Source organism: Bartonella jaculi, from assembly GCF_039543045.1.
Taxonomy (GTDB): Bacteria; Pseudomonadota; Alphaproteobacteria; order Rhizobiales; family Rhizobiaceae; genus Bartonella; species Bartonella jaculi.
Genome location: NZ_BAABIZ010000001.1, coordinates 1 through 115,343, shown reverse-complemented (window position 1 = coordinate 115,343; position 115,343 = coordinate 1). Strand labels below are relative to the sequence as shown.

Annotated in this window: 90 protein-coding genes, 1 tRNA gene and 1 pseudogene (1 of these 92 running past the window's edge); 35 read left to right on the top strand and 57 right to left on the bottom strand. The window is 38.3% G+C overall.

All coding sequences use genetic code 11. From position 1 onward, the window contains the following. The 3 genes in view from ABD915_RS00460 to ABD915_RS00450 are tightly spaced (at most 18 nt apart) and all read right to left on the bottom strand, a layout consistent with a single transcriptional unit that may run on beyond the window. On the bottom strand, positions 1-1,263 hold the 5' portion of the coding sequence (locus tag ABD915_RS00460) for an ATP-binding protein (RefSeq protein WP_345113594.1). Its footprint begins 150 nt before the window's first position; only the first 1,263 of its 1,413 coding nucleotides appear in the window; the start codon lies at positions 1,261-1,263; the stop codon falls past the left edge of the window. After that, the gene (locus tag ABD915_RS00455; RefSeq protein WP_345113591.1) at positions 1,260-1,928 is read right to left on the bottom strand and encodes a response regulator transcription factor; all 669 of its coding nucleotides are present in this window, start codon (positions 1,926-1,928) and stop codon (positions 1,260-1,262) included. Before ABD915_RS00455 ends, ABD915_RS00460 begins: the two co-directional genes overlap by 4 nt. Before the next feature lie 18 nt (positions 1,929-1,946). After that, positions 1,947-2,183, bottom strand: a complete 237-nt coding sequence (locus ABD915_RS00450; RefSeq protein WP_345113588.1) for a hypothetical protein — start codon at positions 2,181-2,183, stop codon at positions 1,947-1,949. Positions 2,184-2,504: 321 nt separating this feature from the next. Here ABD915_RS00450 and ABD915_RS00445 point away from each other — a divergent pair, with 321 nt between their 5' ends. The 4 genes from ABD915_RS00445 (at position 2,505) to ABD915_RS00430 (ending at position 7,205) form a co-directional block, all read left to right on the top strand. Beyond that, positions 2,505-4,646 (top strand): transglycosylase domain-containing protein, encoded by a 2,142-nt coding sequence (locus ABD915_RS00445; RefSeq protein ID WP_345113586.1) that lies wholly within the window; start codon positions 2,505-2,507, stop codon positions 4,644-4,646. Positions 4,647-4,671: 25 nt separating this feature from the next. Next, positions 4,672-5,268 (top strand): DUF1214 domain-containing protein, encoded by a 597-nt coding sequence (locus tag ABD915_RS00440; RefSeq protein WP_345113583.1) that lies wholly within the window; start codon positions 4,672-4,674, stop codon positions 5,266-5,268. Continuing rightward, the gene (locus tag ABD915_RS00435) at positions 5,261-5,800 is read left to right on the top strand and encodes a DUF1254 domain-containing protein (protein ID WP_345113581.1); all 540 of its coding nucleotides are present in this window, start codon (positions 5,261-5,263) and stop codon (positions 5,798-5,800) included. The genes ABD915_RS00440 and ABD915_RS00435 overlap by 8 nt, the downstream gene beginning before the upstream one ends. 619 nt (positions 5,801-6,419) lie before the next feature. Further along, positions 6,420-7,205, top strand: a complete 786-nt coding sequence (locus ABD915_RS00430) for a DUF1499 domain-containing protein (RefSeq protein ID WP_345113579.1) — start codon at positions 6,420-6,422, stop codon at positions 7,203-7,205. Positions 7,206-8,804: 1,599 nt separating this feature from the next. Here the strand turns inward: ABD915_RS00430 and ABD915_RS00425 are convergent. After that, positions 8,805-9,095 (bottom strand): hypothetical protein, encoded by a 291-nt coding sequence (locus tag ABD915_RS00425; protein WP_345113576.1) that lies wholly within the window; start codon positions 9,093-9,095, stop codon positions 8,805-8,807. 254 nt (positions 9,096-9,349) lie between these two features. On the opposite strand from ABD915_RS00425, the gene ABD915_RS00420 reads away from it, so the two are divergent. From ABD915_RS00420 to ABD915_RS00410, 3 genes are read left to right on the top strand one after another with little or no spacing between them, the layout of a single operon-like run. Next, positions 9,350-11,017 carry a peptidase domain-containing ABC transporter gene (locus ABD915_RS00420; protein WP_345113573.1) on the top strand — a complete coding sequence of 556 codons (1,668 nt, stop codon included), beginning with the start codon at positions 9,350-9,352 and terminating at the stop codon, positions 11,015-11,017. After that, positions 11,007-12,332, top strand: a complete 1,326-nt coding sequence (locus tag ABD915_RS00415; protein ID WP_345113570.1) for an HlyD family type I secretion periplasmic adaptor subunit — start codon at positions 11,007-11,009, stop codon at positions 12,330-12,332. The genes ABD915_RS00420 and ABD915_RS00415 overlap by 11 nt, the downstream gene beginning before the upstream one ends. Before the next feature lie 3 nt (positions 12,333-12,335). Further along, positions 12,336-12,794, top strand: a complete 459-nt coding sequence (locus ABD915_RS00410; RefSeq protein ID WP_345113568.1) for a toxin-activating lysine-acyltransferase — start codon at positions 12,336-12,338, stop codon at positions 12,792-12,794. Positions 12,795-13,988: 1,194 nt separating this feature from the next. On the opposite strand, the gene ABD915_RS00405 is transcribed toward ABD915_RS00410, so the two are convergent. Beyond that, positions 13,989-14,063: transfer RNA gene (locus ABD915_RS00405), tRNA-Gln, on the bottom strand. Positions 14,064-14,851: 788 nt separating this feature from the next. Between ABD915_RS00405 and ABD915_RS00400 the strand changes: the two genes are divergently transcribed. Beyond that, positions 14,852-15,454: a superoxide dismutase gene (locus ABD915_RS00400; protein WP_345113566.1), complete on the top strand. Its 603-nt coding sequence runs from the start codon at positions 14,852-14,854 to the stop codon at positions 15,452-15,454. 80 nt (positions 15,455-15,534) lie between these two features. Here the strand turns inward: ABD915_RS00400 and ABD915_RS00395 are convergent, their stop codons facing one another. Then, the gene (locus ABD915_RS00395) at positions 15,535-17,628 is read right to left on the bottom strand and encodes a S9 family peptidase (RefSeq protein ID WP_345113563.1); all 2,094 of its coding nucleotides are present in this window, start codon (positions 17,626-17,628) and stop codon (positions 15,535-15,537) included. A gap of 925 nt (positions 17,629-18,553) precedes the next feature. On the opposite strand from ABD915_RS00395, the gene ABD915_RS00390 reads away from it, so the two are divergent. Then, entirely contained in the window at positions 18,554-18,991 is a 438-nt protein-coding gene (locus ABD915_RS00390) for a Ros/MucR family transcriptional regulator (protein WP_004860891.1), read from the top strand. Positions 18,992-19,095: 104 nt separating this feature from the next. On the opposite strand, the gene ABD915_RS00385 is transcribed toward ABD915_RS00390, so the two are convergent. Then, positions 19,096-19,506, bottom strand: a complete 411-nt coding sequence (locus ABD915_RS00385; protein WP_345113558.1) for a SufE family protein — start codon at positions 19,504-19,506, stop codon at positions 19,096-19,098. Positions 19,507-19,647: 141 nt separating this feature from the next. Further along, on the bottom strand, positions 19,648-20,004 hold the full coding sequence (locus ABD915_RS00380; protein ID WP_345113555.1) for a DUF5330 domain-containing protein: 357 nt from the start codon (positions 20,002-20,004) through the stop codon (positions 19,648-19,650). Between the two features lie 1,620 nt (positions 20,005-21,624). Here ABD915_RS00380 and ABD915_RS00375 point away from each other — a divergent pair. Continuing rightward, the gene (locus ABD915_RS00375; protein ID WP_345113552.1) at positions 21,625-22,473 is read left to right on the top strand and encodes a peptidoglycan-binding domain-containing protein; all 849 of its coding nucleotides are present in this window, start codon (positions 21,625-21,627) and stop codon (positions 22,471-22,473) included. A 450-nt stretch (positions 22,474-22,923) separates the two neighbouring features. On the opposite strand, the gene ppdK is transcribed toward ABD915_RS00375, so the two are convergent. The 3 genes from ppdK to ABD915_RS00360 all read right to left on the bottom strand — a co-directional run bounded on the left by ppdK (position 22,924) and on the right by ABD915_RS00360 (position 26,991). Next, entirely contained in the window at positions 22,924-25,590 is a 2,667-nt protein-coding gene (ppdK, locus tag ABD915_RS00370) for a pyruvate, phosphate dikinase (protein WP_345113549.1), read from the bottom strand. Positions 25,591-25,748: 158 nt separating this feature from the next. Next, the gene (locus ABD915_RS00365; protein ID WP_345113547.1) at positions 25,749-26,405 is read right to left on the bottom strand and encodes a DsbA family protein; all 657 of its coding nucleotides are present in this window, start codon (positions 26,403-26,405) and stop codon (positions 25,749-25,751) included. A gap of 85 nt (positions 26,406-26,490) precedes the next feature. Next, positions 26,491-26,991, bottom strand: coding sequence for a DUF721 domain-containing protein (locus tag ABD915_RS00360; RefSeq protein ID WP_345113544.1), 501 nt, complete (start codon positions 26,989-26,991; stop codon positions 26,491-26,493). Between the two features lie 213 nt (positions 26,992-27,204). Here ABD915_RS00360 and mutY point away from each other — a divergent pair, with 213 nt between their 5' ends. Then, on the top strand, positions 27,205-28,263 hold the full coding sequence (mutY, locus tag ABD915_RS00355; protein WP_345113541.1) for an A/G-specific adenine glycosylase: 1,059 nt from the start codon (positions 27,205-27,207) through the stop codon (positions 28,261-28,263). A 50-nt stretch (positions 28,264-28,313) separates the two neighbouring features. Here mutY and ABD915_RS00350 read toward each other — a convergent pair whose 3' ends face one another. Then, positions 28,314-29,450, bottom strand: a complete 1,137-nt coding sequence (locus ABD915_RS00350; protein WP_345113538.1) for a site-specific DNA-methyltransferase — start codon at positions 29,448-29,450, stop codon at positions 28,314-28,316. Between the two features lie 329 nt (positions 29,451-29,779). On the opposite strand from ABD915_RS00350, the gene ABD915_RS00345 reads away from it, so the two are divergent. The 7 genes from ABD915_RS00345 (at position 29,780) to ABD915_RS00315 (ending at position 39,648) form a co-directional block, all read left to right on the top strand. Next, positions 29,780-30,481: an HAD family hydrolase gene (locus tag ABD915_RS00345; RefSeq protein WP_345113535.1), complete on the top strand. Its 702-nt coding sequence runs from the start codon at positions 29,780-29,782 to the stop codon at positions 30,479-30,481. A 1,027-nt stretch (positions 30,482-31,508) separates the two neighbouring features. After that, positions 31,509-31,844 (top strand): hypothetical protein, encoded by a 336-nt coding sequence (locus tag ABD915_RS00340; RefSeq protein ID WP_345113532.1) that lies wholly within the window; start codon positions 31,509-31,511, stop codon positions 31,842-31,844. A 185-nt stretch (positions 31,845-32,029) separates the two neighbouring features. Continuing rightward, positions 32,030-32,386, top strand: a complete 357-nt coding sequence (locus tag ABD915_RS00335) for a hypothetical protein (protein ID WP_345113529.1) — start codon at positions 32,030-32,032, stop codon at positions 32,384-32,386. A 228-nt stretch (positions 32,387-32,614) separates the two neighbouring features. Then, positions 32,615-32,980, top strand: a complete 366-nt coding sequence (locus ABD915_RS00330; RefSeq protein ID WP_345113526.1) for a hypothetical protein — start codon at positions 32,615-32,617, stop codon at positions 32,978-32,980. A gap of 561 nt (positions 32,981-33,541) precedes the next feature. After that, positions 33,542-34,939 carry a threonine synthase gene (gene thrC, locus ABD915_RS00325; protein WP_345113524.1) on the top strand — a complete coding sequence of 466 codons (1,398 nt, stop codon included), beginning with the start codon at positions 33,542-33,544 and terminating at the stop codon, positions 34,937-34,939. A gap of 85 nt (positions 34,940-35,024) precedes the next feature. Beyond that, positions 35,025-36,299, top strand: a complete 1,275-nt coding sequence (locus tag ABD915_RS00320) for a M16 family metallopeptidase (RefSeq protein ID WP_345113521.1) — start codon at positions 35,025-35,027, stop codon at positions 36,297-36,299. Between the two features lie 460 nt (positions 36,300-36,759). Continuing rightward, positions 36,760-39,648 (top strand): EAL domain-containing protein, encoded by a 2,889-nt coding sequence (locus ABD915_RS00315; protein ID WP_345113518.1) that lies wholly within the window; start codon positions 36,760-36,762, stop codon positions 39,646-39,648. 44 nt (positions 39,649-39,692) lie between these two features. On the opposite strand, the gene ABD915_RS00310 is transcribed toward ABD915_RS00315, so the two are convergent. Continuing rightward, positions 39,693-40,277, bottom strand: coding sequence for a YqgE/AlgH family protein (locus ABD915_RS00310; RefSeq protein WP_345113929.1), 585 nt, complete (start codon positions 40,275-40,277; stop codon positions 39,693-39,695). 71 nt (positions 40,278-40,348) lie between these two features. Between ABD915_RS00310 and ABD915_RS00305 the strand changes: the two genes are divergently transcribed. Beyond that, complete coding sequence (locus ABD915_RS00305; RefSeq protein ID WP_345113515.1) at positions 40,349-41,230, top strand: protein-disulfide reductase DsbD domain-containing protein; 882 nt, start codon at positions 40,349-40,351, stop codon at positions 41,228-41,230. 24 nt (positions 41,231-41,254) lie between these two features. Here the strand turns inward: ABD915_RS00305 and rnhA are convergent, their stop codons facing one another. From rnhA to cyoE, 4 genes are all read right to left on the bottom strand, one after another. Further along, positions 41,255-41,722 (bottom strand): ribonuclease HI, encoded by a 468-nt coding sequence (gene rnhA / locus ABD915_RS00300; protein ID WP_345113512.1) that lies wholly within the window; start codon positions 41,720-41,722, stop codon positions 41,255-41,257. A 5-nt stretch (positions 41,723-41,727) separates the two neighbouring features. Next, complete coding sequence (locus tag ABD915_RS00295; protein WP_345113509.1) at positions 41,728-42,687, bottom strand: homoserine kinase; 960 nt, start codon at positions 42,685-42,687, stop codon at positions 41,728-41,730. A gap of 24 nt (positions 42,688-42,711) precedes the next feature. Further along, positions 42,712-43,743 carry a 4-hydroxy-3-methylbut-2-enyl diphosphate reductase gene (ispH, locus tag ABD915_RS00290; RefSeq protein WP_345113506.1) on the bottom strand — a complete coding sequence of 344 codons (1,032 nt, stop codon included), beginning with the start codon at positions 43,741-43,743 and terminating at the stop codon, positions 42,712-42,714. A 200-nt stretch (positions 43,744-43,943) separates the two neighbouring features. Next, a complete protein-coding gene (gene cyoE / locus ABD915_RS00285) occupies positions 43,944-44,879 on the bottom strand; it encodes a heme o synthase (protein WP_345113504.1) in 936 nt (311 codons plus the stop codon). A gap of 410 nt (positions 44,880-45,289) precedes the next feature. Between cyoE and ABD915_RS00280 the strand changes: the two genes are divergently transcribed. Next, entirely contained in the window at positions 45,290-45,829 is a 540-nt protein-coding gene (locus ABD915_RS00280; protein WP_345113501.1) for an invasion associated locus B family protein, read from the top strand. Positions 45,830-45,933: 104 nt separating this feature from the next. Next, positions 45,934-47,352 (top strand): metalloprotease TldD, encoded by a 1,419-nt coding sequence (gene tldD, locus ABD915_RS00275; protein ID WP_345113498.1) that lies wholly within the window; start codon positions 45,934-45,936, stop codon positions 47,350-47,352. A gap of 892 nt (positions 47,353-48,244) precedes the next feature. Here tldD and ABD915_RS00270 read toward each other — a convergent pair. The 8 genes from ABD915_RS00270 to ABD915_RS00235 all read right to left on the bottom strand — a co-directional run bounded on the left by ABD915_RS00270 (position 48,245) and on the right by ABD915_RS00235 (position 56,884). Next, positions 48,245-49,498 carry a class I SAM-dependent RNA methyltransferase gene (locus tag ABD915_RS00270; RefSeq protein WP_345113495.1) on the bottom strand — a complete coding sequence of 418 codons (1,254 nt, stop codon included), beginning with the start codon at positions 49,496-49,498 and terminating at the stop codon, positions 48,245-48,247. Beyond that, positions 49,491-50,240, bottom strand: coding sequence for a TlyA family RNA methyltransferase (locus ABD915_RS00265; RefSeq protein ID WP_345113492.1), 750 nt, complete (start codon positions 50,238-50,240; stop codon positions 49,491-49,493). The genes ABD915_RS00270 and ABD915_RS00265 overlap by 8 nt, the downstream gene beginning before the upstream one ends. A 1-nt stretch (position 50,241) precedes the next feature. Further along, on the bottom strand, positions 50,242-52,164 hold the full coding sequence (dxs, locus tag ABD915_RS00260; RefSeq protein ID WP_345113489.1) for a 1-deoxy-D-xylulose-5-phosphate synthase: 1,923 nt from the start codon (positions 52,162-52,164) through the stop codon (positions 50,242-50,244). Positions 52,165-52,399: 235 nt separating this feature from the next. Beyond that, positions 52,400-52,654 (bottom strand): exodeoxyribonuclease VII small subunit, encoded by a 255-nt coding sequence (locus tag ABD915_RS00255; protein ID WP_345113486.1) that lies wholly within the window; start codon positions 52,652-52,654, stop codon positions 52,400-52,402. 7 nt (positions 52,655-52,661) lie between these two features. Continuing rightward, positions 52,662-53,774: a 3,4-dihydroxy-2-butanone-4-phosphate synthase gene (gene ribB, locus ABD915_RS00250; RefSeq protein WP_345113483.1), complete on the bottom strand. Its 1,113-nt coding sequence runs from the start codon at positions 53,772-53,774 to the stop codon at positions 52,662-52,664. A 15-nt stretch (positions 53,775-53,789) separates the two neighbouring features. Next, positions 53,790-54,878, bottom strand: coding sequence for a chorismate synthase (aroC, locus tag ABD915_RS00245; protein WP_345113480.1), 1,089 nt, complete (start codon positions 54,876-54,878; stop codon positions 53,790-53,792). A 161-nt stretch (positions 54,879-55,039) separates the two neighbouring features. Then, positions 55,040-55,858, bottom strand: coding sequence for an enoyl-ACP reductase FabI (fabI, locus tag ABD915_RS00240; protein WP_345113478.1), 819 nt, complete (start codon positions 55,856-55,858; stop codon positions 55,040-55,042). Between the two features lie 123 nt (positions 55,859-55,981). After that, positions 55,982-56,884 (bottom strand): DnaJ C-terminal domain-containing protein, encoded by a 903-nt coding sequence (locus ABD915_RS00235; RefSeq protein ID WP_345113475.1) that lies wholly within the window; start codon positions 56,882-56,884, stop codon positions 55,982-55,984. Between the two features lie 338 nt (positions 56,885-57,222). Between ABD915_RS00235 and pdxH the strand changes: the two genes are divergently transcribed. Next, complete coding sequence (pdxH, locus tag ABD915_RS00230; RefSeq protein ID WP_345113472.1) at positions 57,223-57,852, top strand: pyridoxamine 5'-phosphate oxidase; 630 nt, start codon at positions 57,223-57,225, stop codon at positions 57,850-57,852. A gap of 406 nt (positions 57,853-58,258) precedes the next feature. Here the strand turns inward: pdxH and ubiA are convergent, their stop codons facing one another. After that, on the bottom strand, positions 58,259-59,263 hold the full coding sequence (ubiA, locus tag ABD915_RS00225) for a 4-hydroxybenzoate octaprenyltransferase (protein ID WP_345113469.1): 1,005 nt from the start codon (positions 59,261-59,263) through the stop codon (positions 58,259-58,261). A 91-nt stretch (positions 59,264-59,354) separates the two neighbouring features. On the opposite strand from ubiA, the gene purD reads away from it, so the two are divergent. Continuing rightward, complete coding sequence (gene purD, locus ABD915_RS00220) at positions 59,355-60,629, top strand: phosphoribosylamine--glycine ligase (RefSeq protein WP_345113466.1); 1,275 nt, start codon at positions 59,355-59,357, stop codon at positions 60,627-60,629. 578 nt (positions 60,630-61,207) lie between these two features. Here purD and ABD915_RS00215 read toward each other — a convergent pair. The 3 genes from ABD915_RS00215 to ABD915_RS00205 all read right to left on the bottom strand — a co-directional run bounded on the left by ABD915_RS00215 (position 61,208) and on the right by ABD915_RS00205 (position 64,266). Continuing rightward, complete coding sequence (locus ABD915_RS00215; RefSeq protein WP_345113464.1) at positions 61,208-61,741, bottom strand: DUF6101 family protein; 534 nt, start codon at positions 61,739-61,741, stop codon at positions 61,208-61,210. A 150-nt stretch (positions 61,742-61,891) separates the two neighbouring features. Beyond that, the gene (locus ABD915_RS00210; protein WP_345113461.1) at positions 61,892-63,301 is read right to left on the bottom strand and encodes an FAD-binding oxidoreductase; all 1,410 of its coding nucleotides are present in this window, start codon (positions 63,299-63,301) and stop codon (positions 61,892-61,894) included. Positions 63,302-63,303: 2 nt separating this feature from the next. Further along, positions 63,304-64,266 carry an L-threonylcarbamoyladenylate synthase gene (locus ABD915_RS00205; protein ID WP_345113458.1) on the bottom strand — a complete coding sequence of 321 codons (963 nt, stop codon included), beginning with the start codon at positions 64,264-64,266 and terminating at the stop codon, positions 63,304-63,306. Positions 64,267-64,544: 278 nt separating this feature from the next. On the opposite strand from ABD915_RS00205, the gene ABD915_RS00200 reads away from it, so the two are divergent. Together ABD915_RS00200 and ABD915_RS00195 are read left to right on the top strand one after the other, a co-directional pair. Next, positions 64,545-64,826 carry a type II toxin-antitoxin system RelB/DinJ family antitoxin gene (locus ABD915_RS00200; protein ID WP_345113456.1) on the top strand — a complete coding sequence of 94 codons (282 nt, stop codon included), beginning with the start codon at positions 64,545-64,547 and terminating at the stop codon, positions 64,824-64,826. Between the two features lie 7 nt (positions 64,827-64,833). Next, a pseudogene (locus ABD915_RS00195) lies at positions 64,834-65,091 on the top strand (type II toxin-antitoxin system YafQ family toxin). 30 nt (positions 65,092-65,121) lie between these two features. On the opposite strand, the gene ABD915_RS00190 reads toward ABD915_RS00195, so the two are convergent. The 5 genes from ABD915_RS00190 to ABD915_RS00170 form a co-directional block, all read right to left on the bottom strand. Beyond that, positions 65,122-65,775 carry a ribonuclease HII gene (locus tag ABD915_RS00190; RefSeq protein WP_345113453.1) on the bottom strand — a complete coding sequence of 218 codons (654 nt, stop codon included), beginning with the start codon at positions 65,773-65,775 and terminating at the stop codon, positions 65,122-65,124. A 263-nt stretch (positions 65,776-66,038) separates the two neighbouring features. Beyond that, positions 66,039-66,926 (bottom strand): 4-(cytidine 5'-diphospho)-2-C-methyl-D-erythritol kinase, encoded by an 888-nt coding sequence (locus tag ABD915_RS00185; RefSeq protein WP_345113450.1) that lies wholly within the window; start codon positions 66,924-66,926, stop codon positions 66,039-66,041. Positions 66,927-67,202: 276 nt separating this feature from the next. Continuing rightward, positions 67,203-68,051 carry a S49 family peptidase gene (locus ABD915_RS00180; RefSeq protein WP_345113926.1) on the bottom strand — a complete coding sequence of 283 codons (849 nt, stop codon included), beginning with the start codon at positions 68,049-68,051 and terminating at the stop codon, positions 67,203-67,205. 220 nt (positions 68,052-68,271) lie between these two features. Further along, the gene (locus tag ABD915_RS00175) at positions 68,272-68,394 is read right to left on the bottom strand and encodes a hypothetical protein (RefSeq protein WP_345113447.1); all 123 of its coding nucleotides are present in this window, start codon (positions 68,392-68,394) and stop codon (positions 68,272-68,274) included. 181 nt (positions 68,395-68,575) lie between these two features. After that, positions 68,576-69,367 carry a tRNA1(Val) (adenine(37)-N6)-methyltransferase gene (locus tag ABD915_RS00170; RefSeq protein ID WP_345113444.1) on the bottom strand — a complete coding sequence of 264 codons (792 nt, stop codon included), beginning with the start codon at positions 69,365-69,367 and terminating at the stop codon, positions 68,576-68,578. A 196-nt stretch (positions 69,368-69,563) separates the two neighbouring features. Between ABD915_RS00170 and ABD915_RS00165 the strand changes: the two genes are divergently transcribed. The 4 genes from ABD915_RS00165 to glyS all read left to right on the top strand — a co-directional run bounded on the left by ABD915_RS00165 (position 69,564) and on the right by glyS (position 75,707). Continuing rightward, positions 69,564-70,640: a polyprenyl synthetase family protein gene (locus ABD915_RS00165; protein WP_345113442.1), complete on the top strand. Its 1,077-nt coding sequence runs from the start codon at positions 69,564-69,566 to the stop codon at positions 70,638-70,640. 105 nt (positions 70,641-70,745) lie between these two features. Next, positions 70,746-72,440 (top strand): tetratricopeptide repeat protein, encoded by a 1,695-nt coding sequence (locus ABD915_RS00160; protein ID WP_345113439.1) that lies wholly within the window; start codon positions 70,746-70,748, stop codon positions 72,438-72,440. A gap of 101 nt (positions 72,441-72,541) precedes the next feature. After that, positions 72,542-73,492, top strand: coding sequence for a glycine--tRNA ligase subunit alpha (locus ABD915_RS00155; protein ID WP_345113436.1), 951 nt, complete (start codon positions 72,542-72,544; stop codon positions 73,490-73,492). Next, positions 73,485-75,707: a glycine--tRNA ligase subunit beta gene (gene glyS, locus ABD915_RS00150; RefSeq protein WP_345113433.1), complete on the top strand. Its 2,223-nt coding sequence runs from the start codon at positions 73,485-73,487 to the stop codon at positions 75,705-75,707. Before ABD915_RS00155 ends, glyS begins: the two co-directional genes overlap by 8 nt. Positions 75,708-75,994: 287 nt before the next feature. Here the strand turns inward: glyS and ABD915_RS00145 are convergent, their stop codons facing one another. The 8 genes from ABD915_RS00145 to ABD915_RS00110 all read right to left on the bottom strand — a co-directional run bounded on the left by ABD915_RS00145 (position 75,995) and on the right by ABD915_RS00110 (position 83,880). Beyond that, positions 75,995-76,489, bottom strand: a complete 495-nt coding sequence (locus ABD915_RS00145; protein ID WP_345113430.1) for a F0F1 ATP synthase subunit B — start codon at positions 76,487-76,489, stop codon at positions 75,995-75,997. A gap of 11 nt (positions 76,490-76,500) precedes the next feature. Next, positions 76,501-77,067, bottom strand: coding sequence for a F0F1 ATP synthase subunit B (locus tag ABD915_RS00140; RefSeq protein ID WP_345113428.1), 567 nt, complete (start codon positions 77,065-77,067; stop codon positions 76,501-76,503). Positions 77,068-77,207: 140 nt separating this feature from the next. Then, positions 77,208-77,438 (bottom strand): F0F1 ATP synthase subunit C, encoded by a 231-nt coding sequence (locus ABD915_RS00135; RefSeq protein ID WP_004855165.1) that lies wholly within the window; start codon positions 77,436-77,438, stop codon positions 77,208-77,210. A 54-nt stretch (positions 77,439-77,492) separates the two neighbouring features. After that, positions 77,493-78,251, bottom strand: a complete 759-nt coding sequence (locus tag ABD915_RS00130) for a F0F1 ATP synthase subunit A (RefSeq protein ID WP_345113425.1) — start codon at positions 78,249-78,251, stop codon at positions 77,493-77,495. A 7-nt stretch (positions 78,252-78,258) separates the two neighbouring features. Beyond that, on the bottom strand, positions 78,259-78,684 hold the full coding sequence (locus ABD915_RS00125) for an AtpZ/AtpI family protein (protein WP_345113422.1): 426 nt from the start codon (positions 78,682-78,684) through the stop codon (positions 78,259-78,261). Positions 78,685-79,381: 697 nt separating this feature from the next. After that, positions 79,382-80,809: a ribosome biogenesis GTPase Der gene (gene der, locus ABD915_RS00120; RefSeq protein WP_345113418.1), complete on the bottom strand. Its 1,428-nt coding sequence runs from the start codon at positions 80,807-80,809 to the stop codon at positions 79,382-79,384. Between the two features lie 4 nt (positions 80,810-80,813). Then, a complete protein-coding gene (locus tag ABD915_RS00115; RefSeq protein WP_345113416.1) occupies positions 80,814-81,485 on the bottom strand; it encodes a DUF2659 family protein in 672 nt (223 codons plus the stop codon). 625 nt (positions 81,486-82,110) lie between these two features. Continuing rightward, positions 82,111-83,880 (bottom strand): SLC13 family permease, encoded by a 1,770-nt coding sequence (locus ABD915_RS00110; protein WP_345113414.1) that lies wholly within the window; start codon positions 83,878-83,880, stop codon positions 82,111-82,113. Positions 83,881-84,252: 372 nt separating this feature from the next. On the opposite strand from ABD915_RS00110, the gene ABD915_RS00105 reads away from it, so the two are divergent. Further along, positions 84,253-85,953 (top strand): hypothetical protein, encoded by a 1,701-nt coding sequence (locus tag ABD915_RS00105; protein ID WP_345113923.1) that lies wholly within the window; start codon positions 84,253-84,255, stop codon positions 85,951-85,953. Positions 85,954-86,107: 154 nt separating this feature from the next. After that, positions 86,108-87,469 carry a Na+/H+ antiporter NhaA gene (gene nhaA, locus ABD915_RS00100; RefSeq protein WP_345113412.1) on the top strand — a complete coding sequence of 454 codons (1,362 nt, stop codon included), beginning with the start codon at positions 86,108-86,110 and terminating at the stop codon, positions 87,467-87,469. Between the two features lie 960 nt (positions 87,470-88,429). On the opposite strand, the gene ABD915_RS00095 is transcribed toward nhaA, so the two are convergent. Then, entirely contained in the window at positions 88,430-89,686 is a 1,257-nt protein-coding gene (locus tag ABD915_RS00095) for an aspartate kinase (RefSeq protein ID WP_345113410.1), read from the bottom strand. Positions 89,687-89,883: 197 nt separating this feature from the next. Here ABD915_RS00095 and ubiG point away from each other — a divergent pair, with 197 nt between their 5' ends. Continuing rightward, positions 89,884-90,630, top strand: coding sequence for a bifunctional 2-polyprenyl-6-hydroxyphenol methylase/3-demethylubiquinol 3-O-methyltransferase UbiG (gene ubiG / locus ABD915_RS00090; protein ID WP_345113407.1), 747 nt, complete (start codon positions 89,884-89,886; stop codon positions 90,628-90,630). Positions 90,631-90,636: 6 nt separating this feature from the next. Here ubiG and grxC read toward each other — a convergent pair whose 3' ends face one another. Next, positions 90,637-90,906, bottom strand: coding sequence for a glutaredoxin 3 (gene grxC, locus ABD915_RS00085; protein WP_345113404.1), 270 nt, complete (start codon positions 90,904-90,906; stop codon positions 90,637-90,639). Positions 90,907-90,953: 47 nt separating this feature from the next. Beyond that, complete coding sequence (locus ABD915_RS00080; RefSeq protein ID WP_345113920.1) at positions 90,954-91,739, bottom strand: ComF family protein; 786 nt, start codon at positions 91,737-91,739, stop codon at positions 90,954-90,956. Positions 91,740-91,929: 190 nt separating this feature from the next. On the opposite strand from ABD915_RS00080, the gene ABD915_RS00075 reads away from it, so the two are divergent. Beyond that, the gene (locus tag ABD915_RS00075) at positions 91,930-92,805 is read left to right on the top strand and encodes a methyltransferase domain-containing protein (protein WP_345113402.1); all 876 of its coding nucleotides are present in this window, start codon (positions 91,930-91,932) and stop codon (positions 92,803-92,805) included. 35 nt (positions 92,806-92,840) lie between these two features. Here the strand turns inward: ABD915_RS00075 and ABD915_RS00070 are convergent, their stop codons facing one another. The 3 genes from ABD915_RS00070 to ABD915_RS00060 all read right to left on the bottom strand — a co-directional run bounded on the left by ABD915_RS00070 (position 92,841) and on the right by ABD915_RS00060 (position 98,366). Continuing rightward, positions 92,841-94,196 carry an L-cystine transporter gene (locus tag ABD915_RS00070; RefSeq protein WP_345113399.1) on the bottom strand — a complete coding sequence of 452 codons (1,356 nt, stop codon included), beginning with the start codon at positions 94,194-94,196 and terminating at the stop codon, positions 92,841-92,843. Between the two features lie 1,985 nt (positions 94,197-96,181). Beyond that, positions 96,182-97,555, bottom strand: coding sequence for a glutamate--cysteine ligase (locus ABD915_RS00065; protein ID WP_345113397.1), 1,374 nt, complete (start codon positions 97,553-97,555; stop codon positions 96,182-96,184). A gap of 76 nt (positions 97,556-97,631) precedes the next feature. Continuing rightward, the gene (locus tag ABD915_RS00060) at positions 97,632-98,366 is read right to left on the bottom strand and encodes a 16S rRNA (uracil(1498)-N(3))-methyltransferase (RefSeq protein WP_345113394.1); all 735 of its coding nucleotides are present in this window, start codon (positions 98,364-98,366) and stop codon (positions 97,632-97,634) included. Between the two features lie 228 nt (positions 98,367-98,594). On the opposite strand from ABD915_RS00060, the gene ABD915_RS00055 reads away from it, so the two are divergent. Then, on the top strand, positions 98,595-98,738 hold the full coding sequence (locus ABD915_RS00055) for a hypothetical protein (protein WP_345113392.1): 144 nt from the start codon (positions 98,595-98,597) through the stop codon (positions 98,736-98,738). Positions 98,739-98,829: 91 nt separating this feature from the next. Here the strand turns inward: ABD915_RS00055 and ABD915_RS00050 are convergent, their stop codons facing one another. After that, positions 98,830-100,710 carry an AsmA family protein gene (locus ABD915_RS00050; RefSeq protein WP_345113389.1) on the bottom strand — a complete coding sequence of 627 codons (1,881 nt, stop codon included), beginning with the start codon at positions 100,708-100,710 and terminating at the stop codon, positions 98,830-98,832. Between the two features lie 322 nt (positions 100,711-101,032). Here ABD915_RS00050 and folD point away from each other — a divergent pair, with 322 nt between their 5' ends. Then, positions 101,033-101,932: a bifunctional methylenetetrahydrofolate dehydrogenase/methenyltetrahydrofolate cyclohydrolase FolD gene (gene folD / locus ABD915_RS00045; RefSeq protein WP_345113386.1), complete on the top strand. Its 900-nt coding sequence runs from the start codon at positions 101,033-101,035 to the stop codon at positions 101,930-101,932. Positions 101,933-101,992: 60 nt separating this feature from the next. On the opposite strand, the gene edd is transcribed toward folD, so the two are convergent. The 8 genes from edd to ABD915_RS00005 all read right to left on the bottom strand — a co-directional run bounded on the left by edd (position 101,993) and on the right by ABD915_RS00005 (position 114,970). Beyond that, a complete protein-coding gene (edd, locus tag ABD915_RS00040; RefSeq protein WP_345113384.1) occupies positions 101,993-103,813 on the bottom strand; it encodes a phosphogluconate dehydratase in 1,821 nt (606 codons plus the stop codon). 43 nt (positions 103,814-103,856) lie between these two features. Beyond that, positions 103,857-104,615, bottom strand: coding sequence for a 6-phosphogluconolactonase (gene pgl / locus ABD915_RS00035; RefSeq protein WP_345113917.1), 759 nt, complete (start codon positions 104,613-104,615; stop codon positions 103,857-103,859). Between the two features lie 13 nt (positions 104,616-104,628). Then, positions 104,629-106,104, bottom strand: a complete 1,476-nt coding sequence (zwf, locus tag ABD915_RS00030) for a glucose-6-phosphate dehydrogenase (RefSeq protein ID WP_345113381.1) — start codon at positions 106,102-106,104, stop codon at positions 104,629-104,631. 116 nt (positions 106,105-106,220) lie between these two features. After that, a complete protein-coding gene (locus ABD915_RS00025; RefSeq protein ID WP_345113379.1) occupies positions 106,221-107,504 on the bottom strand; it encodes an NAD(P)/FAD-dependent oxidoreductase in 1,284 nt (427 codons plus the stop codon). An 11-nt stretch (positions 107,505-107,515) separates the two neighbouring features. Beyond that, complete coding sequence (locus ABD915_RS00020) at positions 107,516-108,943, bottom strand: glutamine synthetase family protein (protein WP_345113376.1); 1,428 nt, start codon at positions 108,941-108,943, stop codon at positions 107,516-107,518. A 363-nt stretch (positions 108,944-109,306) separates the two neighbouring features. Next, positions 109,307-109,732, bottom strand: coding sequence for a GNAT family N-acetyltransferase (locus ABD915_RS00015; RefSeq protein ID WP_345113374.1), 426 nt, complete (start codon positions 109,730-109,732; stop codon positions 109,307-109,309). A 134-nt stretch (positions 109,733-109,866) separates the two neighbouring features. Then, positions 109,867-113,073 carry a restriction endonuclease gene (locus ABD915_RS00010; protein ID WP_345113372.1) on the bottom strand — a complete coding sequence of 1,069 codons (3,207 nt, stop codon included), beginning with the start codon at positions 113,071-113,073 and terminating at the stop codon, positions 109,867-109,869. A gap of 28 nt (positions 113,074-113,101) precedes the next feature. Further along, the gene (locus ABD915_RS00005) at positions 113,102-114,970 is read right to left on the bottom strand and encodes a site-specific DNA-methyltransferase (RefSeq protein WP_345113369.1); all 1,869 of its coding nucleotides are present in this window, start codon (positions 114,968-114,970) and stop codon (positions 113,102-113,104) included. Positions 114,971-115,343: the final 373 nt, after the last annotated feature.

Here is a 115,343-nt window from a genome sequence, read left to right as displayed (position 1 = left end):
TTTTAAAGCTTCATCAATTTGTTCTTCTGTTAAACCAGAACCATCATCTTCTACAAGAATACTAAAGAATTTTGCTTCTTCAACATTTTCTTCTAAACAACAGGAGATCAGAACTTTTGTATGAGACCACTCAGCAGCATTTTCAATCAAATTTCCTACAACTTCCTCTAAATCTTCCCGTTCACCAGAAAAAACAATATCATCGATATCCATAACAAATTGAAACTGTTTTTCAGGGTTAAGCTTTTCCATAACCCGTACCAAACGATCAATCACTCCGCGAACAGATGTGTGATAAACAACACTGTCGCATTGTGCTGCAATCCGTGCACGCTGAAGATAATGATTTATTTGACTCTGTATTATTTGCGTTTGTTCTCTCAACAAAATCGCTTGTTCTCCATACATCTTATCAACTTCATTCATAATCACTGACAGAGGCGTCTTCAATGAATGAGCAAGATTACCAACCTGTGTGCGAAACCGTTCAATAATACGCTGATTATTATTGATAAGGGCATTCATCTCTTGTGCTAGCGGCATAACCTCGCTTACTAAGTCTGTATTCACGTAGTGAACCCTGCCTTCGCGAATATCATTCAATGCGCGTCGAATAAGCTTCAAAGGTTGAAAACTAAAAAACATAATAGCAATGTTAATAAGAACACTACCTATACCAAAACTCCACAAAAAAATTTGCAAAGTTCGCTTAAATTCCTGCACCTGTGCATGCGCTTCATCAATATTCCCAACGAGTCGAAAACGCGCAATGTGATTGCGATTATCAAGAACAACATCACTCTCTATCACTTGTAACTTCTGACCGTTGTTTCCCTTTATCCGATAAGAACGAAAGAATTTATTGTCAAAAGGTATATCGGTATCGCTGGGTGAAAATATTTTCCCAGTTCCTAATGATGGAGATGTCAGTCTTCCTTGTAGATTAGGTGATACAGAAACGACTTCCCAATACCACCCCGATGTTGGATCTGAATAACGAATATCATCAATCCCAAAACTTCCTTTCAAATTCCCATCAGATGATACAGTCACTGTCGCAATAAGACTGTAAAGTTGAGCAGAAAGGATACGCTCTAGATTTTGTTCACTTGAACGCTGATAAAATAAAATACTGACGGCAGAAATCGATGAAAGCGAAATAACGACCCATAATGTTGATAAAATCATAACACGTAAGCTAAGAGATTTACCAATAAGAAAAATCATCCTCCTAAGCGAGCCCTTATTCTTTAGAACTCTCATTGATCACCTAGCTTTTTCACTCTATAGCCCAATCCACGAATGGTCTCAATTAAATCCACTCCTAGCTTTTTACGTAATCGTCCTACAAAAACTTCAACCGTATTCGAATCCTTGTCAAAATCCTGATCATAAAGATGTTCGGTAAGCTCCGTCCTTGAAACCACCCTCTCACAATGATGCATGAGATACGAAAGAAGTCTGAATTCATAGGAAGTTAATTTAATCAACTGATCATTAACAAAAACACGAGAAGTTTTGGTATCCAACCAAACCTCACCACAACATAACGTACTCGTCGCATGGCCTGCAGCTCGACGAATTAACGCCCGCAACCGCGCCATCACTTCCTCTAAATGGAATGGCTTAACAACATAATCGTCAGCACCAGCATCAATACCAAGAACCTTATCAGACCAGCGATCTCGCGCTGTTAGCACTAAAACAGGCATCAAATGCCCTTCTTTGCGCCATTTTTCAATAACACTAATCCCATCTAAATATGGCAAACCTATATCAAGAATTACCGCATCATAAGACTCTGTGCTTCCTAAAAAATAAGCCTCTTCACCATCAAAAGCGCTATCCGAAACATATCCCGCACTTTTCACAGCTTCCGCTAATTGATGATGGAGATTCCGATCATCTTCAACAATTAAAATACGCATCACAACATCTGCTAAATACTAATCAGCGGGAACCGAAACTTCAACACGGCGCAGCTTTTTACCCTCACGGGCAGGCACAATGACCACAACCACACATATATTTCTTCCATCCTGAACAATGGGGGTGGAACGTACTAATACCCCACTCTGTTGGACAGCAACTTTCTTACCTACTTCAACACATTCAGTGGCCCATACAGAATCCGCACCAAGAAGAACAGCTATTATTATAAATAAAAAAGATTTTTTCATCATAGATATTTTATAATCTACTGTAGATGAATATAGAATGAATAATGTTTTTGTCTATTCAAAAATCACACAGAAAAATATATAATATCCCTCCATGCAACAAAATAATGTGTGAATGTTATCCCGAACTCTCATGATTTCAAAATAAAATCCTCTTAAAGATCACATAAAAATTGGAAGAGAAAATCTACAATAAATAAAACATTGTCGTAATTCTAAAATAAATTCTTTCTGTGTTGATACTATAGCAAAAAATTCTCTTCACTCCATATAATTATGACAGATTTGTTTCGTTCTATCATTTTGCAACAGGCTCTCTTTTAAATGTTTCATTTTTTTAAAAAAAAGAAAGCACAACACAATAAACCATTTCAGAGTCCTGCACTCATTGAATTAGATGCACGGTTAGACACTGCACTTTATCGCATCCGCTCTACCAATAGTGCCTTCTGGAATAAGGCAAAAATCGCCTCACAGTGTTTTCATATCCGAGGGTGGAAACGATTTATTGTCGAACTTCTTGATGAAATAATGACATTAGGATTGATTGCTTTTACTCTCTTCACCATAAATGGTATTTCTATTTTTGAATTAACTAAAAAAGACTGGTCTTCTCCCAAGAAGTTTTCCATTCTTTTTCTAGATCGGTATGGAAATCCCATCGGTCACCGTGGCGCATCACCAGCTGCGTCTGTTCCCATTGAAGAAATGCCTGATTATCTTATTAAAGCGGTTCTTGCAACAGAGGACCGTCGTTTCTTCGATCACTGGGGCATTGATTTGTATGGACTCACGCGAGCAATTGCAAAAAATATGCAGGCTAAAAATGTGGTTCAAGGTGGTTCGACCCTTACACAACAACTGGCTAAAAATTTGTTCTTAACAAATGAAAGAACCATAACACGCAAAATAAAGGAGGCTTATCTTGCCCTTTGGTTAGAGGCAAATTTTAGCAAAAAGCAGATTTTGCAACTTTATCTTGATCGGGCATACATGGGAGGAAATAATTTTGGTATAGCAGCAGCTGCAAAATTTTATTTCGATAAAAATATACGCAATGTATCCCTTAGCGAATCCGCTATGTTAGCAGGCCTCTTCAAAGCTCCAACCAAATATGCTCCTCATAATAACTTGCTTGCCGCTCAAACACGTGCCAATGTAGTGCTTTCTAACCTTGTCGATAGCGGATTTATAACTAAAAGCCAAATTATCAACGCTCACCGCCATCCTGCCAGTGCTCTCAAAAAAATAAAAAACAGTCAGCCTGATTATTTTCTTGATTGGGTATTCGAAGAAATCAAAAAAATGAATGACCAACTTCCAAGCCGTGCTTTGATCATTCAAACCACTCTTGATCCAGATATTCAAAAAGCTGCAGAGGAATCCATCGCCTATCATTTACATCAATACGGTCAGCAATACCGTGTAACACAAGCTGCTACCGTCATACTCGATAATAACGGAGCTGTGTGTGCAATTGTTGGGGGATTGGATTATAGTAAAAGCCAATTTAACCGAGCAACACAAGGCGGACGACAACCCGGTTCTTCATTTAAACCCTATGTTTACGCAGCCGCAATGGAACGTGGTCTATCTCCCTCAACAATAGTCTTAGATGCCCCCATCAATTGGGGAGGTTGGTCACCCAAAAATAATTCCGGTCATTATCTCGGTAAAATCGATTTAGCAACTGCTTTAGCCTTTTCTATCAATACAGTGCCTGTCTATCTTACCTATCAATATCTTAACCGCGATACCCAACCAATCATAGATCTGATCAAAGATATGGGGATTCATGCGCATATTTTATCACACAAAACTATGGTTCTAGGCACATCCAATATGACACCAATGGATCAAGCAACCGGTTTTAATGTCTTTGCTAATGGAGGCATGGCTGGAAATCGCCATGGTTTCACACAAATCAGCACAACAGATGGGCATGTGGTATGGGACTTCGAGCATAACCGTGATAAAATACATCGAGTACTCAGCAAACAATCAGCAGCTTATATGAATCAAATGATGGTTGGTGTTACAACACGAGGATCAGGTAAGCGTGCTGCTCTCCCCATGACCCTTGTTGCTGGAAAAACTGGAACATCACAATCCTATCGCGATGCGTGGTTTGTCGGTTTTACCGGTAATTATACTGGAGCTGTATGGATGGGCAATGATAATTTTTCACCAATGAATCGTGCTTTTGGTGGCGGTGTTCCTGCCATGATATGGCACAGTATCATGCTCGCTGCACACCAAAATATAATGCTTAAACAGCTCTATGGTGTTGAAAACTCTCTCCTCCCTTATCAGCCACCACCCCTCCCTTCCCATAGTGATTTTGAGCTTACACCCCAAATACCTCACACGCTCTCCCCTGAAACATTGAATATTGTGCGGATGATTAACAAAGATCTGAAAAAGACATCTGCAATCTCTTTGAAATTGGAAAATTGGGAGCTTTAACACATTGAATTCAAAATATTCTAGAATGTTTGTTAACATCGCCATTCCCTTTTTCATCTTCGCTTTTTCCATTTTTTTGGGAACACTTAGTGTTGATTATGTACTCAATTCCTTTAATCATTTTGGACGTTTTACAATTGGAGAATGGAGTGCTTACCCAGAAGCAGGAACCGCCAACACTGATCCCTATACCCGTGCACGCACTGCCAAAAGAGGCGAAGTTTCAATTGGGCGCACAGAAGGGCTTATTTTTCAACTTTGGAAAGATAACCATGGGCGTCCATTACGCCCCCATTGCCATTATTTGCTCAAAGGACACATCCCTGAAACACGTCTCTTCACCCTTTATACAGCTGACAAATCCCTCAAACCTTATACTTCATCCAAGGAAATACCTTTCGAACTCTATACCAACAATATTACCTATGAACGTGATGGCTCATTGCGTATCAACATCGCACCTACACCACAAATTGGCAATTGGCTTGCAACGGTCAGTCAAAAAGAATTCGGACTTATTCTTACTTTGTACGATACCTCAATCATCTCTGCAACGGCATTACAAAAACTTACGATGCCCTCTGTAGAACAAATTCCAACAGGACAAAAAAACTGTGACTAGATTTATTCACACCGCACTTCTTGCGAGCATCGGTGCTATCATTGTTCATATTTGCGTTTTATTTCTAACGCCCTATTGGGCAAAAAATAATATATGGACAGAACTTAAAAAATCCAGAAATCCTTATCAATTTGTTGACTTGGATGCCCACAATCCTATTCAGAAGATTACTGATCCGCTTTTTCTTGTTAAAGTCTGCAGATTTAATCTGGACAATGGCCCTGTTCACTTAAAAGCTTTGAAGACAAGCCAATTTTGGTCACTCGCTGCCTACACACACGACGGAATTATTTTCTACAACCTTAATGACCGAACAGCCCCTGATGCGACTCTCGATCTTATCATTGGAAAACCTATACAAATCATAGAACTCAAAAAATCAAAGTCTACAAGAAATACAAATTCAGTTTTAGTCGCTCAAAATTTGAATGAAGGTTTTGCACTCTTACGCATCTTTGCTCCCTCGTTACTTACAAAAAAAGAAAGCGAAGCCTTTTTTTCATCTGCAACCTGTCGCATGTTCAATGGATGAAAATCACACTACTTTCCGCCTGACAACGGCTCTATTTTTCAAGAGTAGACAAAAATGACCCCAAACTCAGATTCAAACACAATCAGCTAAATATGAGAATGAGAACACAATCCTTATGCCAACGTTAAATCACCTGATTTTTTCTTGAGATAAAAATCATTAAAAATAATCCGTACAACGCGCTTTTTTTGAAGCACTCATCTGCTACAGAATGATGTGCACTGAGTGAACATATTGATAAAAACTGTGAAATAAATGCGATCTGTATCACATCTAAACGGTATTGTGCTTGATAGGAAACATCACCTCAAGCAAAAAGTAATAAATGAGAATAAAATACCAAAATTGTGGATAAACACACGCATCGTAAAGCTTGTAATTTAAGTTTATTTTTATGTTGTTACAGCTATTTTCCATAAAGTTTAATCAATCTATAGGGGTGATGACAGTTACCGAAATGAATTAGTGAAGATAAGCATTGGGAACTGATGGAAGACAGAGCATCCTTGACCTTAAAAATAAGTGCTTTACTTTTGTCATAGGACTGGAAACTTTCTGTGAGATAGGAAATCTAAAAGAAACTTTGCTTCTGGTCCATGGTTAAGGGGAAAAGAGCTTCATGAAGAAGACATATGTTCGGTTAATCTCGAGGGCAGCAGTGTGGTCCCCCCGTTTTGGTGGATTGGCATTTTTGATTTTGTTATTTTCAATCCTTTTACAGCGCTTTTCCGTAATTGACGTAACTGACTTCATCATTTTAATAATCATTTCTGCTTGCTGTGTCGCTATTTCTCTTTTTCTTGCTGTAAAAGCACTTTACAGCTTGTGGGTGCATGGTGCTCTGGGTGGAATGAAAGCTTTAAAAGGTATCATTTATTCATTAATAACAGCTACACCATTAGTGCTCTTTTTTGGATTTTGGTTTGCTTTTCCAGCACTTCATGATGTTTCCACTGATACACAAAACCCACCCGCTTTTTTTCGCACAATACGCCCCAACGATGCTTTACCGCTTAAGAATATTTTGACTGAGCAAGCAACATTACAGATGTCGGAATGGCCAGAAATGTCAGGACGTCGTTATGATGGTTCACCTGAGCGTATTCGCGAATCCGTTCTCAATGTTTTAGCAGCCTACGATTGGCCTATTGTAGCGCAACGAAAGTTTAAAGGTGAAGATGATGCACTTTATATTGAAACAATGGCAAAAACTTTTTACCTTGGGTTTATTTCGGACATTGTCATACGTTTAACCGATGAAGGCGATACAACTTTTGTTGATATGCGTTCTGCTTCGCGTTATTTGCCAAGAGATTTGGGGACGAATGCTGCTTTTATTATCGATTTTATGGATGCCCTTGATACAGAAATCGCCTCACTTCCTCTTTCTCAAGATGATGAGTAGAGGCTAGAAGTATAGTAAGTTACATTTACTAAATCAGCTTATTTCAAAAATAAATCTTGAGACGTGCAAAAACGAACAGATCAGTTATCGTCTCTCGACGGCCATAAGCATTACTGACAAGTTCTTTGGACACCCAAAAGCAACTTATAGCCTCTTTTTAGCGCGTGACATATAGATAAAATATTTGAATTCAAATTCTAAACTTAAATACTATAATTGATTTTACATATATTTTTTATGCCCAGAAATCTCATCATAAGAATAGGCAAGAAGACTTCTCTAATAAGGAAATTAAGCATTTTGTACAAGCTTATTTTTCCAATGAAAATAGAAAAATATATCTTCATCAAGAAAGATGAAATACATTTATCATAAAATATGATGCATATGTAATATAGTTACAGAAAAAATCAATAATAAAATACACATAAATTCATCTGTATTTTACAATAAATGATTATTGCAATTTCATAAAGAAATTTCATAATAATAAAACAAAAATTATATATAATTACAAATAATAGAAACTTATTTAAATAAAAATAATTTTTTTATAAAACATAATTTAAATATAAATACTAATATATAATATATTTAAACGCAATATAAATAAAACAAAACGCCAAAAATAACAAAAAGAACCCCCAAAATGTCTTAATCGCTTCCTTTATACTATTTTTCCAACTGTCACCACTGTATCTATAAATTAATGAAAATATAAAAACAAATATTGAAAATAATATATCAAAAACATTATTATATAAAGAGAATGAATAATCATTTTTCATATAAATAACGTATACAAATAAAAACTGTTATAGAAAGTAATATAACAAATATAATGAACAAAAATGTGCTTAACAACATTTTTTTCACAATTTCTTTGTTACTATAACCTTTAAATTTATACCGTAAAAACATGGCATAGAAAAATATAAAGAAAGAACATGTATAAGATAATAATTCTGCAATAATACGAATAATATCACTCATAAAAAATCCAAATTAAAAATATACAAAAACAATAAATATTAACATATATTATATCGTATAAAAAATAATAAATTAAAATAATATAAAAAATGAATTTATTCTTATAATTATTTAATTTTAATATTTTTTCATTACATAATTTAGATACATAATACAATTTAAATAAATATACTTAAACAAAAAATGCAAAAAACAATTCATAAAATATATTAAAAATATAGATAACAAATAAAACTTCCAAATTAATCTATAATTATAAATTAATAATGAATAATCATTGTTCATAGAAATAACGTATATAAATAAAAAATGTTATAGAAAATAATATAACGAACAAAAATATTCTTAACAAAATTTTTTTCCAAATTTCTTTTCTATTATAACCTTTAGATTTATAATATGAAAACAATGTATAGAAAAACATAAATAAAGCACCTATAGAAAACAGTAATTCTACAATAATACGAATAAGATCATTCATAAAAAAAATCCAAATTAAATATATAATTTTGTAAAATTATGCACCTAAACCTTCCTGTCAAGCTTGTAGACACATAATTATGCCTACAAGCTTGTTCATTTTAGAAATATCTGCTAATCTTTATATTAGCGATAACATGCATAGGCTGTATTTCCTATACCTGTGGCAAATCCTACTGTAGAGCCAACTCTTCCTCCTAACAACAGACCTTCCGCAGCGCCTATTGGTCCTCCAACTGACCCCCCCATAAGTCCACCAATTACCACTCCCATATCATGTCCCGTATGTCCCATTAAAAATCCTGCAGAGAGATAATCTCCAACAGTACACCCAGGCCGTGATCCACCACTTGAAAAATTCATTGATGAAACATTTGACCAAGTATTAGAAAAACTAGAACCAAATGAACCAAACATATAACTCCTCCCTTATCTATTAAAATAACGTATCATCATGATACATGATAAAGCTGATAGCATGCATTTTAGACAAATGTCAAACCTCTTTTAAATAATAGTCATAAAAATACACATAAATTGATAAAGACATTATGTGTATATAATTAAAATACAAAGTATATTTTTAATAAATAAATATTTTTTTATTTACAATACTACAAAAATATGTGACATCAATCAAAATCTTCTTTTAACAAAATAATAAAAATTAAATGAGAAATTCACCCGAAAAGCTAATATCCTTCTCTTGGTTTACTCAAACCACCAAGAAATATATTCATTATGTCATTGAACTTAGTCTAGTGGCCATTGTCTTGCGCTTACTTGGCTTGGTGAATCCTTTTATTTTCCAAGCGATTATCGACCGCATCTTGCCCTTTCAGCGTGCGGAAAGTCTTTATGCTATCGTTATCCTTATGATTGCTATCATGCTGTTTAGCACTGCTCTTAGCTCTCTCTCCGGCTATTTAGGAGCTTATTTAGCAAATCGGCTGACTCTAGAATTTGCGCGTCGTATTTACACCCATGTATTAAGCCTCTCCTTGCCTGTTTTACGCACTTGGCAAGTAGGGGAGCTGTTCACGCGAATCGGAGAGGTTGATACAATTCGTGGTTTTTTAACAGGAACCATTGCAACAACTGTGCTGAATGTTCTGTTCGCCATCATTTATCTTGCAGCACTTTTTTCTATCAGTCCGCAACTCACCTTCATCGTTCTTATTGTTTTACCCTTACAAATGGGTTCTTTAGCATTGGTCGGCCCTTTTTTACGCCGCCAATTACGCCGTGCTTTCACCCTGCAAGCAGCCCATCAATCGCGTCTCATTGAAAGTTTTACGAATCTTGAAACCATCAAAGCGCATGTAAAGGAACCAGCCCATACAATACGCATGCAAGAAACTTTAACTCGTAGTTTAGATCAAAGCCTTACAACCAGTAAATTGCATCTTCTCAATGGAGCCATGAGCCACATTTTTGGTGATCTTTTCACTATTTTTATTATCTTTTTTGGTGCTCAAGCAGTTCTTCAAAACCAAATCACACTAGGGCAACTTATTGCCTTTCATCTCCTCGCTGGCAATGTTTCTGGGCCGATCTTAAGCCTTGCCTCTTTATGGGAAGAATGGCAGCACTTAAAAATCTCTCGCCTTCGTTTGGGCGATATTCTTAACGCCCCATCAGAATGGGAAGAAGAAAAGCCTCCCCTTCAGCTTACCACAATGCCTCATCTTGAAGCCAACGATCTCTGTTTTTCTTATGCAGATAAGCCCATTATCAATCATCTTGATGTCTGCTTACAACCTGGACAACCGATTATGTTGCTTGGTCCTTCAGGTTGTGGAAAAACAACCTTGGCTAAACTCCTTTGCAGTCTCTACCACCCAACAAGCGGAAAAATATTGATTAACGCCCAACCTTTACAGAATTTTGATGTCCGTAGCGTGCGTGAAACAATCGCGTATTTTCCCCAAAATCCTTGCCTTTTTTCCGGAACCATTCTTGAGAATATGCTTCTTTCCAAACCAAATGCCACAAAAGATGAAATCGACACTGCTCTGTATGCAAGTGCTTGCCAAGATTTGATTGCTCAGTTGCCTCAAGGACTGGAGACACAAGTAGGAGAGCAAGGTGGTTTTTTATCAGGTGGTCAGCGCCAACGCTTGGCTTTGGCTTGTTTCTTTCTGATAAACCCAAGCCTTCTTATTTTGGATGAACCTACTTCCGCATTGGATGACACTGTCAGTGCACAAATTGTTGAGCATTTATATAAACTTTCGCAAGAACGTATCGTTCTTGTTATTACCCACAAACGTGATCTTTTTCCTCAGCATGCAACTGTCTTAAACTTCACTGATCTGGAGGCAAAAAATGGCGGATAAAACAGCTCGTTTACGCCCTTTGTCACCAACACTTCATATGGTGGTTGCTGTTTTGATTGCTTTATTCCTCTTTATTGTGATCGGAAGCTTTATCGCAAAAACAGAGATTGTTGCACGGGGGCAAGGAAGTGTTATTCCCACCGCTTACGTTCAGCTGGTCCAAGCGCAAAATACAGGTCGCATTGAGCAAATTCTGGTAAAAGAAGGGCAATTTGTTCATCAAGGTGATCTCCTTATTCAATTAGATCAGCGCGAAGCCCTCAATGAGCGCGCACGTGTTCAAGCAGATATCGCGCAACAAACCCTTCAAGCACAAATCGCAACTGCTATTTTAACAGCTTTGCGTGAAAGTGATCCTTTGGATAAAGATTTCGTGACCAAAGGGCTTGCCTATCTGCCAGCCCCTTCTTCTGGCAAAAAGACTGCAAGAATGGAAGGGGAAAAACTCATTAGCGCTACCCTTCAATCTCTTCAAGATAAATTAAGAGCGCTAAAAGCACAGGCGGATCGCGTCGAACGCAGCGGTGCAACACAACATGCGCAATTAGACAGATTAGAAGATGATCTTCAATTAAGCCAAGGAAAACTAAAAGCCGCAAAAAGCCTGATGGAAACAAAAGTCATTAGCCAAGCCATCTATTTAGAGCGTTTACATGACCTTAAAAATGTCGAGCATGAAATTTTAACCAATCAAAGGCGCTTAGAAGAAAATACTGCCGAAATAAACACCCTCCGCCAACAACGGCAAAGTCTTATTTCCGATGAAATCGCCCGCTATCGCCAACTTTCGCGTGAAACAGAACTGAATCTTCAAGGATTAAAAGCAAAGCTTGATAGCACCCAATACCATCTTGACCACTTATCACTCTATGCACCTGTTGATGGACGTATTGATGATTTAAGTATCCATACTTTGGGCGGCTTTGTAGAGGCTGGTAAAACGCTCATGCGTATTGTCCCTGGTGCGGGCGGTCTCATTGTTGAAGCGTTTTTTGATAATCGAGATATTGGTTTTTTAGAAAAGGGCCAACGTGCTTACATCAAGTTTTCTGCCTTTCCACCTGAACGTTTCGGTGTTATCCACGGCACAGTCGTTAATGTAGGCGCTACAGCGCGCTATAATAAAGAAATTAATGGCGCCTACGCGGTTTTAATCAAAATCGACCAAGATCATATCACTTTGAATAATAAACAACTTAAATTTATCCCCGGTATGACTGTCACAGCTGATGTCATCACAGCAAAACGGCGTCTTATTTCCTATTTCTTTGAGCCTATTACCAAAATTTTAGAACAATCTCTAAAGGAAAGATAATGTGTGAATGAAAATCCTTCGCCATCACTCATAGACCCTCTTACAGCGTTAGGAGCTATGACGGTTTTAATGCTTACATCTCCCTTATACCGCCGCTGGCGAATTTGGGATATTGAACGCAACATAGGACCAGCCTTACAAACTGGGCAATACAAGCTCTATAAAAATGAGAATGGAGAATTTTGTGGCTTTATCACCTGGGCTTTTTTAGATGAGAAAAATCATCAATCTATGCTTGAAAAGGGAGAATTTTTACCCGATGCCAATTGGAAAGGTGGAGAGTATATGTGGTTTATTGATTGTGTTGCACCCTATGGACATGCTGCTGGGATGGTACGTGACATGCAACGGCATGTGTTTCCTCATCAGCAATATTGCTACGCTGTTCGTCGTAATGAAGAAGGTGGAATACGGAAAATTACCCGCTGGTGTTGCTATAGAGAGAAAAATCCATCTGAGTAGTTTTTGTAAATCAATTGAAAATGAATCTTTTGAGATCTTTCTCTCCCATACCCTCCAAGATTTCCGAAAATCAATTTTTGGGGAATATTTACTTATTGATCAAGCTGATTACACGGTCTAAAGGCGCTATAGTGATATTTTTAGCGTAACAGCCTGATATAAATGATTATGGACAGTCTAGCGGATTAGTTATGCCTTTTAAAACCCGTTAAAATCCCTCCATTATCCTTGCGCTTTACTTAATCCAACATCATGCCTTTTAAGACCAAAAGAGCAAATTTTGAAACCATAGTGCCCCAAACCTATCAAACGAGGAACAGATTATCATAATGCTTCAGAAGTCAACAAGTTTAAAGCCATTTTTATTCCCGCATAGCAGCGCATGCTATCTTTCATCTTATTGCTGATTTTAGCCGCTATTTAAACCGTTACCAAAGCATTTTATACGTAAAATGAATTTTTATCATCTTACCACTTAAAGTTTTTAAGCAGCAAAGTAAGCTCCCTAGATAATCATCATCACAATACAGAAAACCTTTTATGGAACAATAAACAGCCTAAAATATCGAAAAGGACATTGGCACATATCAAGATAGATCTCTCCAGCCAAAACGATCCAAAGAACTGACTGAATACCAAGATCTGAGCCATATGCATGGGGCAAAAAATATTAATGAACCAACGCTACCAACGCTGAGAATTCTAAAGAACAAAAAACAAAGGTTTAGAAATAATGCGGTGAGGATGAATACCTCCCCCTTAAGAATATTGCGCTATAGTAAGATTGAATTGGTGCAACTGTTTCCTTTTATGAGGGCATATTGGGTGAATAACAAATACAGCGAGAACTAAAAAACAGCACAGAGATTGATTAAGAAAGTGAGTAACTGTTCATCCACCAATGTAGGAGCAACAATTTGATAGTCAAAGCGCTTTTCGGCTTAACCCAAGACAATACAACACTGTTTCCAAAAGTTCTGATAGGATGCAATCCGTAACAAAAACTTGTGCTTCTTAACACCTCTAAACTCGCGCCTCTAAAACAAGGGCGGATCCTTTGTCAGTTGTAAATATAAAGCGATTAGCAACCAAATCAGTTAAAAAACTAAAAAGGTTCAGGAGTGACGGAAAATACATTAATTGAACAAAGGTTTTAAAATTCCCGAGCTTATATATATTAATTTTATTAAAGATTGGCTGGGGTACCTGGATTCGAACCAGGGAATGCCGGTACCAAAAACCGGTGCCTTACCGCTTGGCTATACCCCAAAAAAAAGAACATGCCCACATCCACTCGCGTACCTTATAGCGATTCCCGTGAGGGTGTGCAATATCTGAAAATCAAAGCTCTGATTTTTTTATCATAAAGTTTTCAAGTCTTATTCGTGTCACATTGATGCAAAATTCGTAACAAAAACTTGTACTTACTTTATACATCTAAAACAAGAACTGCTTATCTGTTAATTATTTTGCATTTTTCGTCTTTTGCCATTTTATCTTCCCATGCCATTGTCTACTGACAATAAAAAGTTAAATTTGTATTTTGGACGTATTGAACAATCAGCATCGATTATGGCTTATTATAACGTCTTTTCTTAACGCATTCAAACCCAAACTATTCAAATGCAATAATACATCTTGAACGTATTAGATCATCGTAGCAAATCCCATTTTTGGCTCATACGTGTAAAATGTCGATTATACTCGACTTATGAGATATTGTAAATTTGTGCAAAAAAATCAATGAGACCTACAAAAAAAAGCCGCTTCTACCCCTTTGAAAAACTGTGATAAAAACGATGACATACTTAGTGACACATAGGCTCATAAAACCTTTGCAAAAATAAGTGAAGACATTCGCATAATATTCAAGAAATATTTTAAGGAATATATGCACCAACTGAGTGCTATTTAAGTTCCTTTTCATTCCTTATATGAAAAGATGAGCATTAAAATTAAATTGTACACACAATATTCAATGTTTGCTTTTAGATGCTGTAAATGGCAAATTAGATTTGTGGAGTGAGCTTAACAATTAGAATCGAGGAGATTTTTAGATGGCTTTTGAATTGGCCGAGTTGCCTTATGACTATGATGCCCTTTCACCTTATATGTCACGCGAAACGCTTGAATATCACCATGATAAGCATCACCTTGCTTATCTTACCAATACCAACAATTTTGTGAAAGATTTAGGCTTAGAAAATGAAAGCCTTGAAAATATTGTCAAAAATAGCTTTGGACAGAATATTGGTTTGTTTAATAACGCAGCCCAATACTACAATCATAACCATTTTTGGCATTGGATGAAAAAAGGTGGAGGTGGTCAAAAACTGCCTGAAAAATTAGCAAAGGCTATTGAATCTGATCTGGGCGGGTATGATAAGTTCCGCGCAGATTTTATTGCTGCTGCCAGTGCCCAATTTGGTTCTGGATGGGCATGGGTTGCTGTTAAAGACGGCAAACTTGAAATTATGAAAACCCCTAATGGTGAAAATCCTTTGGTCCATGATGCTAAACCTATTCTGGGTGTTGATGTGTGGGAACATTCCTATTACATTGACTATCGCAATGCACGCCCGAAATATCTTGAAGCTTTTGTGGATAATTTAATTAATTGGGACTATGTTTTAAAACTTTATGAAGATTGCAAACTTTAAGCTGTTTGCATAATTTTATTGTATCAGTGGCTCCATAATTTATCAAGCTATGGAGCCCGTGAGAAAAAATAGGGTTCAAATTAACAGGAATTTTTTCCTATTATTTTTAGGATATATGCGTAAATATACGCGACTTCTTCCAACTTTGAAAAACGCCCAGCCGCCCCTGCATGGCCTGAATCCATATTAATGCGTAATAAAATTGCATTATCGTCCGTCTTTAAATCGCGTAATTTTGCCACCCATTTTGCAGGCTCCCAGTAAGTTACACGAGGATCAGTTAATCCTGCAATCGCAAGAATAGAAGGATATTTTTGCGCTTTCACATTATCGTAGGGTGAATAAGAGGCTATAAGATTATAATCTTCTTGTGATGCAAGAGGATTTCCCCATTCAGTCCATTCTGGGGGTGTTAGTGGCAGAGAATCATCTAACATAGTTGTTAGAACATCAACAAAAGGCACATTCGCTACGATCCCTGCAAAATCCTGTGGAGCTATATTTGCGATAGCGCCCATCAACATACCTCCTGCAGAGCCACCGTGGGCGATAAGCCTGTCATGATCCGTGAATTTATTGTTTACAAGATAGCGTCCACAAACAATAAAATCTGTAAAGGTGTTGTGTTTAAAGAGGTGTTTTCCTTTTTCATACCATGAGACTCCTTTTTCTTTTCCTCCACGAATATGAGCAATGGCATAAATAAAACCTCTATTAACTAAAGAAAGTACATTGCTATTGAAACTGGCAGGAATGGAGATGCCATAGGCACCATAACCATAGAGAAGACAAGGCGCACTGCCATTTAGAGTCGTCGTTTTATGATAAAAAAGTGAGATAGGGATTTTCTCACCATCTTCTGCGGTTGCCATAATACGCCGCGTTACATAGTCATCTTTATTATGTCCCGAAGGAATTGTTTGCGTTTTTAAGAGAATCCGTTTGCGACTTTTTATCTCATAATCAAAAACTTGATCAGGTGTTGTCATTGATGAATAGGAAAAGCGTATCGTTTGGCTATCATATTCTGCCGCACCTTGTAGCCCTAAGGAATATGCTTCTTCTGTAAAAGAAATGGAATGAATTTCTCGAGTGGTACGCTCCATTACTTTTATACGAGGAAGCCCTTCAAAACGTTCAAGCCAAATAAGAAAATCTTGATAAGCATCATGAGACAGTATCAAGCATCCAAGCTGATGTGGTATAAGCTCAGACCAATTTTCTGACTGTGGAGATGTGTATGGCGCTACCATGATTTTAAAGTCTTTTGCGTTATCTAAATTGGTAAGAATATAAAAGACATCACCACCTTCTGTAAGTGAATATTCAATACCTTTTTGTCGCTTCCGTACACATTGAGGAGCCGTAAATGGCGCTTCAGCAGAGATCAGCCAAATTTCTGACGTTTCATGATCATGAATGTTAATATAAATAATGTCATTAAGTTTAGAACCGCTTACGTGTAAAAAAAATCCTGGATTATCTTCACGAAAAATGAGCTTATCTTCCGATTGTTCGGTGTTTAATCGGTGATAATAAAGCTCCGAAGGACGGTGGTTTTCATCCATCTTAGTATAGAAAAAACCTTCAGATTTAGCATCCCACACAATCTGTCCAGATGTATCAGTAATTGTCTCCGTATAGTCAGACAATGTTTCTAAATTGCGAATTTTAGCTTTGTAAAATTCTGATCCTTTGTCATCGTAGGTCCATACAACATGTGTATGATCAGGAGATTCTTGAACTGAACCAAAATTGAAATATTCCTTCCCTTCAGCCAAAACATCACCATTCAGGTACACGTTTTTTTCTCCTCCATTCCTTGGGGTACGAAAATAATGTGGTTGCTGTCCGCCGGTAACATAAGAAAATCCATAAGCAAAAGGGCCATGTTTTACAGGAACCGAACTGTCATCTTCGAGGAGGCGGCTCTTCATTTCGGCAAAAAGCAAATCTTGTAATGACTTTGTATCAGCCATTTGAGCAGCCTGATAAGCATTTTCTTTTTCAAGATGATTCCTAATCTTTTCATCAAGACAGCTAGGATTTTTAAAAACATCTTGCCAATTAGATGCACGCAACCAGTGATAAGGATCGTCGCGACAAATACCGTGATACATATCTTTATAAACAATTTTGGATGCTTTGGGTGGAAGTATAGAAGAGCTAAACATATACGATCCTATGCTAAAATATGTTAATGGGTTTGTTTATATGTTAGAAATATACCACTTATGCAAGTGTGCAAATCTATAAGTCCCGCTCACTTGCAAACATATGGTTGCAGTATCCTCCCAATTACCTATGCACTTTGTGCTGAGTACATATTATAAAGTATTTCCTTTTACGAAGATAACGCCGTTTTTTATAAACAAGTTAAGAAAATTAAAATGTTGGGTAGCAGAATTGAATTTTTTGTTAAACGATAGAATTGGTTTCTGGACATACACAATAAAATTTAATTTACGATAGAAATATATTTTAAATATAGGTATTATAAAATTAGGAAATAAAAGATTCTTTGGTTCTATGACAATATATAAGTTATATCATTCCAGTATTTATTGTTCTATGGTATGATACATATCTTTCATAGAATTTAATTATTTTATCAAATCATCATCTTCTGTTTAAATTTATAAATTAATTTTAACATATTTACTACGATTAAGAAAAGATAATCTCATGACAACAAACATATAATTTAAAATTATAAAAAATAAACTGTAAAAATATAATATATAAAACAAATTAATTATTTTATATATTATATTTTTAAATTTAACTGTTTTATATCTATGCTCTCTAAAATAAATAAATTCATTCTATATTATTTTTTATATTTATGATATATTTCATTTTCATAGATGATATTTCGTCTAAAAAACTATATACCAGCAAGAAAGAAATTGTTTCTTCCTCTCTTATATTATGACAAAAAGTGGGTATTTATTTGATTTTTTTGTGTTTTGGCGATTTTGTAGAATAATTGAATTGACAAAAAAGATTTTTGTACAATATGAAACCTACGTGCATGGGATCTCTGTATTGGAGTATGAGTGCCAATGACATCTCGATTTTAACTTAAAGGAAAAAAGAATGGAACATCGTCCAGTCTTAGAGACTGAAAGCAATTTAGTTATTACATTAGTTGCTGATATTGTTGCTGCATACGTAAGTAATAATTCAATCCGACCGACTGAAGTGCCAAGTTTGATTGCTGATGTTCATGCTGCTTTTCGTAAAGCAGGGAACGTAGAGTTGACAGAAGTCGAAGTCGAAAAGCAAAGACCTGCCGTTAACCCAAAACGTTCAATCTTTCCCGATTATCTCATCTGCCTTGAGGACGGAAAAAAGTTTAAATCTTTGAAGCGTCATCTCATGACACATTATGGAATGTTGCCAGAGGAGTATCGTGAAAAATGGCAGTTGGACAGTTCTTATCCTATGGTTGCACCTAATTATGCAAAGGCACGCTCAGCTTTGGCGAAGGAAATGGGGCTTGGACGCAAAAGTAAACGTAAGAAAACCAAGTAATCGCGTTTTTTTAAAAAGTGATGCCTCCAGTATTAAAGGTGCTTCCCCAGAAAATATGTTTTCTGTGAAAGCTGTGTGAGGTTTTTGCTACGAGGATTTTGTTCTTATACGTAACTCTCATTACGAATTCGTTCAATCATCGATTTCAGACCATTTGATCGTTGTGGTGTGAGATTTTCGTTTAAACCAAGTGTGTTAAAGAGTCCTTCAGCATCGGCATTGCGAATTTCAGAGGCTTTTTTCCCCGAATAGAAGGCGAGAAGAATATAGATGAGTCCACGCACAATGTGGGCATCAGAATCACCTTGAAACGTTAATGTAGGATTTTCGGAATTATCACGCAAAGATAAAAGCCACACTTGGCTCACACAACCAGGAACTTTGTGGGCATCATTGCGGGCACTTTCTGGAAAAGGCGGTAACTCGTGGCCAAGTTCAATTACATAACGGTAACGATCTTCCCAATTATCCAGAAGAGAAAAATTTTCTATAATATCATCGATTGTTTCCGCCATAACCTCAGTCCTGTCTTATCTTGTTTTGTTTTTTGATGCTCATTTTCATGCATTTTGTTAACAGAATAAGTGTTTATTCCTCTTAGTAGAAACCAATAGTGCACATTAAAAACTTTTGTTTCAAGGGAGTGTGAAATGATTCTATTTTTGTGTGGAATTTTGTGTATCCACCTTGGGAGAAGTACTTTCGCGTTGAGACATATTCTTGTCAGCTAATATATTGCCGAGATACTCGTAAGTTACTCTTGCACCATAACGTGCGCGTTCACTAAGTGAACTTAGAAAAGATTTTCCAACTTTGCAGGATTCTGTATTACGTTCACAGAATGTTCCTAAATCATTTAGAGTTTCTTTAAAAGCAGTCATCATATCACTCGTTGTTGTCTCACTCTCTCTTTCAGTAGAAAAATGATTGTTACTTGGCTTTGCTGCAAAAAATGAAATGACAACAAAAACAAAAAACAAAAAAAATGATAATTTTATTAAAAAACGTATCATGGATAGACAGTGTATTACAATTGAAAATAGAAACAAAAGGAGCAGTTTATGCTCTTTTTATTGATAAAAAATTTATAAAATTCGTGTTTTATGAGATGGAATATTCATGTGTCAAATTTGTATCATTAACTCTGTTATAATAATCATATGATGCAGCTATGCAGAGGCAAAATGCATTTCTTTTGTTAGAATCTGTGCTCCTAACTCCCTAATCCAGAGAGCAATTGAAGCATAAACGAATGATCCCATAAAAAGAAGCTCTTTTGTTTAATCGCCAGAAGATATATCCGAAGTGGTTGGAATTATTGGAGATAACCTTCCATAGAAGGGCGTTTTTTGTAAAACTGTTCATCATCATTCTACAGTATTTTCTTATTTGTGCGTGAAAGAAGGATAGTGATACAATTTTGTCTCCTCACCCCTTCTCTCCGTGTATCTGAACATAACTTTTATTAGCAATACTTTGTGTATCTTCAAACCCTATAAAAAGCTGAAATACTTGAATTATATCATTCCATTTCCTCAGAGTAAGCACAAAACGTAAAGATCAGCACTAAGGCATATATCACAACATGATTCTTTGTGGTAAATTTTCTCGTTTCTCTTCCCAAAACTTCCTTTTTATGCTGACCGCATCTATACCGCTTGGCACAAGAATTCATAATGTTTATGGATGCTACACCACTTATCGAAAATAAAGGTAGAAGACTCTCACCACCGTTAAAACACCTAAACACTTTCAACAAAACGGTGGGGATGGTTTTGAGCCCTCACGCATATCTCGAAAGCTTATACCCAATGAAGATCAAATCTTTTGCCACTCCACGTACTTAATGTCATATCTCTCCATGCTAACACGCCTATTCTTCACAAATGAAACGTTAGTACCACTTTATCTTTTATCCAAAGCTTATTGAAGATACAAAACCTAGCAACTTAATATCAAATTTGCGTAGTCAAAGAGGAATTATTCAAGACACATGGGCTTAAAATTTTATTATAATATTCTATCACGCTATAATGAAAGTAAATATACTGTGATAGAGAAAAACTATAAGCTGATAACTATGGGAATAAGCAAAACCTAGAATATTCGTGCCACTTGTTAGCATTTTCTGTTGCGACAGAGCGACAATATAAAATTGAAAAGCTTGTGTAGGCTGTTTACTTATCTTGCTGATATTTTTTTGAAATAACGTCAGCTAAAGTTTACGAAATTTATCAAATATTAGTAGAATGGATTTACATCAGCAGATAGTACGATAGTGTAGCAACTACGCTGATCACACGGCTGCACATACGCGTAAATCAAGTATGCAAACATTTGAGAGAGAGATGCTGCCATCAACTTTTCGGCTTTATAGGCTGTCTCACCTTCATTTCAAATGCTATCAAAGATATGTGCAAAAAGAATGTAATGAGATGAATGAGATTGAGAGAAGTGGATAAAGGCTGTTGTTGATTTATCAATGATACTTTGGATATTGCGATTTTGTTTATTTTAATAATTTGAAGGGGGAGTGAGTAACAACGTAGGTGCATCTTTCTACAACTGAAATGTATACTATGTTTATTTCCATGTAAGAAGCAACCGTAATTGGGAATTAAAAAATAAAAATAATGACAAAAAAACGAAAGACACGCAAAACAAAAGCCAAAAAACAGCGTAAACACTATAGTAGTATTGTTATAAAAACCCTTCTTATAAGTGGTCGTTTTCTTTTTTGGTTAACAAACCTACTTTACTTCTATACACGCAAAAATACGTTGTTTTTCGTTGGGTCTCTTCTTTTTATCATTACTTTTGGAGTTGTTTCATTCAATGCTTTATTTTCGCAAATGACAGTGCATCAAAATGTATTTCCTCAAATGAAATTCACATCTGTTTCAAATATAGAACAAAATTCCATTTTGCCTCCCCCAAAAGCAAAATTTCAAGAAAATACGCGTGTTACTTCTGTACCGCTTCCGAGTGACTTACACAAAAATTCATCTTCGAGTTCTCTGTCAGAAGGCACGCTAAAAATGCAAAAGAAACTTGCAAAACTAGGGCTTTACGATGGTCCTTTAGATGGGGTAGAGGGACCTAAAACGCGTCGTGCCATAGCACTATGGAAACAACAAACCGCTCGCAAAACGCAAAACAGTATTTCATCTAACCAAAAAACAGATGAAATTGCAGTATTAATTAAGCGTAGTGAAATGGAAATGGCAAATGAGACAATAAAAACAAAAGATATGCCCCACTCAAAAGAAACAGTTTTATTAGAGCCTTCTGCTGCAGATATTATACAAGTGCAAAAAGCTTTACGTGCTTTTGGTAATCATGAAGTCATTATCACAGGTGTAGAAGACCAAAAAACAATAGAAGCCTTAAAAGAGTTTCAAAAAATGTTTGACCTCCCCCTAACAGGTAAGATTAACCGTACCGTTTTAACGAAAATGCGTGAAGTTGGTTTGTTGAACTGAAGATAATCATCTATCTTATAAAGCAAACACTGAAAACATGAAGATAATGCACTATCCTGCTTTATGCTTTTTCTCATAAATGCATTGAAAGGCACACTTTTTCCTCTCCCACACATACAACTCATGGTGTGGTATCCTAGGAGTTTCCTTTTAGTAAAGGAAATGAAGAATACGTACAATTTATTCTATGCATTACAAGCAATGCATTGATTTATAATGATAATTCATCGTTTTCGCAACTTTAATGAAGTCCCTAAATATAGTAAGATTCTTTTATTTCAAACTGCTTTTATCATGAATCAAAAAAACATTTGCTTGCACATTATAAGAGAGATGAGCCATAAGAGAGATGAGCCTGTGGATAAAAATATTTAAGAAAAAGAGCAAACACACCTGTTATGCTCCGTCTAAATGCAAGAGCAGCCACCACGCAATGAAAATATTTTTCCTTTATGCCTTTTTTGCAATTGCCGACTGGGCTGCTGCTAAACGCGCAATTGGCACCCGAAAGGGAGAACATGAAACATAATCCAGATCATTTTCTTCACACAAAGCAATAGAAGCAGGATCACCTCCGTGTTCACCACAAATTCCCAGTTTAATTTTTCCACGCCGTGAACGTCCACGTTGCGCAGCAATAGCAATAAGCTCCCCTACTCCATCACGATCAATTGATACGAAAGGATCTTGCTCCAAAAGTCCTTTTTGAAAATACGTTGCTAAAAAGGGAGCTGCATCATCACGTGAAATTCCAAAAGTCGTTTGTGTGAGATCATTTGTTCCAAATGAGAAAAATTCCGCAGTTTCCGCAATTTCATCTGCCCGAAGAGCAGCCCTTGGAAGCTCAATCATTGTCCCAACCATGTATTGAATATTGCTTCCTTTTTCCTTCATCACCTCATTAGCCACTTGATCAATATGTGCTTTCACAAAATCAAGTTCAGATTTAAGTGCCACAAGTGGTACCATAATTTCAAGCATAACAGGAGATCCAGATTTTTGAGCAGCTTCTGCTGCTGCTTCAAAAATTGCTCGCGCTTGCATCTCTGCAATTTCAGGATAAGTAATAGCCAAACGGCACCCTCTTAATCCAAGCATAGGGTTAAATTCATGTAGCTGCTGCGCACGTTCAGCAAGCACCTCAGCAGAAATCCCCATAACCTTTGCAACATCAAGAATTTCCGTATCCGTTTTTGGCAAAAATTCATGGAGTGGTGGGTCTAGCAAGCGGATAGTAACAGGTAAACCAGACATAATTTCAAACAATTCTGCAAAGTCTGAGCGCTGCATCGGCAAAAGCTTATCCAGTGCTTTACGACGGCCATTTTCATCGTTACTTAAAATCATTTCACGCATGGCAATAATACGTTCACCAGAAAAAAACATATGCTCTGTACGGCAAAGACCAATACCTTCAGCTCCAAAAGAACGCCCCATACGTGCATCAGATGGTGTTTCAGCATTGGCGCGAACTCTTATACGCCGCATTCTATCAGCCCACTCCATCAATTTTGCAAAATCTCCGCAAAGCTCAGGTTGCAACATTGCAACCCTCCCTTTAAAAATTTCCCCACTTCCACCATCAATCGTAATGATGTCGCCTTTTTGAAAGCTTTGTCCTGAAACAAACATAGTGTTTGCGTTATAATCAATCCGTACACTCCCTGCACCGGAAATACACGGTTTTCCCATACCACGTGCTACAACAGCAGCATGACTTGTCATACCACCACGCGTCGTTAAAATTCCTTCTGCTGCGTGCATACCATGAATGTCTTCTGGACTTGTCTCTATGCGTACCAAAATCACTTTGCGCCCTTCTGTCGCTGCAGTTTCTGCCTCTTCCGAAGTAAAAACAATTTCACCTGTTGCCGCCCCCGGAGAAGCAGGTAAACCACGTGCGATAACAAGACGAGCCGCTTTAGGATCAAGTGTCGGATGTAAAAGTTGGTCAAGCGATTTTGCATCAATTCGCATTACCGCCTCTTCACGGCTTATTAACCCTTCCTCAACCATTTCAATCGCCATTTTTAAAGCCGCACGAGCCGTTCGCTTCCCTGAACGAGTCTGCAACATCCACAATTTACCTTTTTCAATTGTAAATTCGAGATCTTGCATATCCCTATAATGCCGTTCAAGCTTTTGTGCGATCTGACATAGCTTCAAAAAAGCCTCTGGCATGATCTCTTCTAAAGATGCCTTATTTGATCCTGCAACAATACGCGCATTTTCTGTGATATTTTGGGGAGTTCGAATACCCGCCACAACATCTTCACCCTGCGCATCAACTAAAAACTCACCATAAAGTTCTTTTTGCCCTGTAGACGGATTACGAGTAAATGCAACACCTGTTGCTGAATCTTCACCCATATTGCCAAACACCATCGCCTGTACATTAACTGCTGTTCCCCAACTTTCAGGAATATTATGTAAACGGCGATAAGTGACTGCGCGTGCTGTCATCCAACTTGAAAAAACTGCTCCAATCGCACCCCACAACTGCTGTTCAGGATCTTGCGGAAAAGGCTTACCTAACTTTTCTTCAACATATGCTTTATACGAAATAATAACATCTTTCCAATCAGCCGCCGTCATTTCTGTATCGACAGCATAACCATTGCGTACTTTCGAATCATCAAGAATTTCTTCAAAATATGAATGATCTAATCCTAAAACAACATTAGAGTACATTTGGATAAAACGGCGATAACTGTCATAAGCAAAGCGTTCATTATTGGCTTGTAAAGCAATGGCTTTTACAGTCTCATCATTCATACCAAGGTTAAGTACTGTATCCATCATCCCTGGCATAGAAGCTCTAGCACCTGAGCGAACAGAGAGTAAAAGTGGCTTTTTTTCATTACCAAATTCGCGTCCTGTTTGTTCACCAACGCGCTTCAAGGCTTGTTTAACAACTTCTTGTAGTTCTTCTGGATAAGATTTACCATGCGCATAATAAAAATTACAAACTTCTGTCGTAAGAGTAAAACCAGGAGGTACAGGCAAACCGAGATTACTCATCTCTGCCAAATTAGCCCCTTTGCCACCAAGAAGATTGCGCTCATTTGCACTTCCTTCTGCATGGCCATCGCCAAAACTATAAACCCATTTTGTCATCGTATAAATCCTCCCATATCAGAATCAAAACATCATTTGATCCGGTCAAAATTGGCTAAACCAAAGAAAATATTGCTGCAGAAATGCGTAAAACCTATTTCCCTTGGAAAGAAGGGCACAACCATAAATATCAATACCCATCTTCTTAAAGAAAAGATTTAGTTTTTAAGAAAACTATCAATCACCGAAAAGAAGGACTCTACCGACATGACACCTTCATATCTATTGCCATTGATAAAGAAAGTAGGTGTTGCTTCGACACCAAGCTCTTTACCACGTTCATAAGATGCATTTACTTCATCGAGAATAGTCTGATTTGTCAGACAAGCTTTAAAACTCTCATCCGTAAACCCCGCCATTAAGCTAATTTTCTTCAGTGGTGTCAGAACATCTCGCCTCCAAGCCCACTCTTGCTGTTTCTGAAATAAAACTTCTATCAAAGGAAAATAGCGGTCTTCTGGTGCACACCGTGCCAGCATAAAACCTGCCGTTGCCCGAGGATCAAAAGCATATTCTCGGAAAATAAGTTTCACTTTTCCCGTTTTGACATATTTTTTACGAATTTGAGGAAGTACATCGTTATAAAAATGTGCACAATGAACACATGTCAATGAAGCATATTCAACAATTGTTACTGGTGCATTTTCTTCTCCCTCAAATCGATCCTTCACTTTTCCCGACTGAAGGATCTCAGTCATATCGACAGTTGAAACGAGTTTAGCACCATTAGCGAACGCTATAGTCGCGCTAATTTGTACAGTTGCTACTAAGAGAAAAATTATCCCAAAAAACAAAAAGGAACGACACTTTATCATAAATAATACTTTTCTGTTGTTATTAAACGAATAAGAATCCAACACTTTTCCATGTACTAAAGAAAAATATATAAAATACCTTGCTCTATTTATTATTTTTTTCTGCAAAAATGCAACAACCAAGTTCATAAAGTGATTGGCATAAACTTTCATCTTCAATGCCCTCAAGCATTTTTTCCACGCATTTTTTATCTTTTTCACTCAGAGCCAACTTCGTCGGCAAAGAATTATTAAAAACAGAAACGCGTTTTTGCTCAATTTTGATGCTATCAAGAGCAACATACCCAAAAAAGACATTAATTCTATGGAGCAATTCATTTGTTTCATGCATTAATTTCAATGCAGCAAACCCTTCACAAGCTACAACAAGTGTTGCAGGCTGGAAAATTTCATCTTGATCTGCACGACGTTTCCAAATAATTTTGAGTGGCATGGCATATTCACTGATGTCATGGCCTACAATCTGTGACCAATGTTCTATAAGTGCCACATTAAGTCCTGTCCGCCTGCGCAAAACCGGATCAAGCATTTTAGATACTGTCTCAGAAAGAGAATAAAAATGGCGCTTTTGGAAGTGTTTGCTCATTTTTCTAAATCATCATCAAAACATTTACTCTATTATAACAATTTTTTCTTCATCTAAGAATTATTACCATCAAAAATGAATCAAATATCGACAAAAGCCCATTATCGCCTAATCAGAATCTCTTATAATTAAAGAGATAAAACGAACCATAAAATGCAAAATAAATGTGTTTTTTCTTTTGCATTTTATATCTGCCTATGGTTGACAAAAATCATGCATGAAATTTCTTCACGCCTTCTCTCTTGGTATGATCAAAACCACCGGCATTTACCATGGCGTATTACCCCTAAAGAACAAATTCAAGGCATCCGCCCTGACCCCTATCGCGTTTGGCTTTCTGAAATCATGCTTCAGCAAACAATTGTCGAGGCCGTTAAACCTTATTTTCAAAAATTTCTGAAACTTTGGCCTGACCTCTCTTCTCTAGCGAAAGCCTCACAAGACGATATCATGAAAGCGTGGGCTGGACTTGGCTATTATTCACGCGCACGCAACCTTAGAAATTGTGCCCAGCAACTTGTTGAAAACTACGGAGGACAATTCCCACAATCAGTAAAAGCATTGCGTACCCTATCTGGTATTGGAGATTATACCGCTGCAGCCATTGCCGCAATTGCTTTTAACCACCCTGTAGCGGTTGTTGATAGTAATGTCGAACGCGTAGTAACCCGCTTATTTGCTATTACCTCAATATTACCAAAAGCAAAAACTGAAATTAAAGCAAAAACACAAGAAATTACCGCTTTAAAGCGCCCTGGCGACTTTGCTCAAGCAATGATGGATCTAGGAGCAACTATTTGTACACCGCGTAGACCATCTTGTTACCTTTGCCCTCTTCAAAGCTTGTGTAGAGCAGCAAAGATGCAAAAAACAGAGTCTTTTCCAGTCAAAGCTCCTAAGAAAGAACGTCCTTCAAAAAATGGTGCCGCTTTTGTTGTCCTTAATAAAAAGAGGCAAATTTATTTGGAAAAACGATTGGGGAAAAAACTACTCGGTGGGATGACCCAAATCCCTAATGATATCGGAACAAACCACGAAAACGGACTCCAAAATGCACCCTTTCCTGCCGATTGGCAATTCAAAGGACAAATTACGCATGTTTTTACCCACTTTTCTCTAAAACTCGACGTTTATTATACTAACAGCGTTCACAAAATGAATCATGAAAATGGCTGGTGGTGCGATATCCAGCATCTTGCTGAAGAAGCACTTCCTACTGTTATGAAAAAGGCCATTTCCATAGCGATTCCTAATTCCTTTAGATTAAAATAACCCTCCCCACTAAAAAATGAATTTTTAAATTCAGCGCGAAAGATTCAGTTTCACAGAACACCAGTTTTTAACATCTGTGAACGTATTATCATTCTTAAATTATCTATTAACTTCAGCCGTCCGTTTTCCTCATAATGCCAAAAAGTCCAACCGTTACAGCTTTGTGAATCCTGAGCCTTTCGCCCCATTGCATGAATAGAACCAGCTTCACCACCATGCATAATCGTACCATCAGCCCTTACAATAGCAGACACCTGCTTTTTCCGATCATAAAGAACTTCTCCAGGATGCAATAAACCTGCTTCAAGTAAACTGTTGAAAGCTACACGCGGTTCTGCTTTTTTTCTATCCAAAATTGCCAATTCTGGTTTGTCTAAAGGTTTAACCTCAGCAATCCTCTCACATGCCGCATCAATGTAGTGTTGCTCGCGTTCAATGCCTACAAAATCACGCCCCAAAAGCTTAGCCACAGCGCCTGTCGTTCCCGAACCAAAAAACGGGTCAAGAATAACATCACCAGGCTTACTAGCAGCCATAATAATACGCGCTAATAACGCTTGTGGTTTTTGTGTTGGATGTAATTTACGCCCTGCCTCATCTTTTAAACGTTCAGCACCCGTGCAGAGAGGGAAAAGCCAATCTGAACGCATTTGTAGATCTTCATTCGCAGCTTTTAAGGCATCATAATTAAATGTATATTTTCTATCCTTTTGATCTCGAACAGCCCAAATAAGCGTCTCATGAGCATTTTGAAAACGACGCCCCCGAAAATTAGGCATGGGATTATTTTTGCGCCAAATGATATCATTAAGCATCCAAAAACCTAAATCTTGTAATGCCGTACCAACCCGAAAAATATTATGGTAAGACCCAATAACCCAAAGCGTTCCATTGGGTTTCAATACACGGCGACAAGCAAGCAACCATGCACGCGTAAAAGCATCATAAGCAGCAAAACTTTCAAACTGATCCCATGCATCATCAACCGCATCAACAAGCGAATGATCTGGACGATATAAAGCACCATCCAATTGCAAATTATAAGGAGGATCCGCAAAAATCATATCAACTGAATGCTTTGGAAGTCTTTCCAGGACTGCAACACAGTCCCCTTTGAAAATTTTATTGCGCCATGGCGTCTGTGAGGGACTATGAACGAAATCTTTTTGAAGCTGAATAACTGTCATGAAAAACCCAACGAAATGAACTGAATTTGTCCTATAATCAATCAAAATAGTTTATAGGCCCGCATTACCAGTCTATATTTACAAAATAGAGTAAATGTATCGTTAAGCTCCTGCAAAATTGATGCTCCTTTTTGTTTTTTAAGAAAAGTAAAGAATTTTCATACGGATAAATCCTTATTTTTCTTCCCTGCAACGCGCTGTTCCCATATCTTTTTCTAAATAAAATGAATAAGAATCACTTTCAAAGCATACTTTTATGAAATAAAATCCTCTCAAGTGGCATTTTTATAAAAGTTTTCAAGCTTAAATCATATATAAAGGAATATCTCATGCCTCAGATAGATCTCATTATTTTTGATTGTGATGGAGTTCTGGTAGACTCTGAGTATCTTGCAGCAAAAATTGGATCTCAATTACTTAAACAAACAGGATATGAAATATCACCTGAAGAATTAAGTGAGCGGTATGCGGGGCTTATCTTTCGCGATATTCTTAAACAAATTGAACAGAAAACAGAAAAACCAATTTCTGCTCATCTCATAGATCAAATGTCAGATCTTTTTCGAGCACAAATAAAAACTGAATTACGTGCTATTAATGGTATAAGAGAAGTGGTAGAAATTATTAAAACTCGCTATCCCTATTGCATTTGCTCTAATGCAAAAAGCGTAAATATAAAAGAGATGCTCATTACTGTTGATCTCTACGATCTTTTTAATGATAAAGATAAAATATTTTCTGCCCCTGAAGTTGGAACAAAAAAAACGAAACCTGCCCCTGATGTTTTTCTTTTTGCCGCACAACAATTACATGCAGATCCCCAAAATACTATTGTTATAGAAGATTCACTTCATGGCGTACATGCTGCCACAGCAGCAGGTATGCGCGTCATCGGCTTTACTGGAGGATCACATAGTTATCTTGGCCATTCTAATGCACTCGCAGAGGCTGGTGCTGAAACGGTTATCGCCAAACATGCTCATTTACTAGAAGTCTTAGAAGCAATGGAAGTGTGGCAAGATTTATCATAAAAAAATCTTTTGGACGTATATTAGCGCATAAACTCTCTCAGTAACATTTTTACCAGATGCCCTTACCCCTCGATTATAGCATAGCGACAAAAGCTCAAACATATTGGCAGCGTAGGTAAACAACGCGTATGCATCAGAGTCATAACCAGTGAAATCTTCTTTCTCTCATTTGTGTTATAACTTCTTATGGAAAAACTGTATATCTAACCTAGAATTGATACAAACACAGATACACTATACCCTTTTCTGTGGTGATGATGACATGGGATAAATATCATAACAGATGATCCTTAAGCCGTGGTCTCCAAAATTCATGGACTATATGTCACTCCCTGTTATGGCTAATATTCTATTAATAAATTTACCCCTTACGTAATATTAAAAAACTATTGATCAATCGAATATTACAACTCTCAAGCTTCCCCTTACATACACATTGGGAACAAAACCAAGCATTTCTCAACTTATCTCACAAAAACTTGGCAATACAACCTATAAAGTCCATCTATAACGCAATGTATTTTAAAAAAATCATATTACTCACCACATACTCTGTTCGAATAATTTTAAGATTTATAAAATAGATGAAATAAAATATTTTGTACTTATTATCTATCGTGACTAAGATTTACTAATTATATTCTACATTATTTTTTAATCAAAGATTTTCTGCATGTTGTATATCATGCACTTGTCCATAACACACAAAAAATATTTTAAAAATGTGTCTTAAATAACACAAAATATGTATACATCCTTATAAATTATCTCTCCATATTTAGAATGCTCCTCTTTATTAAGCTATTTAATGTATTTCTTCCATAATAATAAAATACACAATACAACTATATTATTTAATATATTATCATATAAAGTATTTTTTTGTTGACAAAAAAATACATAATGATTTATATAATTTCTGTTATCACAAGCCATAAGCACATTAAGTGTTTTTTTAATGTGTTTATTGGCTCTGTGATTACATCTACCTATTCATATTAATAATAGAAAGTATTTGAGGTAAATTATGGTAAAATTATTTAAAAATAATGTGTTAAGTATTTTTATGGCGATTGCTTTTTCTTTTTTGCAAGTCGTAAATGTTAATGCAAATTACTTGAAAAATAATTCCCAACAAGAAACCCCCGTATCCGTAGTGAAACAAAAAGCAATCAGTACGGCTGCTCTTTATAACCATAACCCCGATTCAAATCACTGGGCAGAAAATGAGACTGCTACTGAAGGGAAAATTGAGCCTGTGGTTGATCCTATTACGATAGCTGTAGGGGTAGTCATTGGTACCTATGTAATAGGAACGCTACTAGGATGGATGAAGGATTTCAAGGAGATATTCTTTACATAATACCACTTAGTGTAAAGCGATCAGAGAAAGCTTCATTATGTGCTTGCTCAATTAAAAATATATAATGGAGCTTATCTCCTCTACTGCAAACAGTAAAGAGCATACTGACCTCTGCATTTACTGATTACATTGATCCATTCATCTATCCATCCGTATCAGAGATAGAAAGTATTTAAGGTAAAATTATGGTAAAATTATTTAAAAATCATGTGTTAAGTATTTTTATAGTGATTGCTTTTTTTCTTTCACACGTTGTGAATGTTAATGCAAATCATTTGAGAAACAGCACTCAAAAAGAAGAGATTTCTGTTTCTGTAATCGAACAGGAAATAAAGAAAGCAATGAATATGGCTGCTCTCTATATCCCAGGTTTAAATCATGGAGCAGAAAATGATGCTGCCATTGAAGGAAAAATTGAGAAGGTGCTTGAACCCATTACAATAGGGGTTTTTGGATTTGGAATTGCGGCTGGATATGCTGCAACAGCGATAGGCATGTTCATGGGGTGGATAATAAAGCGTATTGTATCTGCACTACGATAACATTCACTACATCTTCTATGCAAAATATAGGAAATTCGTGAAATTTTTAGATAAAGCGCGAAATATAATTGTACTCTGTATTTATTGGTTACTCATAAAAATACAGAGCAAAATACAAAGCCACAAGCACTGAGAGCGCTAAACATCTTTGTCTCTCTCAATACGCTCATTCGCTTTAACGACGCGTTTTTTCATTTATATCAGATAGAAAATATTTGAGGTAAAATTATGGTAAAACTCTTTAAAAATCATGTGTTAAGTATTTTTATAGCGGTTGCTTTTATTCTTTCACAAATTGTGAATGTTAATGCAAATCATTTGAAAAGCAACCCCAAAAAAGAAGAAATTTCTGTTTCCGTAATCGAACAGGGCAGAAAAAAAGCAACTAACATGGCTGCTCTCTATATCCCAGGTTTAAATTATGGAGCAGAAAATGATGCTGTTATTGAAGGAAAAATTGAGAAGGTGATTTTTGGTCCTATCACACTAGGATTTTTTACTACAATAGGAGCTTTGGGTTTTGGTTTCTTGACAGGAACTATTATGGGTATATTCACTGGAATACTAGGATGGGGAATAGGTAAAACCAAGTGAAGAGGTAAAAATAATTCAAAGCTATTTGGCTATCTTTTCTTCTATGAAAAAAGAGTGTTTCAATTGCATCCCCCCTCAAGTCATGAGGAGGGATGTTTTCTTGTGTTTTCCATAAATGGCTTTGCTAAAATTACCAGTAATATCACGCTGCACAAAAATAACATCTATTAGCGCAAAAACTGATAATTTAGGCGAAATAAAGATGATTCCAGATGCCTAGGTTACATACAGAATGTCATGAAATTACCTCATAACCCCTCCAATATGAGCATAGTGTGCTCTTTGGAAAAATCGATTGTAATATAAATTTTTGCTTATATGAAGTAAAAGCAAAAAAGTAAGCGAATGAATAACAGAGAGATGATTTTCAACGAAGGAAAATTTTTATAAACATTCAATATGTTATATCTCAATACCCAAGGGATAATAACATTGCTTTTCATTGGTTATAAGAATAAGCAAACAAACTTTTATTCATTTAATTTAATAATTTAAATATTATTAAAAACATGAAATAAATAACTTCACCAACTTGCCGGAAATAAACAAAGGAAAAAACTTATGAAATATATCAGCACGAGAGGTGAAGCTCCGGCTTTAGGCTTTACTGAAACTATCATGACTGGGCTAGCTAATGATGGTGGTCTTTATCTTCCAGAAAAATTTCCTCAGTTATCATTCGACGCATTACGAGCACTCCGCGGTCAATCCTATACGACAATTGCGAAAACCATTCTTTGGCCTTTTGTGAATAACGAGATCGAATATACCCCTTTTGAAAATATGATTGCTGAATCTTATGCCGCCTTTCATCATCCAGCAGTCTGTCCGTTATTACAAACTGGAACAGATGAATTTATCCTTGAACTTTTTCACGGACCTACTTTGGCATTTAAAGATGTCGCGATGCAGTTTCTTTCCCGACTGATGGATTACATCCTGACTAAAAAAAATAAACGCGCAACAATTATTGGTGCAACATCAGGTGACACAGGTGGTGCTGCAATACAAGCATTTGCGGGAAGAGAACATTCAGATGTTTTTATTTTATTTCCTAAAGGACGCGTATCACCCGTTCAGCAGCGGCAAATGACTACCAATCAAAATACAAATGTTCATGCCATCGCCATTGAAGGAAACTTTGATGATTGCCAAGCACTTGTCAAAGCAATGTTTAATGACCATCATTTCCGTCAAAAAAAAGCGCTTTCAGGGGTTAACTCTATAAACTGGGCGCGAATCATGGCGCAAATTGTTTATTATTTTTCATCCGCACTTTCCTTAGGTGCTCCTGATAGAGCTGTTTCATTTACTGTTCCTACTGGAAATTTCGGTGATATTTTTGCAGGTTATGTGGCTGCCCGTATGGGATTACCTATTGCACAACTGGTCATTGCAACAAATGATAATGATATCCTCGCACGTACATTAACCAGTGGTATTTACGAAATACGGCCTATAACCCATACAACATCACCTTCTATGGACATCCAAGTCTCTTCCAATTTCGAACGCTTGTTGTTTGAAAGCGGTAATCGCGATCCAGTATGGATTCGCAATGCCATGGAAAACTTGAAACAATCAGGATATTTTACTCTTGATGAAAATCGGCTTAAGAATATTCGCTCCCTGTTTTGCGCTGGGAAAAGTAGCGTGGCTGAAACAGCACAAACAATTGACAGTATTTATAAGGAAAGTGGCTATCTCGCTGATCCACATACCGCTGTTGCGCTCAAAGTAGCGCGCGAAAATAAGCAACCACATATTCCAATGATTGTCCTTGCTACCGCTCATCCTGCCAAATTTCCTGATGCCCTCAAAAGTGCCTGTGGACTTACTGCTCCATGGCCATCTTGTCTCGACAATTTAATGGAACGTGAAGAACATTTTATAAGTCTTGCTAATAATGAAAAAATAGTAAAAGATTATATTTCTTTAAAATCAAATGCAGCTTACTAAGTTTAGCTGCATTGTAACTTAAATCACAAATATTCCAATGCCCTTACAAGAAGGTATTTGGCTTATTTAATGGAGTCGTAAACATATGGGTGTAGATATCAGTCGCCTGAGTAACGGTTTGACTATCGCCACACATACAATGCAACAAATTGATAGTGTAGCACTCGGAATATGGGTTAAAGTCGGTTCACGTAATGAAACCTTTACACAACATGGTATTGCCCACCTCCTTGAGCATATGGCTTTCAAAGGAACCGAAAACCGTACAGCTCTTCAAATTGCAACTGATATTGAAGATGTTGGTGGTGAAATTAATGCTACCACCAGTACTGAGACCACTGCCTATTTTGCACGCGTACTCAAAAAAGATATCCCACTCGCCATTGATATTCTAGCCGACATTTTGATGTTTTCAAAATTTGATGAAGAGGAATTAGAAAGAGAAAAACAAGTGATCCTTCAGGAAATTGGTGCCGCTCATGATGTTCCTGATGATGTTGTTTTTGATCACTTTACTGAAACAGCATTTCGTCATCAGTCGCTTGGTCGCTCTATTTTAGGTACCCCAAAAACAATTCAATCATTTACATCTGCTGACCTTCATAATTTTATGAACAAACAATATAGCGCAGACCGTATGATCGTGGTTGCAGCAGGGGCTGTACAACACGAAAATTTCCTGCGAGAAGTTGAGAGCCGTCTTAGCACTTTTCGTTCTCATTCAACAGCTCCTCTTACTAACCTCGCAAATTATGTCGGCGGCGACTTTCGTGAATATCGTGATTTAATGGACACACAAATTGTTCTCGGTTTTGAAGGGCGTGCTTATCATGCACGTGACTTTTATACTACCCAGATTCTTTCAATTATTCTTGGTGGAGGGATGTCATCACGTCTTTTCCAAGAAGTGAGAGAAAAACGTGGATTATGTTATTCTATTTATGCTTTTCATTGGGGCTTTTCAGATATTGGACTTTTTGGCGTTCACGCCGCCACCGGACAAGAGGGACTAAAGGAATTGCTTCCTGTGATTCTAGATGAACTTTCTAAAGCAAGCAAAAACATCCATACTAATGAACTTCAACGCGCACAAGCACAATATCGTGCTAACCTTACAATGTCACAGGAAAACGCATCTAGTCAGGCGCAGCTCATTGCCCGCCAAATTCTTCTTTATGGTCGCCCAATTCCAATATCTGAAACAATTGAACGTCTAGAGCTCATTACCACCCAAAGATTAACAGATTTAGCTGATCGCCTTTTTATCAATTCCACTCCAACATTGGCGGCTGTCGGCCCTATTGGCCCCCTCATGAATTTTGATGATTTAACCTCAACCCTTTCATACCGTATAAAGTAAGACTCAATATAGTTTTTCTTAAATGCTTTAGAGGAGATTTCGGATATGGAAAAGTGCTTTTAAAACCAACTGTATAATAACGTACACATGTTTTATGATAAAATTAATCATAAAAATTCTTCTCACTAAATAAGTTTGGGAAATATTTATCAAAAAACTGTACAAAACTACCCAATTTACGCTCCATGTGATAAAAAGTCTGATAAACAAAGATATATGTGAAATCTGAAAATGAATGGCTTAATTTTTCTCTCAAAAAATATAAAGTCCTATAAGTTTTAAACCTTTCTAAGGTAAAAAGATATCTGATTTATCTTTGTATAAAGTCGTGTAACTTTTTCAGAAGAAAACAATGGCTGCTTGTTATGTAAAATAAATTGTAAAAGGTGGACGCATTTTTCCAAAAATCTGAATTCAAATGAAATATCCTAAAATTAAAATATTGAGAGAGTAAGACATTGTGAAGAGTTTGCGTAAAATAATTGATATCATTTTTGTTGTAATCGTCAGCTCTTTTGTCCACTTTACATCAGCACAAGCAATTGAGCCAGTTAAAATTTCTTCTCAAGATGCTGCTCTTGACCTCTCAAAGGCTATTGAGATTCATCATACAAACAGCTCTATCTTTCAAACAAGTACAGCACCAGGACCAGATGGTATTGTATGGCGCATTGAAGTCCAAGCAAAAAATGAAAATTTTTCTGGGAACTGGGCCGTATTTTCTCTTGCAAATCCAACAGATGAACAAGTTGATCGCCTCATCGTTGCCCCCCATTATCGTATGGCGCATTCAAACTTTCTTTGGCCAGATCTTGGATCAGCACGAATCCAATCCATCACTCCAAGTGAGGGTTTTTCTCTCGATCGTCAAACCAGTGCAAACTCTGATATCTTTCGGATTACACTAAACCCTAACACCGTCATTACATTTGTTGCCGAGCTTAACTCTGCAAATCTCCCACAAATCTATTTATGGCAACCTGAAGCCTATAAGGATGCAATGAATTCTTATACGCTTTATCATGGTATTCTGCTTGGTATATCAGGTCTTTTAGCGCTCCTTTTAACTGTTCTCTTCGTCGTCCGAGGAACAGGTCTCTTTCCTGCAACAGCTGCTGTTGCTTGGGCGGTCCTTTTTTATATTGGCATCGATTTCAACTTTTTAAATAAATTCTTTGCAGTTACATTAACAACGCAACCAATATGGCGTGCTGGAACAGAAGTAGCACTTGCTGCTACACTTTTTATTTTTCTCTTCACCTACTTACGTCTTAATCGCTGGCACTACCATTTTAGTTATGGTGCAATTGCGTGGACCATAGCTCTTTGTGGTTTGGGAGCATTTGCCATTTATGATCCAACAAGAGCAGCTGGAATCGCCCGTTTGTCATTTGGATTTACCACCGTGATTGGTATATTCTTGATTGGCTATTTTTCGATCAGAAGTTATGACCGCGCAATCATGCTGATCCCAACATGGCTGCTTATTAGTTTTTGGTGCTTTGGAGCTTATGCCTGCATAGCAGGGCATTTAGACAATGATATTATCCAACCAGCTTTAGCAGGAGGATTAGTGCTCATTGTTCTTCTCATCAGCTTTACCGTCATGCAACAAACTTTTTCCAATGATGCTTTCCATGAAGGAATATTTTCCGACCTTGAACAGCAAGTGCTAGCAGCAAAGGGAGCTGGAAATATTATCTGGGACTGGAATGTCGAACGTGATCGTATTGTTGTTCATCCAGACATGGCAACCCTCTTTGGTACTGGAACCCACAAGCTCAATGGACCCATGCGTAACTGGATTTCAGCCTTGCACTATGATGACCGTGAACGCTTTCAAGCTGTATTGGATATCATTCTTAAACATAAAAAGGGACGCATTGATCAAATTTTTCGACTTTCTTCCGGTGGTGGCTATTATCATTGGTTTTCTCTCCGTGCGCGTCCAGCTATGCAAAAAGATGGAAAAATTACGCGTGTCATTGGAACCATTGTTAATATTACTAACCACAAAAAAGCCGAAGAACGCTTATTGCATGACGCAATTCACGACAGCTTAACGGGACTCCCTAACCAACAAATTTTTTTCGATAGACTACAAAACTATACCTCTTTGGCTAAAGCAAATATCAAAATTAGACCAACAGTCTTTATGATTGACTTTGACAATTTCCGTCAAATTAATCGCAAATTAGGCATAGCTGTTGGTGATACTGTACTCCTCATCATAGCACGCCGTTTAAGCCGTCTTATTAACTTTCAGGATACCTTGTCACGTCTTTCCGCAGATCGTTTTGCAATCATTTTACTCAGTGAAACTGAACCACAGAAAATTGCAGCATTTGCAGATCATCTGCACAAAACAATTTCAGCACCTATTTCACTTACAGAAAAAAAAATAACACTTTCAACATCAATTGGACTGGTTACGTGGAGTGAAAATCGATCAACGGCTAAAGATATTTTAAATGATAGCGAACTGGCGATGATCCGCGCAAAACAAATGGGTGGCAACCATATTGAACCTTTTCGCCCTAATTTTCGCACCTTGGGCCTCGAGCATAACACTATGGTGCAAGACATTCATTATGCCATAAAACGTAATGAAATAAAAATCCTCTACCATCCTATTCTCAATTTATCAGATGGACACATTATTGGTTTTGAAACAATTGTAGAATGGCATCATCCAAATTATGGAAATTTAAATGTTTCTGATTTTATCAAGATCATAGAAAATGAACAAATCGTTATGGATTTGGCACAATTCATCATCGATAATGCTGTTATTGATCTTACAAATGTACAAGAAAAATTCTCACAACAATCTTTTTTTATTTCAATCAATCTACCAAGCTCGGAAATGGTTCATCCTCGTTTCATAAGTCAATTGCGCTCCACCCTGCTTCGCTACCCCCTCAATAAAGGGAGTTTGATGATAGAAATATCCGAGTTTGTCTTGAGAAAAAATCCTGAACAATCAGCGCACTTTCTTGAACAAATTAAAGCACTTGGTATGAATCTTGCACTGGATAATTTTGGAACAGGCTATTCATCTCTTGCCTATCTCGTCCGTTATCCATTCGATATGGTTAAATTGGATCGTTCTCTTATCTCAATCGATTCTCTCAAGAAGAAACTTGTCCTAAAATCCATTATCAACATAGCGACTAATCTTAATTTGACAATCATCGCAGAAGGCGTCGAAAATGAAAAAGAAGCACTCTTCCTGCGTCAAGAAGGCTGTAAATATGTTCAAAGCACGCTTGTCACTAAGCCAATCGCCATCGAAGAATTAATCACTCTCGTTCAAGATCACTTCCCTTATAAAATCAAGACATCGTAGATAGAATACTTTTTAATACAAAACGCGCAAAACAGTACAACTCTCTACGCATGCCCCATTTCAGAAACAAGATAAGTCGGATTAATTCCCATGCGAATCAAACTTTCATCATATTTACAAGTTAAATCGCTTTCAAAGAGAAAACTAGGCGATGTAGGGCTGCTCAACCAGCCATTTGTAGAAATTTCTGCCTCGAGCTGTCCAGCTTTCCATCCGGCATAACCTAGCGCTATCAATGCATGTTGAGGGCCCTTTTCGCAACTGATTGCTTTTAATATATCAATAGTGGCAGTAAAACAGACTTTCTCTGCAACAAAAACAGTTTCTTCACAAGCATAATCATCCGAATGAAGCACAAAACCACGGGAAGGATCCACAGGGCCACCATAGCGTACAGGAAAATTTTTTATCGGTTCAGAAAGATGTTTTTTTTGAGCGCTGTTTATTACCCCCAGATGAAGCAAAAGTTCAGGAAAATCAATATGGTGCAATTGATTGAGAATAATCCCCATAGCACCAGCGTCAGAATGCGCACAAACATAAATAACGGAACGAACAAAGCGTTTGTCATTCATCCCAGGCATTGCTATGAGCAACTGCCCACTCAAAAAGCCATTACACTGCTTCATCAATCTGTTATTCTCCATACTTTACATATTAAAATTCAATTCAGTTCTTATAACAAGAAAATAAAACTCTCATGAAAAAAATTCAAATATTTATAAATTTACAAAGTATTTCACCTTTCTTTCATAAAAAAATTTTAGTTACTTTAAAATTAATATTCGTACTTTTAGGATTATTTAACTTCTCTGTGTGCGCTCAAACAAAACAAAAATCATATCTTTTTGCAACACCTTGGTATGAATCAGATGGTGGCCGCGTTAGATTAGCTATCACCAGCCCATCTCTCTCTGGAATAAGAGACGGTATTATTGAAATTATGCTTAAACCTCAATGGAAAACTTACTGGCGTAATCCAGGCAATTCAGGTATGGCACCATTTTTTAATTTCAAGCAACAAGTCTCTTATGAGATATTTTACCCCACACCACAGCTTTATGAAACAGAAAATGACTGGTCAATAGGTTATAAAAATGAGGTTTTATTGCCTTTTACCATCTCCAATGCAAGCAATAATCTAACTGGTTCTTTAACTCTTGGATTCTGTAATGAAATCTGTCTTCCATTTACTGTTAACTTTAATTTTTCTCCACCCATTGAAAAAAACGACGCTATCCCTTCATCCTTGTTAAAGAAGGCTCAAGATGCCTTACCCCGTACAAATAATCATGCGTTAAAAATAAGCGCTGAAAAAGATAAAAACACCCTCTTTATAAAAATACAAAATAAAAATAAAATCATGCCCATCTCTCTCTTTTTAGATGGAGGAGAAATGCAAATTGGACCAGCAAAAAAAGTAAGTGACAACGTGGATTACACACTTTTTAGCGCCCCCATCCATTTCATACCAGAGAAAACAATCCAAACAGTTTTTTATACAGTGTCCTTTAAAGATGATGCCTTAAGTGGAACATTCATGCTTCATACGCCATTAACCTCTCCCGCTATTCCACGATAAAAGAGAGAACTTCTCAAACAAAGGCTACGCCGAAAAACTTCCATTTTCGCGGTATTCTGTAATTGCTTTACGTGCAAGTGCATCTGCACGCTCATTATCTGGATGACCAGCATGCCCTTTTACCCAGTGCCATCTGATAGTATGGTGAGAACTGACGTCTTCAAGAGTTTGCCATAACTCTTTATTTTTAACAGTTTTTTTTGATACAGTCCGCCAATTATTCTGCTTCCATCCTTCAAGCCATAAAGATATACCATTGCGCACATACACTGAGTCCGTATAAAGATCGACAGAACAAGATTCTTTAAGTGCCTTCAACGCACAAATTGCCGCCATCAGTTCCATTTGATTATTGGTCGTGTGTAGTTCTCCACCATAAAGCTCACGTTCATAACCATTCCAGCGTAAAATCGCCCCCCACCCTCCAACTCCAGGATTACCTGAGCAAGCACCATCTGTATAAATTTCCACGACTTTCTGTTGTTTTAACATAAAATTCAAAAACCTAATTCGCTTAACGAACCTACATTACTGAAAAAACAAAGCTTGTGCCAATATTCTCGTGGATCTTTCTTAACGACAAAACTACTGGGCAGTGTATTAAACCAATCATACAAGCGTGTGAGTAAAAAGCGTAAAGCTGCACCCCGCGCCAACAAAACAATCGCGTCCAATTCTAAGGGCACCAATGGCCTTATCTTTTGATAATTTTTCAATAACCCACGTGCTTTAATAAGATTATAGGAATAGTCATCTTCAAAACACCAAGCATTCAAACAAATGGCCAGATCATAAGCAAAAAAATCATTACAAGCAAAATAAAAGTCTATAATACCAGAAAGACGATGATTCAAAAAAAATACATTATCATTAAATAAATCGGCATGAATAATACCTGTTGGCAAATTCAACGGCCAATTTTCTTCTAAAAAAGCCAACTCAGTGTCAATTTTTTTTCCGAACTCTTCAAGCAACGTATCTTCTCTCGTTCGGCAACTTTTCCATAAGAGTTTCCAATCCACAAGAGAAAGAGTATTTCTGCGGTTAAGCGGAAAATCCTGTCCAGCTAAATGCAATTGCGCTAGACTACTACCCACTTCGCAGCAATGAGATACATCGGATTGATGAACCCACTTTCCTTCTATAAAAGTAATAATAGCAGCAGGACGTCCTGCTAATTCACCGATTATTGTCCCATCATTTTGAATTACTGGTTGAGGACAAGGAATTCCACGCTGCCCTAAATGTTGCATAAGACTACAAAAAAAAGGCAAATCATCTTTTGAAATACGTTTTTCATAAAGCGTTAGAATAAACTTCCCTTCCGTTGTATAAAGCATGAAATTAGAATTCTCGATACCCTCCGCTATACCTTGATAGGACAGAAGCGAACCTATCGAATAACGTGTCAAAAATGCCTTCAAATCATTTTGATGAACATCAGTATAAACTGCCATTATTTTGCTTTCGTTTTCAGCCTTTTATGTATCATCATTTTCATTTGTTAACGACTCGGCTCGACCATTAACGAAAGCCATATCTTTAGGAGTTAAAATGATGTCACGTAATTCCCGATTCACTAAAAATGTTTCCGTTTCTACTGCAGTTTCAGTTAATTCTATTTTAACATCATAACGTTTACGAAAAGCTGCAATAATTTCATGAACAATAATTTCAGGAGCAGATGCACCAGCTGAAAGACTCACGACGGAAAGAGCTCCAAGACTATCAAAATCAATTTCATTAACACCTTGCACTAAAATAGCTCGGCGCGCACCAAACCTCTCAGCAACCTCTACTAAACGTCGTGAATTAGAAGAATTCGGTGCACCGACAATTAAAAATAGATCACTCCCCAGCGCCGCCACCTTCACAGCTTTTTGCCTATTCGTGGTAGCATAGCAAATTGATTCAGCAGCTGGTGGTTCCAACATAGGAAAACGTCGTTGCAATACATCAAGAATCTCCGCTGTATCTTCAACAGAAAGTGTTGTTTGAGTGACAAAACCCAATTTTTGGGGATCATCTGGTTGATAATATAAAGCATCCTTTACTGTCTCAATTAATGTAACAGACCCTTTTTCAAGCTGTCCCATTGTTCCGATTACCTCAGGATGGCCAGAATGACCAATCAATATAACATGGCGGTCATGCCGTTGATGTCGTATCGCTTGTTTATGAACCTTAGAAACCAAGGGACATGTCGCATCGAGATATAGAAGATTATATTGACGCGCCTCTTCTACTACCGATTTTGGCACTCCATGGGCAGAAAACACAACAGGCTGGTTGCGATGCTCCTCTGGGATTTCATTAAGCTCTTCAACAAAAATAGCTCCACGCTGCTGTAATCCCTCAACTACATAACGATTATGCACAATTTCATGACGAACATAAACTGGAGCACCATATTTTTTTAATGCAAGAATAACAATCTGAATCGCACGATCAACCCCAGCACAAAACCCACGCGGACTACAAAGGCGCATTGTTAGAGGGGGGAATGCTAACATAGTTTATCCCTTAATATCTATAGCTTTGATCACATACCTCAGCATATTATTGCTATACATCAGGCAAGCAGTACAATAGACAGGCAGAAAAACGCCAAAATGTTACCTACTCTAATGAAACAGTGTTCCCACCTTTTTAGGTTAGTATCGTACTTTATTAAGACACAATTTTTAATTTTTGCTGCTTGATTGCAACAAATTTAAGAGATGATAAAACTCCAAACGAAAGATTCAATTAAAAGGGATCCAAATATAGCAGCTAAATAAAATAATGAAAAGAAAAACGTTTTTTTTGCCATCAAAATGGTTGCGTCATGCGTATCGGCTTTCCATAAACGATAGACAAAATAAATAAAGATAAAGCTCAAAATTGTTGAGAAAATACCATAGGAAACTCCCGCAAAGCCAGTAATAAAAGGTCCAGCGGTGCACATTGCCATAAGAACAGTATAAAATAAAATCTGTTTTTTTGTTGAACGCTCACCTCGTACATTAGGCATCATAGGAATGCCTGCGGCCTCATAATCAAGAGATGAAAAGAGAGAAAGAGACCAAAAATGTGGTGGAGTCCACATAAAAATGATTAAAAATAACAAAAAGCTCTCAATATTCACTGTCCCCGTTGCCGCTGCCCATCCAATCATAGGCGGGAAAGCTCCAGATGCACCACCAATAACAATATTTTGTGGCGTTATACGTTTTAGCCAAATTGTATAGATAACAACATAAAAGAAAATTGTGAACGCAAGAAAAAATGCTGCAAACCAATTAATGAAGCTCCCCATAACCAATACAGAAAGTATAGAAAGAACCAGCCCAAAAACAAATGCCTTTTGGGGACTGATTTTGCCGCTAGGAACAGGGCGATGTTTGGTACGTTCCATCATAGCATCAATATCAGAATCATACCACATATTCAGTGCTCCCGCACCACCACCACCTAGAGCAATACACAAAATTGCTAAAAAACCATACAATGGATTTATAGAAACAGGTGATACGAGCAGTCCAACCAGAGCTGTAAATACAACAAGCGACATAACCCGTGGTTTCAATAACGTGATATAATCATAAATACTAGATTTTGGCGGGAACAATTTACCATTGTCAGCCGATAATTCTTCTGAAACAGACATTCTCCTCAAAGACCTCTTCCATCTCTGTCATACACAAACAAATATCATCTAGCATATGCGAATGACCAATTAATATGAGTGCTTTTGAAAACATATAGGATAGCCCTCTTATACGTACTCATTAAAAACAGACAGAAGCATTTGCAATATCAATATAAAGACATTCTTTCTTATATAAAAAACGTATCATAAAAACAAAATACATCCTAGAAAACATTCTAAAGCAATGTTAAAAGCTCTTATTTCTATAAGATATTGTTTTTTTTAGTTTTTCTTTTCTTTCGTGTATATGGATTAATATGTTTTGGTAGATACGGGTTTTGTGTTATAATTTCAGTTTGAAAATTCACTTTATTATGTAACTCACTGCACAAGTGCGGAGTGTTGATTCGAGTAAGGCAAGGCTTTCTGTGGTACTTTATAAATTGCTAAAAAAAAGTTTCTTTATTGGTGTTGTTATTTACATGCTTTATAACATTTCTGCTCATCACGCTGCTGCACAAACATCCAACACGCAAAATGTCCCTACCCCACAAACCTACGGTGCATGGACGAAAGTTTGTTCTTTGCCACTAGGTACACCTAATACACAATGCGAAGTTGTACAAAACGTCCATATGCAAGATCGCCATGATATTAGCTTTCGTGTTATGTTTTATAAACTTCCTAAAAATCAAGGAGCCTTGATGCGTGTTTTCGTTCCGATTCGCGTTGAATTGCGCTTCGGTGTTGGAATAAAAATTGACGATAAAGATATAGGGAAAATGGAATATCGTCGTTGTATTGGTGATAATTGCGTTGCTGAAGCTGTTCTTAAGGAAGATATACTACAGCTGTTTTTAAAAGGGAAAAGAGCAACTTATTTTATCTTCACAACGCCTGAGCAAGGAACTGGGGGACTCATTGACCTTCAAGGCCTTAGTGAGGCCTATGCAACCTTACCAACGTAATATGATGAATACATTAACCAATCAAAGCATCTTATAGCTCTTTTATAGTTTCTCGAACAAAACAATGGAAATCTTCCAAATCCCCATAAAATAGGATAACTACTATGAAATCCCTGATTGACTATTTTGATATTGCTTCCTCTAAAGTGCAATCACTTGTACAAGAATCTCTTCACAATGCTGATGATGGTGAGCTTTATCTTGAGTATACAGAAAGTGAAGCTCTTTTATTTGATAATGGGCAACTTAAAAATGGCTCTTTTCATCAAGATATGGGATTTGGTCTACGCGTTGTTGCTGGAGAGGCTACTGGATATGCTCATTCTAGTGAATTATCAGCTGCAGCGCTCAAACGTGCTAGTGAAGCGGCTAGAGCTGTTACCTATCATAATCATGTAGGACCTTATAGTGCCGCACCTCAACAAACAAACAAGAGACTCTATCAACCATGTAACCCTCTTGATACTCCATCATTTGAAGAAAAAAGTATGCTTTTGCAAAAAATTGATGCTTATTTACGTGAAAAAAATGATAAATTGCATCAAGTGACTGTTTCTCTTTCCGGTTCACTCCAGCATGTTGAAATCTTACGTGCCGACGGCTGTCTTGTCCGTGATATTCGCCCTCTTGTGCGACTTTCTATATCCGTGGTTGCTGCCGAGGGTGATCGACGTGAAAATGGTTTCTATGGATGTGGTGGTAGGCAAGCATTTAGCCAATTCATTCGTGAAGAAAATTGGAAAAAAGCTGCTGATGAAGCTTTGCGTATGGCTTTAATAAACCTAGAAGCAGAACCAGCACCAGCAGGAACATTTGATGTTGTCCTAGCCAATGGGTGGCCCGGCGTTATGCTTCATGAAGCCGTAGGTCATGGATTGGAAGGGGATTTTAACCGCAAAAAAACTTCTGCTTTTGCTGGACTTCTAGGCAAACAAATTGCAGCAAAAGGTGTGACAGTCGTTGATGATGGTACAATTCCAGAATGCCGTGGTTCACTTACTGTTGATGACGAAGGCACACCATCAGGATATAACGTTCTTATTGAAGATGGTAAACTCATTGGATTTATGCAAGATAGACTAAATGCTCGACTTATGGGGGTTAATCCAACTGGAAATGGACGGCGTGAATCCTATGCACATGCACCAATGCCACGGATGACAAATACAATCATGCTAGGAGGAGATAAAACACCTGAAGAAATTCTACTCTCACTAAAAAATGGTATCTATGCTGTTTCATTTGGCGGAGGACAGGTTGATATCACTTCTGGAAAATTCGTCTTTGAATGTACTGAAGCCTACCGAGTAGAAAATGGCAAAATTGTAGCACCAATCAAAGGTGCAACCCTTATTGGAAATGGACCAGAAGCCATGAAACGTATTACAATGATTGGAAATGATAGCAAACTTGATAATGGTATCGGTATGTGCGGAAAAGCAGGACAAAATGTCCCTGTTGGTGTTGGACAACCTCATCTGCGAATCAATAATATGACAATTGGTGGAACAGCACTTTCATAAAACTAGATTTTATGCAGCTCTAATCCAGAGGGTAATTGGAGTATAGCTGAACAACTCTGTAAAAGAAGAAGTCTTTTATCTAATTGCCAGAAGATATGTCTGAAATGATTAGTTTTTATTGGAGAAACCTTTGATAGGATGGCGTTCTTTATAAAGGTATTTGCCACTATTCTCAGTGCTTTTTTGTTTGTGTGGGAAAAGGACGACAGTGCAATTTTGCTTCCTCATCTCTTCTCTTCGCGCATCTAAACATAACCTCGCATAGCAATAGCTTGTTGTGTATTTTTTATCCCTCGCAGCAAGCTGAGATGTTTGGAATATAACAACTCCCGTTCTTCGGATGATAAAAAAAACGTAAAGGCCGCTCCTAAGGAGCATTCACCGCAGCATGACTCTTTGTGGTAAATCTTCTTGTTTGTCTTCCCAGAGCTTCTTTTTTTGCTGAGCGCATCTATACGCTTGGCACAAGAAAAAAACAAAACAAAGGTGTATCAATCTTTATAACCTCACCCATAACGCATAGTTCTTAGCAAACTCTTCCAAACTCAAGGACAGATCCCTTTTTGGCACTAGGATTTTCAAGGTTTAAAGATGCTAAATCACTCGCCTAAGATAAAAGAAAAAACTCTCACTATTTTAAAGCATCATGAACGCTTTTAACAAAACGCAAAAGGTAAGATCTTGAAACCGTCACGCACATTCCAGAAACTGATCCCTTAATGAAGGTTAACTCTTTTTCCCAATTCCTGCACTTGATATCATCCCCCTCCCTAGTAATAATACTTCTTATAAATGAAAGTTACCACTTCTCCCCCTTTATCAAAGCTTATTGGGATACAGAATCTCATCAAATGTCCTTCATTCAAATAATTTTTGCTATCCTTCAAACAAGCTAAAGTTTCCAACTTATAGTCGCCTTACGCTTACTCAAAACAGCAACAATTTCAACATGCGGTGACCATAAAAATTGATCAATCGGTATGATTTGTTCTATTGTATAACCACCTGTAACAAGAAGAGATAAATCACGAGCAAACGTAACAGGATTACACGAAATTGCTATCACACGTGGGATCGTCGCCTTCGCTAATTCACGCACCTGTTTTTGTGCACCAGCGCGTGGAGGGTCAAAAACAACGCACTCAAAACACTCAAGTTCCTTTGCAGAAAGTGGACGACGAAAGAGATCACGTTTTTCACAAGTCACTGTCTTTAAACCGATCGCAAAGCGTGCTGCCCGATCTAAATTTGCTAACGCTTCTCCATCATTTTCTACCGCATGAACATTCACCTTCTTCGCCATACGCAACGCAAATGTTCCCACTCCAGAAAACAAATCAACGGCATTTTTTGCTTTTTTTAAATGAGCTAAAATAATATTGCCCATAATATTTTCTGCTTCAACAGTCGCTTGCAGAAAACCTCCAGAGGGAAGTTCAACACGAACATCGCCAAAATAAATCAATGGTTTTTCTCGTTCAACAAAAACCTCACCCTCAACAGACAGACGGGTAATTCCACACAAAAGGGCTGCACGCACCATTTTCTGACGAACATGCTCATCGCGTATAACACAACCGCTTAAAGCAATATCTAAGCCGTTTTCAACAGACGTTATCGTTATATGAAACCGTTTGGCATGATTGCTTACAAGAGCACAAAGTGACCTGATATCATCTAGTTTAGATATAATCTCAAAACGTGTTACTGGGCATTCTTCAACCGCTATAACCTCATGGGACAAATAACGATTAAAACCAACAATATGACCATTCTGGGTCGCAAGCGCTGTTAAAGTGATTCGCCGACGAGAGTGATATCCACATTCAATTAAAGGAGAAACAAAGACATCAATGCCATGACTTTTGAGCGCATCAACAACTAATCGCCGCTTCCAAGAACGGTAAGCATCAGCACTCCAATGCTGAAGAAGACATCCTCCACAATTCTCAAAATGTTGGCAAATAGCTTCAATGCGTTCTGGTGATTTTTCTTCTAACGTAATAAGCTTTGCATATTTCCCACAAAGAGCAATTGTAGCAACCTCTTTTGGTAAAGTAAAAGGAACATAGATAGAACCGTGTGGTGTATTGGAAACACCATGACCATTCGCGCCAATATGGTCGATGATAACACCATTAATCATTCTTTTTTTCTCCAAATAGCAAGTATTCTACATTGCCATCACCACCTGCAATAGGTGAGAGAAGCAAACCTTTCGCTGTCCATCCCCTTTGAGTGTTGAGCCAATCAAAAAGTCTTTCAGCAGTTTGTTTTGCTATTGATAGATCTCTTAATACCCCGCCCTTACCAAGAGCTTCTCGACCAATTTCAAATTGTGGCTTTACCAATAAAATTGCTTGAGCTCCCCTCCTAGCTAGAGACAAAACGGGTGGCAACGCAAGTTTGAGAGAAATAAAACTAACATCCGATACTATAAGATCAATTTCTCGACCGTCTAAATGTTTCTGTTTCAAATTTCTAACATTCAAGCCCTCCAATAAAGTTATCGCACTGTTGCCAGATAACCGTGAATCCAATTGATTATGGCCAACATCAACAGCAATAACATGCGCTGCTCCGCGCTCTAAAAGAACTTGCGTAAAACCACCTGTCGATGCACCAATATCAATGGCAGTCACTTTATCCGTTACAATTGGAAATGCATCAAGTGCACTGATCAATTTTAACGCCGCACGTGAAACATACTTCTGTGCAGGATCGCAAACTACAATGTCTGCGCTATCAGAAATAATTTGTCCAGCTTTTGAAATTATTTCGCCATCAACCTTAACGGTTTGACGCATAATGGCATCACGTGCCCGTGAACGTGTCGTAAAAAAGTTTTTTTCAACTAAAAAAACATCAAGCCTTTTTTTGATGGACATCTCATACTCGAACTTTCTGCACTGTCCGAATTTTGCGTCCTAAAGCAGTAAAGACAGTGTTGATAATACCTATAGCATCAAGTCCGATACGCGAAAGCACTGTCTTTGGTGAACCGTGATTCAAATAAGCATCAGGAAGTTTTAATGTGCGAACTTTTAAACCATGCTCCAAAAGTCCTTCTTGCGCCAAAAATTGTAATAAGTGCGCTCCAAAGCCACCCATCGCGCCTTCTTCAATTGTCACCAAGACTTCATGCTCACGTGCCAAACGACGCATCAAATCCTTATCTAAAGGTTTTGCAAACCGTGCATCCGCAACCGTTGTCGATAACCCCTCTGCGCCCAACTCATCAGCAGCCATCAGGACTTCTGGCATTCGCGTTCCAAAACAAACCAGAGCAATCCTGTTTCCCTCACGTAAAATACGCCCTTTTCCAATCTCTAGTAACTCACCGCGCTGTGGTAAATCCATACCAATACCTTCACCACGCGGATAACGAAAAGAAAGTGGCCCCTGATCATACGCCGCAGCGGTACGGACCATATGCATAAGCTCGACTTCATCAGAAGGCGCCATAACAACAAAGTCAGGAAGAGTGGTCAAAAAAACAATATCAAAACTGCCAGCGTGCGTCGCACCATCTGCACCTACAAAACCTGCTCGATCAATCGCAAAACGCACCGGTAATTTTTGAATCGATACATCGTGAATAATCTGATCATACGCGCGCTGCAAAAAAGTAGAATAAATCGCAACAAAAGGTTTGTAACCTTCACAAGCAATGCCAGCAGCAAAAGTTACTGCATGCTGCTCCGCAATACCAACATCAAACATTCTTTCAGGGAATTTTTCAGCGAAAGAATCAAGACCCGTTCCTGTTGGCATTGCCGCCGTTATACCAACAATCTTATCATCATGACTGGCTTCCTCCATTAAAGCTTTAGAAAACACCTTGGTATAGGAAAGAGCATTGCTTTGTGTCTTAATCTGTTTCCCTGTAACAACATTAAAACGATTCACTCCATGATATTTATCAGATGATGCTTCCGCAGGTGCATACCCCTTGCCCTTATGGGTTACGACATGCACCAAAACAGGACCATCAGGATATTCACGAACATTTTTTAAAACAGGCAATAAGTGCTTTAAATTGTGGCCATCTATTGGTCCAACATAGTAAAAGCCAAGCTCATCAAATAAAGTTCCTCCAACCAAAAAACCACGCGCAAATTCTTCTGAACGACGTGCTTTATCTAAAAAGAACTTTGGCAATTTCTCGCTTAGTATCTTTACCCGTTCACGCAAATTGCGGTATGATGGGCGGGAAACAAGCCGCGCAAGATGAGCGCTCATAGCACCAGTAGGGGGTGCAATAGACATATCATTATCGTTGAGGATAACAATCAAACGCGCATCCAAAGCGCCGGCATTATTCATCGCTTCATAAGCCATACCAGCAGACATAGCGCCATCACCAATGACAGAAATAATATTCCGTCTCGTCTCCGCCTTCAAAGCACTAGCCACCGCCATACCAAGACCAGCTGAGATAGACGTAGAAGAATGGCCCGCCCCGAACGGATCGTACACACTTTCTGAACGCTTGGTAAAACCTGACAATCCGCCTTCTTGACGCAATGTGCGAATTTTCTCTCTACGCCCCGTCAAAATTTTATGAGGATAAGTTTGATGACCAACATCCCAAATAATCCTATCAACAGGCGTATTAAAAACATAATGCAACGCAACAGTGAGTTCAACAACCCCAAGCCCCGCACCAAGATGACCACCTGTTACCGAAACCGCATCAATTGTTTCAGCCCGCAATTCATCAGCCAACCTTACCAAATCAGACTCCGGCAATGCCCGCAAATCCTCTGGCAAACGAATACAATCAAGTAGCGGCGTTAATGGCCTAGACAAAAAAAACTCCTTATATTTATTTGATCAAAAAAATGAAAAGATAAGCGCACATTTTTCTCTATTTCGTTTATAGTGTGTCGTATTTTATACTGGTATACTTTACCTATTTAAGCTTATCTACAAGCTTTTCTTGTTTCTAGCTCATTACATAAAAAGCAATTAATAAAATCTGTTCTCCATAAATGAAGTCGCTTTGCCTTTTGCGACACAACAAACACAGAAAAATTACTGAACTTTATTCAGGATCAAGTGGCTCTACACCTTTTGGAGAGCCTCCTTCTGAAAGCTGAATTTTCTCAACTTTAGCTTCAGCTACTTTCAAGAGCTTTTCGCAATGCTTTTTCAGAGCCTCACCACGCTCATAAATGTCAATTGATTGTTCTAAAGGAACATCGCCGCGTTCTAAATTCTCAACAATCACTTCAAGCTGCTTAAGTGCTTCCTCAAAACTTAACGCCGTAATATCCCCCTTTTTTATCTCTTGTTCCATGCGATCCTCACAAGATATCTGTTCTAGATATACGAATTCCAAAACCTTCTAAACCTACATAATGGCGCTCTTTAGAAGCATAAACAATAACAGAACTGATTCCTAAATGTTTCAAAATTTGTGACCCTAAACCAATTTGGCGCCATTCTTCTTCACGTTCAATCGCCTGCACATGGTTTTCTGAAGCTTTTTTTGCCATTTCCTCAAAGCCAATAGCTGTTTTTTGACCAACACCAACCGATCCTTCACGCAAATAAACAAAAACACCACGTTTTTCTTTTTCCATCATACGCCGCATGATAGCGGTAACATCTGATGATTGACCAAAAACATCACTCATAATGTTTTCACGATGCAACCGCACAGGAATATCCTCACCATCACGAATATCACCAAAAACGATTGCAACATGCTGAACTGCTTCCCAAGGCAGTTGATAACTCTGGACAATAGCAGGTCCTACTGGTGTTTCAATATGCATTTCTCCAACATGCCTGATCAACATTTCCTTACGTTGACGATAAGCGATTAAATCGGCAACTGTTATCATATGCAACCGATTATCTTGTGCAAATTTTGTAACTTCATCTCCGTGTTTAACGCTGCCATCATCATTGACCAACTCACCAATAACACCAACTGGCGGCAAACCAGCTAATTTACATAAATCAACAGCCGCCTCCGTATGACCTGAACGCATAAGAACCCCCCCTTCATGCGCAATCAAAGGAAAAATATGTCCTGGACGGACAAAATCGTGAGCACCAGCATTTGGATTAGCAAGATTACGAACTGCCAATGTACGGTCGTGTGCGGAAATACCCGTCGTTATCCCATGTTTAAAATCCACAGTAACAGTAAATTGGGTCCGGTGCGCTGAATTATTATCTGGCACCATAGGAGCAAGATGAAACCGTTGCGCTTCTTCTTTTGGCATAGGTGCACAAACAATGCCCGTTGTGTGACGAATGATAAATGCCATCTTTTCTTCTGTACAATGGACAGCAGCAAGAGTTAAATCACCCTCGTTTTCACGTCCATCATCATCCGTAACTACAACAATCTCACCGCGTTCAAAAGCCCGAAGCGCAGAAACAATTTTTTTTTGATCATAAGTCATCACTTACCTTTCAAATCAACCAACCTGACCGCGATGCCTTAAATAATGATCAGCAATAGCACAAGCGACCATCGCCTCACCAACAGGAACAGCGCGAATCCCAACACACGGATCATGGCGTCCTTTCGTTGCAACATCTACATTGTTACCATCAACATCAATCGAACGACGGGGAATCAAAATTGATGCTGCCGGCTTCACAGCAAAACGTGCAACTATTGGCTGTCCACTCGATATTCCACCTAAAATACCACCAGCATGATTGGATAAAAAAAATGGTCTTCCATCACTTCCCATTCGCATTTCATCTGCATTTTCTTCTCCCAATAGGCGAGCTGCTGCAAAACCATCACCAATTTCAACCCCTTTAACCGCATTAATTGACATGAGTAATGATGCAATATCCTGGTCAAGTTTTGCGTAAATAGGTGCTCCTAACCCTGCCGGAACATTCTCCGCAACAATCTCAACAAGAGCACCAACAGATGAACCATCTTTACGTAGTTTATTGATATAATCACTAAAAATGGGCACCATCTCTGCATCAGGTGTAAAAAAAGGATTTTTATCAACCTCTGACCAATCCCAACGATCGCGATTAATATTATGAGGACCAATCGCTATCACAGCTCCCCGTACAATCAGACTAGGAACAATTTTACGCGCAAGAGCACCTGCCGCAACACGTGCTGCCGTCTCACGCGCTGAAGAACGTCCTCCACCTCGAAAATCACGAATGCCATATTTAATATCATAAGTATAATCCGCATGACTTGGACGATACTGACGGACAATTGAGCCATAATCTTTCGAACGTTGATCTGTGTTTCGAATAAACAGAGAAATTGGCGTACCTGTTGTCACCAATGTCGTCCCATCGTCTTGAACAACAACTCCTGAAAGGACCTCTACTTTATCTGATTCTCGGCGCTGCGTTGTATATTTGGATTGTCCCGGTCTGCGTTTATCAAGATAAGATTGAACCTCTGACAGGGTGAAAACAATCCCCGGAGGACAACCATCAATAACACAGCCAAGAGCAACACCATGACTTTCTCCCCATGTTGTTACACGAAACAAATGCCCAAATGTATTATGCGACATGAAAAATGACTCGTTTCTTTGTCAAATATACACCACTCTAGCGCATGTCGAACTGTGTACAAACAGCCCTCAAAATAATACTACGCTCCTATGCCACTCATTGGGCATTTTAAATTCAGACAAATCACTGTTGTTAAAGTAAAAAGCCTTATAAACCAAATTCATTCTTTAACGACAGAAATGTCCGGTGCATCAACAGCTTTCATACCTATAACGTTATAACCTGAATCCACGTGATGTACTTCACCGGTAACAGAACGAGACAAATCGGAAAGAAAGTAAAGAGCAGAATCACCCACCTCTTCAATTGTTACCGTACGACGTAAGGGAGCATTATATTCATTCCATTTTAAAATATAACGGAAATCACCAATACCAGAAGCAGCTAGCGTTTTGATTGGCCCAGCAGAGATCGCATTAACACGAATACGCTTAGGACCTAAATCCACTGCTAAATATTTCACACTTGCTTCAAGAGCCGCTTTAGCAACTCCCATCACATTATAATTGGGAACAACCTTTTCTGCACCATAATAGGTCAATGTTAAAATTGAGCCGCCATCTGGCATTAACTTTTCTGCACGCTTCGTTAAAGCCGTTAAGGAATAAACGGAAATATTCATGGTCATCATAAAATTCGATTCGCTAATATCAACATAACGACCGCTTAACTCGTCCTTATCAGAAAAACCAATAGCATGAACTAAAAAATCCAGTTTGCCCCATTTATTCTCTATTGTTCTAAAGACTGCATCAATAGATGCACTATCAGAAACATCACAATGACCGCAAACAAATCCCTTTACTTCCTCTGCCAAAGGCTCAACACGCTTTTTCATCGCCTCACCTTGATAGGTAAAAGCAAGCTCTGCCCCTGCGCTACTCGCCGCTTTAGCTATCCCCCAAGCGATAGAGCGATTATTGGCCAATCCCAAAATTAAACCACGCTTGCCGTACAATAAACCATTACCATTAGCCATAAGCACTGCCCCGTTGCTACTTTAAAATTAATATTATTTATCTGCCTATGGCATAGGTCAACTTTTTCTTCAAGTAATTGGTTTAAAATCAAACGAAAACTATGCATTTATATAATTCAAATGTTAACTTTTTTGCATTTGCAAAAACTGTTCTAATGCAGCATCACCACCTTCCGGCAACATGACACGAACATGCACATAAAGATCATCCCTTTTGCCGTTTTTTAAACGAAGTCCTTTCTCTTTCAACCGTAAAACACGATCAGAACTTGACCAAGCAGGAATAGTTAAAACCACACGCCCTTCTAAAGTCTCAACTTCTTCTTTTGCTCCTAAAACAGCATGTTTAAGGGGAACTGGTAAATCAAGATGGAGCGCCCTTCCTTCAAGCCGCAAACGAGGATGTTTTTGAATATGAATCGTTACCAACGCATCTCCTGCTTGCCCATAAGCCACCTCTTCTCCTTGGCCTTTTAAGCGAATGGTTTGCCCATCTTCAACATAGTCTGGAAGCTTAATTTTTAACTTTTTTCCATTAGGAAAAACAGCCTCTACCTTTTCTGCACCAACCATCTGTTCCAATGTTACCGCAAGATTAGCACGAACATGGGCCCCTTGTTGAGGTCGATTATAGTGCGCAGAATTTGAAAAGCTCCCTCTTCCCCCAAACAAATCACGAAAAATATCGCTCGCATCAAAACCCGCACCGCCGGAAGAACCAAAATCAAAACCCTTCGCTCCTCCTGAAAAAGGATTGTGTCTATTGCTAAAATTCTCACCAGCACCATAAGCTTGATAAAGCGGTTTTCCCTCCATATCAATTTCACCGCGGTCAAATTGTGCTTTTTTATCTTTATCACCTATAATTTCATAAGCTTGATTAATTTCAGAAAACTTTTCTTTCGCTTTTGCATCATCCATATTATGGTCTGGGTGATACTTTTTTGCTAATCTTCTGAATGCCGATTTAATTTCTTGCGGTTTTGCGGTACGTGCCACTCCCAGAATCGTGTAGGGATCACGCATATTGCCCTCTTTTCAATTGTTTTGTTCTCAAAATATCAACTGATATGTTGTTCAATATCCCTCACAGCCTCATCAGTCTATTCTAGAGAATGATTTTTCTCTGTTTCTTTGTTTATATGCCTATAAAGAAAATAAAATACCAGCTAAAATAGATATTTTTTTAATATAGCGCATTGTATTCAATGCTAAAGAAAAAAATAATTAAAACGCCATAAAAATACAAAACAGAATTGATTTTTTTTGAAAGAGAAAAAACAGCGCTTTACCTCTCGATAATAAAGTAAAGTAAATTAAACGAAAAAATGCCTCACTCGTGCTCACTAACATGCGGAGATACTATGAGCAACAAAACACAAACAGACAATGACTTCGACTTCATGCAAATGGAAAAACCTTTCGCACTCTTCGCAAAATGGCTTGAAGAGGCAACTGTGAGCGAAATAAATGATCCTAACGCTATGGCGTTGGCAACAGTCGATGAAACAGGCTTGCCTAATGTTCGTATGGTTCTTCTCAAAGACTACAGTCCTCAAGGCTTCGTCTTCTATACCAATTATGAAAGCCGAAAAGGACAAGAAATTTTGAAATCAATGAAAGCATCGTTAGGTTTTCATTGGAAATCGCTTCGCCGTCAAGTCAGAATTAGAGGAATTGTTGAAAAGATCACTCCTCAAGAAGCAGATGCGTATTTCCAATCGCGACCACGTGGCAGTCGAATTGGTGCATGGGCATCCAAACAATCTCAGCCATTAGAAAACCGGTTTGCCCTCGAAAAAGCAATTGCCAAATATACTGCTCATTATGCTGTAGGAAACATACCACGCCCATCTTATTGGTCTGGTTTTCGCGTTAAACCCCTTTCTATCGAATTCTGGCGCGATCGCCCGTTTCGTTTACATGACCGTCTACTCTTTACACGTAATTCTGTTGAAGATGTCGATTGGCAAAGACAACAGCTTTATCCCTAATCCTTCAGGCTTTAAAGAGCTTAAAATCTTTGTTTATATAAGGACTAAACAGCTATTCGCAAAACTAAGAGTGGATTGTTGATTTCAATTTAAATCCGATAATCGCATTTTCACTATAAAACTTAGTTGACGAATGATTTTTTACCTCCTTTACGGCTTGAAGAGAGATTACAGTTACAAGCCTATCCAAATAAAACGCTGTTTTTAATAGAAATTCCGTAAGGTGATCAGCGCTGTTAAACGGTACTTAAAAAGGTAAGATGATCCTGCATACTCTGAAATACGGAAAAAAAGAGCTCCAAGGCTGAAATAAAAAATTCAAAATCAATGATAACACCCTGAGGTTTTCATTTCCTTCACTTTCAAACATCATATAACATATGATTTATGTTTTAAGTTTTTATTGTTAAACCGTAGGGTAAAGTATCATCCAGATACCACCGCATACCAAACCAGCAAAAATCACAAAGCCAATAAACGAATTAGATTTAAAAAGCTTTAGGCATTGTGAACTGTCGTCTATATCAATGACTTTAATTTGAACGAACATATGAATGCTTGCCACAAAAAGTCCAAGAAAACTAAGAATGGGAACTTGTGCCAAATAAAATGCTAAGCTGACGAGAACCAAAAAACCACTATACAAAAATACCAAAGCACGTTTGGTGCCTTTACCAAAGAGAAGTGCCGTAGAAAGTACGCCAACAGTCGCATCATCCTCCTTATCTTGATGCGCGTAAATTGTATCATACCCTATTGTCCACAAGATTGATCCCACATAAAGTAAGATAGGTGCCCACCCCAAACTCCCACACACAACTGCCCACCCCATTAATGCCCCCCAATTAAATGCAATACCTAAAAAAAATTGCGGCCAATATGTTATGCGTTTCATAAATGGATAAAGTGCAACCGCCACCAATGACGAGATACCTAGAAAAAAACTAAATCTATTAAATTGCGATAAAACCCCTAAACCAACCAAACATTGCACGAATATAAAAACTTTTGCCTGAAATCGACTTACATGGCCTGTTGGCAATGGGCGAGAACGTGTTCGCTCTACCTGAGAATCAATCTTATGGTCAATAAGATCGTTCCAAGTACACCCTGCACCCCGCATGGCTATGGAACCTAGAAAAAAAAGAAAGAGATACCAAAACCAATTCATTAACATTGATAAAAGAGGGTATCGATGCACTTCATAAGAAAGAAAAGCCATTGTTGTTGACCAGAAACAAGGCCACATCAATAACTGCCATCCGATAGGCCGATCCCAACGTGCCAATTGAGCATAAAACCACAAAGAAGGGGGCAGAAAATGATAGACCCATTGGTTGGAGGGGGCATCTATAACCCGTCCAGGACTCTCACAGGATTGAACATGTGTAATATTTTTACTTTTTTTCATCAAATAATTTTACCTTTAGTCTTGCGATAGAGGCATTTCATTCTTATGACAAGAAAACTTATTTAACCATATTCTGTGATAGGAGCAAGCAATGAACATCCTTCTTATCGGCTCAGGCGGACGAGAACATGCTTTAGCATGGAAAATAGCAGCATCACCACTGCTAACAAAATTATATTGTGCTCCTGGGAATCCTGCAACAGTGGAACTTGGTGAAAATATTGATTTAAATATTGATGATCATTCTCTTGTCATTGATTTTTGCAAAATGCATTCTATTGACCTTGTAATTGTTGGACCAGAAGCACCACTGGTTGCAGGCATAACAGACTCCCTTAATCGCGCTAATATCTGTGTATTTGGACCTACTCAAAAAGCTGCACAGCTAGAAGGTTCAAAATCATTTACAAAAGATTTATGCCGTAAGAATAATATTCCTACAGGAACTTACCAATGCTTTAATGACGCGTCAAAAGCTAAAGCCTACATTCGTCAACAAGGTATCCCCATTGTCATTAAAGCCGATGGCTTAGCTGCTGGTAAAGGTGTTGTTGTTGCAATGACAATGGAAGAGGCATTTAACGCAGTTGATGCCTGTTTCAAAAGTGCCTTTGGCGATGCAGGAGAAAAAATTGTTATAGAATCCTTTCTTGTCGGTGAAGAAGCAAGCTTCTTCTGTCTTTGTGATGGTAAAATTGCTCTTCCCTTTGGATCTGCTCAAGATCATAAACGTGTTGGTGATGGTGATACGGGAGCTAATACCGGCGGCATGGGCGCTTATTCACCAGCTCCCATCATGACCCAAGAAATGATTCATCGTACCCTTAAAGAAATTGTTGAACCAACTTTACGCAGTATGAATAAAATGGGCGCTCCCTTTAAAGGCATTCTCTTTGTCGGATTGATGATAACGCAAAGGGGACCTGAATTAATTGAATTTAATGTACGATTCGGTGATCCAGAATGTCAGGTTTTAATGATGCGCCTACAAGATGATATTCTTCCGCTCCTTCTTGCTGCTGCTCAAGGAAACCTTGAAAATAAACCCCTTCAGTGGACTGAAAAAACTGCTTTAACCGTTGTTATGGCTGCTAATGGTTACCCAGACTCTCCTCAAAAAGGTACTGTTATTCGTAATGTTGATAAAGTAAACGCTCTTCCTGACGTAAAGGTTTTTCAAGCTGGTACAGCATTACGCAATGGAGAACTCATTGCTAATGGTGGACGTGTTTTAAATATAACAGCAATAGGAGAAACCATTATCCAAGCGCAAAAACGCGCTTATGAAGCTGTTGATTGTATTGATTGGCCAGAAGGTTTTGTTCGCCGCGATATCGGTTGGCGGGCCATCGCGCGAGAAAGCTAAATTCTTTGAAGACTCTTTTTCATGATTTGCTAATTTCACTTGATAGCATGATGCACAAGTTTGCTAACTGTTCTGTGTTGCTCATCCTATTGAAAAATATTGAATTTTCCTTTGAATGATAAACCAATTATAAAGTTGAGATATTCATACAATAAAAAAAATTGCCTAACTATGAAATTGTGAGCCCAACCTCTTAATCATCATCCCTTGCCATGTTTGTTTAAGATCCATTTGCTCATTATTTTTTACAAAAAACCCTTCGCTTATTAAGCTTGAAACAAACAGCATATATTATCATTGCCTTTGTATAGAGAAAGCCATGAAATTTCTTACTTAAAACATCCCTACCAATATTTTAAGTACGCCACAAAATCAAAACCTACATTCGTCAATAAAGTATTCCTATTGTTCTTAAAAGCTATGATTTAACTTCCGGAAAGAAGCTTAATACCGTCGATACCTACTGCTACAAACATTTGTTTTAAACAAAGCTCCCCTTTAAAGTTAATATATAATATAAATGTCGAATATTGCGAAAATAAATACATCTAGCGGCACAATAGAAAAATGAATGCGCATCAATGCTGCTGTAGTGCAGTACGATTCGCGATCATTAAATGCACCCCCAAGGGATTGCTATAACGAAGTAAAAAGCGTTTTTGCTTAGAATGCAATGTTGGACAAAAAAAATGTCGTAAATCAGAGCGATCTTTAACAACCATAATGCTATTATCTTCATTGATCATAAGCATAGGGAGATCATAAGTATCCGCCCATAATCGCCAATCCAGAAGAACATTATTCAAATCTCTAGAAACTAAAAGCGGAATACAAGCCTCTTCATCTGTATGAAGCAACTCTAATGCAACAGCTCTTTCTCCTGAGCGCGTTTTTACTGTACGTGCTGCAATTCCTCTGAAATGGTAAGCTGGTATTAAACGGGATAAGTTTGAGGAAGAATCAGTTTTTAAAAAAACCCCGCGCTCACTCAACAAACAAATTATTTTATTGCCCGTTTTCAATGAAAAATATGTCGTTGTTTGTGGCAAATGGCACGGATCTAACCGAAATTCAAGCCCCGCTTTCGCCTGATTAAAGCATTGATTAGCCATATTAAAGTGTCCCAATTGATTTCAATAATATACACCCTCTAACAGCTTTTCCCCACCGGATTGTTAAAAGATTAAATAAAAAACAACTGATTTCTTTTTTGGTTATTGAAATCTAAACAAAAACACATGACAAAGTTTATCACTTTTGAATTATAATATTTTTCTAGGATTCATAATCCCTAAAGGGTCAAGCATTTCCTTAATTTTCTGCATAATGTCCAGTGCAACAGGTGATTTGAAAGTGCGAAGTTCCTCACGTTTAAGCTGACCAATTCCATGTTCAGCAGAAAATGTACCCTGATAATGCATTGCTAAACTATGAATCCGGTGATTCATTTTTGACCATAATTGCAAAAATACTGCGGGTTCAGCCCCAATAGGCTGCGTAATATTGTAATGAAGATTCCCATCCCCTAGGTGGCCAAAACAAACCACCCGCGCACCTGGAGCAATCTCTTCAACAATAAGAGCCGCCTCAGAAATAAAATCAGGAATGGTCGCAATAGGCAGCGCAATGTCATGCTTAATAGACCCTCCTGCTAACTTTTGTGCATATGATATACTTTCACGTAATTGCCAAAAAAAAGCTTGCTGCTTTAACGATTGTGCAATAATCGCATCTTCTATTACAGTATTCTTTAAAGCTTCTTCTAAAATAGTACTGAGTACTGATAGTGCTTCACCATCACCCTGCAATGATGAAATATTAATCAATACATACCATTCATGCTCATATTCAAAAGGAGACTTCTCGCACTTCTTATAGCCTAAAGCCATCTGCAAGCTGCATTTTCCCATGAGTTCAAAACCCGTCAACATCTCCCCACCATGACATTGCGCAAGAGATAAAAATTCAACAGCTTTAGCGGGACTACATAAACCGATCAAAGCAACTGCTTTTCCTTTAGGTTTTGGAAAAAGCTTTAAAACTGCTGCTGTTATAACGCCTAAAGTACCTTCTGCACCAATAAAAAGGTTTTTTAAATCATAACCGCTATTGTCTTTCTTTACAAAACGCAAATCATCCAAAATACGGCCATCAGGCAAAACAACTTCCAAACCAAGACAAAGTTCACGCATATTACCATAAGCTAAAACAGCTGTCCCTCCAGCGTTAGATGAAAGGTTCCCTCCTATCTGACAGGAACCTTCCGAAGCCAAAGAAAGAGGGAAAAAACGCCCCGATTCATCTGCTTTTTTCTGTAAGTCCTGTAAAATAACACCAGCTTCCACAACAACAAAATTACCCGCAAGATTAAGACTTCTAATCTTATTTAACCGTTCCATAGATAAAAGGACACCGCACCCACTTTCGTCTGGCTGTTGACCACCCACAAGACCTGTATTTCCACCTTGAGGTACAATCGGCGTGCGCGTTTGGCTAGCCAACTGCATAATTGATGAAACCTCTGCGCAAGAAGATGGACGTAAAAGCAACGGTGTTTTGCCATGAAAAAGTCCTCGTTCTTCAAGCAAATACGGTGCAATCAATGTCTGATCTGTTATAGCATGCGCCGCTCCAACAATTTTTCTAAAGCTCTCAATTAACTCCTGCTCCATCTTCATTCCTCCTTTGGAGCTGCAGCACGTATTAAACGATCATTAATAGCCTCACCTAATCCGTATGACGGAATAGGTTCTACTGCAATACATCTCACCTTGAGTGAATCTAATTGCTCCATGTATTGAAATAAATGAGAAGCAGCCTCTTCCAACTCCCCTCTTTCGCTGAGATTTAAAACAGAAACAGCATTTTCAATATGTGCAATGCGTTTAGGTCCAAATGCTAAAAGTGCTTCATCACTTTCTACCCCTTGTGCATTCAAACGTACCGCAGCATTGGGTGCATAATGCGATTTTAACATACCTGGTGCCTCAATCGCAGCCCGTTGATCTATCCGTTTCAGTGACTTGCCTGCAATTTCTTCAATTTTTTCAGCTGCAAGCCCTCCGGGGCGCAAAAGATAAATACTGTCACCACAAACCTTAATAATCGTTGATTCAAGCCCTATTTTAGAAGGTCCTCCGTCAAGTATCAAAGGAACAGATGCCCCTAAAGATGCAAAAACAGCTTCAGCTGAAGTAGGACTAAGGCGCCCTGATTGATTCGCACTCGGAGCAGCTAAAGGTCGACCAAAATGCTGTACAATTTCTACAAAACAACTATCTGGAAAACGAACAGCTAATGTACTCAAACCAGAAGTGGTTAAAGGATGAATATCATGATGCGCCTTTAAAGGTAGAACTAATGTCAAGGGACCTGGCCAAAATGCTTCCATCAATCGACGCGAGAGAGAATCTATTTTTACGTAGCGTTCCGCCATTTTGATACTGCTTACGTGGGCTATAAGAGGATTAAATTGCGGCCTCTTCTTTATAGAAAAAATAGAAGCGACTGTCTTCCCATTGGTTGCATCACCAGCCAATCCGTAAACAGTTTCTGTCGGTAGTGCTACTAACCTGCCCTGTTCAAGAAGTGCAACAGCCTCTTTTATCGAAGCGCTGTTGAGAGGCAAAATCGTCATGAGATATCATTCCTATAGCGCCCTTTGAGTGATATTATACTCTTTTTCATTCATATATCCTATTGATTTTATATGATTTTTAAGGTGCAGGGCTCGTAAATAAAGGTTAGGGAATAGGATTTTCCAACATGTCTCTACAAAACATATCTTGTTCTGCCTACTTCCTCCACTAATTTTTTGAATTCTGATAAGTCCTCTTGCGAAAAACTATTGTTGAAACTCTTGACTTCAGTTGAATGTGTAGTGCATTGCAGTACAGTTAAATAGGAGATTTAGCAATGGGAAAAATTCAAGCCCGCATACCTGATGAAATTCAAGAAATTGCAAGTGCAGTTATTAAGTCCACGGGCTTGACTGTATCGGATGCAGTACGCATGTTTATGACCCGCATTGCTAGAGATCGAGCATTACCACTTGATTTATTCCAACCAAATCCAGAAACATTACAAGCGATTGAGGATGCCGAAATAGGCTGCATGGAACGTACGTCATTAAGCGGCTTACGGACCATGATTCGCCAAGATAGAAACGAAATGCGTAAGTCCGAAAAGCGAACCTAAGCTTGCTATGAGAGAAATTGTTTATACGCGTTCATTCCGCCACGACCTTAAGCGCGAAAGCAGAAGAAGATTCGCTTCTTGTAGTCAAAGCGTTAACAGAGAATAAACCGCTAAAGGCACATTGGAAAGATCATGCACTAACAGATCAATGGCGCAATTGTTGTGATTGTCATATCAAGCCAGATTTAGTCTTAACTATCGAAAGCCAGATACCAAAACACTAGAGCTCTTATCACTTGGTTCCCATTCTGAATTACGCTTATGACTGAAACCACAGTCTATGGAAAAAAAGTTTTTACGAAGCATCTTCTTCAATATGACAATTTTTCAATTCTTTGAGGGGTGCAAAACTATAACGATGTAATCCCACAACTGGTCCATATTTATTAAGAGCTACACGATGCGCTAGTGTTGCATAACCGACATGCTTTTCTAAACCATAAGCTTTATAAACTTGCCCCGCGCATTCCATCATTCGATCCCGTGTTACTTTGGCAACAATGGATGCTGCCGCAATTGAAACCGAACGCTGATCGCCTTTAATCAAAGCAGTTGCCGGACACGGCAACTGGAAAGGAATATCGCGTCCATCAATGAGTGCATAGTTGGCTGGAATTGCTAGTCCTGTAACACAGCGGCACATTGCTTCTAAAGTTGCTTTTCTAATATCAGACTGATCAATCGTACGGGCACAAAGACTAGAAATCGAGACCGCTAACGCACTTTGCAAAATTTTATAATAAAGTTCATTGCGTCGTTTGACAGAAAGTTTCTTTGAATCATTCAATCCATCTGGAATATGGTCTTTATCTAAAATGACTGCTGCGGTTACTACAGGCCCAGCGAGAGGACCACGTCCAACTTCATCAACACCCGCTACATGAAAAAAACCCTGTTTCTGCAAATCTAATTCGCACAAAAAGTTTGGCTTCAGCGGTAAATTAAACATGTTTGATAAGTTGCATACAATGAGACATAACCTATTTTTGCACCATCGCTCGTTTTCTGCAAGCCTTACAGCAAAAATAGCACATCCAATATACTCCTCGCCTCATAGAAATGCAAAAAAAGAAAAAATTAAATTTATGAGCTAACCACCCCCCCTTACCGCTTCGCCTCCATGTAAACCTGAAAAATAAATTCTATAAATTATCCAGCTGTTACATGCGACACCATCGTTACTAAGCACACCCTTATTTTATATCATCTACTTTAAAGCGTTCCTAAAGTTATGATAGGTTTAACAAACCATTTTGGATGCATCGATTTGATAAAAAAAGCTGCCTTTTGAGCTGCTTGCTGATCTCTAAAAATACCAAAGCAAGTTGCACCAGTTCCAGACATGCGAGAAAAAAGAGCGCCACTCTTCTCTAATATAGATAACACTTCAGCTAATTGAGGTGCAAGTTTTAAGGCAGGAGCAAAAAGGTCGTTACGCGTTTTTTGTAAAGCTTCAACCAATGAATAAACTGTCTTCAGAGCCACTGGATCAATTTGCAAGGGAGGATAATCATACCTCTCTAAAGCCTTAAAAACTGTTTCCGTTGCAATCTGTTGGCCATGATTTACTAACACCATTGCGAGAGAACAGGTCTCTTTTAGTTGTATAATATCTTGGCCAATTCCTTTCACAAAAAGCGGCTGCTGATATTCTAATGCAAAAAGACACATTGGAACATCAGCACCAAGTACTAAGCCCATTTCCGCTAATTTTTCACAAGAGCAATCAAGATTCCACTGTTGACGCAATATGCTTAAAACACCAGCAGCATTACCTGAGCCACCTCCAATCCCCGAAGCAACCGGCAGCGTTTTAAAAAGTTGAAAAAAAGCAGGTTTAGCACTTTCAGGAAACGTCTCACGCATAAAATCACGTGCGCGAACAACCAAATTGTTTGAATCAGAAACAAACCTATCTGCAAACGGACCCGTTAAAACAAAGTGATCACTTTCATACGGTGCATAGCTTAGACAATCCCCACTGAGACTAAAATAAACCAAACTTTCTATTAAATGATAGCCATCAGCCCGCTTACCCACAACATGCAAAGCTAAATTCAACTTAATCGGCGTAAATATACAAGAAAGCTCTTTGAACAACGCTTATACACCTGATATCATTTGGCGTAATATTTACCTGTACAGGGATCTTTTACCAATGTACCACTTTTGCCTATATTCGGCTTAACTTCTGCACGATAAATACTCTGTAATGTCCTTTGCAATCGTTTCCTAAACAAACAATAAACAAGAAAAGCTATCATACTCAATAAACTGAGTGCAATTATTCGTATCATTTCAAGTTTTTTCCTTCTAAGAACCGTTTTTAGGTAAAATTATCCATTGTATTCAGCATTTATTAAACTACACTTTCCATTACAGACCATAACGCTGCCAAAGCATCCGCTCTTGTGCTACCGTAAACGCACTGTCAACTGCTGTAGAAATCGCATGTGCGGTAACTCCTGAAGGAGTTTTAGGTCCTAACAGACTTTTTGGAGGTGTAATGAGTCGAAGTTTCGCATCATCCCCAAACCGCTCTTTAATAACAGAGCGCACATCATTCAATCCATCAATCAAGCCAAGTTCAACGCTTTTCTTTCCACTCCAAAACATTCCTGTAAAAATATCTGGATCATTTGATAATTTCGCTGCACGCCGTTCCTTAACCAAATCAATAAAAGTTTGGTGAACTTCGAGTTGGAGAGATTTTAAATGCTCAATATCTGCCTTTTTTTCTGACTGAAATGGATCCAATGTAACCTTGTTCTTTCCTGCTGTATAAACGCGACGCTCCACACCAATTTTCTTCAAAAGCTCAGGAAAACCAAAGGAAGCCGAAACAACCCCAATAGAACCCACAATCGAAGAAGGATCAGCAAAAATTTCATCCCCTGCACAAGCAATCATATAGCCGCCTGATGCTGCTACATCTTCAATAAATACGAGAACTTGTTTATTTTTTTCCTCTGCTAAATCACGAATACGTTTGAAAATAAGGCGTGATTGTACAGGCGAACCACCAGGAGAATTAATGATAAGTGCAATAGCTGGTGCTTTTTTGTACGCAAAAGCCTTGTCTAAGAGATTCGCACATCTACCTAGTGAAAGCGTACGTGACATCAATGTAGTTGAATCCATAATCGCCCCATGAAGACGCACCACAGGGATTTCAAGTTTATTAGAGCAAAAACGACGCGGAATAAGATTTTTAATAACTTCCATCAAAACAGAACTTCCTTATAAGCTAGGGAAAAAGGCAAGGTAATAAAAAAGGAAAAGCATAACTAAACACAAAAGTGCCTAAACAGCTCCAAAATGCAAACCAAAATCCCAATTCATCCAAAATTAAAATCTCCTTTAAAAAGTTAAAGGTTAAACCTAAATTTAAATAATAACTTGGAAAATACAAAATATCATTAAAAAAGTTCCCACAATATATCCATTAAAGCGACTGTACTATCAATGAAGTTGAATCCATAATCGCCCCATGAAGACGCACAACAAGTATTTCAAGTCTACTAGAACAAAAACAATGGGGAGCAAATTTCTTGATAGCATCAATCAAAATAGAATTTCCTTATGAGTTAAATAAGCAAGAACAACAAAAAGGAAAAACGCAATAATATCCCAAAGCACCAATTGCCCCCCACATTACAATGAGAAATAAAATTTCATACAAAGTGAAAGTCTCCCTAAAAAACAAAGCGTTTTTAAAACTTAAGCGATGAACTGGAAAACACAAGATATCATTTTAAAAATTCCCACAAACTTATACAGCCATTATTGATTGCATCAATAGGCGGTGAAAAAGCGTGGCTATCACCCTCATGCATAACCAAGGGCGGTAATACGGATAGAGCTGCTCTACTGCCTCGTTTTGCATAAAACAAAACACGAATGGCGGCTGTTGCAGTGCGCGCGTGAAGAGGAATTATACAGATATTCCCAAAACGCCCTTTTAAAGCATGCAAGATATCATTCAGTGATTGCGGACGTGCAATTAACCCTAAATATCCACCTGGCTTAACAATTGCTGCTGCACTCCGTAACCAATGATCAAACATCGCTTCAGGCATAACATGTGCCTCAAACTTTTGTTTATCAGGCGTCCTGCGATCTGCAGGATTGTTAAAAGGCGGATTCATAATCGCAAAATCAAAAGTATTATTCGTTAAACCTGCTTCTAAGCGTGCCTTACCTTTAAGGGTAACATCTGTTTCTAACAAACAAATTCGCTCAGATAATTTTTCATTTTGTTTTAGCATAAGCGTTTTTTGAGCGTAAGATGCCATAAAAGCCGAACGCTCAACCAATGTAACATGAACCTCTGAACAACGCGAAGCGACAGCCAAACCTGCAGCACCAGCACCAGCACCCAAATCAACAACCTTGCCCTTAAAATTATTGGGAACTAAACTAGCTAACAACATAGCGTCCATGCCAGAACGGTGACCACGTGAACGTGGTTGAACCAAATAAAACCTCCCACGATGAAACGCATCAATTGTTTCATCGCTATGATTCGTTGTTTTATTCATCTGCAAGCCCAATGTTCATCCTCATAACCTGCACCTTCACTTGTAAACTGTTCTCTAAACCTAGACTTTTTAAATTCCTCTTAAATTTCATAACAATGACATTGACCCAAACCTAAAAAATATTCCTTGCAAATATCATTCAAAACTTATGCTCTAAAGCGGTATCAAAAGCTTGTGTCAAAATAAAACCACCTTTATGCTAATGGACAAAATAAAGTTCCTCTACACCCATTGCAATACTCTAGGAGTAAATACATTGCGTGCTGCTAAAAAACCAGATCAGATAAAAAATAATCCAATGTCTCTCCAATCTCTCGTTAATCTTACCCAACATGATATGGAGCGCGTAAATCAATTTATCCTCTCTATGGCAAAATCAGAGGTTGAAATGATCCCTGAAATTTCTAACCATCTTATTTCATCAGGTGGAAAGAGATTACGCCCAATGATTACATTAGCTTCCGCTCATATGTTCGGTTATCAAAGCGATGGACATATAAAACTCGCAACAGCCGTTGAATTTATGCATACGGCAACCTTGTTACACGATGATGTGATTGATGAAAGTAGTTTACGACGCGGAAAATTTACAGCACGAATGATTTGGGGGAATCAAGCAAGTGTACTTGTTGGTGATTTTCTGTTGGGACAAGCTTTTAAAATGATGGTCGATGTCGGTTCCATAGAAGCACTCTCCGTCCTAGCAAACGCTGCTGCAATTATTGCTGAAGGAGAAGTTATGCAGCTTTCTGCCGCAAAAAATATAGAAACTAGTATTTCAGACTATCTCAAGGTCATCAACGCAAAAACGGCTGCACTGTTTTCAGCTGCCGCTGAAGTCGGACCAATTATTGCTGGCTATAAAGAGAAAGAGCGTTCCGCATTGCGCGAATACGGAACATTGCTAGGGTTAGCTTTCCAATTGATCGACGATGCACTTGACTATGGTGGTGCTGCTGAGAATTTGGGAAAAAATATAGGGGATGATTTCCGAGAAGGCAAAATCACAATGCCCGTTATCCTCGCATACGCACGTAGTAATACAGTAGAAAAAGCATTCTGGAAACAAGCTCTTGAAAACGGCAACAACAATGATGAAGCCTTCGCACACGCGCGACACTTAATAGAAAAATATGATAGCCTCGCAGATACAATAGAACAAGCACGCATTTATGGGAAGCGTGCAACCGACTCTCTTGCTTCAATGAACGAAAGTCCTGCTTACAATGCTCTCATTGAAACTGTTGATTTTTGTATTGCCCGCGTAAACTGATTATTTGCAAGAATCAAAATATTTTTCAACAAAGTCATCGGATATGATTTATAAACCATACATACAGTCTACAGTTGATTGATTATCTTAAGAAGGATTAGCTCTATGCGCAATGCGACAGTATCCCGCTTTTTTATTCTCTTTATCGCGGGTATTATGCTGATACCATCACCCATCTATAGCAAAGTTAATGCCGCTATTAATACAAACTCATTTACAGGTGCCTATCTAGCTGGGAGGGTCGCAAATCATGAAAACAAAACAGATCTTGCTATCAATTATTTTAAACAGGCTCTCGCTTATAAACCTGATAACATTGAAACACAAATAGAGCTCCTCGAAGCAATGCTCTTTTCGGGTGCTTTTGAAGACGCTGTTAAACAAGCCCGAAAACTAAAAGAAAAAGACATTATAACACCTTTTGTTTCCTTGACGTTATCGATAAAAAGTCTCATCCAAAAAGATTACAATAATGCCAAGCTTCTGCTACAACTAAAAACACTCCCCGCACCCAATAATCCAATACCTGAATTAATCCATGCTTGGGCTACATTCGGATCTGGGCAGCAATCTCAAGCAATCGCTGATCTTGAAAAAAAACAAGGACCTGCTTGGTATGACTTTTTTATACGTTACCATCTTGCACTCATGTGTGACCTAGCAGGACGTAAGCAGGATGCAAAAAAATATTTCACTCAAGCACTCAATAATAAACAGGGGATACTTATAGCCCCTAGTACCTATGAACGTATTATCATAGCCTATGCCTCATTCCAATTGCGTCATAAAATGCGCAAACACGCTATTGAAACCCTCAAGCATGGCGAACAAATGCTATTAAACCGAGAAATACTCAAGAATATTCGAGAAAAAGTGGAAAAAGGTACTTCCTTAGAAAAGACCGTTAAAACACCTCAACAAGGAGCTGGCGAGGTATTGTATAACTTTGGAACAGCCCTCAACCACAAAAACTCAGGGCGAATTGCACGTATTTTCCAACAATTATCTTTAGCCTTATACCCCCAAAATGACGCAACACTGTTTCAACTAGCAAATATTTCTGCCAAACTGAATGATCACAATCAAGCAATTAAACTTTACCGTGCTTTATCACCAAGCTCCCCTTATTATAGAGTTGGACAGTTACGGCTTACTTTCATTCTTGCAAATAATAATAATTACAATGAAGCCATCAAATTACTTACAGCATTAAAGAAAAAATTCCCCAATGATCGACATATTTTGATAACGCTCGCTGCTTTCTATATGCAAGACAATAAATTTGTCGAAGCTACCAAAACTCTGGATCGTGCTATTGCACAGATAACAAACTTTCAACAAGAGGATTGGAAACTCTTTTATCAACGTGGTATCGCTTTCGAACGTTTAGATCAATGGACAAAAGCTGAACTTGATTTGCGAAAAGCACTTGAATTTTTTCCTGATCAGCCGGATATCCTTAATTATCTAGGCTATTCACTTGTTGAGCGTAATCAAAAGCTTGAAGAATCGCTCCATATGCTGCAAAAAGCTTCTGCACTACAATCGCAAAATAGTCATATCCTAGATTCTCTAGGGTGGGCTTACTACAAGCTTAAGCAATACAATAAAGCTGTTCAAATATTGGAAGCTGCCGTCAAGTTACAACCTGAAGATCCAACATTGAATGATCACTTAGGCGATGCCTATTGGCAAGTTGGGCGTAAACGTGAAGCAATATTTCAGTGGAATCACGCAATCGATGGAGAAGCAAAAAATTCTAAAAAAATCCAAGAAAAACTGAAATTTGGCTTGCAATAAAGAATGATGCTTGACCATAACCATATGAAACAATAGACAGTTATGAAGGCTGAAATTCCTTTGGTCGCTATCTGTTGATTGAACATTAAAGAGTATAAAGCGTGAAACTGCCTGAATATCTCAACCCTATACGCTCTTTTCAGGGGCTTATCTTGACTTTGCAAAATTATTGGGCACAGTACGGATGTGCGATTTTGCAACCTTATGATATGGAAGTCGGAGCTGGGACTTTTCATCCCGCAACAACACTGCGCTCATTGGGGCCACGCCCTTGGAAAGTGGCTTACGTTCAACCCTCTCGACGTCCAACAGATGGACGATATGGTAAAAATCCAAATCGTTTGCAGCACTATTATCAATTCCAAGTGCTTCTCAAGCCCTCTCCTCCTAATCTACAAGAGCTTTACATTAAATCTCTACAAGCTATCGGTCTTGATACAAAACTTCACGATATTCGCTTTGTTGAAGATGATTGGGAAAGCCCAACCCTTGGTGCTTGGGGTCTTGGATGGGAATGTTGGTGCGATGGGATGGAAATCTCGCAATTCACCTATTTTCAACAGGTTTGTGGCATCGAATGCGCTCCGGTTTCAGGAGAACTCACTTATGGACTTGAGCGTTTAGCAATGTATATCCAAGGTGTTGATAATGTTTATGATCTTAACTTTAATGGTTTGGATGGAGAAAACCAAATAAGTTATGGGGATATTTTTTTACAAACAGAACAAGAATATTCATACTATAACTTCGAATTTGCTGATACCAAAATGCTGTACCAGCATTTTATTGATGCAGAACGTGAATGCATTGCACTCCTTGAAGCTGGAAAACCAAATAAAGAAAATGATTCACATCGGTGTGTTTTTCCAGCTTATGATCAATGTATTAAAGCCAGCCATATCTTTAATCTTTTGCAAGCACGTGGCGTTATTTCTGTGACCGAACGACAAAGTTATATTCTTCGCGTTCGTGATCTCGCACGCCGCTGTGGAGAAGCCTTCTTACTCACTAAAGCTGGTCAAATGCATACAAAGGAGAAGTCTAATGTCTGATCTTCTTCTCGAACTTTTTAGCGAAGAGATCCCCGCTCGCATGCAGCGAAAAGCTGCTATCGACCTTAAAAAATGTGTTACGGATCAACTTGTGAATGCAGGCTTAACCTATAAAGCTGCTCGTGAATATTGGACTCCTCGTCGGCTAACATTAGACATACGCGGTCTTTCTATACGCTCAAAGGATATCCATGAAGAACGCAAAGGCCCCAGTACAAACTCACCACAACATGTCATTGATGGCTTCCTACGCGCAACAGGACTGAGCGATATTTCTGAAGCACACATCGCACATGATCGTAAAAAGGGTGATTTTTATATCGCTAAAATCATAAAAAAAGGACGAAGTGCCGAAGAAATTATTGCTGATATTTTACCAGACATTATTCGCAATTTTCCATGGCCGAAGTCTATGCGTTGGGGCAAAGATTCAGCAAAAAGTGGCGCACTGAAGTGGATCCGGTCTTTACAAAACATTCTTTGCGTCTTCGGACCAGAAATTGGTGAAACGCATATTATTCCGTTTACTATTGGTTCTCTCAAAAGCAATAATCTAACCTATGGTCATCGCTTCTTAAGTGACGGAAAACCTCTCCAAGTTCGCCGCTTTGACGACTATACTACCCAGCTTGAAGCTCATAAAGTCATTTTGGATGCGGAAAGACGAAAGAATATTATTTTGGCTGATGCTCAAAATCTGTGCTTTGCAAACGGCTTGGAACTGGTGCAAGATAGTGCTCTCTTAGAAGAAGTTGCAGGACTCGTTGAGTGGCCTGTTATCCTTGTCGGCAGTTTTGACAAATCTTTCCTTGATATTCCTCCGGAAATTATTCGCTTGACCATTCGAGCCAATCAAAAATGTTTTGTAACGCGCAAACAAGGTGAAAAGATCAAACTCTCGCATCATTTTATTCTTGTTTCTAATATTCTTGCAAGCGATGAAGGCAAAGAAATTTCTAAAGGAAATAGTAAAGTTGTCTGTGCGCGTCTTTCCGATGCACTTTATTTTTGGCAAACAGATCAGCATGATTTGCCAGATATAAAAAACTTGAAATCCTCCGTTCAGAGATTTGATCTTGATTTAAAGAAACCTCTCGATCAAAGAATGGCACGGCTTGATCATTTAAATGTCACTTTTCACGCAAAACTGGGCACACAAGGTGCAAGAGTAAAGCGAATCGCTTCCCTAGCACAAAAAATTGCACCTTTAGTGCAAGCAGATCCTCTTTTAGCTAAACGTGCAGCAATGCTTGCAAAAGCTGATTTACAAACAGAAGTTGTAGGAGAATTTCCTGAACTGCAAGGACTTATGGGACGAAAATATGCCCTCCTTCAAGGAGAAGATCCTCGCGTAGCTGAAGCAATCGAAGACCATTATAAACCTCAAGGACCAAAAGATCGTATTCCGCAAGAACCTCTTGCTATAGCTCTTGCACTGGCGGATAAAATTGACATGCTCGTTGGTTTTTGGCTCATTAATGAAAAACCAACCGGTTCAAAAGATCCCTATGCGTTAAGACGAGCAGTATTAGGAATTATCAGGCTTGTACTTTTGCGTGACTGGAAAATTAATCTTATGCCACTGTTTAATCTGGCAATGGGTTTTTTCTTACAGCAAAAAAACAAATATGAAAGATCGCAAATAGAATCTGAACAATCACAGAATCTACTTCTGGATAACAAAGAACATATTTTATCAGATCTGTTGTGCTTTTTTCATGAACGTTTAAAAATCTATCTAAAAGAGGAAGGCGCTCGTTATGATGCTATTGAAGCAGTCTTAAACAAAGATGCTGATGATTTATTACTGATTGCGCGTCGCGTCGAAGCGCTTATCGCTTTTATCAATACAAATGATGGAGGTAGTTTTTTAGCCGCTGTAAAACGTACTATAAACATTCTTGAGAATGAATGTCAAAAAGGCTTAACAATAGAAAATGAAATTAATCCTGAACTCTTTATTGAAACAGAGGAAAAAGAGCTCTATCAAGCAGTCATTGAAATAGAAAAAAAGGTTTGTGACCACATCAATACCCAAAATTTATCATGCGCACTCAATACGCTAGCGCAACTGAGAAAATTTATCGACACATTTTTCGAAAAAGTATTAGTGAATGATAAAAACCCCAATTTGCGTAATAACCGTCTCGCACTTCTCAAACGTACCCATAGCATTACACAAACGGTTGCAGATTTCTCAAAACTTGTAGTGTAAAACTGAAATACTCTGTGAGTTGAAAAAATGATGAAAATGGAATTCTCTCACTTCTTTGCATTTTTATTCAAAAAGCATTGTGAAATTACCTCACCATGAAATTTGTAATAAATTCAAAAAACTGCAGAATTTTCGGTATAAATAATACTTTATTTATTGAATAAAAAGCCGAGTAAATTAGAAAACAGAGAAATTAAGAGAGATAAAAATCAGAAAATCTCTGCTAGTCTCAAAAAAGAACTATCCTCCAAAGGATTACCCCCCCCTTTGAACTCACCTAATATCCCCTAATTAAGATACGCTTTCATTTTGGTAAGAGATTCTTCAACGAGAGACTCCTTAATAAGTTCAGTCGTTTTGTTAGAATCTAATTCCTTCGCAATAAGCGTGCGCGCAGCAGAAACCGCTAAATCAATAGCAGATGAAGAAACCATGCGCACCGCATCAGCTTCTGCTTGGGCAATTTTTTGCTCTGCCAATTTATTGCGATTCTTTACATAGTCTTCTGCTTTTGTACGGGCTTCAGAGATAATAGCCTCAACTTCACGCTTAGCTGCAGCAATAATCTCTTGCGCATCCTTTTCTGCTTCCGCATGCTTGCGCTGATATTCGGCTAGAATTTCCTGAGCTTCTTCACGAAGACGGAGAGCCTCATCAAGCTCGTCCTTGATACGCTTTGCCCGTGCATCAAGGTGGCGCACAGCCATCTGTGGAACTTTGAAATAAACCAAAAGAGCCAGAAAAAGAACTAATCCAACAAAAGCCCAAAAAGTATCTGTCATCTTTGCAATCCTCAGTAACTTGCTGTTTTAACAGCTGAACGAACAGATTCCTTGCTGACATCAACATCAATCAATTTTTTTACAATTTCAAGAGCTACTTCTTCAGCAATTAAGCCAACATTTTGCATAGCTTTATCCCGAATTTTTGCTATCTGTTTTTCAGCATCTGTTAGCTTTTTCTCTAAACTTGCTTCAATTTCTTTTCGTTCAAGCTCAGCCTTTGCCTTTATCTCCTCACCAGCTGCCTGTGCTATAACATGAGCTTGTGAACGCGCTTCTGCTAATTTCCGCTCGTAAGTTTCAACTACGCTATCTGCTTCTTGCTTCATGCGCATCGCCTGATCCAAATCAGACGCGATTCGATCCCGACGTGTTTCAATAACACCACCAATACGTGGTACAATTACACGAGAGATGAAAAGATAAAAAAGCCCAAAAGAAATCGCTAACCAAAAAAGATGTGAACCAAAATGCACAAAGTCAAAGGGGGGAAACACACGATCCGCATGCTCTCCTACATTTTTAATATGCTCTACCGGTGTTTCAGTGTTCTGTGCATAAGCGCTAGAAATAAGCATCCTATCTCATCCTTCAAACAGCTTACTAAAGCTCTTTATTGAAAACAAATGATAGCTGATTAACGGTTTCTTCCAATGCAAAGTCCAAAGAGCATGCCCGCCTTTTATCAAGAAAGCAGGTATACCCCTTTTTAAAATGATTAAACCGCAAAAAGAAGCAACAAAGCAACAAGCAATGAAAAAATGCCCAAAGCTTCCGTCACAGCAAAACCAAAAACGAGACGACCAAACTGACTATCTGCTGCCGACGGATTGCGTAATGCACCAGAAAGATAGCTCCCAAAAATGTTTCCAAGGCCCAAAGCCGTCCCCGCCATACCAAAGCAAGCAAGACCAGCACCAATATATTTTGCTGCAAGCACCAATTCCATATTATTCTCCTTTAAAGCGAAATTGCACAATTCGACGGAAAACCGCCAGTTTTATTAATGTCCCGGATGGACTGCATCATTAAGATACATACAAGTTAGAACCGTAAATACATAAGCTTGAAGAAATGCAACCAAAAATTCAAGAGCAGTAATTGCTACGGTCATGATAAGCGGTAAAATTGAACCGCCAATGCCCATGATCCCTACCCCAATCATTGAAACAATAAAACCAGAAAATACTTTGAGGGTAATATGACCAGCAAGCATATTCGCAAAAAGACGGAGTGAAAGACTAATAGGGCGAGAAAAAAAAGAAATAACCTCAATCATCGTAACCAGAGGTAAAATCACAACAGGCACACCACTGGGAACGAATAGTTTCAAAAAACCAACCCCATGCTTATAAAAACCATAACCAATAACCGTCAAAATCACCAACATCGCCAGTGAAAATGTGATCATAATCTGAGAAGTAATCGTGTAAAAATAGGGAAAAAGCCCAATAAAATTAGCTACTAAAATAAAAGTAAATAGGGAAAAAACTAAAGGGAAAAATTGCATTCCCTGCACACCAGACGACTCTCGTAAAGTCGATGCCACAAATTCATACGCCATCTCTGAAAGAGATTGCATTCTTGTCGGAACTAACCCACGACTTGATGATGAAATGAAGAGGAAGGCTGAAGTTACAACAACTGTAGCCACTATAAAAAATGATACATTGGTAAAAGACAAATCCATATTTCCTATGGAAATATTAATTAGCCGCCTAATCTCAAACTGATGGATAGGATCTGGAGCGTGCGATGTCACTTCAACCTCATTTATCGGACCTCTTATCGTCCTCTTTATCTTTGCGCGATGCGCCTTTTTGCTCTAACTGACTGGGAGCAACATACCCCACAGACCGAAGAATACTTAATACACCTGCAGCGAATCCAAGAAAAAGAAAAAATACCAAACCCCACGGCAATGAACCAAATAGCTTATCAAACCCTAGTCCTAAAACAACACCCACAATAATACTTGCCAAAAACTCACTGGAAAGCTTAATTGCACGGGCTACCGTCCTTCGTGGCTCGTCTCCCTGATTCTCGTACCTCCGCTTCTTTAATGCTTCCTTGCGCATTAAAGCTAAACCTAAATTTTTACTACGACATTCCAAATCCTCTGAATGAAAACAGTCTTCTTGCCTTTTCTCTTCAGCTTCCTTCTCTGGTACAACGAGTTCGTTGCCCTTCGCCATAATTGGCTCCTTAATCAAAAAGCAAAGTCAAAACGCATCTTATAAGACCGTCAGTAACATATTGTTCTCAAAATTATTCGTCAAGCCACTAAAAGAAATCTATCACAATTTATCGCATAAATAACGTGTCTTTCAATTTTATGAACTTTGGCCATTCAGGCACCTTCAAATAATCACCCTCATCTGTGTGATAATATGTTACTGCCTCACCTTAAGGAAAGCCATACTCATCCTCATGTGACAACTCTAGAAATATATTAAGTAAACATCTACTGAAAAAATCTATTGTCGTACATTCTATCCATCGTTAGTAAATTAGCATGAAGGTTTATTCATCTTTTAACCCATGCACTTCTTCCTGTGTTTGAAATTAATAAGCTTTGCAAATAGTTCCATTCTCTTTATTCTGCATAAACAACTATAAACAGCGGCATTTCTACTCACCAATATATATTACTGACCGATGGTGAGATGGTGAGATGGTGAGATGGTGAGATGGTGAGATGGTGAGATGGTGAGATGGTGAAAAGATTCTCTTTGCAATAAAAAATGTTTTTTCTTTTTATTGAAGATAACGTCATTATTTTTTGAGATAATCAATTAATTTTCGATATTAAAACGCAATAATTCATGGAAACGCTTATTTCTCACTTGCTTTTCAACGCAGATTTCATGCGCTTTAAATAATAGGGAGGAATTATTCCTTTTTGGAACGCGCTGCAAAAGGATTTTCAGAGGCCCGTAATGATATGCGGATTGGTATACCTGGCATTTCAAATGTATCACGCAATCCATTGACGAGATAACGTACATATGATTGGGGCATTACCTTCGGTCGCGAACAAGAAACCACAAACCCAGGCGGACGTGTTTTAACCTGTGTTATATATTTAACCTTAAGTCGGCGCCCAGAAACCGCAGGCGGTGGATGATGTGTAATGACCGTTTCAAGCCATCGGTTGAGTTTTCCGGTGGAAATACGACGATTCCACACACGGTGCATCATCATGACATTTTCCATAAGTTTATCAATCCCTTGGCCGTATTGACCTGATAAAGGAACAGCTCTCAAACCACGAACTTGAGGAAGAAGGCGGGCACATTTTTCATGTAAATCAACCAATGTTACTTGGCTGTTTTCAATAAGATCCCATTTATTGAAAGCAATAAGTGGAACGCGCCCTTCACGAATCACAAGATCAGCAATTTGTAAATCCTGCTTTTCAAAAGGCGCAGTTGCATCAAAAACGATCACAACCACTTCTGCAAAACGGATCGCACGCAAAGTGTCTGCAACAGAGAGTTTTTCTAATTTTTCTTGAATTTTCGATTTTCGACGCAATCCTGCAGTATCAAAAAGTTTGATATGACGACCACGCCATTCCCAATCCACAGAAATAGAATCACGTGTAAGCCCCGCTTCTGGTCCTGTTAATAAACGATCTTGCCCCAACATCCTATTAATGAGAGTCGATTTTCCTGTGTTTGGGCGACCCGCAATTGCAATCCGAAGGGGTTTGCTTTCATCATAAACAGAGTCCTCTTCCTCCAAATCATTCACATCATCATCAACAGATGCCGGCTGTACAATAATATGTTTTTCTTCGTTCTTGCTTTCAAAAGCTCTCTCTTTACCAAGAGAACCGACAATTGCATCACGAAGATCTGAAAGACCCAAACCATGCTCAGCGGATATTGGACAGGGCTCTCCAAAACCTAATGACCACGCTTCATACTCTCCCCCTTTTGCTGCTTTTGACTCAGATTTATTAGCAACAAGCACAATCGGTTTTCCCGATTTGCGAACCAATGAAGCAAAATTTAAATCACTCGGTGTTATTCCACTTTTCGCATCAAACACGAATAAGATAAGATCAGCTTCCTCAATAGCAACTTTTGTATGAGATCGCATACGACCTTCGAGTGTATGATCACCCGATTCTTCCAACCCAGCCGTATCAACCACATCAAAACGCAGATCTTGAAGTTTCGCCGCATGAATACGCCGATCGCGTGTTACACCTGGCTTGTCATCAACTAAAGCCAATTTTTGCCCGACCAAACGATTAAAGAGCGTTGACTTCCCAACATTGGGGCGACCAACTATAGCAATGGTAAGGCTCATCAATTTATTCCTTATTTGCTTTGCCCTCAGCTTGAATAAGCTCAAGCATAATTCGCGCCCTATCTGCTATTTTGGATCCTAGAGCACCTTCTTCAAAAATCTTTCTAAAATAATAAACCGCATCATCCATTTTATCTGCTTTATAAGCAGCTAAACCCAAAGCCTCTCTTGCTGACATATGCATAGAATCAACATCACTTGCCATATCTTGGACGCGTTTTTTCACATCATCCAAGGTCCCTGTATCAACCAAAATATAAGCCGCCCGAATTTTTGCAACTTTTCGCAAAATTTGTGGTGCTTTTTTATCAGCCGCGACAGAATCAAGGATCTCTACTGATTTAACAGCATCACCTTTTTCCATAAGTAAAGAAGCCTCACGTAAACGGGCAAGAAAAGGATACCCCCCAAAGTTAGAAGCTTTAACACTTTCCAATTGCTTCATCGCTTCATCAAAATGACCTGTGTCCGCAAAATCAAGGACTTTTACAAATGCATCACCAATACGAGCGGATTTCTTTATTTGCTCATGATGGTAAATTTGATAAGCAACTATCATGAGTATAAAAAGAATGGCTGCTCCAATAATTGAAAGACCATAACGTCTCCAAAAAGCAAGAGCCTTTTCCTGACGAAACTCTGCATTTACTTCAGCAATAAAACTATCATACGACATATAATCATACCTTGAAAAAATTACTTTCTGCACTTTTACGCATAAATGAACAAAGATGGTAGCCCTAATCAACGAAAAAACTTAAAATTGCCAGCCTCTTCGTTTCAAATCAATGTATATCCGATCAGATTAGACTTTTTTAAATGCATCACTTAAAAAAATGTTACCGCCTTTTGGTTTACATGACAGCTTTTGCATCTCTTTATTTTTTTAAAATAGTAAAATTATCATGGCCTTGATGTCCACCATGCATTCTTGCCTATAATCTCGATAGCGTACCCGTACCCCCCAGTTATGTATTGTACGAGAACAATCTTTTCAAACCTTAAAAGCACCTATTGCATTGCTCTTTTCAAAAGCTTTGGTTGATGAATTACATTGGGAAGCCAATTCATTAAAAAATTTTAATAACAAGATATGGATTAATTTCCATGATTGGAAATACCTAAAACAAAATAAAAAAGTATTTTTATCCAACCTCAAAGAAATGCTGAAGCTTATAATAGAAGCTTGATACAAATCCAAACTCTAGGAAAAATTCTTTGCACAAAGTATTCTCTTCAACTTGCCTTTATCCGATTAACAACCTGTGTGACTAGTACTTAGAGGTTCAAAAAGTGTTCTATTATAATGGCCAAATCCACATGAGCATTGGAACCGCAACAATGACTATTAATACCGCTAACGGAGCACCAAAGCGTGGATAATCACTAAAGCGATATCCTCCAGGCGCCATCACAAGCATATTACTTTGATGTCCAATAGGTGTGAGAAACTCACATCCCGCACCAATTGCAACAGCCATCAGAAAAGCCTCAGGCTTATAATGAAGGGAATGTGCAAAACTTGACGCAATTGGTGCTACCATCATCACCGTTGCTGCGTTATTCAAAAATGGCGTTACCAACATAGCTGTAATCAACATGAGTGCTAATGCACCAGATGGTGGAAAAAATACCGCTAATTGGCTAAGCCATTGACCTATGAGATCCGTGCATCCTGTCTTCTCTAGTGCTTCACTCACCGGAATAAGAGCTGCTAATAACACTAATATTTGGCCATCTAATGCTTGATACAAATCACGCACTGGCAAAACCCGAAAGATAACCATTGCAGCGGCAGCAGAAAAGAAAGAAAATGCAACTGGAACAATCTGAAAAGCCGTAAAAATGACCGCTATAAAGAGAATAGCTAAAGAGACAAAACCATGTCGTAAATTGCCAAACACAATATTACGTTTTGCTAAAGGCAAACATTTCAGTTCCCGTAACAAAGTTGGAATAACCATATCCTGTCCTTGCAAAACAATCACATCTCCAAGATGGAAAACGATATCACCAAGCCTTCCTCGGACCCTTTCATGTTGCCGACTTAACGCAAGCAAATTTACATCATAACGATCAAAAAGCGAAAAACTTTTCGCACTGATGCCAATAAGAGGTGAATTATGTGTGACAACTGCTTCAATAATATCAATATCGCTGTCCTTATCACCCGTAGAAATAGTTCGATCCGTAGAAAATTCTAAACGAGCTGCACTCATCACACTATCTAGCCCTGTATGCGAGCCTTCCAGTAAAATAATATCTCTTTCAGATAAAACAAAATCTGGAAGTGGCGAAATAGATACTTCGTTTCTGATGATTTGAACAACCATGACATCACCACCTGATGGCTTAACGAGATCAACAATGGTTTTCCCCACAATCGGTGAATTTGTTGGTATCTGCACTTCCGAAACATAATTACGAATATCAATAGCATCATCAAACGAGACACCTGCACGGACACGCACAGGTAAACGCCAAGAAAAAAAGACCAAATATAGGACACCAGCAGTAGCAACAGCTGCACCAACCGGCGTGAAATCAAACATGGTAAAAGGAGTACCTGTCAAACGTTCTTGCATAGCTGAAATAACGACATTGGGGGAAGTCCCTATCTGAGTCATAAGACCGCCCAACAAAGAACCAAATGCCATCGGCATTAAAAAAACAGAGGGGGAAATCTGAGAACGACGAGCAAATTGAAAAGCAATCGGAAGCATAATAGCCAAAGCTCCAATGTTTTTAACAAACATTGATAAAAACACCACAGAAATAACCAAAAAAGCCAATTGAAGGCGCACGGATTTCACATCTGGCCATGTCCGCTGGATAATAAATTCCATTATACCAGAGCGCGAGACAGCTGTACTAACAACAAAAACACTCCCCACAATAATAACAATATCATTACTAAAACCGCTAAATGCCTCCTTCGGGCTGACAAGGCCAACGGTGCAAGCAATCAATAATGTACAAATAGCGACAAGATCATAACGGAACCGATCCCAAATAAAAACGACCATCATAAGACCAATGATAGAGAAAGCCATTATTTGATTTTCTGTCATGATACCCGTCTCTCCCCATTAGATTGCAATGAACAACAACATATCTTTTATGTTTTAACTATTCCTATAAATAGCGGCAAGGCAAAAGCAAACGTAGATATACTTTAAAACAATTTAATGGTGAACATAATCGTAATCAGCATAAATTTCTTTCTCTAATTATGAAAAACTTTCTATAAGATGCTGAAATTAAAGAAATTGGGTGATAGCTAGTAAAAACGTATTGCCAAAAAGATGAGAATGATTCTACATGTGTAATTAGAGGGTGGTGGCAGATAACTGTTTGGTGCATACCATATCTGAAGTTTTATGGTCGCTTAAAGGAACTTATTTATACTCTCACATAAAATGATAAAAGCGAAAGAGGAAATGATGGTTAATGTTAACAGTGGGTACCGCAGTAATCTAAAATATTGGCTAACTTGTATTATTGGATTTGTTGCTATCCTAGCGATCATAGTTGTTGGTGGTTTTTATATAGCAAAACCTTATCTTAATAGTTTTGTAAAACGAGAAATAGCACGCCATTTTATAAAAGCAGAGACATCTGATGTTAGCATCATAGGCAAAGTCAATTTGACAAATGTTACACTCCCAACTCCTGCCGGCACTTCACTTAAAATTGGTGCTATTTCTGCCCGACCTCCTATTTCTTTTATTCCTGGGACTTTCACACTGTATAATGTTGATTTAAAATATAATGATAAGCATAACAATATTCGTATAAAAATTCCCCAAATTTCTCTCAATAGCGTCATCTTAAAGGAAAAGGATGCCACAATCACATCGCGCCTTTTGCAATCCATTATGCGTATTGAGCTCTCCTCAATCGTTGCTCCGGATATACAGTTTTTTGTAGACAATACAAATGAACGCGTCGAAAAATTTGAAATAAAAGATTTTAAGCTTTCTGATTTTAAAAATGGTCGTATTCGTTCTGTTGGCATCAAAAATATGGATCTTGAATTGATAGTAGATGGCGACAAACAAACGCGTATGATGACTAAAAGTGATGCAATAGAAGCACATGATATCGACATCAACTATGCCTATGCTATCCTTTTGGGAAAAGGTAATCCTATCAATGAACTAAAAAACGTTACTGGTCCTATTTCTTTGAAAAATCTAATAATTGATATTTTTAAAGGAAAAGAAAAAGATAGTTCTCTTGCTGTTGGTGCATTTAAAACATCCGGTTTTAAAATGAAATCGTTCGAACAAGCACCTCAAAAGTTGATTGACGCTTACTTGAATGCACGAAAAAAAAATAATCCAGAAATCGCAAAAAAAATACAGCGTGATATTCTCATAAATAACTTCATTAACATTACCTTGGCTGATGCAGAAGTGAGTAACCTCACCCTCGACACACCGCAGTTTAAAGAAACACTCGAGTCATTCCAATTCAAACAAAGCTTATGGAAGCAGCCTATACCCAAAAAACTCCTTATCTCTTTTAATAACGCTTCATTTTCACCTAAAAAAATGAACGAAAAAGATTTAGAACTCCTAAAAAAGATGGGCTTTGAACACATTGATTTTTCAGAAAAAATTGATATTTCTTATGATGAGGAAAAGCGTACACTTTCTCTTAATGCTATGTCTTTTAACATGAAAAATGTTGGTTCTGGAGAAGTATCGGCAAAGGTTGTTGATGTTGATGAAAAACTTTTTTCTGCGCAAAAAGATTTAATGATCGCGGCTTCTCAAAACCTTGGGGTCACTGATATTAACATTAGCTATACAGATGCTGGTTTCATTGATAAGCTTTTTTCTTATCTTGCACGAAATCTTGGTGACACAAATCATGATCTCAAAAAAGAGCTCTATAACAATTTCTATCTGATGATGACACAAACTCCAAAACTACTGCTAAAAAATCATGACGAAGCAGAAAAGATTTCAAAAGCTTTTGGCAAGTTTGCTGAAAATCCTCAAACCTTGGTTGTAAAAATTAAAGCGAAAGACGAAAAAGGGCTTACGATAACTGATCTGGAATCTGCTTTAAAAAACGATTTGTCCACAGTTTTAAACAAAGTACATCTCACTGTAAAAAATAAAGCATCACCCTAAAAAACATGTTGAGATTTCAACATAATCTTGTTGTCTATAAATTTAAAAAGCTTTATTCCTCTTTTTTTCTTTTGTATGATGAAATGCGGTGACATGCATAACAATCTACGCAAAAGATGTATATTAGCAGAATTGTTGATACTTGGAGTTGTTTATGTCTGATTTATCCTCAAGTCGCTTACCAAATCGCGCCTCTCTTGTCGCAGATCGAGCGATCTCTGCTCTTGAGCGTTTTCTCCATATCGAAGCCCTTAGTGGTATTGTTCTTTTATTAGCTGCCGCCGCTGCACTCGTTTTTGCCAATTCTGAATATGCTTCTCTTTATGAATCCTTCTGGCATACACCTCTTGGATTTAACTTTGGCCATTTTACCCTCTCATGGGATTTACATTTCTGGGTCAATGATGCTCTCATGACTGTTTTCTTTCTCGTAGCGGGAATGGAAATTCGACGCGAAATTCACGAAGGCGCTCTTGCCGATTTTAAACAAGCAATCTTGCCAATTGTTGCAGCAATAGGCGGGGTTTGTCTCCCTGCAATTATTTACCTCAGCTTTAACTTTAATGGTGGAGAAACATATGGTTGGGCTGTGCCAACGGCAACAGATATTGCCTTTGCACTAGGAATTCTTGCTCTTCTTGGGAAAAAAATTCCTGCTAACCTTCATGTCATTCTTTTATCATTAGCAATTATTGATGATATTATTGCTGTTCTTATTATCGCTTTCTTCTATTCAACAAACATTGATCCTAGTGGTTTAGCCATTGCAGCAGTAGGTATTGCTTTGGTGTTATTTTTTCAATGGATTGGACTCGCATCAGCATGGATTTACATTCTACCTGGTGCGATTATCTGGTGGGGCTTAATGATAACGGGCGTTCATCCATCACTAGCTGGCGTGATTCTAGGTATGATGACTCCAGTTTTTCCTACTCGCAGCCATGTAGCTCCGCTCTCAATATTGAGCAATGCAATGCAAATCCTTCAAGAAAAAAATCTCAAAACAGATCTACACCATATCTCAACCGCATTGAAAAAAATGCGTAAAGGACAACGTGATATGATTGCACCGGTAACACGTGTTCAAAAGGCATTGCATCCATGGGTTGCATACGTTGTAATGCCAATTTTTGCCTTTGCAAATGCTGGTGTTAGTTTTGCAAATTTTGACCTGTCTTCTGACAAATCATTCTTGGTTGTTCTCGGTGTTGTCATTGGTCTTTTTATAGGGAAACCTTTTGGTATTATCACTGCTAGTTATCTCGCTGTAAAATCAGGACTCTGTCGCCTGCCCCCTCATACAACATGGACAGGGATATTACTGATTGGATTCTTAGCCGGTATTGGTTTTACAATGTCTATCTTCGTTTCAATGCTTGCTTTTAAAGATATTGTCCTTCTTGATTCGGCAAAAATTGGTGTTCTTTGTGGATCTGGTTTATCTGCTCTTGCCGGTCTTGGATATGGGATTTTTTATATCAAGCGCAATACAAAAATTCCTCATAATTCTCAATGAACTATATGATAACGCACGTTTTATACTAACCTTTTAAAAAAGTGATCTGATAGATTTGTTCGGCTGTAGCTGTGTCATAATTACAAAAACAAACAAGGAAAAGAACCTTAACATATCGTGCCTCTTCATCAATGGATAAGTGCAAAAGGTGCATTGCCTTTTTGAAATCTATTTAACTTTACTGTGAAGCTGCATGAAAGAAGTCCATTACAATAATGTATGATTTACATAACATAATGTGTCTTCATCTGATTTCATCATTCAGATCCCAACCGGTTTATGTAGATAAACTGCATACATACGATAATCAATAAGTTAAGAGATACGGAGTAAATTGTATATCACAGTCTTCTTCTAAAGTTGTCGTTGGAAATTTTCTAGTGCCTCGATCTTCATTACTCCTCTCATTACAAAAACTCTGGTTTCCATAACCAAGTGGATTATCATCTGCTTCATTGAAAATTATGGAGCGCTTTTTTATTGCGCTTGATATAAAGAAGCCCACATCCAGAGCCTACAAGAGCAGATAGATTAGAACCCCAAAATCCATATGCCAAGGAAAAAAGAAAGCTTTTGCGTATTTCGTAAATTGAGAGTATCCCTTTACTAGCAATTGCTAGATAAATCCTTATTCTTAATGCTTATTCACCCTTGAAAAGGATAGAATACTCCCACGCGATACACATAAAGTTCTAAATGATCATATGAAAAAAGAAAAATATTAATAGAAAATATTTTATAAATTATATTTTGCGTAATTACGTGAATAATCCGATGCAACCAAACTTTGTGAGTGCTCTCATATTAATCTCTGCATTCACGAATTTCCACTCGCGTAATATATCCTGAAAAAGAGGCGTACTTTCCCTCTTTTACTAAAGCACTTGTAAGAAATTCTCTACGCTCCGACACATATAAATATCTTATGTTATTCTAAATCCCTTTGGCGCTAAAAAATACTTATCCCTTATCAAGCCCATAAACAGCATGTAATGTTCTGACCGCAAGTTCAGTGTAAGCGCTATCAATCAAAATAGAAATCTTAATCTCTGAAGTCGTAATTGCCTGAATATTAATACCTTTTTCAGATAGAGCCTTAAAAGCTGTAGCCGCAACACCGGCATGGCTGCGCATTCCAATACCAATAACAGACACCTTGGCAAGATCGCTTTCAAATTGAATAACGTCAAACCCTATCTCTTTACGATTTTTCTCAAGAAGCGCAACGGCTTTATCTACATCTGCTGATGGTACTGTAAAAGTCATATCGGTCTTTGAGCCATCTTCAGAAATATTTTGCACAATCATATCGACATTAATCCGCTCTTCAGCTAAGGGGCCAAAAATTGCTGCGGAAATCCCTGGGCGATCTGCAAGTCTACGAAGTGAAATTTGCGCTTCATCCTTAGCAAAAGCAATACCAGTAACATTTTGTTGTTCCACGATTTCATCCTCATCGCAAATAAGTGTTCCAGGAGAATTCATCGGATCTCCCATGCCTAAAGCATCAGGATCCTCAAAACTTGAGCGCACAAAGGTACGGACTTTATGAACCATAGCCAGTTCAACAGAACGAACCTGTAAAACCTTCGCCCCAAGGGAAGCCATTTCAAGCATTTCTTCAAAAGCCACTTTGGGTAAACGGCGTGCCTTAGGCTCTACACGTGGATCAGTTGTATAAACACCATCCACATCTGTATAAATATCACAACGATCAGCCTGTATAGCTGCTGCTATTGCAACAGCACTCGTATCTGACCCACCACGCCCCAAAGTAGAAATCCGATTATCTGGTGCTAACCCCTGAAAACCAGCAATAACTGCTACCTGACCTTCTTGAACACGCTGTATTAAAAAAGATCCATCAATATCTGTAATACGCGCACTACTATGCGCACCATCAGTATGAATAGGAATTTGCCAACCAAGCCATGAACGAGCATTTACTCCCATCGCTTGAAGTGTAAGAGCTAATAAACCCGCAGTTACCTGCTCACCAGAAGCAACAACCACATCATATTCGTAAGCATCTCCACGCATTGGAGAAGCCTCACACGTCCACTGAACAAGTTCATTGGTTTTACCCGCCATTGCTGATACAACAACCGCAACCTCATTACCTGCATCCACTTCTCTTTTGACATGCCGTGCAACATTATGAATACGTTCAATGTTTGCCACAGATGTTCCGCCAAATTTCATGACAATCCGCGCCATCAATAACACTCTTACCTTTACGTTTCTTATCTCAAAAGATAATGAGAATAAGGCCTTACTCCCGTATCACCCAAACCCACTTTCTCACATACCCAATATCTATCATTTGCGCAAGTCTCATATGTATATGTTAATTTCTCTTGACTTTAGGATAAAATCCTCTTGACTTGATTATAAAAAAATAAAAGGAGAACAATATGGTAAATGAAACGCGCACCACAATTGACCAGAACGAAATTGATCACTTTTCCCGTATCGCTGCGGAGTGGTGGAATCCAAAAGGAAAGTTTCGACCACTTCACCAATTTAATCCAACACGTCTTGCTTATATTAGAGAAAAAATCTGTCTGGCATTTAATCGTGATCCTGTTTCACTTACGCCCTTCAAAAATTTAAAAATTCTCGATATTGGCTGTGGCGGAGGTTTGTTATGTGAACCAATGGCACGTCTTGGCGCTACAGTTGTTGGTGCTGATGCTGCGCAAACAAATATTGAAGTCGCAAAAATCCATGCAACCCAAAGCGAACTTTCAATTGATTACCGTACCACTACGGCAGAAATGCTTGCCAATGAAGGAGAGAAATTTGATATCATCCTTAATATGGAAGTTGTTGAACATGTTGCTGATGTCAATCTCTTCATAGAAGCCACAGCAAAAATGCTCAAACCAAAAGGACTGATGTTTGTCTCAACACTCAACCGCACATGGAAAGCATGGGGGCTAGCTATTGTAGGCGCTGAATACGTTTTACGTTGGCTTCCTAAAGGAACTCATGATTATAAAAAATTCCTAAAACCTCAAGAACTTAAAAATTTCTTATCAAAAAACGCCCTCACTGTCATTGATGAGATAGGCATTACTTATAACCCCTTAAACAATAGCTGGAATCGCTCAAAAGACATGGACGTTAACTATATGCTTCTCGCAAAACAGCCCTCATAGAGTACATCATAACCTATAGCTTTTTATACCTTCCAGTAAAGGGTTGAGCTTCCCCGCAGCATCTAAAGCATAGAGATCATCGCAACCACCGACATGATAATCACCTATAAAAATTTGTGGAAATGTATTACGCCCATTCGCCCGTTGCACCATTTCTTGGCGAAGTGACGTTGATGCATCAATATCTGTATATTTCACACCTTTTTTATCAAGCAAAGCACGCGCTTTTGTACAATAAGGGCAGTTAGGGCGTGTATAAAGTGTTATCTCTTTCATAATTTATTTTCCAATGTTTTTTTAATAGTATAGGCTTTAGATCCCTCTCAATAATTGGGAGAAATGGAAACTTCTTCTAGAGCACGCGAAAATGTTAAAACATCAACCTGTCGTGCTCCTGCGCGTTTTAATGTTGCAGCCGCCGCTGTAACTGTTGCACCTGTGGTGAAAACATCATCAATCAACAAAATAGAACGTCCCTTTAAATATTTTTTAACTTTATGCGGCACCTCAAAGGCATTTAGCACATTCAATTTTCGTTCCCTAGCAGATAAACTAACCTGTGGCAGGGTATGTCGACAACGCACAAGCCAGCCAGGTTTAAAAATTTTTTTCTGTGTTCCTGCAATATAACGAGCAAGCTCTGCAGATTGATTATAACGTCGCTTAAAAAAACGACGAAAATGCAAAGGAATGGAAATAATGACATCACAATCATCAATAATCTCGCGCCCAGCAAATACCATCCAATTGGCCATAAAAGATGCCAGTTCTATATGATCACCATATTTCAATCGCGTTACCAGAGCTTGCGCCACCCCTTTATGAACAATAGCAGAACGAACATGCGAGAAAGGATGAGAATTTTGAAGTGCTTCACCACTGAGAAAACCATCACCCATATCACAAACAAAAGGGATTCCCATAACAGGGCAATAAGGTTTTGTGATAAATTGAAGACCTTTCCAACATTCCGAGCAAATCGTACCATAAGCAGAAACTCTTTGCTTACATCCAAGACAAATCGGTGGATATAAAATTGTTAGCAAGCGCTCAACAAACTTACTGAATATATCCCCGCCATTTAAAGCCAGTTCTCGAAAGCATAACATCATCAATTTAGGCTTTTATAGCTTCCCTATACAATAAAATTCCCTATGTACTTTCTAAATTTAATTCCTTTAAAAATTCTTACTTCTTATAAATTTGTTTTTCTTTCACATCATAAACTTGACATAGCTTGCGTAAAAATGAACCTTTGTAAAATATACTTTGAATCATAGGGTGAAAGACTTCAACGATATGTCATACTCTTTAATTTTTGATCATGCTCAGATTGAACAATTCCGCAAACGTGCTTTCCAAAAAGCAAAAAAGGGATACGATTTCTTACTGTCCTCTACCGCTGAGGATCTCTATAAACGTCTCAGTACTGTTGATCGTCACTTTACATTAGCTCTAGATTTACACAGCCATACAGATCTTGCCGCTCAAGCTTTGATAAAATCCGGTAAAGTCTGTTCCATAGAACGCGTTGAAACTGATAGACTTTATCAAAGTCATGACAAAAAATTTCATTTACGTCATCGAGAGTTGCTTGGTTTTCCTCAACATTATTGTGATCTTATCGTTTCGCTTCTTTCATTACAGCTAACCAATGATACCCCTGGCGTTCTCAGTCAGATAAAAAATATTCTTAAACCAGATGGCTTATTTCTTGCTGCTATGGCTGGAGCTGGCACGTTAAGAGAATTGCGCGAGAGTCTACTGCAAGCTGAAACTGAGATTTATGGTGGAGTTAGTCCAAGAATTTACCCCTTTGCTGATATTCGTGATGCTGGGGCTCTTTTACAGCGTATCGGTTTTGCCTTACCCGTAGCAGATGTTGAAGAGATCACTATACGCTACAATACAATGTTTGATCTTATGCATGATCTTAAGGCTATGGGGATGCAAAACGCACTCATCAATCGCTCACGACGCCCCGTGTCCAAGCGTTTTTTCCTTCGCGCTGCTGAAATCTATGCCGAACGATTTAGTGATCCCGATGGTCGTATTCGCGCACATTTTTCTTTCATCTGGTTGTCTGGTTGGGCTCCTGATAAAAATCAACAAAAACCTATGCAACCAGGCCAAGCTCAAATATCTCTTGTAGATATTTTAGAAAAAACAACCTAAACAAAAACAAGAAAAACATAGCTTCAACATGAACATCATTTCTCAAAAATGCTTTTATCCGTTGTACGTAACATTTGACTGGTTATCGTTCCAGCCAACATTGAATCACTCACGTTTAGAGCTGTACGCCCCATATCAATGAGAGGTTCAATAGAAATAAGTACAGCAACCAAAGAAACAGGAAGCCCCATAATTGGTAACACAATCAATGCAGCAAAAATAGCACCACCACCAACACCCGCAACACCAATAGAACTCAATGTTACGACACCAACAAGGGTAGCAACCCAAGTAGGATCGAGAGGATTAATACCAACAGATGGTGCTATCATGGTTGCAAGCATCGCGGGATAAAGACCCGCACAACCATTTTGTCCAATTGTTGCCCCAAAAGAGGCTGCAAAACTTGCTATTGATTGTGGTACACCGATCCACTGCGTTTGTGCCTCAATGTTCAAAGGAATACTTGCAGCACTTGAACGACTACTAAAAGCAAATGTCAAAACCGGTAAGACCTTTTTGAAAAAGCGAAATGGATTAATTCCTGATAAACCAAGCAATACACCATGAATTCCAAACATGACGATAATGCCAACATAGGAAGCGATAATAAAAACCAATAAATTCAGAATATCTGCAACATGCGAGGTTGCTCCTACCTTAGTCATAAGTGCAAAAATACCATAGGGCGTCAAAGCAATCACTATACGAACTAACCGCATAACCCAAGATTGTGCTACTTGAATAAATAAAAGCGCTTTTTCCCCTTGTTCTGAATCATCCTTCTTTAAAAGAGTAACTGCAGCTCCTAAAAATGCCGAAAAGATAACAACACCGATAATGGACGTACGCTTGGCTCCAGTTAACTCAGCAAATGGATTTTTAGGAATAAAGGATAAAATCATCTTTGGTACGTTCATATCCCCAAGTTGAGAAACACGCGATTCAAGAATAGCAGATACATTTTGCCCTTCATGGACCAGACCGTTCACAGTTAATCCAAAAAAGTTAACCACCAAAACACCAACCAATGCTGAAAGAGCTGTTGTCAAAAGCAATATTGAAATTGTCATTATACTAATTTTGCCAACAGCATAAACAGAATGCAAATGAGCAACGGCTGAAACGATAGAGATAAAAACCAATGGCATAACAATCATTTGCAGTAAGGAAATATAACCATTGCCAACAATGTTAAACCATTCGACAGATTTCAATAGAGTGGCTTCCCCTCCCCCATAAATAACCTGCAAAACAGTTCCGAAAATCAAGCCCAAAATAAGGCCAAACATGACACGCAGAGAAAGACTCCATTGCATTTTCTTGCTCTGAGCAAGCCATAACAAAAAAATTATAAATAGAAATAAATTGATAAAAAAATTAAATGTCATTGTTTGTGCCTATTATCGTGGTGCTTGATATTAAAGAATAATGCATAGCGCAAAATAAATGTGTAAAATTTGAAAATGGACTATAAAGCTTATGAGGCTTTTATAAAATCATTATTTTTTAATTTATAGGCTTGAAGAGAATTTTTTGTCTATTGATAGTTCTTTAAAGAAGATAAAAAATCAAATGCGATTATTTACCTATGATAAGTTTTTTAATAGGATAAAGTATAAACAACGCTTATTTTGGCTCAAGATTAAAAGAGAAAATTCAATATATATTAAAAATTAATATTATTCTCCTCCTCCATGCTACATAGAATAACAAACCCTTTATTAATAATAAAGAAAAATTAAGATGATTCAATGTCTTATTTTTATTAATACTACAATATCAAACTATATAATTGCTAATTTTATTGTTGACATTTTCAGAGACTTTCATCGCCACCTCTTTTAAAATATATGTTAGTTTGTTGGGAAACAGCCTTTACACTTTCTTTCTAAACCTTTTGTGAAATCAGCTTTTGTCTATTATTTGAAACAGCTGTTATGAACCCTTTGCTGTCATTTTGCTGTCATAAAATATTCCTTCTCAACACAAACACGAAAAATTTTGGAAACGTCATATTGAGATACAATATAAGACGTGTTGAGATACAATATAAGACGTGCTGTACATATCATTAAATATAATTGGGAAAAAATTATCAGTACAAATACCACGTACTCTATAATCCATGTAGATTAATTAAGCGTCATCAATCGTAGTAGTCGTTGTATTCGAAATTCATCTCTTTATTAAAAAAGAAGCTAAATCTCCTATCATGCTTTATAGCTTTATCTTCTTCTGTATTAGTACTATTTGGAAGTGCTAAGACAAACAATCTAAATCAGTACAATAAACTTTATCAAACATATTTAAATAAAAATTATCAAGATTCAAAGTACCGCAAAAAAAGAGCAAAAGAGTATAAAACTATTCAAGAAAAAGAGATAAAGTCTGTCATCACTACAGAATATAATAATGGGCAGTTTTAGAGATATTTAATAGAGTTGCGAACTAATCCTCCAGAATTTGATATCCTAAAGAATTATCATACAATGCTTGTTTTTGTGGATGATTTGCAGATTTGTGGCAAGGGGATAAAGAAAAATCAACGCTGGTGTCTAGCAACTTAAAAAGGAAATTAAGGCTTTTCACGTTAATGCAATAAAATCTGATGCTGATTGGAATAATTTAGAAGGAATTTGCTTCCTAGCAAAGTTTGAAACAGACTTTTATAATCCAATGTTTAGAGTATGCACAAAAGTTTTTAGATTGTCCAACTGGCATTAATCAAGAAGAGCAAATAATGGATACAAAGAGAATGATAACACGCAATTCTATAAACTCTCTATAACTCGCTTTAAAAATATAGCTCCTGTTTGCGCTCTTGCTGTACAGATATACCGTATCATGAGACAAAAAGAGAAGTAATATCACTAATAAGATATTGCCATTTCAGAAGATGGAAACAGAACAAACGTTAATGTTGAAAACGTATTTTCAAAAAATTGCTTTGTTAGTATAATACATTGATTTGTGAAGATAACTCATCATTTTTCCACTTTAATACGTGCACTGAATACAGTAAGATTTTCTTCGTTTCATACCCATCTTAAAACAAAAGGTTGTTTTCTTGTATATCATAAGCGAGATGGATATGTGGATAAAAAACAATTCAAGAAAGGGCTTAATACGCGCCTCTTTAAGTGAAGCATTTTAATGCAAGAGAAAATACCATTTTAGATTGAGAGAGCATCGCGATAATATTAATCTGTTACTTGTATAAATAAAGATGCCAACGCCTAATAAACCTTACACGATACCCTTTATGAATGATGCGGAGAAGATGTAATATCTCTTTTTAAGACAATTCGTAAATAAATAACACAACGGTACACACTTCTCCAGAAGTATAATGCATTTTTCTTGCTTTAAAATTTTAATAGGCGCATTCTAAAAATACAGGTTCTACAGCCCCACTCCAAATAGAATGATAATTGGATAAAAGTTTATCAGCATCTGTTTGGCCCATTGCAATCACTTCTTCTAAGGGGGCTAGAAAACTTGTCTCATCAAAACCATCAGCATCATACTGTTGACGATTTTTTAAACCCTTGCGTGAAATAGCAACAGCCTGACGGGCTATTTCTAAAACTATGGTTCGACGAAAAGGTGTTCTTAGTCCTTGTTTAGGGACACGTTCGCGCATATCCAAAATTTCTTCAAAACACCAATCTTTTGTCAAAGCCTCTGCCTCATTAAGTGCTTCACTATCATAAAGAAGCCCAACCCAAAAAGCAGACAACGCACAGATACGCCTCGAAGAACCGCAGTCAGCACCTCTCATTTCTAAAAATCGTTTTAAGCGTACTTCGGGAAATAAAGTCGATAAATGATTAATCCAATCTCCCATGTTTGGCATTGAATTTGCAATCTTCCCTCTTAAAGCCCCATTCATAAACTGACGAAAAGTTATATGCGTACAATCGTAATAACGACCATCGCGCACAACAAAATACATTGGTACATTAAGTGCCCATTCAACGTAATCTACAAAACCAAAACGCTCAGAAAATATAAAGGGAAGAACTCCAGTCCTCTGATTATCAGTATCGCGCCAAATTTCAGAACGCCAAGACAAAAAACCATTCGGACTCCCCTCTGTAAAAGGTGAACTGGCAAATAACGCTGTCGCGATAGACTGTAACTTCATCGATACTTGCATTTTGCGCCGCATATCAGTTTCAGATGAAAAATCAAGATTAACCTGAACAGTCGATGTGCGATACATCATATCAAGACCACTATGACCAACTTTGGGCATATAATCAGCCATAATTTGATAACGTGATTTAGGCATTCGCGGAGTTTCAGCTAAGCTCCACTTTGGACTAGCACCCATACCGAGAAAACCAATACCCAATGGCCCTGAAATTTTCTTAAGAAGAGCTAAATGCTCCATCACCTCGCAATAAGTATGACCAATTGTTTTTAGCGGTGCACCAGATAATTCAAATTGCCCTCCAGGTTCTAAAGAAATAGCACCTTGACCCACTGATCCTACGAGCCCAATAATGTTTCCTTCATCTAAAATAGGCTCCCACCCTAAAGCTCTTTGCATTCCTTCTAAAAGTGCACGAACCCCCCTCGCACCTTCATAAGGAACGGGGCGGAAATCGTCTATATAGAATGGAAATTTCTCATGTTCTGTACCAATACGCCAATCATTTTCTACTTTACACCCCCCTTGGAAATAGCTAACCAAGGAATCTAAGTTATAAATTTCACTTTCATCAGTTATATCAAGCGCCATAACTTATTATATCCTATCATCAGTTCCCTCATTCTAAATGAATTGTTCAGAATGATGTAAAAACTTCTCAATTAATTCACCAATCCCCCACGGTAGCATTAAGAAGTGCCAACGCAGCAACAGCTGCAGTATCAGCACGTAAAATACGGGGACCTAACGATATCGGAAACACAAAAGGGCGTTTTTTTAAAAAATCCCGCTCTTCTTTACTAAAACCACCTTCTGGTCCAATGAGGACACCTGGTGTAGTAATTTCCCGCTTTTTTAAAAGAGGTAATAAATTATGCGATCTATGCATTTCATCACAAAAGAATAAAGGCTGTGTCTCATCCCAACGTGCTAAAAGTTCTGCTAACGACACAGCAGATACACACTCTGGTAAAGATAAAATGCCACACTGTTCAGAAGCTTCAACAACATTAGCCTCCATACGCGCAATATTGATACGCGTAACCTGTGTGTGTTGCGTTATAACAGGCTGCAAAATCGATACCCCCATCTCAACAGCTTTCTGCACCATATAATCCAAACGCGCATTTTTGAGTGGAGCAAAGCAGTAAATGAAATTCGAATGCGCCGTTTGCAATCTTTCTTGATGAATAAGCTGAACCACAACAAATTTTTTCCCAACGGTGGTGAGTTTAGCAAGCCACTCACCATCCTGTCCATTAAAAAGTAAAATTTCGGCTCCTTCTTGCATCCGCAAAACACGTACAAGATAAGAAGCTTGCGCACCCTCTATCTTTATTTCTTGATTCAAAGCAAGTGGCTGTCGGATAAATAATCTTTTAAGTTTATAATTTATACGCATAAAAATCGTGCCAAAGCCAATTCGAGAAAATGAAGGAAAATATATAACAAAAAGAAAAAAATATATCTATAGAACTATAACATATAAAGAATTATAGAGTTTTTTTAACTTTATGAGATAATGATTGGAACAAAGGAAACACTAAGTGATTCTGCTCTTATACAAACTCACAATAACAGATCATTCGCCATTGTATTTTGTGATTTATTGCATGATTGGAGGAAAAATATGTCTGCAAAAAAAGCTACAATTATTACTATCACCACCCTTCTAGCTTTTATTCTAATTACGGTAGGAATTGGCTCCGTTGGAGCAGATGGAAAGCACATGGTCACTGAAGATGGCTATGGAATCTCCTCTCAAATCCAATAAGCCTTAAACTACATATCATTCAAATTTTTATATCAACACAATATTTTTCAAATAATTTTCTAAGATCCTTCTCGCTATTGAAAAACAACAATCAGTCTGTATCGATATCTTTTTTTACCCAAAAATTGCCGCGTTTTTGCCCTTCAGAACTAAGAGAAAAAGTAATAGGCCATGCAAGGCTGTTAGTAAGACACTGGACATCTTTACATAAAGTTTCTGAGCTATTACTTTTTCGTACTTCTGCCTGCAATGTAAATTCTTTCTGTCGCTCTTGAGCAATAGCAGCTGCAATCCTCCCCTGAATTGATAAATTCCAGTCCGCTGTACGCATCAATGATTCTGCTATCGTCATGGTGCCGTCTGAATATCTCGTCTGAATATCCCAACGATCAAAGGCTGTGGATAAGAAGTTATTATTCACTAACAGAAATTGTTCCTTTTCTGAAAGCGTTGTCTGCAAATCATTCAAATCATACCCTAACAGCCGACCAGTAGACATATTCAGTGTTAATTCACTCTGCATTTTCGCAAAAATTTCCGACCAATAACGAGCAAACGTGCGTATTGTCATGGTAAAATTTGCTTTGCTTTGTACAAATGGAATGATGCCTAGAGCCTCTAAAAAAGCCTGCATATCAATGGAAACACCCGAAGCGCGTCCTTCAATATGCACTTTCTTATCCACTGGTGCAATTTGCATGTTGCTTTGAAGTGATCCACCAAAAACATTCGCATGTCCAAGATCAAAAATGATATGTCCATTTCTTATTTGTATCGCAGCAGCTAAATTAGTCAGTGCAATATTCCCTACTTTCGCTTGAGGAGAAGAAAGGCGTAAATCTACTCCAATGCGATCAAAAATCTTCATATCAAGGGGTGTTTTCTTCTCTTCAACTAAAGAAAATAGCGATTCCAAGAGATTGAAATCTAGGTTATCCAATGCTAAAGATCCAATTACGATTGGTACATAATCCTGAAAAGCAAGCTCTAAAGCTCCACGCGCGCTTGTTTTACCCATCGTAAATGTCACATTATTCATTTTGATATGCATGGGTTGCGCTAAAAAATGAGACTCCCATACAATAGGTGTTTTCAATCTATGACCCCAAAACTGATTGCTTCCAATCCAATACAATGTCTGATTCCACCCCGGAGAACGCATTGATACCTTCCCGTCAAAAATGTAATATTCAGATAATCGTGCCTGCCCTGTAAAGGTTATACCACCACGCACAGAATTGACGCTTGCCTTAATCTGGCTTTTCCCTCCTGCTAAAAGCAGCAATGCTTGGTCGGCATCAATTGATAATTTTGTCAACTCTCCACGCCAACGAGCATCTGCACGAAACCGCATTTTCTGCGTTGATTCTGGCCAATCTAAAGTTGCATTTAATCCCGTTATTTTTTCTGGCACACCGGAAATACTATCATGATAAACGAGCGTGCCATTTTCAATAACAATCCGCCCAAAGGGTTGGTCTAAAAGATGCTTTATATCTGGCTGGTCAGGATTATGCTTAATTATTTCACGAGCATTACGTATCGCTAATCCTAAGGCACCTTGTGACCGCGAAAATCTATCAAAAAAATCAGCACCTGTTTTAACAGGCTTTTCTAGAAAAAATTGGGGACGCACAATTCGCGTCTCTGAAAAAGAAACATGCCCCCAAAAAAGATCGACCAAAGAAAGATCAACTTCTATCGATTCAGCTTCCATCAATGGTACAATATTATTCATTTTTGATGTTAAAGTAACACCGGAAAGAAATGCTTTAGGATAAGGAAAAAGATTTAACCGTGGTGGATCACGCAATTGCACATTATAACCCGTCCACGCACTCAAATCTTGGGCCAAACGAATACGAATCGCATCTGTTGACACAAGATAAGGTAAAATAAGGATACAAACCCCAAATAAAAAAACAATTGCAGTAAAAATCCCGCTCAAAAACTTGATTATTCTGGCCTGCACAATCTTCCTCTACATTTTCACCCCGATAACAGATTAAAAGCACATCTAAATATCGTTAAAAAACTTCTTACAATCCTAAAATCTGTCATATCTCATTTAATAATTGCATTATTCTTGTTCTTATCCAAAGTTTATTGGAACAGCAATGTTGCTGCTTCTTAACAAAACAATTATTTTAAAGTCTTCTGAAAATTCAAAAATATACAACACTAGCGAACCATTCTTTTAGCATTACCAGATTAATACTGCTACAAAGCTCTATTGTATCGTCAGCAAATGCTTTACAAAAACATTAAACAGCCCTACTGAAAGGACAGCTGCTATGAACAATATTATCGACGGAAAAAAGCTCGCTGAAGAGATTATTGTAAAAGTTAAAGCTGAAACAACAAAACTGCGCAATAACTATAAGATACAACCTGGTATCGCTGTTATCATTGTTGGAGATGACCCCGCAAGTCAGGTATATGTCACATCAAAAAGCAAAAAAGCCGAAGAATGTGGCTTTCTTTCAATCAAACATATGATGTCCAAAGAAACACAAGAAAAAGAGCTCCTTCAACTCATTGCAGCATTAAATTCTGATCCCAAAATCCATGGTATTTTGGTACAGCTTCCCTTACCTGACCATATGAACACAAACCGCATAACACAAGCCATCGCTTTCCAAAAAGATGTTGACGGTTTTCATTATATCAATATAGGAAAACTTGCTGCAAACGCACTTGAAGACGCTATTATTCCCTGCACACCGGCTGGTGCTATGATGATGATTGAACAACAATGTGGACGAGATTTATCTGGTCTTGATGCTGTTGTTGTTGGACGCTCTAATATTGTCGGCAAACCTATGGCCGCACTCTTAACAGCAGCGAATGCTACTGTAACGATCGCTCATAGTCGTACCCGCGATCTTGATGATGTATGTCGTAGCGCCGATATCTTAGTCGCAGCTGTTGGTCGCCCCAAAATGATTAAAAAAGATTGGGTTAAAAATGGTGCTGTTGTTATTGATGTTGGCATTAATCGCATTGAAGCACCAGAAAAAGGTATAGGAAAGACGCGTCTTGTCGGTGATGTCGATTTTGAAGAAATAAAAGAAAAAACTGCTGCAATTACCCCCGTTCCAGGAGGAGTTGGACCTATGACAATTGCTATGCTGATGGTTAATACACTCACAGCTGCCGCTCGAGCACACAATCTTCCCGTACCAAAATTCTAAGGATTTTACGCACTTTCATTGTACGCGCATTACTTTTCACCTTTTCGCGCTTTACTCGTGCTATAATAACACAGATGCCCCTTGATCGGCACGGTTAACTGATTGGCGAAAAACACGAAAAAGCTCGCGCCCAACGCCATATTCATTTTTTGAAAGATCGGGAGGCATTATCGTTCGTGCATGAAACTCTACCATATCTTCTAAAACAGTTAACTTACCCATATGGGCATCAAGACAAACGGTGTCACCATCCTGCAAACGCGCAATGGGACCATTATCTAAAGCTTCTGGTGTCACGTGGATTGCAGCAGGAATTTTTCCTGAGGCACCTGACATACGACCATCTGTTACCAATGCCACCTTTTGCCCCCGATCTTGTAAAACACCTAAAATTGTCGTTAATTTATGAAGCTCTGGCATACCATTCGCTTTGGGGCCTTGGTAGCGAATGACAGCGATAAAATCTTTGTCATTCAACGCACCAGATTTAAAAGCCTTTTGCAGTCCCTCTTGATCATTAAAGACAACAACTGGAGCTTCAATCTGCAAATACTCAGAGCTAACGGATGATGTTTTTATAATAGCTACCCCCAAGTCTCCCGATAAAACACGAATACCACCATCAGACTGAAATGGCTTCCTCCACCCCGTTAACACCTTATGATTACCACTTTCCTTGAGAGCAGGCTCGCGCACCACATTGCCATCAGCGTAAAGCTTTGCTTCAATTGCATAAGCACTGAGATCTTTACCAGAAACTGTACGAACATCTTCATGGACTAAACCAGCCTCAATGAGCTCGCGAATGACAAATCCCATACCACCAGCTGCATGAAAGTGATTTATATCAGCCAAACCATTAGGATAAATCCGTACTAAAAGAGGAACAACTGACGAAATTTCTGCAATATCATGCCATGTTAAGCGAATACCACAAGCAGCAGCCATAGCAATCAAATGAATCGCATGATTAGTAGATCCTCCTGTTGCATTTAACCCTACAATAGCGTTCACAAAAGAACGCTCATCAACGATCATACCAATTGGACTATAATCATCACCAAGAGTTGTCATTTCAAGTACACGCTCAGTGGCTTCCTTTGTTAAAGCATCACGCAACGGTGTGTTCGCATTGATAAAAGAGGCTCCAGGCATGTGTAACCCCATTATCTCCAGTATTGCCTGATTTGAATTAGCCGTTCCATAAAATGTACATGTTCCTGGTCCATGATAAGAGCGGGCTTCTGATTCTAGCAATGTTTGTCGATCTATCTTATTTTCCGCGTAAAGTTGACGTATTTTCGCTTTTTCATCATTCCCTTGACCACTTGTCATAGGACCTGCGGGAATAAAAATCCCTGGTAAATGACCAAATGTGAGTGCTCCAATCACCAAACCAGGTACGATTTTATCACAAACTCCGAGGTACAGCGCAGCATCAAACATATTGTGTGATAAGCCTATAGCTGTCGCCATTGCAATCACTTCACGGGAAAAAAGCGAAAGCTCCATCCCCGCATTCCCTTGTGTGACACCATCGCACATTGCAGGTACACCACCTGCCACTTGTGCCACACCACCAACCATACGGGCAGCCTCTTTAATTAAGTGAGGAAAAGTCTCAAAAGGTTGATGTGCTGAAAGGATATCATTATATGCCGTGATAATACCAATGTTCCCAACAATATTATGCTTCAAACGCTTTTTATCTATTGGACTACAGGCAGCAAAACCATGAGCCTGATTGGCACATTCTAAAAAACTCCGCTTGGGACGATTTTCTTGCGCCTTTGCAATACGGTCTAGATAAACTTCTCGCGTTGGGAGAGAACGTTCATAAATTCTTCGTGTAACCGTAGCAATTGTTTTCGAAAGTGCCATGTTTATTCCTTGTTTATATGCACGCCCCAATACTTAAAAAAGATTAAGTATCAACAGCTTCCTTATCATGTTCTACTTCATTTATTTCATCTTCTGTAGGCGACCAATAAACCTGAACAAGGTGATTGGCATTACGTAAAACTGCTCGAACAGGCATTTCTATTTCAGATCCGTCTCGACAAACTTCTTCAAAACAATCACGTTTCTCAAAACCCTCAAAATGAAGAATAATGCAACGAGATTGCATTATGACCGGTAAAGTTAGCGTAAGCCTTGGCTCAAGAGCACTCTTCGCATGAAGTGGTAAAACAAGTGCCTGCGTCTGAAGATCAAGTGCTTGTTTCAAACGATCAGCATCAGGAAAAAAAGAAGCAGTATGTCCATCCTCCCCCATTCCCAAAACAACTACATCAAATGGTCTAGGCAAAGTATTGATACGACTAGCTGCTGAAAAAGCAGCAAGTTCGGCAGTAATTGCCTTCTGATAAAGTCCCACAAAATGCGCTTTAGCCGCAAAATTTTGTAATAAATAGCGCCGTACAACATGTTCATTTGAACGCTCATGATGTGAAGGCACAAAACGTTCATCAACCAAAGTGATGATGATATTTTCCCAATCAATATCCGCTTTTGACAAATAATGAAAAAACAATTCTGGTGTTTTCCCACCAGAAACAGCTAAAATTGCTCGCTTACGCTCAAGAATAGACACACTAAGCTCTGCTGCGACTCGATCAGCCAATGCCAGAGCTAAATCCGAGGGTGTTTCAAAATTTAAACGGTCGATATTCATTCCATACATTATTATTATCACTCTAAACTAAGTTGTTCCACATGCGCCCATCACGTTCCATCAAAATAGTCGAAACAGATGGTCCCCATGAACCAGCACTATATCCATGAATAGGCTGCTTTATTGCCTCCCATCCCCCAAGAATCGGATCAATCCAACGCCAAGCAGCCTCAACTTCATCACGACGCATAAACAGTGTTTGATCTCCCCGAACCACGTCCATTAATAAGCGTTCATAAGCATCAGGATTGCGCTGAGAAAACGCAGACGCAAAACGCATATCCAAGGGAATATGACGAAACCGCATACCACCAGGACCTGGGTCCTTAATCATCAACCATTGTTTCACCCCCTCATCAGGCTGGAGACGAATAACTAATCGATTAGAAAAAATCCCATTTAAATCCGTATCAAAAATATTATGAGGAACGGGTTTAAAAACGACAACAATTTCAGACATACGCGCAGACATACGCTTACCAGTTCGTAAATAAAAAGGTGTATCCGCCCAACGCCAATTATTAATCTTAATCTTAAGAGCCACAAATGTTTCACTCTTACTGACCTTTTTCCCCAAATCATCAAGATAAGATTTTACAGAAATACCATCCGATACACCAGCAAGATACTGTCCACGCACGGTATTTTGCCCTACGTTATGAACATCGAGAGGCATTAAAGAATGCAAAACTTTAAGTTTTTCATCACGCACAGCATTTGCACTGTTAGTAAACGGTATTTCCATAGCAACCAAACAAAGCAATTGCAGCATATGATTTTGTACCATGTCGCGTAGCGCACCTGCACTCTCATAATATTCTACACGCCCTTCTAATCCTAAAGATTCAGCAACCGTTATCTGAACATGATCAATATAGTTGGAATTCCATAAAGGCTCATAAAGTGTATTAACAAACCGCAATGCCATTAAATTTTGAACAGTTTCCTTGCCAAGATAATGATCTATGCGAAAAATTTGATCTTCATTAAATACTCTTGCAAATGTATCATTAAGCTCAACCGCTGTTTTTACATTGCGGCCAATAGGTTTTTCAATGATAATCCGTGTTTGCTGCGTCACCAAACCGTTTTGTCCCAATCGCATCGCAATATCACCCAAAAGTGGCGAACCAACTGCTAAATAAAAAGCCCGAATATCAGCAGATTCTTTTGAGAGCAGGAGAGCTAAATCCCCCCATCCTCGGTTTGAAATAATATCAACAGAAACATAGGTTAAACGTGCAAGAAAACGATTAAGCTCAATTGGGTTGAGATCTTTGGGATGAACATATTTCTTCAGAGCAGCACAAACAAAATTTTGATACTCCTCACTACTCAACGAAGAACGCGAAACCGCAATAATACGTGTTGGCTCACTAAATTGTCCAACACACTGACAATGATAGAGAGCAGGTATAAGTTTGCGTGATGCTAAATCACCATTACCACCAAAAACAATACAATCAAAGGGGGAAACTGGAATAATTCTACTCACCATAAACTTGTCTATTTCCCATTCGATTATAAAAGTTTAAATAGTCTGGAAGCTCAACTCATTAAAGCAGACAGATGCTAAACAAGCCATTAATTTCCTTCGCTTCAAACGATATCCAATTAAAAACGATCCATCAAGGAAAACCAATGCATCGCTAAAAATACAAATGGATAACGAAAAACTCTTCCACCCAGAAAAGAGGAAATCTTTAAATCCTGAAAATACGTAAAACGTTCATGCTTTCCAGTCAGCCATTCAGCATATAATTTCCCCATAAAAGGGGCAAGCATGACCCCGTGCCCTGAATATCCACCACAATAAGTGATACCGGGCATAAGTTGACGAACATAGGGCATACGTTCAACAGTAATTGCCACGGTTGCACCCCAATAATGAGTCAGATTTATAGATCTTAGCTGAGGATAAATTTCAGAAATCTGCCCTCGTATACGTTCATCTAAATTCGTAGGGTGTTGATTATCATAACTTTCTACTCCTCCAAATAATAAACGGTTATCAATACTTTTGCGAAAATAGCGAACCATAAAACGAGAATCATCCACAGATTCGCCCCCCACAAGAATTGAACACTGCTTTGGTAATGGTTCCGTTGCTCCAATATAAGAGCGGAGAGAAACAATTTTTTTTTCAACAAAACACTGAAGTCCAAGCTTATACGCATTGGTCGCTAATAAAATGTGCTCAGCCTTTACATTGCCCCGCTTTGTTCTCACAACACAATGGCTACCATTACGCTCTACCGCCATTGCCTGTGTCTTCTCATAAAGTTTAGCGCCAGCGTTTTTTGCTTTTTTTGCCAACAAAACAACCAGCTTTAAGGGATTGATATGTCCAGTGTCTGCATCATAGATACCGCCATAATAAAAAGAGGAGCCAAGCCGTTCAGCTGTTTCAGCTTTATCCATAAAAGTAAGCCCCTTATACCCATAACGCTGCATCGTCTCAATATGCCTCTGATACGCACTCATTTTACGTTCTTTATGGATAACTGAAAGCTGCCCTGCCATAAAGTCAAGAGAGCAATCAGATAGCGCATCCCAAGATAAAATATCCCTTTTAGCTTCCTCCGTTAAATCAAACAGCACCTTACTTCTTTCAAAACCATACTGTTTTTCTAATGTTTCTACCCATTGGCGATGGCCTGTTCCTAATTGGCCACCATTGCGTCCCGACGCACCGTCGCCAAAACGCGAAGCTTCAAACAAAACAACCCTCACTCCTGCTTTTGCTAAATGATAAGCAGCTGAAAGCCCTGTAAATCCGCCTCCAATAATAACCACATCGCACTGTATTTGTTCGTCTAAAAATGGATAAGAGGGACGCTCTTCTAAGGTATCCTCATACCAAGAAATTCCTGGAGAAATTTGATTGTCATCAATCATGGTAATAAAACTTAGACATTAAGAAGAAGATATTCACGCTCCCACGGACTAATCACTTCCATAAAAGTTTCGAATTCTTGTCGTTTGATAGCAGCATAAGTACTTACAAAGGCATCTCCTAAAATAGCACGTACCGCTGTATCTCGTTCAAACAAATTAACCGCCTCAATAAGTCCACGAGGCAATTCGATATTGTTAGCATTCACTGTTTTCGTTGCCGGCTCATCTGGTTCAAGCTTTTGCTGTAAACCAATGAGACCACAAGTCAAAGAAGCAGCAAGTGCTAAATAAGGGTTAGCATCTGACGAAGGAAGTCGATTCTCAACACGCCGTCCTTGTGGAGCAGAACGTGGCACACGAAAAGCTGTGGTACGATTATCATATCCCCATCGCAAATTAACAGGTGCTGAAATATCAGGCATAAGCCGCCTATAAGAATTAACATAAGGAGCAAGCATCACAAGAACCCCAGCCATATGTCTTTGTAACCCACCAATAAAATGGCGAAAACAGACACTTTCACTGCCATCCTCTTCTGTAAAAATGTTCATACCCGTCTTTTTATCAACAACTGATTGATGAATATGCATAGCAGAACCCGGCTGCCCCTGTATAGGTTTCGCCATAAACGTTGCATACATATTATGCTTTAGTGCTGCTTCACGAATTGTTCGCTTAAACATAAAAACTTGATCAGCTAATTCAATAGGATCACCATGACGTAAATTAATTTCAAACTGTCCAGCCCCCTCCTCATGAATGAGCGTATCAATTTCTAATCCTTGCGCCTCTGAAAATTGATAAATATCATCAATGAGCTCATCAAATTCGTTAACACCGGCAATAGAATAGCCCTGTCCACCACCAATTGAGCGTCCAGAACGCCCTACTGGAGGAGCTAACGGATAATCAGGATCGGGATTCTTTTCTACAAAATAAAACTCAATTTCTGGTGAAACAACTGGTTTCAAACCCATTTGGGTATAAAAATCAATTACTGTCCGCAAAACATTTCGTGGCGTATAATCAACAATCTGCCCATTTTGATAAACAAGATCACAAATCACTTGTGCAGTAGGGGCCTCTTCCCATGGTACAATGCTTAACGTAGAAAGATCAGGCTCAAGCCGTAGATCACCATCTGTTTTTGGATATTCAAAACCATTGCCATCTTCAGGATAATCCCCTGAAATTGTTGCCATAAAAACTGCTGAAGGCAATGCCAATGATGTTTCCGATGTAAATTTTTTAGAAAGCATCATCTTGCCACGTGCAACACCCGCTTGATCAGGTGTAATACATTCGATATCTTCTACATTACGGAAGGCAAGCCATTGCGAAACTTGTTCCCAATTATCTACACCACGTAAGTTTTTTACAAAATCGGCAATAGGCTTACATTTCTTTCTTTTCATTTGTTCACTATTTCTTACAGCCATAAAACACCAATTCAGAAAACAATGATCCCCCTTTATAGAATCATTCACGCATAAATACCATGCAAAACCTCATCCCAATTGATTGTTTAAGGATGATATAACCGTTTATCAAGATAAAATACACTTTGCGCTCTCTAAAGCCGCTTATTCTCAAAAACAGAGTGAAAAATTGGTACTGCACGCGATACATCGGTGCGAACCTTCTCCTTATATAAAACAGCGAAAAATACCATAGTGGACGTAATCTAATCCCGATTCAAATATAGACACATATTATCCTTTTTTATTACTTAAAAGGTAAAATTTTTTATATCTCTTTCTCCATAGCCAGAAGTATTCGCCCGTCTTCGTGTAATTGACTAGTTACTCTAAAACCTCATTTTCTATAAAAGAAAGACCTTTGATATTTTCGCTGTTTACTTTAAGATGGATCTTACCTTGTATCTTATTGATCGCTATGGCTTGTTCAAGCAGTTTTTCGCCGATTCCTAAACGCTGATAAGATGGTAGCACATAAAGCCTTGCTAAACAGGCTTTATCTTTATCAGAACAATCAAAAAATATATGGCCAGCAATTTTGTCCATCCACTTTGCTATCAAGAATAAGGTACCACATTTTTTGATCTGATCACTTATAGCTTCGACATTATGCCATTTATCCGTTTGAGCTGTAACAACATCTGCACCAAGCACTGCATCATAAGTATCATGCCAAATCTCAACCAGAAAGCAGCTGATTTCTGACACGTCAGACAACAAAGCTTGGGTAATTGCAACTTCTATAAACACTCTCCACGAATATTAATCTATCTTATTGCTGCTTGAAAAATAGATCTTATAAAGTCTTTCAAGCTTTTAAATTCGTAAAATTTATTTCAAAAGAATATAACGCATTAGCCACAGGCCACTTATTCTCCCCCCCTTCATTCCGCGGCAACGAGTTCAGTACTTTTGGCACCCCTGCCACACCCGTCCGTCGCCGACAGCCCACGCTTATACGCACGCCAACTTGTCACCGGCTGGTCATTAAACGCAACGCCCGTTTGTAGCGCATCAAAATGCGCTTTTCCGCATTTAATCTTCATCATTTCTTTAAGACGTAGATTAAACTCACTATTTGACCCTTTTGTCTCCAGTACAAAGTAAAGCTTTTGTTCGCCATCCCGCTCTAAAAAGACCGCCCAATCAGGTGTATAAGAACCAATGGGAGTAGCTATTTTAAAACTTCTTGGCAATTTAAAAAACAATCTGACTTCAGGATCATTGTCGAGACTTTGCGCAAACTCTTTCTCCACACTACTTTCATAAACCACATGGTCATACACACTCTTCTCACTCACCACAGCTGTGCGCTCTAAATTCGCCACAAGCTCTTCGCTGGTAAAAAACTCTTGTACAGTATATTCTCGCCCTACCAACTTTAAATATTTAATGCCATCAACTATAAGATTAACGTGGGTTTTATTGAGTATTTCTTCTATGCATTCTAAAAAAGCTTGTGGATTTTTCACAAACTCATGCTCACAACCACTCTTTATCAAAATATCAATAATTGTCTTTGCGGTTAATTTCAACTTTAAACTTAAATAATGTACAATATCCGGCAGTGCACACGAGCTATAATTAAGCGCACTCTGCTTTAATAACTGCTCTTCATAGGCCACACCGGTGCTATCCAGTTCTATTTCTGCTGTCTGGTAAACCAAATGCGCAGGTGCAACTGGCGCCATTTTTTTCACTGCATCCACTGCTTTGGCAACAAACTCTGTGCGATCAAGCTTTGCACGATAAGTGGTTTTTTTATTGATCTTCTCCCACAAGGACAAAAACTCGGGCGAAGCCACTGTTTGCTTTTTAAGCTTAACCCGCACCTCGCGCGTAGCATTACGAATAATCGGCATGGCTTGGCTCGCTTCTAGCGCCTGCAGCACAGCTCGCTTTTGCCCTTTACTAAAACGTTCACTTAAATCCAACGTCCCAGCCGCCCATTGCATTTTTAATGTATCTGTGATTTTCCCTTCTGATGTAAGCAAGGCTTTTTCACGCAACTCACCCAATACATCAGCAGCCTCTTGCGAAGACAGAGTCTTTGTTTCCGTCACCACTGTCGTATAAGTCAGCTCTTGCAGCGTCTCAACATTAATAAGTGCGCCCGCATCAATTTTTTTTACAATTTCTTGACGTAACTCGCGTGGTATTTCCGACGCTCCTATAACTTCAAATTCATTCGCTACCAAGTCTTGATTTGCTTTAACCATACCCGCCTCGTCAATCAAATCTTTTGCAACAAGCGTTTGAATAATTTTTTGTGCTTGTGGCACTTCCACTTTAGCCGCTACATATTTTACATCTTCATAAAGACGGCCAACCAACTGCTCCATCTGCAATGTACCAAATTTATAACCAATATCCGCCTCTAATTCTTTTTGCAATGTACTCACAAACTCAGCAAAGCTTTCATTCACCATGACATGCAGCACATTTATATCTTTATCTTCCACCCGCTCACCTTGTTGGTTTACACACAAACGCAAACCGCGACCAATCTTTTGCCGTGCGGTAAAATTCGATTTTTGCTCGATCAACATACACACTTGAAACACATTCGGATTATCCCAGCCTTCTCTTAATGCCGAATGCGAAAAGATAAAACGTAAGGGACATGCAAAAGATAATAACCACTCTTTATCACGCATAATCGTGTTATAAGTGTCATCATCGGCTTGGCTGTCGCCCTTTGTATCCTTATACACGCCTTTCTTGTCTTGCGAGAAATAACCGCCATGCACGTTTCGAACATTTTGCGCAAACTTAGTCCGCAAGGGGGCATATTTCTCTTTCGCCAACAACTCTTCATAACATTCTTCAAACATACGCTCATAAAGCGCTGGCTCTTCATCATTGCTACGATATTTAGCCACTTCATCAATAAAAAACAGTGACAAAACTTTGATCCCTAAAGGCACAAGCCGCAATTCCTTATCTAAATGTGTTTCTATAGTGCGATAAATTTGCGCGCGTTTAAGCTCTATTGTATTCACATCACCAAGCGCGTGACCAAATTTGACGACTTTGGTATCAGAAAACTCAACGGCTTCATCCCCCGCCATGCAATTGATACCCGAAACAATATAGCCCCTATAAAGCTCACGCCCACCTGTAACGTGATACAGATCATCGCCTTGCCTCACTGTAACCGTTTTGCGGCTAACAGTGCCATTCTTTCCCGCAATATCCAACTCTAAGCGCGCCTTAAAGCCATGTTCGCGTGATACGGCTTTCAAGGCAATATAGGGACGATTAAAATCTTGCTCTATCTGATTAGAAGAGACACAAATTTGCTTCACCAGTCCTTTTTGATAAGCATCAATAGGTGTTAAACGATATAAAAGATTAATCTCATCTTTATGTGTGGCACTATAGCGGAAAACACAAAGCGGGTTAAGGCTCGCAATAGCCTCCTTCGCTTTTACTGTATTATCCACCGATTGCGGTTCATCTATGATCACAATCGGATTTGTGTCTTGGATATAGCGTATAGCACTTTCGCCATTCAGTTTATCCTGCGGAAGATTGATAATATTTTCTGCTTTTTTAAATGCATCAATATTGATAATCATAATTTCAATATTGGTCGAGTTTGCAAATTGGCGAATTTGCGAAAGATCTTTTGAATTATAAATAAAATAACGATAGGGCAGATTATCAAACTCTGCTTGAAAATGCTCCCTCGTTACCTGCAGTGATTTATATACCCCTTCGCGAATAGCAACACTTGGTACGACAATAATAAATTTGGTAAAGCCATAGCGTTGATTTAACTCAAAAATCGTCTTGCTATAGACATAGGTTTTGCCTGTTCCCGTTTCCATCTCAATAGAAAACTGCTTTTGCTCTAGCATCTTACTCGCCAAGAGTTTATTGTTCTGTTGCACCTCTCTTAAATTTGCTAATATGCTTTCATCACTGATCAATAATTGATTACCATAGCCAAATTCATTTAACACTAATTGTCCTTGTTCTGAACGCAAAGAAAAAGAAGAAGCTCTTTGCGGTTGTCCTTTAAATAAATCAGTGACGCTTTTAACCGCATCATTTTGAAATTCTTGTTGTTTAAATTTAAGTTTCATATAGACGCCCCAATCGTCTTTCTATAGTTTAAATTTTATCAAAACTTACTTTATTGTCTTTAAAGATAAAGTCGCAATTAATAAGCGCTTCATCACCTTCAAAGGCCGCATCAAGCGCTACGATTTTTACGGGCAAGTACTTTATCATCTCCTCCGCATCTTCAGGTTCAAAAGGCGGATCTATGGCTATAATCACCAAGACATCGCCTTCGCTCTCACCTATATAATAAAAATTTTTGCCATTGATTGGTAAAGGATAAAATTTTAAATCCAGTGGCCAACCATATTTAAGCATGATCTCGAAGATAATATCTTGATGAGAGCGCTCGGGATTCACCCCCTGCAAAATATGATCAAAGCGCATTTGCAATTGTTCTTTAACATTAAGTGCATTCGGATCAATCGAGCTATCGTCCCATATGGGAAAGTTAGAACTATCGAGCTCTAGCACACGAAATCCAGTGTCTAGAGGCTGCTCACGTATGAGTTCTGCTTCATGCTTTTGCTTGATTTGTGCACCAGCGCGGCGAATACGTTCAATTCCTATGTCGCATATATTCTTATAACCTACCTTGTAAGCTTCACTCTTCTCATCACATAATTCAGGCAATTGCACCATAATGAATTTGCGATTACCACCATCTTCGGCATTCAAAGCCATCACTGCATGCGCTGTTGTACTAGAGCCAGCGAAAAAATCGAGAATGATGTCGTTGTCACTGGTCGTCTGTTCAATCAATTGCTTTATAAGACTCACACCCTTGGGATGATCAAAAAATTGGCCGCCTAAAAGTTCTCGTAATTGTTTGGTCGCTATAAAATTCATATCTGTTTCAAGCATTGTACTAAATGGTTTAGTTTGAGATTTAACTTCTGTTTGATGACGTTTATAAGTAGGCGTACCTTGTCCGTTTTTGGGGAAGATCACCTTGCCTTCTTTGATGATGTTTGCCATTCGTCCTTTTTCATAAGCCCATACACGATTGGGATTACACTGGTAAACTATACCCGTTTGCGGATCAGTAATCGGGTAATTAAGATTTGGTCGCTCTGATGCTGTTTTATTACACGTCAAATCGCCTTGCGTCCAAGGCCCACACGGGTCATTATCGGGGTTGGTATAATTTGCAAAACTCTTTTGTACTCCACTAAAAACAGTGTGCCTGCGACTATAACACAAAATGTAATCATGGTCTGTACTTACATTGTTTTGCGCATCATTAGCACCAGTGCGTTTCCTCCACACCAGCTGCGCAACAAAATTCTCTTCGCCAAACACCTCGTCGCACACTTTGCGCAAATTATGCACTTCATGATCATCAATTGAGATAAATATCACCCCATCATCGTGCAATAAAGTTTGCGCTAAACGCAACCGAGGATAGATCATATTGAGCCACGCAGTGTGAAACCGCCCCATTGTCTCAGGGTTCGATTTTGTCGTTTGGCTCGTTACTTCTTTATAGCGCGCAAGCGGATCTTTAAAATCATCACAATAGATAAAATCATTCCCCGTATTATAGGGCGGATCTATATAAATCATCTTGACTTGGCCAAAATAAGCCCGCTGGATAAGTTTTAACACTTCAAGATTATCGCCCTTAATATAAAGATTATGTGTATTATCAAAGTTTACGCTCTCCTCGCGCTTCGGGCGCAATGTCGCGAGTGAAGGCTTTTGCGCAAGCTTTAAACTTGCTCCCTTGCCCTTCCATTCAAATTTGAATTTCTCAAAATCATTATCGATATATTCGCCGCATAGATTAAGAAGCTGGTCTATATCCAGCTTTCCCTCAGCAAAACATTGCGGAAAGGCTGCTTTTAACTTTTCTATGTCTGGATTAACTGGGCTTTGACTCATGCCCTCTATTTTATCTTCACCCGCTATTATACTCATCTTTGCGCTTCTCCGTTACGCTTAGTATAAAATATGTCTATGAATATTTCTTTTGTACATCGCAATTCCTTTTATCCTATTTATTTCCGTATCCTCTGCAAATTTACTTTCATGCAAAGTGTCGTATAAGCTGTTCTCTTTATTTTTCAAAGTTTCTTGTGCTTGTTTTATCTCTTTTCGCTTACGCAAGTCAGCTAGATCAATTCGCATTACCACATTTTGACATTTTGCTTTTATAACACTCTCCCTGCTCCAGACAACATATTGATTTATAATGATAATCTAGCGTTATTCATATTGAATGAGAGTCTCGAATACCGTAAGATTCTCTCATTTCAAATCTGTCTATGTTGAATCAATCAAAATCACTTGC

Excerpts from the sequence above, each read along its gene's own strand:
- ABD915_RS00455 (WP_345113591.1), bottom strand. The coding sequence starts at position 1,928 with ATGCGTATTTTAATTGTTGAAGATGATCGGAATCTCCATCATCAATTA.
- ABD915_RS00450 (WP_345113588.1), bottom strand. The coding sequence starts at position 2,183 with ATGATGAAAAAATCTTTTTTATTTATAATAATAGCTGTTCTTCTTGGT.
- ABD915_RS00445 (WP_345113586.1), top strand. The coding sequence starts at position 2,505 with ATGTTTCATTTTTTTAAAAAAAAGAAAGCACAACACAATAAACCATTT.
- ABD915_RS00440 (WP_345113583.1), top strand. The coding sequence starts at position 4,672 with ATGTTTGTTAACATCGCCATTCCCTTTTTCATCTTCGCTTTTTCCATT.
- ABD915_RS00430 (WP_345113579.1), top strand. The coding sequence starts at position 6,420 with ATGAAGAAGACATATGTTCGGTTAATCTCGAGGGCAGCAGTGTGGTCC.
- ABD915_RS00425 (WP_345113576.1), bottom strand. The coding sequence starts at position 9,095 with ATGTTTGGTTCATTTGGTTCTAGTTTTTCTAATACTTGGTCAAATGTT.
- ABD915_RS00420 (WP_345113573.1), top strand. The coding sequence starts at position 9,350 with ATGAGAAATTCACCCGAAAAGCTAATATCCTTCTCTTGGTTTACTCAA.
- ABD915_RS00415 (WP_345113570.1), top strand. The coding sequence starts at position 11,007 with ATGGCGGATAAAACAGCTCGTTTACGCCCTTTGTCACCAACACTTCAT.
- ABD915_RS00400 (WP_345113566.1), top strand. The coding sequence starts at position 14,852 with ATGGCTTTTGAATTGGCCGAGTTGCCTTATGACTATGATGCCCTTTCA.
- ABD915_RS00395 (WP_345113563.1), bottom strand. The coding sequence starts at position 17,628 with ATGTTTAGCTCTTCTATACTTCCACCCAAAGCATCCAAAATTGTTTAT.
- ABD915_RS00390 (WP_004860891.1), top strand. The coding sequence starts at position 18,554 with ATGGAACATCGTCCAGTCTTAGAGACTGAAAGCAATTTAGTTATTACA.
- ABD915_RS00385 (WP_345113558.1), bottom strand. The coding sequence starts at position 19,506 with ATGGCGGAAACAATCGATGATATTATAGAAAATTTTTCTCTTCTGGAT.
- ABD915_RS00380 (WP_345113555.1), bottom strand. The coding sequence starts at position 20,004 with ATGATACGTTTTTTAATAAAATTATCATTTTTTTTGTTTTTTGTTTTT.
- ABD915_RS00375 (WP_345113552.1), top strand. The coding sequence starts at position 21,625 with ATGACAAAAAAACGAAAGACACGCAAAACAAAAGCCAAAAAACAGCGT.
- ppdK (WP_345113549.1), bottom strand. The coding sequence starts at position 25,590 with ATGACAAAATGGGTTTATAGTTTTGGCGATGGCCATGCAGAAGGAAGT.
- ABD915_RS00365 (WP_345113547.1), bottom strand. The coding sequence starts at position 26,405 with ATGATAAAGTGTCGTTCCTTTTTGTTTTTTGGGATAATTTTTCTCTTA.
- ABD915_RS00360 (WP_345113544.1), bottom strand. The coding sequence starts at position 26,991 with ATGAGCAAACACTTCCAAAAGCGCCATTTTTATTCTCTTTCTGAGACA.
- mutY (WP_345113541.1), top strand. The coding sequence starts at position 27,205 with ATGCATGAAATTTCTTCACGCCTTCTCTCTTGGTATGATCAAAACCAC.
- ABD915_RS00350 (WP_345113538.1), bottom strand. The coding sequence starts at position 29,450 with ATGACAGTTATTCAGCTTCAAAAAGATTTCGTTCATAGTCCCTCACAG.
- ABD915_RS00345 (WP_345113535.1), top strand. The coding sequence starts at position 29,780 with ATGCCTCAGATAGATCTCATTATTTTTGATTGTGATGGAGTTCTGGTA.
- ABD915_RS00340 (WP_345113532.1), top strand. The coding sequence starts at position 31,509 with ATGGTAAAATTATTTAAAAATAATGTGTTAAGTATTTTTATGGCGATT.
- ABD915_RS00335 (WP_345113529.1), top strand. The coding sequence starts at position 32,030 with ATGGTAAAATTATTTAAAAATCATGTGTTAAGTATTTTTATAGTGATT.
- ABD915_RS00330 (WP_345113526.1), top strand. The coding sequence starts at position 32,615 with ATGGTAAAACTCTTTAAAAATCATGTGTTAAGTATTTTTATAGCGGTT.
- thrC (WP_345113524.1), top strand. The coding sequence starts at position 33,542 with ATGAAATATATCAGCACGAGAGGTGAAGCTCCGGCTTTAGGCTTTACT.
- ABD915_RS00320 (WP_345113521.1), top strand. The coding sequence starts at position 35,025 with ATGGGTGTAGATATCAGTCGCCTGAGTAACGGTTTGACTATCGCCACA.
- ABD915_RS00310 (WP_345113929.1), bottom strand. The coding sequence starts at position 40,277 with ATGAAGCAGTGTAATGGCTTTTTGAGTGGGCAGTTGCTCATAGCAATG.
- ABD915_RS00305 (WP_345113515.1), top strand. The coding sequence starts at position 40,349 with ATGAAAAAAATTCAAATATTTATAAATTTACAAAGTATTTCACCTTTC.
- rnhA (WP_345113512.1), bottom strand. The coding sequence starts at position 41,722 with ATGTTAAAACAACAGAAAGTCGTGGAAATTTATACAGATGGTGCTTGC.
- ABD915_RS00295 (WP_345113509.1), bottom strand. The coding sequence starts at position 42,687 with ATGGCAGTTTATACTGATGTTCATCAAAATGATTTGAAGGCATTTTTG.
- ispH (WP_345113506.1), bottom strand. The coding sequence starts at position 43,743 with ATGTTAGCATTCCCCCCTCTAACAATGCGCCTTTGTAGTCCGCGTGGG.
- cyoE (WP_345113504.1), bottom strand. The coding sequence starts at position 44,879 with ATGTCTGTTTCAGAAGAATTATCGGCTGACAATGGTAAATTGTTCCCG.
- tldD (WP_345113498.1), top strand. The coding sequence starts at position 45,934 with ATGAAATCCCTGATTGACTATTTTGATATTGCTTCCTCTAAAGTGCAA.
- ABD915_RS00270 (WP_345113495.1), bottom strand. The coding sequence starts at position 49,498 with ATGATTAATGGTGTTATCATCGACCATATTGGCGCGAATGGTCATGGT.
- ABD915_RS00265 (WP_345113492.1), bottom strand. The coding sequence starts at position 50,240 with ATGTCCATCAAAAAAAGGCTTGATGTTTTTTTAGTTGAAAAAAACTTT.
- ABD915_RS00255 (WP_345113486.1), bottom strand. The coding sequence starts at position 52,654 with ATGGAACAAGAGATAAAAAAGGGGGATATTACGGCGTTAAGTTTTGAG.
- ribB (WP_345113483.1), bottom strand. The coding sequence starts at position 53,774 with ATGACTTATGATCAAAAAAAAATTGTTTCTGCGCTTCGGGCTTTTGAA.
- aroC (WP_345113480.1), bottom strand. The coding sequence starts at position 54,878 with ATGTCGCATAATACATTTGGGCATTTGTTTCGTGTAACAACATGGGGA.
- fabI (WP_345113478.1), bottom strand. The coding sequence starts at position 55,858 with ATGGCTAATGGTAATGGTTTATTGTACGGCAAGCGTGGTTTAATTTTG.
- ABD915_RS00235 (WP_345113475.1), bottom strand. The coding sequence starts at position 56,884 with ATGCGTGATCCCTACACGATTCTGGGAGTGGCACGTACCGCAAAACCG.
- pdxH (WP_345113472.1), top strand. The coding sequence starts at position 57,223 with ATGAGCAACAAAACACAAACAGACAATGACTTCGACTTCATGCAAATG.
- ubiA (WP_345113469.1), bottom strand. The coding sequence starts at position 59,263 with ATGAAAAAAAGTAAAAATATTACACATGTTCAATCCTGTGAGAGTCCT.
- purD (WP_345113466.1), top strand. The coding sequence starts at position 59,355 with ATGAACATCCTTCTTATCGGCTCAGGCGGACGAGAACATGCTTTAGCA.
- ABD915_RS00215 (WP_345113464.1), bottom strand. The coding sequence starts at position 61,741 with ATGGCTAATCAATGCTTTAATCAGGCGAAAGCGGGGCTTGAATTTCGG.
- ABD915_RS00210 (WP_345113461.1), bottom strand. The coding sequence starts at position 63,301 with ATGGAGCAGGAGTTAATTGAGAGCTTTAGAAAAATTGTTGGAGCGGCG.
- ABD915_RS00205 (WP_345113458.1), bottom strand. The coding sequence starts at position 64,266 with ATGACGATTTTGCCTCTCAACAGCGCTTCGATAAAAGAGGCTGTTGCA.
- ABD915_RS00200 (WP_345113456.1), top strand. The coding sequence starts at position 64,545 with ATGGGAAAAATTCAAGCCCGCATACCTGATGAAATTCAAGAAATTGCA.
- ABD915_RS00190 (WP_345113453.1), bottom strand. The coding sequence starts at position 65,775 with ATGTTTAATTTACCGCTGAAGCCAAACTTTTTGTGCGAATTAGATTTG.
- ABD915_RS00180 (WP_345113926.1), bottom strand. The coding sequence starts at position 68,051 with ATGGAAGTTATTAAAAATCTTATTCCGCGTCGTTTTTGCTCTAATAAA.
- ABD915_RS00170 (WP_345113444.1), bottom strand. The coding sequence starts at position 69,367 with ATGAATAAAACAACGAATCATAGCGATGAAACAATTGATGCGTTTCAT.
- ABD915_RS00165 (WP_345113442.1), top strand. The coding sequence starts at position 69,564 with ATGCTAATGGACAAAATAAAGTTCCTCTACACCCATTGCAATACTCTA.
- ABD915_RS00160 (WP_345113439.1), top strand. The coding sequence starts at position 70,746 with ATGCGCAATGCGACAGTATCCCGCTTTTTTATTCTCTTTATCGCGGGT.
- glyS (WP_345113433.1), top strand. The coding sequence starts at position 73,485 with ATGTCTGATCTTCTTCTCGAACTTTTTAGCGAAGAGATCCCCGCTCGC.
- ABD915_RS00145 (WP_345113430.1), bottom strand. The coding sequence starts at position 76,489 with ATGACAGATACTTTTTGGGCTTTTGTTGGATTAGTTCTTTTTCTGGCT.
- ABD915_RS00140 (WP_345113428.1), bottom strand. The coding sequence starts at position 77,067 with ATGCTTATTTCTAGCGCTTATGCACAGAACACTGAAACACCGGTAGAG.
- ABD915_RS00135 (WP_004855165.1), bottom strand. The coding sequence starts at position 77,438 with ATGGAATTGGTGCTTGCAGCAAAATATATTGGTGCTGGTCTTGCTTGC.
- ABD915_RS00125 (WP_345113422.1), bottom strand. The coding sequence starts at position 78,684 with ATGGCGAAGGGCAACGAACTCGTTGTACCAGAGAAGGAAGCTGAAGAG.
- der (WP_345113418.1), bottom strand. The coding sequence starts at position 80,809 with ATGAGCCTTACCATTGCTATAGTTGGTCGCCCCAATGTTGGGAAGTCA.
- ABD915_RS00115 (WP_345113416.1), bottom strand. The coding sequence starts at position 81,485 with ATGTCGTATGATAGTTTTATTGCTGAAGTAAATGCAGAGTTTCGTCAG.
- ABD915_RS00110 (WP_345113414.1), bottom strand. The coding sequence starts at position 83,880 with ATGACAGAAAATCAAATAATGGCTTTCTCTATCATTGGTCTTATGATG.
- ABD915_RS00105 (WP_345113923.1), top strand. The coding sequence starts at position 84,253 with ATGGTTAATGTTAACAGTGGGTACCGCAGTAATCTAAAATATTGGCTA.
- nhaA (WP_345113412.1), top strand. The coding sequence starts at position 86,108 with ATGTCTGATTTATCCTCAAGTCGCTTACCAAATCGCGCCTCTCTTGTC.
- ABD915_RS00095 (WP_345113410.1), bottom strand. The coding sequence starts at position 89,686 with ATGGCGCGGATTGTCATGAAATTTGGCGGAACATCTGTGGCAAACATT.
- ubiG (WP_345113407.1), top strand. The coding sequence starts at position 89,884 with ATGGTAAATGAAACGCGCACCACAATTGACCAGAACGAAATTGATCAC.
- grxC (WP_345113404.1), bottom strand. The coding sequence starts at position 90,906 with ATGAAAGAGATAACACTTTATACACGCCCTAACTGCCCTTATTGTACA.
- ABD915_RS00080 (WP_345113920.1), bottom strand. The coding sequence starts at position 91,739 with ATGTTATGCTTTCGAGAACTGGCTTTAAATGGCGGGGATATATTCAGT.
- ABD915_RS00075 (WP_345113402.1), top strand. The coding sequence starts at position 91,930 with ATGTCATACTCTTTAATTTTTGATCATGCTCAGATTGAACAATTCCGC.
- ABD915_RS00070 (WP_345113399.1), bottom strand. The coding sequence starts at position 94,196 with ATGACATTTAATTTTTTTATCAATTTATTTCTATTTATAATTTTTTTG.
- ABD915_RS00065 (WP_345113397.1), bottom strand. The coding sequence starts at position 97,555 with ATGGCGCTTGATATAACTGATGAAAGTGAAATTTATAACTTAGATTCC.
- ABD915_RS00060 (WP_345113394.1), bottom strand. The coding sequence starts at position 98,366 with ATGCGTATAAATTATAAACTTAAAAGATTATTTATCCGACAGCCACTT.
- ABD915_RS00055 (WP_345113392.1), top strand. The coding sequence starts at position 98,595 with ATGTCTGCAAAAAAAGCTACAATTATTACTATCACCACCCTTCTAGCT.
- folD (WP_345113386.1), top strand. The coding sequence starts at position 101,033 with ATGAACAATATTATCGACGGAAAAAAGCTCGCTGAAGAGATTATTGTA.
- edd (WP_345113384.1), bottom strand. The coding sequence starts at position 103,813 with ATGGCACTTTCGAAAACAATTGCTACGGTTACACGAAGAATTTATGAA.
- pgl (WP_345113917.1), bottom strand. The coding sequence starts at position 104,615 with ATGTATGGAATGAATATCGACCGTTTAAATTTTGAAACACCCTCGGAT.
- zwf (WP_345113381.1), bottom strand. The coding sequence starts at position 106,104 with ATGGTGAGTAGAATTATTCCAGTTTCCCCCTTTGATTGTATTGTTTTT.
- ABD915_RS00025 (WP_345113379.1), bottom strand. The coding sequence starts at position 107,504 with ATGATTGATGACAATCAAATTTCTCCAGGAATTTCTTGGTATGAGGAT.
- ABD915_RS00020 (WP_345113376.1), bottom strand. The coding sequence starts at position 108,943 with ATGGCTGTAAGAAATAGTGAACAAATGAAAAGAAAGAAATGTAAGCCT.
- ABD915_RS00010 (WP_345113372.1), bottom strand. The coding sequence starts at position 113,073 with ATGAAACTTAAATTTAAACAACAAGAATTTCAAAATGATGCGGTTAAA.
- ABD915_RS00005 (WP_345113369.1), bottom strand. The coding sequence starts at position 114,970 with ATGAGTATAATAGCGGGTGAAGATAAAATAGAGGGCATGAGTCAAAGC.